The sequence below is a fragment of the Streptomyces sp. NPDC093795 genome (assembly GCF_044764665.1).
In the GTDB taxonomy this organism is placed as follows: Bacteria; Actinomycetota; Actinomycetes; order Streptomycetales; family Streptomycetaceae; genus Streptomyces.
Genome location: NZ_JBIWIO010000011.1, coordinates 180,025 through 294,291, shown reverse-complemented (window position 1 = coordinate 294,291; position 114,267 = coordinate 180,025). Strand labels below are relative to the sequence as shown.

Here is a 114,267-nt window from a genome sequence, read left to right as displayed (position 1 = left end):
TGCCGGGCGGCGCCGGAGCCAACGCGGCCTGCTGGGCGGCCCGTTCCGGCTGCGGGGACGTACGGCTCCTCGGCCGGGTGGGGACGGACGCGGCGGCCTGGCACGACCGGGCGCTGCGGCGCGCGGGCGTGCGCCCCCTGCTCGTGCGCGACCCGGAGGCGGCGACGGCCACCGTGATCGCACTCGTGGACGCCTCGGCGGAGCGCACCTTCCTCACCGACAGCGGCGCCGCCCTGCGCCTCTCCCCCGGCGACTGGTCCGCCACCCTCCTCGACGGAGTGGCCCGGCTCCACCTGTCGGGCTACCTCTTCTTCGCCGCACCGAGCCGCGAGACGGCGATGCGCGCGCTGCGGGACGCACGGGACGCGGGCGTTCCGGTGAGCGTGGACCCTGCCTCGGCGGGGTTCCTCACGGAGCTGGGGGTGGACCGGTTCCTGGCGTCGGTGGCGGGTGCCGAGATCCTGCTGCCCAACGCCGACGAGGCCCGGACGCTCACCGGGTGCGACGAACCGGAGATGGCTGCCGCCGAGTTGAGCCGTCTCTTCCCGTTGGTCGCGGTCACGCTCGGGGCGGCGGGCGCACTGGTCGCGGAGGACGGCGCGGTCACCACGCGGGTGGCGGCGCCCCCGGTGCGGCCGGTGGACTCGACGGGCGCGGGCGACGCGTTCACCGGGGCGTTCCTGGCGGCGCGGCTCGCGGGCGCGGACCCGGCGAAGGCCGCCGAGGCGGGCTGCCGCGCGGGCGCGGAAGCGGTCACGCTGGTGGGCGGTCGCCCACCGCACAGGAGGGAGGCCGTCTGAAGGGGGCGGGAGCGGCTACCGCCCGAGGCCGGTCCAGGCCGGGTGCCGGGGGTCGTCGGCGCGTACGACGGCGTCGGCGGTCGCGCCGGGGTCGACCTCGGACTCGTACCGGGCGAAGGCGGGCAGGGTCCAGGACTCCTCGGTGCGCCGGGCGAGGGCGGCGGCCGAGAGCCGCAGGTGCACGGTGAGGTCGAAGGGGAACCAGTGGCCGAGCAGGAAGGGCCCGTGCACCACGAGGATCCCGCCCGGCGGCAGCGTGGCGTACGGGCTGCGGGTGGCGCGGTCCCGCACCGGGTCCCACAGGTCGGGCAGCACGCGCCCCGTACCGCCGGGCTCCAGCGGGCCGAACACCTCCCGCCACAGGGCCCCGATGTCGGTCCACCCGTCGTAGTACGCGTCGGGGTCCTGCTTCCCGTACTCGAAGCGGAGGGACGCGGGCCGCAGGAAGCCACCGGCCCCCACGACGTGGACGGCCCGCCCGCGCGTGCGCAGCGCCTCGGCGAGCAGCCCCGCGAGCTCGCCACCGGGCGCGGCGGGCGGCCCGTCGATGCCGACCTTGAGCCACTCGCCACCGTCGCGGGGCGTGGACGTGTCGAGGTGCCCGGCGAGCGTCTCCGCCAGTCGTTCCCAGGTGATCGCCTCGTATCGCGTCCCGCTCATCCCCCTCATCCTGCCCGCAGCTCGACCGGCCTGTCGCCGCCGGGTCCGCCCGAGGGCGCCCGTCACGGCTTGACCTTGTCACTGGCGTCACTGTTCGACCATCGGATCCATGGACACCACCACACCCACCAGGGTCGTTGTCGTCACCGGCGCGGGCACCGGCATCGGTCGCGCCACCGCTCGCGCCTTCGCCGGGCAGGGAGCGACGGTCGTCGCGGTCGGCCGCAGGGAGGGGCCGCTGCGGGAGACCGCCGAGGGCCACCCCGGGATCCGCCCGTACGTCGCCGACGTCACCGCGGACGGCGCGGCCGAGGAGATCGTCCGCGCCGCCCTCACCGGCCACGGCCGCCTCGACGTGCTCGTCAACAACGCGGGGATCTCCGCCGGCGGCCCGCTGGGCACCCTCGACCGCGCCGTGATCGCCCCGCTCCTGGAGACCAATCTCGTCGCCCCGGTCCTGCTCACCCAGGCCGCCGTCCCCGCGCTCCGGGAGTCCCGGGGCGTGGTCGTGAACGTGACGACGACGATCGGGCAGCGCGGCTGGCCGGCCAACTCCGTCTATCCGGCGACGAAGAGCGCCCTGGAGACACTGACCCGCTGCTGGGCGGTGGAGCTCGCACCCGACGGAGTCCGGGTGGTGGCGGTCGCCCCCGGCCCGATCGAGACCCCGATCGGGGACCACATGGGCCTCTCCCCCGAAGAGCTGGCGGCGGTACGGGCATGGCAGCTCGCGCACACCCCGCTGGGCCGGATCGGCAGGCCGGAGGAGGTCGCCTGGGCGATCACCGCGCTCGCCGCGCCGGACGCCTCCTTCCTGACCGGGACCGTGCTGCCCGTCGACGGGGGTGCGCTGGTCGCGTGATACCACTGCGTGAGGAGGTGGCGCCCTTGCGCATCGGTGAACTGGCCCGGCGGACAGGGGTGTCGCCCCGCGCGCTGCGCCACTACGAGACGGCGGGACTGATCACGTCGGACCGCGCGGCCAACGGTTACCGGGTGTACGGGGAGAACGCGGTCGCGCGGGTGTCCAACATCCGGTACCTGCTCGACGCGGGGCTCACCCTGGACGACGTGTCCGCGTTCCGTTCCTGTCTCGACGGGGACATGGCGTCGACCCGACCGTCCGCCCGTGGTCTCGAGATCGCGCGCGAGCGCCTCGCCGTGCTCGACGCGCGGATCGCGGCGCAGACCGAGGCCCGGGACCGCCTCGCGCGTTCCCTGTCCGCGGGGTCCGGCGGCCCCTGAATCCGCCCGGAGGGGTCAGCGGACCCCGGCGGCCGACGCGGCCGGTTCGAGGGTGGCGCGGCCCGCTTCGACCGCCTCGGCGAGCGTCAGTTCCCCGCCCGCCAGGGCCCGGCAGGTCGCCGTGTCGGTCCGCAGCCGCGCGTCCGGCACCGCCGCCGTACCGGCCCCGTACACCCCGTCCCCGTACGAGACACTTCCGTCGGCCCCGACCCGTACATGGAACTCGCCCTCGTCCAGGGTCACCTGGACGACGCCCTCACCCAGGCCGGCGAGCACCCCGAGGAGCGGGATCGCGTACCAGTGCGCGCGGACGGCGTCGGTGGGTCGCGGCTCGCCGAGGTCCGGCGCCCCCCAGGCGGCGAGGGCGCGCAGCACGGGCAGCAGCTCGCGTCCGCGCGGGGTGAGCTCGTACACGAACGCCGAGGCGGGCGGGGGCAGTCGGTGGCGGGTGACGAGCTCGGCGCCCTCCATGTCCTTGAGTCGGCCGGCGAGCATGTCCGTGCTGACGCCCGGCAGGTCGGCGTGGAGGTCGGTGTAGCGGCGCGGCCCGGCGAGGAGTTCGCGGACGACGAGCAGGGTCCAGCGGTCGCCGACGAGGTCGAGGGCGCGCGCGGCGGCGCAGTGCTGGTCGTAGCTGCGGCGGCGTGGCTGACGTGGCATGCGACGCAGTCTAGACATGTTGTTGGACTTTCCAAGCTCGAACTTGGTAAAACCAAGTAACACTGATTCCGGGGACTTGGGGAGGTCGGACATGGAGTTCCGGCAGTCGAGCAAGCTGAGCGAGGTCTGTTACGAGATCCGAGGCCCGGTCATCGAGCACGCCAACGCGCTGGAGGAGGCGGGCCACAGCGTCCTGCGCCTCAACACCGGGAACCCCGCGCTGTTCGGCTTCGAGGCGCCCGACGAGATCGTCCAGGACATGATCCGGATGCTCCCGAAGGCCCATGGGTACACCGATTCCCGCGGCATCCTCTCCGCCCGCCGCGCCGTGGCCCAGCGCTACCAGGGCATGGGACTTCCGGAGGTCGACGTCGACGACGTGTTCCTCGGCAACGGCGTCTCGGAACTCGTCTCCATGGCCGTGCAGGCCCTCCTGGAGGACGGAGACGAGGTACTGATCCCCGCCCCGGACTTCCCGCTGTGGACGGCGGTCACCACCCTGGCGGGCGGCAAGGCCGTGCACTACCTGTGCGACGAGTCCGCGGACTGGTACCCGGACCTCGACGACATGGCGTCGAAGATCACCGACCGGACCCGGGCCGTCGTCATCATCAACCCCAACAACCCCACCGGCGCGGTCTACCCGAAGGAGATCGTCGAGGGGATCCTCGATCTCGCCCGCCGCCACGGCCTGATGGTCTTCGCCGACGAGATCTACGACCAGATCGTCTACGACGAGGCCGTCCACTACCCCGCCGCCTCCCTCGCCCCCGACCTCGTCGTCCTCACCTTCGGCGGGCTCTCCAAGACGTACCGGGTGGCCGGCTTCCGCTCCGGCTGGCTGGTCGTCACCGGTCCGAAGCAGCACGCCAGGAGCTATCTGGAGGGCCTCACCATGCTCGCCTCCATGCGGCTCTGCCCCAACGCCCCCGCCCAGTACGCCATCCAGGCCGCGCTCGGCGGCCGCCAGTCGATCCACGAGCTGACCGCCCCGGGCGGCCGGCTGCGCGAACAGCGCGACCGGGCCTGGGAGAAGCTCAACGAGATCCCCGGCGTCTCCTGCGTGAAGCCGAAGGGAGCGCTGTACGCCTTCCCGCGTCTCGACCCGGCCGTGCACAAGATCCACGACGACGAGAAGTTCGTCCTCGACCTGCTCCTGCGGGAGAAGATCCAGGTCGTCCAGGGCACCGGCTTCAACTGGCCGCGCCCGGACCACTTCCGCATCCTGACCCTGCCGTACGCCGACGACCTCGACGCCGCGATCAGCCGTATCGGCCGCTTCCTGAGCGGCTACCGGCAGTGACGCCCCGACCCCTCGGCTGTCATGATCTGAGGGTCTGAAGGATCTTCGGACCCGACGAGGAATGCGGCCGCGGAGACGGCCGGGGAGACGGGGGCGGCCGGTCATGGATGTGGCGCTGATAGCGGTGGCGGGAACCCTGCTGGGTGTCATCGCCACCCACTGGTTCCAGGCGCGGTCAACCGAGCGCATGGCCTCGCTCGCCCGCACCGAGCAGCTCCGCCAGGAGCGGATCGCGACCTACAGCGCCTACGCGGGCGCGGTCGTCGACTACCGGCACAGCCAGAACGACCGCTGGTTCCGGGCCGCCCGGGAGCCCGGTTCGGAGGAGGCGGAGGAGTCCCGCCACGCCTCCTACCGGCAGCGGACCGCCGCTCGACAGGCGCTCTTCCGCGTCCAGTTGGTGTGTGACGACGCGGACATCCGCCGACTGGCCGAGGCCGCCTTCGAGGAGACCCACTGCATGCACGAGGCGGTGGGAGAGGCGGAGCGGGCCCGCCGCTCCGCGCAGGCGAAGAAGTCGCTCGCCCTGTTCGTCTCCGCCGCCGCGCCCGGCGTCCGCTGAGCGGGGCGACGGACATGGACCTCGTCGCGCCCGTCGTCGTCGAACCGCTCAGGCGCCGCCGCTGCTCGGAGTGCCGGCAGGGGCCGCTGGAACGGATGATCGTCGAGTTCAACGCGCCGGTCTGCCTGGACTGCGCCGACCTCGGGCATCTGGTCTTCCTGCGCCGGGGCGACACGGCACTCACCCGCCGCGCCCGGGAGGGCAGTGCGCTGTGGGCGGTGGTGGTACGGCACAACCGGCGCCGTACGCGGTACGAGCGTCAGGGCCTCCTCGTGGAGGAGGCGGCGCTGGCCGAGGCGGAGCTGGCCTGCCTGGCCGACGCGGACGCACGGGCCAGGCGCCGGGCCAGGGACGCGGCGCGGCGCGCGGCACTCGACGCGGAGATCACCGAGGTCCTCCGGACGGAGATCCTGCGGCTCTTCCCCTCCTGCCCGGCGGACCGGGCCACGGAGATCGCCGTCCACGCCTCCGCGAAGGGCAGTGGACGGGTGGGGCGCACGGCCGCGGGCCGCTCGCTCGACCGCGGCGCCGTCACGGCCGCGGTGCGTGCCTCCGTACGGCATGTCGACACGCCGTACGACACGCTGCTGATGCGGGGGGTTCCTCGGCACCAGGCCCGGACGAGTATCGCTCCCGCCATCGAGGCGGTGCTCCGGGCCTGGCGTCGCGGCGGCGAGGGCGCCCCTGGCCGGGGACACGACTGACGGCTCGGGTGTCAGCGCGCCTCGGCCGGACCGCGAGGGCGGGACCGTCAGGCCTGGTCTCCGGCGCGGCGCGCGCGACGGTACAGAAGGGCGCCGCCGAGCAGCAGCGCGGCACTCGCCGAGGCGGCGTAGCCGATGGTGTCGGCGCCCGTCTCGGCCAGCGCGACCGGGCTCTTCTCACCCTGCGGCGCGGGGGCGGGAGCGGGCTTCTCCGTCTCGGTCTCGGTCTCCGTCTCGGTCTGCGGGACCGGCACGTTCCGGACGGGGGTCTGCGGGCGCGGCGTCGGCTTCTCGATCGGCTGCGCGGGCTTCGAGGGTCCGTTGACCGACGTGTTGCCGAAGGCCGGGTTGAGCAGACCGACGACGTTGACCGAGTTCCCGCTGACGTTCACGGGGAGGTCGACCGGCAGCTGGATCCCGTTGCCGGAGAGGATGCCGGGAGAGCCCGCGGTGACGCCCTCGGCCGTGGATCCGCCGCCGTTGGACGTGCCGCCCTGCGAACCGCCGCCGTGGGAGCCGCCGGCCTGCTCGCCGCCGCGCGGGGTGCCGGGCAGGTCCTTGTGGGCCCGGCCGCCGCCCTCGTCCGATCCGTAGCCCTTGGGCTCGGGGGCGGAGGAATGGTTGGCACAGCTGTTGCCGAAGGCCGGGTTGAGCAGGCCGACGACGCTGACCGTGTTCCCGCAGACGTTGACCGGCACGTGCACCGGCAGCTGAACCGTGTTGCCTGAGCCGACGCCCGGCGAACCGACCGCGGCGCCCTGTGCGCCGGAGTCGGCGTGCGCGGCGCCCGCCGAGAGCGCGAGCGCCCCACCCGTGACCAACAGTGTGGCCAGACCACTTCGGCGAATCTGCCTCATGGCTTCCTGCCTTCCGGAGGTGTGCGGGCAAGTGCCCGTACCCGAATCAACGCGACAAACACACGTGCCGGATCCGGCCGTTGACCGGATTCACTCCATCGAGTGGGACTCCGTTCGAGTGTCGGTCAGCGTCCCAGGAGGTCGGTGAGGGCTCCGACCGGGTCCGGATCGGGGGTTCCGCGCGGCCACCAGTCCTCGCGGCCGGCGTCCGACTCGTATCCGTACCAGAGGCCGTCACGGCCGAGACGGAGCTGGAGGGACTCGGTGGAGAGCCGGTTGCGCCAGGGTCTGAAGGCGGGGAAGTCGGCGGCGATCAGCGCGGGCCGGGCGCGGTCGAACGGACCCGCCGGCGGATCCCAGGGCTCTTCGAGTACGGCGAGGCCCGCCGCTCCGCCCTGCCGCCAGGCCGCGACGGCGCGGGCGAGGTCCGTGGGGGTGCGGTCGAGGGCGTACGCAAGGTCGCGGTAGAGGGCGCGGGTCGAGGCGGTGAGCCCGGAACCGGGATGCGCGGCGGCGAGCCGGACGGCGTCCTGCCAGGGGGTGAGGGCGGCGACCGGGTCGTGTCCGGTGCCGAGGAACACGTGGGCGCGGGCGGCGGCTTCGGTGGCGAGGAGGTCGAGGGCGAGCGGATCGGGCGCGTCGGGGTCGGGCGGGAAGACGGCGGGGCGCCCCGGCCGGTCCGGAAGGGGCAGGGGCGGAGGCAGCGGCAGCCCGGGCCTGTCCATCGCGTCGAGCACGGCACGGGCGGGAACGGTGGGCATCGCGGGCGCGGCGGCGATGGTCTCGGCGGCGGACCGGGCCGCGTTGCGCCGGGTGAGTTCGGCGAGGAGCTCCTGCTCCCCGCGGCCGCGCATCAGGAAGAGGACGAACGGGTCCTCGTCGAGGAGCCGCGCCGCCTGGTAGCAGAGGGCGGCCGCGTGCTTGCAGGGGTAACCGTCGTCCGGGCAGGTGCAGTCGGGGACGAGGTCCCCCGGCGCGGGCAGCAGTCCGGTGACCGCTTCCAGGGCGTGCGGCACGTCCTTGTCGAGGAGGGCGGCGATGTGGTCGGGGCGAGCGGTGGCCTCGTCCAGGAAGCGCTCCCAGCCGTCGTCGCCGAGCGTCCGCATCCGGATCTCGGCACGGTACGGGCGGGCGCGGCTGCCGTGGACGTAGGCGACGACCCGGCCGGGGGTGACGGTGATCGCGTCGACATGGCCGCGTCCCGCGTACGCCTTGCCGCGTGCGAGACGGGCCGGGTCGAGGGCGGTGTCCTCAAGGGCCTCGACCCAGGCGTTGCCCCACCAGGTGGCGGCGAACCGGCCGTCGGGGGCCTCGCGGGGCGCGACCTGCGGGAAGCTGCGGCGGCGGTCGTCGTGGCGGGGGGCGGCTCCGCGGCCGCCCCGTGCGATGGTCACGAGGACCTCCTCAGGGACACCAGGTCGGCGAGCTCCCGGTCGGTCAGTTCGGTGAGGGCCGTCTCGCCGGTGCCGAGGACGGCGTCGGCCAGGGCCCGCTTGGCGCGGAGCATCTCGGCGATCCGGTCCTCGACCGTGCCCTCGGCGACGAGCCGGTGGACCTGGACCGGCTGGGTCTGCCCGATGCGGTAGGCCCGGTCGGTGGCCTGCTCCTCGACGGCCGGGTTCCACCAGCGGTCGTAGTGGACGACATGGCCGGCCCGGGTCAGGTTGAGGCCGGTGCCCGCGGCCTTGAGGGAGAGCAGGAAGACCGGGACCTCGCCGGCCTGGAAGCGGTCGACCATCCGCTCCCGCTCGGCCACCGGGGTGCCGCCGTGGAGCAGTTGGGCCTGGATCCCGCGCGCGGCCAGATGGTCGGCGAGGAGCCGCGCCATCGACACGTACTGGGTGAAGACGAGCACCGACCCGTCCTCCGCGAGGATCGTGTCGAGGAGCTCGTCGAGCAGGGCGAGCTTCCCCGAGCGGCCGGCGAGCCGCGCGGTGCCCCTGCCGGACGGCGCCTGTTCCTTCAGGTACTGCGCGGGGTGGTTGCAGATCTGCTTGAGGGAGGTCAGCAGCTTCATGACGAGGCCCCGGCGGGCCATGCCCTGGGCCTCCTCGATCCGCGCCATGGTCTCGCGGACGACCGCCTCGTAGAGCGAGGCCTGTTCCCGGGTGAGGGCGACGGGATGGTCGGACTCCGTCTTGGGCGGCAGCTCGGGGACGATGCCGGGGTCGGACTTGCGGCGGCGCAGCAGGAAGGGCCGCACGAGCCGGGCGAGCCGCTCGACCGCCTCCTCGTGCTCGATCTCCTCGTGGTTCTCCACGGCGCGGGCGTGCCGGGAGCGGAAGGCCTTGAGCGGGCCGAGGAGTCCCGGGGTGGTCCAGTCGAGGAGCGCCCAGAGCTCGGAGAGGTTGTTCTCCACGGGGGTGCCGGTGAGGGCGACCCTGGCGGGTGCGGGGATCTCGCGCAGCGCCCGCGCGGTCGCGGAGAACGGGTTCTTGACGTGCTGGGCCTCGTCGGCGACGACCATCCCCCACTCCCGCTCGGCCAGTTGGGCGGCGCTGGTGCGCAGGGTGCCGTACGTGGTGAGGACGAACCCGCCTTCGGCGCCTTCGAGGTCGCGGTCGGCGCCGTGGAAACGCCGTACGGGCACGTCGGGGGCGAACTTCCCCACCTCCCGCTGCCAGTTGCCGAGCAGGGACGCCGGGCAGACGACGAGGGTCGGGGCGCGGCGGGCACGGCGCAGATGGAGGGCGATGAGGGTCACGGTCTTGCCGAGGCCCATGTCGTCGGCGAGGCAGCCGCCGAGACCGAGCGAGGTCATCAGATCGAGCCAGGCGAGGCCGCGCAACTGGTAGTCGCGGAGGGTGGCGGTGAGGCCGGGCGGTGCCTGCACGTCCTCGGGGCCGGCGAGCAGCCGGTCGCGGAGTGCGGCGAGCGCCCCGACGGGGACGGCCGGCACGGTCTCGCCGTCCACCTCGGCGGTGCCGGTGAGGGCGACGGCGAGGGCGTCGACCGGTTCGAGCAGGCCCAGTTCCCGCTTGCGCGCCTTGCGCACGAGGTCGGGGTCGACGACGACCCACTGGTCACGGAGGCGCACGATGGGCCGGTGCGCCTCGGCGAGCTGGTCCATCTCGCGGTCGGTGAGCGGGTCCCCGTCGAGGGCCAGCTGCCAGTTGAACCGGAGGAGTTCCTCGCTGTCGAAGAAGGCCGTGCCGTCGGTCGCGGAGCCGGGCGCGACCCGGTCGGCCCGGACGACGGCGGAGGCGCTGAGCGAGCGGGCCAGCTCGCGGGGCCAGTGGACGGCGACCCCGGCGTCGGCGAGCCGGGCGGCGGCGGGGCCGAGCAGCTCGTACAGCTCGTCCTCGGTGACGGCGAGGACATCGGGCACGTCCCGCTCCAGGAGCCGGCCGAGCGGGGGCCAGACGCGGGCGGCCCGGCGCAGCGCGAGGACGGCGTCGATCCGGGCGCGGGGCCCGAAGTGCTCGCCCTCCCCCGCCCACAGGTCCGTGGCGTCGATGACGAGGGTCGGGTCGGCGAGGCTGTGGACCTGGAGGAGCGCGCCGGCCGCGTGGCGCTCACCGCGGCGCCGCTCTCCCCCGTCCTCGGCGGGGTCGGCTCCGGCGGCCGAGTCGAAGAGGTCGTACGGCGAGAGGTCCAGGCGGAGCGAGACCCGGACGCCCGCGTCCATCCCCGCGGCCGCCTCGGCGGCCCAGGCACGCGCGCGGGGAAGGTGCTGGGGCGCGCGGGAGGCGAACGGCGCCCCGACCGCGTGGGCGGCGGCCGGGGTGCGGGGCAGCACGTCGGCGATCGCGTCGAGGAAGGCGCGCACGAGGGCCTCGGGATCGGGCAGCCGCAGCGGCCCCGGTCCGGGGACGGGCACGGCGTGCGCCTCGTACGGCAGGGCCGCGGCGACGGCCCGCAGATGGGCGATGTCGTCGGCGTCCAGGGGCCCGGCCCGCCAGGCGTCCAGGTCGTCGGCGGTCAGGCCCGGCAGCATCCGGCCGCGGGCCGCCAGGTGCAGGGCGTGGAGAGCGGCGGCGCCCCAGCCGGCGGTGGCGGGATGGGCGGCCGGGTGGTGGCGGGCCGCGACGAGGTGCGGCAGGGCGGCGTCGACGGAGAGGCTCAGGGCGGGCACGGCCTGGCCCCGGGCGCCGCCGCCGTGCCGCCGGGCGACGGTCAGCTCGACGCGCTCCGCCCCGCTGTCCGCCAGGTCCGGCAGCGCCCCGCCGTCCGGGGTCCAGAAGGCGACCCGGCCCTCCCTGGGCAGGGCGGCCGGCAGGAAGACCGCGGCGCTGGAGATCCAGGTGTGTGTCACGGCTCCGCGCTCCTTCCACCGGGTGACGATGCCGAGCCGACGTCGGGACGATGTCGACTGGTCTCCGACCTTACGGGTGGGGTCTGACAACGGCCGTCGGGCACGCTCCCCCGGGCGGCCCAGCAGCGGATGACACCCGCCTCCGGGGGCGGGAGGGTGGCCTGGAACGCCTCCACCACAGGCTCCACAGACTTCATGACAGAAGAGGATCCGCCATGTCCGTTCGCCGGCGTCTCACGACCGCCACCGGGGCCGTGCTGCTCACTCTCGCCGTCGCCGGTTGCTCGGGCCTGGGCCGCACCGCCGTGGGCACGATCTCGTACGAGACGGAACGAGAGGTGGCGGTCATGGTCACCAGCCCCCTGGTGAAGGGCTGCCACCACCTCGCGCCGGCCGGCGCCACCAAGGTCGAGAACAACACCCTGGTCGACATCGTGCTGTACCCGACGCGCGACTGTAAGGGCAAGGACTCCACGTACCTCCCGAGCAACAGCGGCGACGAGATCGTGCCGGGCACGCTGCCGTGGCGGAGCTACAGCGTCATCCACTAGGCGCGCGTCAGACCGTGCCCGGCGCCCGGACCACGCGTGGTCCGGGCGCCGGTTCCCTTCCCCCGTCCCAGGGTCCATCCTGGAAGTGCCTCCAGAGCCCCGACGGGGAGGGGGTGACCGTCATGCGTACCGGGAACGAGCCGGCGACCGCGCGCAGCGCCCTGCGGTTGCGGTTCTGGCTGAGCGTGTGGGGCCTGCTCTGGGCCGCCTTCGGTACGACCGCGTTCTCGCTGGTGGGCCGCCCCGGCTGGGCCGCGGCCTGCGGTGTGCTGTTCCTCGTCGTCGCGTGCGACCTGGCGATGGTGCTGCGCCACCTCCACCAGGGCCCGCACTGGCAGCCCGGCCGGAACATCCCCCCGTACGAACCCGATCACGGCGGCACCGGACGCTGACCGCCTCGGCCCGCCCTACTTCTCCGTGTCGAACCCCGCCGCCTGGAGGTACTCCGGCTTCGGGTCGAGTGCGGCGGCGAGGCGGAAGTGCCGGGTGGCCTGGGCCGGGTGGCCCGAGCGCTCGAAGGTGCGGGCGAGCGCGAAGTGCGCGAACGCGTTGTCCGGCTCGCGCTCCAGGACCAGCTCGAACTCCAGCTGCGCCGGCCGAAGCTGCGCGGCGGCGAAGAACGCACGGGCACGCAGCAGACGCGCCGCCGTGTTCTCGGGATGCGCGGCGATCACCGAGTCGAGGAGCTTCACGGCACCCTGAGGGTCCCGCGCGGCCAGCAGGTGCTCGGCGGCGCGGAAGTCGATGACGTGCGTTTCCGGGTTTCTGTCGGCCACCATGGCATCCTTCCCCTCGATCCGGTGGTTGAACACCGGACCCGGCAGCCGCATTCCTCCCCGAGACGCAGCGCCCCGGACACGGCGGCCCCCGCCCTGCCGCCCGACGTCACCGTCGGCCGGGCCCTACGCGGCTCCCGCCGCCCTGCGCTCCAGCTCGTCCCAGACCTTCCGCACCTGCGGTTCGAGGGCGTCGAGCGGTCCGTCGTTGTCGATCACGAGATCCGCGACGGCCAGCCGCTGCGCGCGCGTGGCCTGGGCCGCCATCCGGGCCGTCGCCTCGGACTCGGCCATGCCACGGAACCGTACGAGCCGGTCGAGCTGGGTCTCCGGGGACGCGTCCACCACCACGACCAGGTCGTACAGCGGCGCGAGCCCGTTCTCGGTGAGCAGGGGTACGTCGTGGACGACCACGTCTCCCGTCCCGGCGCGGCTCTCCAGCTCCGCCGACCGGGCCCCGACCAGGGGGTGGACGATGGCGTTGAGGGCGGCCAGACGGTCGGCGTCGGCGAAGACGATGGAACCGAGCTTCGGCCGGTCGAGCGTCCCCTCCGCGGTGAGGACGCCGTCCCCGAAGGCCTCGACGACGGCCGCGAGCCCCGGCGTACCGGGCTCGACGACCTCGCGGGCGATCCGGTCCGCGTCGATCAGCACGGCCCCGTAGGAGACGAGCAGCCGTGACACTTCGCTCTTGCCGGCGCCGATCCCGCCGGTCAGGCCCACCTTCAGCATGAGCGGCAGCTTAGGGCCTGGCCCGGCAGGGCTAGGAGTCGCCCTCCCGCTCGGCGAGGAAGCGCTCGAACTCGCGGCCCAGCTCGTCCGCCGACGGCAGGTCGACCGGCTCGGCGACCAGGCTGCCGCGGGTCTCGGCTCCGGCCACCGCGTCGTACTGGTGCTCAAGGCCCTGCACGAGCGCGACCAGTTCCTCGTCGCCCTCGCCGATCTGGCGGTCGATCTCGGTCTGGGTGCGGCGGGCCTCCGTCCGCAGGGAGTGGGCCACGGCGGGGAGGACGAGGCCGGTGGCGGCCGTGATGGCCTCGAGTGCGGTGAGGGCCGCGTCCGGGTACGGGGAGCGGGCGACGTAGTGCGGCACGTGCGCGGCGACGCCGAGGGTGTCGTGCCCGGATTCGGTGAGCCGGTACTCGACGAGCGCCTCGGCGCTGCCGGGTACCTGGGCCTCGTCGAACGGGCTGCGGTGGCCGGGCATGAGGTCGGTGCGGCTGCCGTGCGGGGTGAGGCCGACGGGACGGGTGTGCGGTACGCCCATGGGGATGCCGTGGAAGTTGACGGAGAGGCGCACGCCGAGGCGCTCGATGATCTGCCGGACGGCGGCGGCGAACCGCTCCCACTCCACGTCCGGCTCGGGGCCGGAGAGGACGAGGAAGGGCGCCCCGGTGGCGTCCTGGACGAGGCGGACCTCGATGGACGGCGTCTCGTACGCGGTCCAGCGGTCGCGCCGGAAGGTCAGCAGCGGGCGGCGGGCACGGTAGTCCACGAGCCGGTCGTGGTCGAAGCGGGCCACCAGCTGGTGCGGCAGCGTGTCAAGCAGTCGCTCGATGATCTGCTCACCGGTCTCGCCCGCGTCGATGTAGCCGTCGAAGTGGTAGAGCATGACAAGACCGGCCGACTCCTGCGCCAGGGCCAGGTCGACGACGGCCAGACCCTTCGGGTCCCATTCGTACAAATCCTGGGGATCAAGCACGGTTAACGCTCCTCCTCGTGTTCTCTCTGGGAACGTCCCGTGCGGCACCACCATTCCCGCGCCGCGCGATCACCTCGGTCCGGCTCAGGACGGTCACCTCGGTCCGGCCCAGGGCCCGGAGAACGACCGAGGCCCGCTCCCCCGAAGGGGAGCGGGCCTCGATTCGCTAGCGGCTAGCGCTCAGCGGAGAGCCTGTTCAGCTCTGGCCGCCGGCCAGCTTCTCGCGCAGGGCGGCAAGCGCCTCGTCCGACGCCAGGGCGCCGGAGTTGTCGTCCGACTCCGAGGAGTACGAACCACCCGAGATGCCCGCACCGGCGTTGCCACCGGCGGCCGGGGCGGCAGTGCCCTCGGCAGCGGCGGCCTCGTCGGCCTCGCGGGACTTGATGACCTGGGCCTGGTGCTGCTCGAAGCGGGACTGCGCCTCGGCGTACTGGGTCTCCCAGACCTCGCGCTGGGTCTCGAAGCCCTCGAGCCAGTCGTTGGTCTCGGGGTCGAAGCCCTCGGGGTAGATGTAGTTCCCCTGGTCGTCGTACGACGCGGCCATGCCGTACAGGGTCGGGTCGAACTCGACCGAGGCCGGGTCGGCACCGAAGGACTCGTTGGCCTGCTTCAGCGAGAGGCTGATGCGACGACGCTCGAGGTCGATGTCGATGACCTTGACGAAGATCTCGTCGTTGACCTGGACGACCTGCTCCGGGATCTCCACGTGGCGCTCGGCCAGCTCGGAGATGTGGACCAGACCCTCGATGCCCTCGTCCACGCGGACGAACGCACCGAACGGAACCAGCTTGGTGACCTTACCCGGGACGACCTGGCCGATCTGGTGGGTCCGGGCGAACTGCTGCCACGGGTCCTCCTGCGTCGCCTTCAGCGACAGGGAGACACGCTCGCGGTCCATGTCCACGTCGAGAACCTCGACGGTGACCTCCTGGCCGACCTCGACAACCTCGGACGGGTGGTCGATGTGCTTCCAGGACAGCTCGGAGACGTGCACGAGGCCGTCGACGCCACCCAGGTCCACGAAGGCACCGAAGTTGACGATCGAGGAGACGACGCCGGAGCGGACCTGACCCTTCTGCAGGGTGGTGAGGAACGTCTGGCGAACCTCGGACTGGGTCTGCTCGAGCCAGGCACGGCGGGACAGGACCACGTTGTTGCGGTTCTTGTCCAGCTCGATGATCTTCGCCTCGAGCTCCTTGCCCACGTAGGGCTGGAGGTCGCGGACACGACGCATCTCGACGAGAGAGGCCGGCAGGAAGCCGCGGAGGCCGATGTCGAGGATGAGACCACCCTTGACGACCTCGATGACGGTACCGGTGACGATGCCGTCTTCTTCCTTGATCTTCTCGATGGTGCCCCAGGCGCGCTCGTACTGGGCGCGCTTCTTCGAGAGGATCAGGCGGCCTTCCTTGTCCTCCTTCTGGAGAACCAGGGCCTCGATCTCGTCGCCGACCTTGACGACCTCGTTCGGGTCGACGTCGTGCTTGATCGAGAGCTCACGGCTCGGGATCACGCCTTCGGTCTTGTAACCGATGTCGAGCAGGACCTCGTCCCGGTCGACCTTCACGATGACGCCGTCGACGATGTCGCCGTCGTTGAAGTACTTGATCGTCTCGTCGATCGCGGCGAGGAAGGCTTCCTCGTTACCGATGTCGTTGACCGCAACCTGCGGGGTGGTGCTGGTGGCGGTGGTCTCGGTGCTGCTCGTCATGTGGGAAAGGGCTCCGGTTACGGACAGAAAGTCGTAGGTACTGCTACGCCGTGAGCCCGTATCGCACCAAGAAGCCGGACAGCCAATGAGGCACCTTCCGCGAACGGCAGGAGCCTCGAGAACCGAGGGGACATACAACAGGTACGAGCGCGGCCTGCTCCGTCTGAGGCGCGCAGGCCCGCAGCGCAACCTTTAGCATACGGGGGCGGCCGGACAGGGTCAATGCGCGAAGCGCGCACCCGGGGCAGATCCGCTCAACTCCGGCACCACTCATGTCTTTACGCGTGTTTCCACGCGCCGCACACGGCGGGGTCCGCCGCACGGCGGCACTGAGCGCAAACTACATCGGCGGGCGAGATGAACCAAGAGTACGAACACGAAGTCGGCCAGGACTCGGCCGAGGACGAGGCGGAGGCGACCCGGCGTGACGCGGGGGACGCGGAGAGCAGCCGGGCCAGCCGTGGCTGGTGGGACAGGAACGCCGACGAGTACCAGAGCGAGCACGGCTCCTTCCTCGGCGACGACCGGTTCGTATGGGGGCCCGAGGGGCTCGACGAGGCCGAGGCGGGGCTCCTGGGGCCCGCCTCCTCCCTGAAGGGCCTGGCCGTCCTGGAGATCGGCGCGGGTGCGGCGCAGTGCTCGCGGTGGCTGGCGGCGCAGGGGGCGCGGCCGGTGGCCCTCGACCTCTCGCACCGGCAGCTCCAGCACGCGCTGCGGATCGGCGGGGACGTGCCTCTGGTGGAGGCCGACGCCGGGGCGCTGCCCTTCCGGGACGGCTCCTTCGACCTGGCGTGCTCGGCGTACGGCGCGGTGCCGTTCGTCGCCGACCCCGTGAAGGTGTTCCGGGAGGTGCGGCGGGTGCTGCGGCCCGGCGGCCGGTGGGTCTTCTCGGTGTCACATCCGATCCGCTGGGCGTTCCCCGACGAGCCGGGCCCCGAGGGCCTGTCGATCGCGGCCTCCTATTTCGACCGCACTCCTTATGTGGAGCAGGACGAGCAGGGGCGGGCCGTGTACGTGGAGCATCACCGGACGATCGGGGACCGGGTGCGGGACGTGGTGGCCGGCGGTTTCCGTCTGGTGGACCTCGTCGAGCCGGAGTGGCCGGAGTGGAACAGCCAGGAGTGGGGTGGCTGGTCCCCGCTGCGGGGAAACCTGATCCCGGGGACGGCGATCTTCGTCTGTGAGCGCGCGGAGTAAGCGGAGTAAGTCGGCGGTGCGCTTGTCGTACTTATAGGTGGGCCCTGTGGACAACGGGACCCACCTTCTCGCGAGGCGTACGAGACTGAGTGCGTGATCCGAAACGACGCACTCGACCGTCTTCCCGTCCGCCATGCCGTCCCCGAGCTGCTCGCCGCGCTCGACCGGCGCGGCACGGCCGTGTTGTCCGCGCCCCCCGGCACGGGCAAGACCACGCTGGTGCCGCTCGCGCTCGCGGGGCTCATAGGGGACGGATCGCGGCGGCGGGTCCTGGTGGCCGAGCCGCGGCGGATGGCGGTGCGGGCGGCGGCCCGGCGGATGGCGTGGCTGCTCGGCGAGGAGGTCGGCGGCGCGGTCGGCTTCTCCGTGCGCGGCGAGCGGCGGGCCGGTCCCGCGACCCGGGTCGAGGTGGTGACCACGGGCATCCTGCTCCAGCGGCTGCAGCGCGACCCGGAGCTGGCGGGCGTGGACGTGGTCCTGCTCGACGAGTGCCACGAGCGGCATCTGGACGCCGATACGGCGATGGCCTTCCTCGTGGACGTACGGGCCACCCTGCGCCCGGAGCTGAAGCTGATCGCCGCGTCGGCGACGAGCGACGCGGCGGCATGGGCGGATCTCCTCACGGTTCTGGACGGGGGCGGGCCCGCGCCGGTGGTGTGGAGCAAGGGCGAGGGCCACGGTTGCCGGGTCCACTTCGCGGCGCCGCCTTCGGGCATCCGGCCGGCGCACGGCACCTGGGTGGATCCCGCGCTGCTGCGGCACGTCGCCGCGACGGTCCGGCTGGCGATGGAGCGGCACGAGGGGGACGTCCTCTGCTTCCTGCCGGGTACGGGGGAGATCGCGCGGACGGCCGGGCTGCTGGGCGGCGTCGACGCGGAGGTGCTCCAGCTCCACGGCCGGGCCCCCGCGGCGGTGCAGGACGCCGTGCTGCGCGGTACTGAGCCCGGTGGGCGGCGCAGAGTGGTCCTCGCGACCTCGGTGGCGGAGTCCAGCCTGACGGTGCCGGGGGTGCGGATCGTCGTGGACTCGGGGCTCGCCCGGGAGCCCCGTACGGACCACGCCCGTGGTCTTGGCTCGCTGGCGACGGTGACGGTCTCCGAGGCGACGGCGACCCAGCGCCTCGGCCGGGCCGGCCGCGAGGCCTTCGGGTTCGTGTACCGCTGCTGGGCGGAGGCGAGCGACGGGGGCAGGCCGCGCTTCCCGTCCCCGGAGATCAAGGTGGCCGATCTGGCGGACTTCGCCCTGCGGGTCGCCTGCTGGGGCGACCCGACGGCGGAGGGGCTCGCGCTGCTCGACGCGCCGCCGGCCGGCGCGCTGGCGGCGGCCCGGTCGGTCCTCGCGTCGATCGGAGCCGTGGACGCGGCCGGCCGGGCCACGGAGCGGGGTGTACGGATGTCCCGGCTCGGGCTCCATCCGCGGCTCGGCCGCGCTCTCCTGGACGGCGCGACGGAGGTCGGGGCGCGGCGGGCGGCGGAGGTGGTGGCGCTGCTCAGCGAGGGGCCGCCGCGCGAGTACGGCGACGATCTGGCGGCGGCCTGGCGTGCGGCACGCCGGGGCTCGGACGGGTACGGCGCCCGTTGGAAGGCGGAGGCCCGGCGCTTGGAGAGGTCGGCCGTCGAGGCGGCGGCGAGCGCCGGGGGTGGCCCGGTGGACGGTGAGGACGCCGTGGCCGGGCTCGTGACGGCGCTGGCCTTTCCGGAGCGGGTGGCCAGGGCCCGGGAGCAGGGGGGCTATCTGATGGTGTCGGGCAGCGGGGCCCAGCTCGCCGAGGGCTCCGCGCTGGGCACCACGCCGTGGCTCGCCGTGGCGGTGGCGGACCGTACGGCGCGGGACGCCACGGCCAGGGTGCGGCTGGCGGCCGTGGTGGACGAGGAGATGGCGCGGCGGGCGGCCGGGCATCTGCGGTCCACGGGTGAGGAGGTCCACTGGGAGGACGGGGACGTGGTCGCGCGCTCGGTGGACCGTCTTGGCGCGGTGGAGCTGGCGGTCCGACCGCTGGGGGCGGGGGCAGCGCCCGCGCTGGTGCGGGCGGCGCTGCTCGACGGTCTGCGGCGGGAGGGGCTCGGGCTTCTGCGGTGGAGCCGGGAGGCCGGGGAGCTGCGCGAGCGGCTGGCCTTCCTGCACCGGGAGCTGGGGAGCCCCTGGCCGGACATGGCGGACGAGGCGCTGGTCGACCGGGCCGGGGAGTGGCTGGAGCCGGAGCTGTCCCGGGCCGCGCGGCGCTCGGACCTGGGGCGGATCGACGCCGGTGAGGCCCTGCGGCGGTTGTTGCCGTGGGCGTCGGGCGAGGCGGGCCGGCTGGGAGAGCTGGCTCCCGAGCGGATCGAGGTGCCGAGCGGTTCCCGTATCCGGGTCGAGTACGGGGGTGAGCGGCCGGTCCTCGCGGTGAAGCTCCAGGAGATGTTCGGGCTTGCCGAGACGCCTCGGGTGGCGGGGGTCCCGGTGCTCGTCCATCTCCTCTCCCCCGCCGGGCGGCCGGCGGCCGTGACCGCCGACCTGGCGTCGTTCTGGCGGGACGGTTACCGGGCGGTGCGGGCGGAGCTGAGGGGGCGGTATCCGAAGCACCCGTGGCCGGAGGACCCGTCGGTGGCGGAGGCGACCCGGTACACGACCGCGCGGCTCAGACGGGAGGGGTGACCGGGGCGGTGGCGGGTTCCGCTGCCGGGCGGCGGGAGCGGGCCTCCAGCCAGAGGGCGAGTCCGAGGAGGAGCAGTGCCAGGAGGGTGAGACTCCAGGGGAGGTAGGAGACGAGCATGAGGACCATGAGGCGGTTGGAGGAGACCACCTCGCCGACGCTCTCGATGTAGTCCTCGCGCATCTTCACGTGCCCCTCGAAGACGGTGAGGGTGTCCTGCCCCATCAGCGCCCTGGCGTTGCGGAGCTCCTCCTTGTGGATCTCCTCGCCGTTGACGGGGGCGCCGGTGACCGGCTCGATCCAGAACATCCGCTTGGTCGTGTACCAGCGGGTGAGGCCGGAGTCGGCGAGGAGCTTCGGGGTGATGCCCTCGACCGGCATGGTCTTGGGCATGGGGACCTCGGTCCAGGGGATGGTCTGCTCGAAGTAGTAGACCTCTGTGCCGCGGAAGGTGCGGGTGCCCTTGTAGTGGATGGGGGCCGAGGTGCGGGTCTGGGCGTCGAAGTACTGGTAGTCCCGCTTCTCGGTGAGGAAGGGCCACTTGAACTCGATGCCCTCGCGCCGGACGGGGTCGCCGTCGACCATCTCGCCGGTGGCGTGGACGGGGTCCTGGGTGTGGGCGTCGAAGATGTACCGCTCGGGGACCTTGGAGACCATCTTGCCGTCGGGCCCTGTGATGTAGGCGAGGGCGTCCCAGACGACGACGTCGCGTCCGGCGTCGCGTTCGATGCGCCGCGACTCCTCCACGTTGCCCTTGAGGGTCTGGATGATCGTGATCTTGTCGACCTTCTCGGCCTTGAGGGTGGAGTAGTTGAGGAGGGTCGCGGGCTTCGCCTCCAGGACGGTCTCCTGGTACTGGTTCGGCGGGATCTTCGCCAGCCGGGGGAAGGCGTACCAGCGCAGGGTGGGGGCCATCGCGGCGCAGAAGACGGCGAGGGCGAGGAGGACGAGGCTGGCTCGGCGGCGCACGGTGGCTCCCCTTACCGCTTGGGGCCGGGATCGGCGGTGAGCAGGGGCTTGGGCGAGGTGGGGCCGTCGGGCGGCAGATCGACCACGGAGACGAGGAGGACGAAGAGGAGGACTGGGGCGAGTCCGATGGCGGCGGCGACGAGGGCGCGCATGGTCGGCCTCCCGGGATGCGATCTGATGGGTCGTCAGGGCTGGGGCACCGTAGCAACGCGACCGCGAGATGAGAACACGTCGCACCACACGACGCACCACCGCGCCGTCGTGTCCTGGGAACGCGAAGCGCCGCTCCTCCGTCCGGTGGGACGGAGGAGCGGCGCGGAGGACGCGGCGCGGTGGCGCGGTCGGGGTCAGGCCGAAGGAGAGCCCGAGGGGGAGGTCGACGCGGAGGGGGAGGCCTCGGGCGAGCCGGTGCCGGTGGGCGTCGGGTCCGGCGTCGGGTCCGGCGTCGGGTCCGGGGTGGGGGTCGCGGGCGCGGTGACCGTCAGCTTGACCACCGTGTCGCCGCCGCCGAGCGCGGTGAAGCGGATCGCGTACTCCCCGGCCTTGTCGCCCGCGAAGAGCTGCGGGAGCAGGATCGTCCCGTCCGGCCCGGTCTTGATGAGCAGCGTGCGGACGCCGTCCTTGAAGGACGGGCCGTCGGCGCTCTCCTCGGTGGCCGTCGAGGAGGCGACGATCATGACGGTGACGAGCACACCGGGAGCGAGGGCGCCCTTTTCGGTGGCCTTGACCTGAACCGGCTGGGTGAAGGCGGTGCCGGTGGTGGCCGACAGGGGGGCACCGGCGACACGGGCGAGGGTGTCCGCCTGGCGGGCGGTGACCGTCGCGCCGAACTCGGTCGCGGCCACGGTGCTGTTGCCCACGACGGTGGCCCTGACCTTGAACGACCCGGTCTTCTCGCCCGCCCGCAGCGTGGGGGACTTGGCCATACCGGCGGAACCGACGGTGACGGTGACGGTCGTCGCGCCGCCGGCGAAGTGGGCGTCGGTCGCGCCGGTGATCTCGAAGCGGATGGTCGACCCGATGACCGGCGCGCCCGTGGAGTCGAGCGCCGCGACCGTCGGAGCGTGGGCGAAGGCGCTCTCGGTGGTCGCCGTCAGCTCCCCGGTCGAGACGGGTGCGAGTCGCACGACCTTCACGGCGGGCGGCACGGTGGGCGGCTTCGTCGGCGGGGTGACCGGCGGCTTCGGCGGCGGGGTCGGCTTCGGCGGCGGCGGGGTCACCGGCGGCTTGGACGGATCCGTCGGCGTCGGCGTGATCGGCACGGAGGGCTGCGGAGCGGGCGACGTCGGGACCAGCGGGAGCGGCGGGGTCGGGCGGTTGCCCTGCCCCAGGCCGTCGCTCCGGTCGACCGGCAGCACACCCGTGCCGTCCGGGATCTGGTGGGTGCCGCGCTGGTAGTACTCGAACCAGGAGAGGACCGTGTTCAGGTACTCCCTGGAGCGGTTGTAGCTGAGGACCGCGCGGTCGAGGTCGGCCTTGAGCGCGAGGTTGCGGTCGTCGGCGCAGAGGTAGAGACCGGCGGCCTGCGCGGCGTCGTAGATGTTGTTCGGGTCCTTCTTCCCGTCGCTGTTCGCGTCCTGGCCCCAGGTGGCCCAGGTGGACGGGATGAACTGCATCGGACCGACGGCACGGTCATGGGTCTTGTCGCCGTCGTAGGCGCCTTGGTCGGTGTCGGAGATGTTGGCGAATCCGACGCCGTTGAGGGCGGGGCCGAGGATCGGGGTGAAGGTCGTGCCGTTGGCGTCGACCTGGCCGCCACGCGCCTGACCGGATTCGACCTTGCCGATACCGGCGAGCAGCTGCCACGGCAGGTTGCAGCCGGGGTTGGTCGAACGTATCGACTGCTCGGCACGCTGGTAGGCGGCGAACACGGACGCGGGTATGCCGGCTTCGGCGGGGCCGGTGATCACCGGGAGGTTGGTGGGCGCGCCGGGCTTGTTCGGCGTGTTCAGCGGCGGGAGTGCGGTGTAGTACGGCGAATCGCCCGTGGCGGAGCCGTCGCCGGACGGCGACGCCGTGTCCCCGGCGCCGATGGCGCGGTCACCGCCGGCGTTGTCCGCGGGCGGCGGCGCTATCTCCGGTGCCTGTGAGGCGGCGAGCGCGGCGACCGTCGCCGCCACCACCGCACCGCTGGTGGCTCCCTTGCGCAGCCTGCGGCCCAAGTGCGCTGACATGTCGGTGGTCCCTTCCCCCTCGACTGCGGCCCCACGCTCCCCGCGTCCGACCTCCGGCGACCCTATGTCAACTGCGGCCCGCCCGGCACCGGCGCCTGACCGTGTTTCACGCTTTCGTCACCTCTCGGCCGCCTGGCGTCCCGGCGGGGACGGGAACCGGACGGAGTGCCTGGCCCCTCTTGCACAGCGGCCGCTGTCACACTGCGACCGTCACGACCCGAACCTGGGGGACATCCCGTTGCCGTTCACGCTGAGCCATGCCGCTGCCGTACTGCCCGGACTGCGCCGGAACGGGACCGCGCGCGGCCCGTTGGTCGCGTCGGCTCTCGTCGCGGGCTCCTTCGCGCCCGACATGACCTATTTCGCCGCCACGGCGTTCCCCGGGGCGATGGCCCTCGGGGACGTCACGCACTCCCCCGTCGGGATCGTCACCGCCGACGTCCTGATCACCGCCGCGCTCGTGGCCCTGTGGCTGACCGTGCGTGAGCCGCTCGTGGCGCTGCTGCCCGCCCGGTGGCGCGGACGGGTGTACGGGCTCGTGCGGGGCCGGCCCTGGCACGACCGGCATCCGGTCGTGCTCGCCGGGTGGTTCGGTCTCTCCGCGATCCTCGGCGCGACGACCCATGTGGTGTGGGACTCCTTCACCCATATCGACCGCTGGGGCACCCGGATGATCCCGTTCCTCGGTGACGTCGTGGGCGGGTTCCCCGTCTACGTCTACGCCCAGTACGGGGGTTCGGCGCTGGCGCTGGGGTTCCTCGGCTGGTTCGTCACGCGGGCACTGCGCTCCGCCGGCCCGGGCGTGGAGCTGCCGTCCCGGGTACCGGTCCCGGGACGGCGCGGACGGCTGCTCGCGGCCGGGGTGATCGGCGGCTGTGTCCTCGCCGGGATCGCTCACCGGGTGCTGCGCTGGGCCGCGTACTGGGGCTGGGGGCGGATCGAGACGCCCCTGGACGTCATTCCGACGGCCTGCTTCGGGGCCGGCGCGGGGCTCGCCGTCGGGCTGGTGCTGTACGGGGTGGGGGCGCGGCTGCGGGGGGCGCCGCCGGGTGCGATGTCGGGTGCGGCGTCGGTGGAGGCCCCGGCGGCGCCCGCGCCCGTGGGAGGCGACCAGCCGAGCTCCTCGACTGCCGCCCGCACCCGGGGTGCGGGTCCAAGCCTCGGAGCCTAGGCCCGGCAGGGGCGCCGTCCCGTGTGCCCACCCGTCCCGCCCCGGCGGGACGATTGCCCACACGGGGGTGGGGTGGCGCTGAGGCGGGCCCACGGTCCGCCCCAGCGGGACGTTGCCCCCACGGGGGAGCCGTCAGTGCGCGGCGGAGTCCCAGTCGTGGCCTACGCCTACCGAGACGTCCAACGGGGCGCGGAGGTCGGCGGCGGCGGACATCTGCTCGCGGACGAGGGCCTCGACCTGCTCGCGCTCGCCGGGGGCGAGTTCGAGCACGATTTCGTCGTGGACCTGGAGGAGCATCCGGGAGGCGAGGCCCGCCTCGGTCAGTGCCCTGTCGACGTTGAGCATCGCGACCTTCACGATGTCCGCGGCCGTGCCCTGGATGGGGGCGTTGAGCGCCATCCGCTCGGCGGACTCGCGGCGCTGCCGGTTGTCGCTGTTGAGGTCGGGCAGGTAGCGGCGCCGGCCGAGGATGGTCTCGGTGTAACCGGTGGCGCGGGCCTCGTCCACGACCCGGCGCAGATAGTCGCGCACACCGCCGAAGCGCTCGAAGTAGGTGTCCCGCAGGCCGGCGGCCTCGCCCGGGTCGATGTTCAGCTGCTGCGAGAGGCCGAAGGCGGACAGACCGTAGGCCAGGCCGTACGACATGGCCTTGATCTTGCGGCGCATCTCGGCGTCGACGGCGGCCCGCTCGACGCCGAAGACCTGGGAGGCGACGGTGGTGTGCAGGTCCTCGCCGGAGGTGAAGGCCTCGATGAGGCCCTCGTCCTCGGAGAGGTGGGCCATGACGCGCAGCTCGATCTGGCTGTAGTCGGCGGTCATGAGGGCCTCGAAGCCCTCGCCGACGACGAAGCCGTGCCGGATGGCCCGGCCCTCGTCCGTCCGCACCGGCACGTTCTGCAGGTTCGGGTCGGTGGAGGAGAGGCGCCCGGTGGCGGCGACGGTCTGGCTGAACGTGGTGTGGATCCGGCCGTCGGCGGCGATCGTCTTGATCAGGCCCTCGACCGTGGAGCGCAGGCGCGCCTGCTCACGGTGGCGGAGCATGATCACCGGGAGTTCGTGCTCGGTCTGGGCGGCCAGCCAGGCCAGCGCGTCCGCGTCCGTCGTGTAGCCGGTCTTCGTCTTCTTCGTCTTCGGCAGGTTCAGCTCGCCGAAGAAGACCTCCTGGAGCTGCTTGGGCGAGCCGAGGTTGAACTCATGGCCCACGGAGGCGTGCGCCTCCTTCACCGCCTGCTGCACGGCGCCGGCGAACTGCTGCTCCATGGCCTCCAGATGGTCCCGGTCGGCGGCGATGCCGTGTCGCTCCAGGCGCGCGAGGAGGGCGGAGGTGGGCAGTTCGACCTCGTGGAGGAGCTCGCGGGCGCCGACCTCGCCGAGCCGCTCGTCGAACGCGCCGGCGAGGTCGAGGACGGCCCGCGCCTGGGTCATGAGGGCCTCGGCCTCCGCGGTGTCGTCGGCGCCGAAGGCGAGCTGCCCGTCGGTGGCGGCGGCGGGGGCGAGCTCTCGGTGGAGGTACTCGACGGAGAGTGCGTCGAGGGCGAAGGAGCGCCGGCCGGGCTTGACGAGGTAGGCGGCGAGGGCGGTGTCCATGGTGACGCCCGCGATGCTCCAGCCGTGCTCAGGGAAGACCCGCAGCGCGCCCTTGGCGTTGTGCATGACCTTCGGGCGGGCGGGGTCGGAGATCCACGCGGACCAGGCCCGCTCGTCGGCCTCGTCGAGGGAGCTGGGCTCGAACCAGGCGGCGGCACCTCCGGCGGCGGCGAGGGCGATCTCGCTCACGTTCCCCGTGCCGAGGGCCCAGCTGTCGACGGTGGCGATACCGAGGGGCTCGGTGCCGTGCTCGGCGAGCCAGGGGGCGAGCTCGCCGGAGCCGATGACGGTGCCGTCGAGCTCGACGCCGGCGGCGGGGGCCGGGGCGGCCTCCTCCGAGGCGCCGGGGTCGACGGCGAGGAGCCGCTCGCGCAGCGAGGGGTTGCGGATCTCCAGGGTGTCGAGGACGAGTGCGACGGCCCCGCGGTCGTAGGGCTCGCGGGCGAGGTCCGCGACAGTCCTCGGCAGCTCGACGTCCCGGACCATCTCGGTCAGCCGGCGGTTGAGCCTGACCGACTCCAGGTGGTCGCGGAAGTTCTGCCCGGCCTTGCCCTTGACCTCCTCGGCGCGCTCGACGAGCTCGGCGAAGGAGCCGAACTGGTTGATCCACTTCGCGGCGGTCTTCTCGCCGACGCCGGGGATACCGGGCAGGTTGTCGGACGGGTCGCCGCGCAGGGCGGCGAAGTCGGGGTACTGCGAGGGGCTCAGGCCGTACTTCTCCTGGACCTTCTCCGGGGTGAAGCGGGTCAGCTCGGAGACGCCCTTGGTGGGGTAGAGCACGGTGGTGCGGTCGCTGACCAGCTGGAACGAGTCCCGGTCGCCGGTGACGATCAGTACGTCGAAGCCCTCGGCCTCGGCCTGGGTGACGAGGGTCGCGATGACGTCGTCCGCCTCGAAGCCGTCGATGGCGAACCGCGGCGCGTTCATCGCGTCGAGGAGCTCGCCGATCAGCTCGACCTGGCCCTTGAACTCGTCGGGGGTCTTCGAGCGGTTCGCCTTGTACTCCGGGAACTCCTCGGACCGCCACGTCTTGCGGGACACGTCGAAGGCGACCGCGAAGTGCGTGGGGGCCTCGTCGCGGAGCGTGTTCGCCAGCATCGAGGCGAACCCGTAGATCGCGTTCGTCGGCTGCCCGGTCGCGGTGGTGAAGTTCTCCGCGGGCAGCGCGAAGAACGCCCGGTACGCGAGCGAGTGCCCGTCCATGAGGAGCAGGCGGGGGCGGGTGTCTGCGGGGTTCTTCGATGCTGTCTCGGCCACATGACGATCCTGCCACGGACCACCGACAATCCCGTCCACACGGCGGAGGCGCCCGGCTGTCGGTGCCGCGTGACAGGATCGGAGACGTACGCCACAGGATTACCGCTCAAGGGAGAGCGCGATGGTCAGCAAGCCGCCGGTCGGTGACCCGGTCCAGGACGCACCGCAGGTCACGCCGCCGCAGCACTCCGCCGCGGGCCTGCCCGCCATCGGGCACACGCTGCGGATGGCCCAGGAGCAGATGGGGCCGGTGCGGACCGCGCGGACCCTGCTGAAGGTCAACCAGAAGGACGGCTTCGACTGTCCCGGCTGCGCCTGGCCGGAGGCCGACAAGCGGCACGTGGCGGAGTTCTGCGAGAACGGGGCGAAGGCGGTGGCCGAGGAGGCGACGCTGCGCCGGGTGACCCCGGAGTTCTTCGCCGCGCACCCACTGGCGGACCTGGCGACCCGCAGCGGGTACTGGCTGGGGCAGCAGGGCCGGATCACGCAGCCGATGCTCCTGCCGGCGGGCGGCGAGCGGTACGAGCCGGTGACCTGGGAGCGGGCCTTCGCGATCATCGCCGAGGAGCTCCGGGCGCTCGGCTCCCCCGACGAGGCACTCTTCTACACCTCGGGCCGGACGAGCAACGAGGCGGCGTTCCTGCTCCAGCTCTTCGCCCGCGAGTTCGGCACGAACAACCTGCCGGACTGCTCCAACATGTGTCACGAGTCCTCGGGCTCCGCCCTCAACGAGACCATCGGCATCGGCAAGGGCAGCGTCTCCCTCGAGGACCTGCACCGGGCCGACCTGATCATCGTGGCCGGGCAGAACCCGGGCACGAACCACCCGCGGATGCTCTCGGCCCTGGAGAAGGCGAAGGAGGCGGGCGCCCGGATCATCTCGGTGAACCCGCTGCCGGAGGCGGGCCTCGAGCGGTTCAAGAACCCGCAGACGCCGCAGGGCATGGTCAAGGGCACCGCACTGACCGACCTCTTCCTCCAGATCCGCATCGGCGGCGACCAGGCCCTGTTCCGTCTGCTCAACAAACTGGTCCTGGAGACGGCCGGGGCGGTCGACGAGGAGTTCGTACGGCAGCACACCCATGGGTACGAGGAGTTCGTCGAGGCGGCCAAGGCGGCCGACTGGGACGAGACGCTCGCCGCGACCGGACTCGACCGGGCCGACATCGAGCGGGCCCTGGAGCTGGTGCTCGCCTCGGAGCGGACCGTCGTCTGCTGGGCGATGGGCCTCACCCAGCACAAGCACTCCGTGCCGACCATCCGCGAGGTGGTCAACTTCCTTCTCCTCCGGGGCAACATCGGCCGTCCGGGCGCCGGGGTGTGCCCGGTCCGCGGCCATTCGAACGTGCAGGGCGACCGCACCATGGGGATCTTCGAGCGGCCCGCGCCCGCGTTCCTCGACGCCCTGGACAAGGAGTTCGGCATCGTCTCGCCGCGCCACCACGGCTTCGACGTGGTCCGCTCCATCCAGGCGCTGCGCGACGGCGAGGCGAAGGTGTTCTTCGCGATGGGCGGCAACTTCGTGGCGGCGACCCCCGACACGGAGGTGACGGAGGCGGCGATGCGCAACGCGCGCCTGACCGTCCACGTCTCGACGAAGCTGAACCGCTCGCACGCCGTCACGGGCACGCGCGCGCTGATCCTGCCCACCCTCGGCCGCACCGACAAGGACGTGCAGAAGAGCGGCAAGCAGGTCGTGACCGTCGAGGACTCGATGAGTCTGGTGCACGCCTCGCGCGGCAATCTGCCGCCCGCGAGCCCGCACCTGCTGTCCGAGCCGGCGATCGTGGCGCGCATGGCCCGCGCCGTCCTCGGCGCCGGGTCGGCCACGCCCTGGGAGGAGTTCGAGGCGGACTACGCCACGATCCGGGACCGCATCGCGCGCGTGGTCCCCGGTTTCCACGACTTCAACGCGCGTCTGGCGGCGAACCCCGGCGGCTTCGCGCTGCCGCACGGCCCGCGGGACGAGCGGCGCTTCCCCACGAAGACCGGCAAGGCGAACTTCACGGCGGCGCCCGTCGAGTACCCGAGGGTGCCGGAGGGACGGCTGCTGCTGCAGACGCTGCGCTCGCACGACCAGTACAACACCACGATCTACGGTCTCGACGACCGCTACCGGGGCATCAAGGGCGGCCGCCGGGTCGTCCTGGTCCACCCCGAGGACGCGGCGGGGCTCGGCTTCGCCGACGGGGCGTACACGGATCTGGTGAGCGAGTGGACCGACGGCAGCGAGCGGCGGGCGCCCGGTTTCCGGGTCGTGCACTATCCGACGCCCCGGGGGTGCGCGGCGGCCTATTACCCCGAGACGAACGTCCTCGTACCGCTGGAGTCGACGGCGGACATCAGCAACACCCCCGCGAGCAAGTCCGTGATCGTCCGTCTGGAACAATCGCACTCCGCCTAAGCGTTTGCTCAGGCGGAGTCGGATGATCGTGTGTCGAGTGAGCACGCGATCAGCAGTCGTACGAAGACGAACGGAGCCGGGGCATGGGTGAACAGCAGCACGTGAAGTTCCCGCAGGAGGTCATCGAGGAGTACGCGGCGCTCGGCGTCGACCTCCCGGCGCTGTTCTCGGCCGGACACCTCGGGAACCGGATGGGCGTGCAGATCCTGGAGGCCTCGGCCGAGCGGGTCGTCGGGACGATGCCGGTGGAGGGCAACACGCAGCCGTACGGCCTCCTGCACGGTGGGGCCTCGGCGGTGCTCGCCGAGACGCTGGGCTCCATCGGCTCGATGCTGCACGGCGGCGTCTCGAAGATCGCGGTCGGCGTCGACCTGAACTGCACCCACCACCGCGGGGCGCGCAGCGGCCTGGTCACCGGCGTGGCGACGCCGGTGCACCGCGGCCGGTCCACCGCCACGTACGAGATCGTGATCACCGACGAGCAGGACAAGCGGGTCTGCACGGCGCGGCTGACCTGCATGCTGCGCGAGATCACCGCCAAGGACGCGGGCGACCTGCCGGAGGCGGGCCGGGCCGAGAGCGCCTGAGGCGGAAACGCGGGCCGACCGGCACGAACGGCGCGGCGCGGGACGGGGCGACCCTCCCGCGCCGCGCCGTTCGCGTGCCGGCGCCCGTGCCGGAGCCCGCGCCGCGCCGTTCGCGTGCCGGCGCCCGTGCCGGAGCCCGCGCCGCGCCGTTCGCGTGCCGGCGCCCGTGCCAGCGCCCCGGCCCGCCGCCCCCGCCACTCCCGCACCACAACCCCCGACTCCCAACTCCCTTGTCTCCACTCCCTCTTGCCCCAGGCGGCCTCAGCCGCTTCACTGACGAACCTCCCCCACAGGAGAACATCCACTCACACAGCGAGGGGTTCTTCGTGACCGTCGTCCGCACCACCTACGCGATGACCACCGTCACCGCCGTCACCGCCGCCGCCTGCGCCGCCGTCCTCGCCACCGCGATCCCGGCCTCGGCGATCAACTCGTACCACGCGACCCCCGCCCCCGAGCGCACCGAGGTCGGCGCGCTCGTCGCGACCTGGGACGCCGACGGGAATCCCGCGACTCCCGACCGCGTCGACTGGGTCTGCTCCGGCACCATGATCGACGCGAACACCTTCCTGACGGCCGCCCACTGCACCACGGACTGGCCGGCGAACGTCCGCTTCCACGTCTCGCTCGACCAGGACGTCCAGGCCGGCCTGGACCGGGCGGCCGCCGAGCACCCGGGCGACCCCGCGGCCCAGGCCCGGAGCGTCGCCGTCGAGGGCACCGCCCACAACCACCCCGCCTACCCCGGCCCGGCCTCCGACACCCGTGACATCTCGGTGATCGAGCTGCCCGCCTCCGCCATGAAGGCCCGCTGGTCCTTCACCCCGGCCCGCCTCCCCCGCGCGGGCGCCCTCGACGCGCTCGGCCCGCAGGGCCTGAACGACACCTCCTTCACGGTCGCCGGTTACGGCACCGAGGAGGCGAGGCGCGGCCCCGGCGGGCACACCCACCCGGGCGGCGGGATCCGCATGAAGGCACCGGTCGCCTTCAACGCGCTGAACGACGCCTGGATCCGGCTCGCCATGACCGCGCCCCAGGGAAACGGCGGAGCCTGTTACGGCGATTCGGGCGGCCCCAACTTCGCCACCCTCAACGGCACGTACACCCTCGTGTCCACCACGATCACCGGCGATACGCCGTGCTACGCCACCAATGTGACCTATCGGCTGGACAGTCCCGGTGCGCGTGCGTTCCTGACGCCGTACGTCCAGCTCCCCTGACGTCATCCGTCACCCTGAGTGACGGGCGCACAGAGCGGAACGGATCGGGGCGGAGGAGCTCTTTCGTCCGCTGAGGTTTCTGCCACTGTCCGATATCCGGAGAGTCGGCCGAGCCCTCCGACAGGAGCAAGATTCACTCAAGCCCCTTAGCGGAACTGCACGTTCTCACGATGTGAACACTGCATTACAGACCGCTATGCCCCCATTTGCCCACTCGCCGCGCACACCATTTCCCCGTCGGCATAACAAGACAGTCACATCCTGACCTCGGCGCTCCCCGACCCTCCCCACCTGCGCTTAGAGTCACCGCCAGTTACCGCGCCGCCGGGCGCGTTCTACTGCACGGCCCTGTACCAACCCCAGTACGGCCCGGCGTTCCAAAACGGCACCCCTCGCTTTGCAGCTTCACGGCACCGCCTCGATCCGAGGGGGCCGCGCCAGGGAAAGGACCCTTCGTGCGAAACCGTTCGTTGCTCATACTCACCACCGCGGTCACCGCGGGAGCGCTCACCCTCACCGCGTGTGGTTCGCGCGACGACAAGGGCGGCGCCGCCGAGAACGGCGACGGCGGCAACGTCACCGTGACCATCGGTCTGGACGCCCCCCTCACGGGCGAGCTCTCCGCCCTCGGTCTCGGCATCAAGAACTCGGCCGACCTCGCGGTCAAGACGGCCAACAAGAAGGCCTACGTCAAGGGCGTGACCTTCAAGCTGGAGTCCCTGGACGACCAGGCCCAGCCCTCCGCCGGCCAGCAGAACGCGACCAAGTTCGTCGCCGACAAGACCGTCCTCGGCGTCGTCGGCCCGCTGAACTCCGGCGTCGCCGAGGCCATGCAGAAGGTCTTCGACGACGCGAAGCTGGCGCAGGTCTCCCCGGCCAACACCAACCCGGCTCTGAGCCAGGGCGTCAACTGGGCCTCCGGCGACAAGAAGCGCGGCTACAAGTCGTACTTCCGTACCGCCACCACGGACGCCATCCAGGGCCCGTTCGCCGCCCAGTACGTCTTCAACGAGGCCAAGAAGACCAAGGCCTTCATCATCGACGACAAGAAGACCTACGGCGCCGGCCTCGCGGGCACCTTCAAGGGCGAGTTCGAGAAGCTCGGCGGCAAGGTCCTCGGCACCGAGCACATCAACCCGGACACCAAGGACTTCTCCGCGGTCGCGACCAAGGTGAAGACCTCCGGCGCCGACGTCGTCTACTACGGTGGCGAGTACCCGGCCGCCGGCCCGCTGGCCAAGCAGATCAAGGAAGCCGGCGCGAAGGTCGTCGTCGTCGGCGGCGACGCGCTCTTCAGCCCGGAGTACGTGAAGCTCGCGGGCGCCACGGCGGCCGAGGGTGACTTCGCCACCTCCGTCGGCGCGCCGATCGAGTCCCTCGCCTCGGCCAAGGACTTCCTGGCCGACTACAAGACCGGTGGCTACAAGGAGGCCTACGAGGCCTACGGCGGCTACTCGTACGACTCGACCTGGGCCATCATCGAGGCCGTCAAGAAGGTCGTCGACGGCAACGGCGGCAAGCTCCCGGACGACGCCCGCGCCAAGGTCGTCGAGGCCGTCCAGGGTGTCTCCTTCGAAGGCGTGAGCGGCAAGGTCTCCTTCGACGAGTTCGGTGACACCACCAACAAGCAGCTCACCGTCTACAAGGTCGAGGGCGGCGCCTTCAAGCCGGTCAAGTCCGGCACCTTCGGCGGCTGATCAACCCCACCACTCAGCACCACCTTCACCGCGCGGGGGGCCGCACCTGGCTCCCCGCGCGGTGTCACATCCGTCGAAAGTCTCGGAGGACAATGCGGTGAACGAACTGCCGCAGCAGCTGGTCAACGGCCTGCTACTGGGATCCATGTACGGGCTCGTCGCCGTCGGCTACACGATGGTCTACGGCATCGTCCAGCTCATCAACTTCGCCCATGGCGAGATCTTCATGACCGGCGGCTTCGGGGCCCTCACGGTCTGGCTCATCCTGCCCGGCGGCACCAGCATGTGGGTCGCACTGCCCATCATGATCATCGGTGCCGTGGTCGTCGCGACCACCATAGCCATCGGAGCGGAACGGTTCGCCTACCGTCCGCTCCGCGGAGGCCCCCGCCTCGCCCCGCTCATCACGGCCATCGGTCTCTCGCTCGCCCTGCAGTACGCCGTATGGGTCTGGTACCCGGAGGCCAAGTCCGCCCGGACCTTCCCGCAGATCCCCGGCGGCGCCATCGAGATCGGCCCGGTCACCATCCAGACCGGCGACGTCTTCCTCCTGATCGCCGCCCCGATCTGCATGGCCTTCCTCGCCTTCTTCGTGATGCGCACCCGTGTCGGTCGCGGCATGCAGGCCACGGCGCAGGACCCGGACACCGCGAAACTCATGGGCGTCAACACCGACCGCATCATCGTGATCGCGTTCGCCCTCGGTGCCGCGATGGCCGCCATCGGCGCCGTCGCCTTCGGCCTCAAGTACGGCGTGGTCGACTACAAGATGGGCTTCCTCCTCGGTCTCAAGGCCTTCACGGCCGCGGTCCTCGGCGGAATCGGCAACATCTACGGGGCCATGATCGGCGGAGTCGTCCTCGGTGTCGCCGAGACCATGGCGACGGCGTACATCAGCCACATCCCCGGTATGGAGCAGCTCGGCGGCCAGTCCTGGGCCGACGTCTGGGCCTTCGTACTCCTCATCGTCGTACTCCTCGCCCGGCCACAAGGCCTCCTCGGCGAGCGCGTCGCGGACAGGGCGTGAGCACCATGACCACCATCTCCGAGAACCCCAAGGCGTCCGCGGCCCCCGAGCCCGGCGCCGAGGCGACCGGCCTCATCGGCTTCATCCCGGCCACGGCCGCCCGCGCCCTCACCCTGGGCGGCGGCGTCCTCACCGTCGCCAGCTGCTTCCTCGCCTGGACCTGGACCCCCCGCTTCCCGGGCGACCTCACGTACTACGGCTCCCCGGCCGGCCTCCAGATGCAGGTCCTGGTCACCGGCGTGCTCACCGCCCTCTTCGCCCTCTCCTCGTACGGCGTCAAGGGCACCCGCTGGCTGACCCCGGCCGGCGGCGACGCGGCCGTCAAACTCGCCGCCCTCGCCAACTTCGCCATCGCCTGGTTCACCATCGGCGCCATCAGCATCCAGCTCGGCGGCCCGGTCAACCTGGAGCCCGGCGGCGCGGTCGTCGCACTCGCCAGCCTCCTCGCCCTCATCGGCGCCCTCGCCCTCCCCTACGAGCGGCCGAAGGTGCTGCCCGTGGACCCCGAGGACACCTCATGGGACCAGTTCAAGCACCGTGCCGGCAACGGCTGGACCTCCTTCAAGGCCGCCTTCGCCTCCACCGGCACCGCGCGCAGGCTCCCGACGATGCACTCCTCCGTCGAGATCCTGATCATCGCGGGCGTCCTCGCCATCGCCCTCGGCGTCTTCACCTACGGTGTCGGCACCGAGTACGACGAACTGTTCCTCGGCTTCCTGATCACGGCCGGCATCGGCTTCGCCGCCGTCAGCAAGTCGGGCCTCGTGGCGCAGGCCACGCAGCTCACCGGCAAGCACCAGAACCTGTCCATCGCGGGCGCGTTCACCGCCGCGGCGCTCTTCCCCTTCACCCAGACCGACGACCAGTACGCGACGCTCGGCGTCTACATCCTGATCTTCGCCACGGTCGCCCTGGGCCTGAACATCGTCGTCGGCCTCGCCGGTCTCCTCGACCTCGGCTACGTCGCCTTCCTCGGCGTCGGCGCCTACGCGGCCGCCCTCGTCTCGGGCGCCCCGTCCTCCCCGTTCGGCGTCCACTTCCCGTTCTGGGCCGCCATCCTGGTCGGCGCGGGAGCCTCGCTGGTCTTCGGTGTCCTCATCGGCGCCCCGACCCTGCGACTGCGCGGCGACTACCTCGCCATCGTGACGCTCGGCTTCGGCGAGATCTTCCGTATCTCGGTGATGAACACCGACGGCACCTCCGGACCCGACATCACCAACGGCTCCAACGGCATCTCGTCCATCCCGAACCTCAACATATTCGGGTTCGACTTCGGCGCCGCGCACTCGATCGCCGGCTTCACCATCGGACGCTTCGCCAACTACTTCTTCCTGATGCTGCTGATCATGGCCGTCGTCGTGCTCGTCTTCCGACGCAGCGGCGACTCCCGCATCGGCCGCGCCTGGGTCGCCATCCGCGAGGACGAGACCGCCGCGCTCGCCATGGGCATCAACGGCTTCCGCGTCAAGCTCATCGCCTTCGCCCTCGGCGCCGCGCTCGCCGGCCTCGCCGGCACCGTGCAGGCCCACGTCACCTACACCGTGACCCCCGAGCAGTACCTCTTCGCCGGCCCCATCCCGCCCAACTCCGCCTTCCTGCTCGCGGCCGTCGTCCTCGGCGGCATGGGCACCATGAGCGGTCCCCTGGTCGGCGCGTCCCTCCTCTTCCTCATCCCGAACAAGCTGCAGTTCATGGGCGAGTACCAGCTCTTCGCCTTCGGCGTCGCGCTGATCCTGCTCATGCGCTTCCGCCCGGAGGGCCTGATCGCCAACCGGCGCAACCAGCTGGAGTTCCACGAGAAGGACGAGACGCCCGCCACGCTCGCCAAGGCAGGTGCCTGAACCATGACGACCACCACCAAGACCGCCGACGCGAGCACCGCGCCGGCCGCGGGCGAGACCGTCCTCGACGCACGCGGGGTCACCATGCGCTTCGGCGGCCTCACCGCCGTCCGCGATGTGAACCTCACCGTCAACAGCGGCGAGATCGTCGGTCTCATCGGCCCCAACGGCGCCGGCAAGACCACCTTCTTCAACTGCCTCACCGGCCTCTACGTCCCCACCGAGGGTGAGGTCCGGTACAAGGGCACGGTCCTGCCGCCCACGTCGTACAAGGTCACCGACGCCGGCATCGCCCGCACCTTCCAGAACATCCGCCTCTTCCACAACATGACCGTCCTGGAGAACGTCCTCGTCGGACGCCACACCCGGATGAAGCAGGGCCTCTGGTCCGCACTGCTCCGCCTCCCCGGCTTCAAGAAGGCCGAGGCGGAAGCCACGACGCGGGCGATGGAACTCCTGGAGTTCATCGGCCTCCAGGACAAGGCGCAGCACCTCGCCAAGAACCTCCCGTACGGAGAGCAGCGCAAGCTGGAGATCGCCCGCGCCCTCGCGAGCGACCCCGGCCTGATCCTGCTCGACGAGCCCACCGCCGGCATGAACCCGCAGGAGACGCGGGCGGCGGAGGAACTCATCTTCGCCATCCGGGACATGGGCATCGCCGTGCTCGTCATCGAGCACGACATGCGGTTCATCTTCAACCTCTGCGACCGGGTCGCCGTGCTCGTCCAGGGCCAGAAGCTGATCGAGGGCGACAGCCAGACCGTCCAGAGCGACGAGCGCGTCATCGCCGCGTACCTGGGCGAGCCCGTCGAGGCGGACACGGCCCCGGCCCCCGCCCCGGCTGCCGCTCCGGCTGTCGCTCCGGCCGCGGAGGACACCCCGGCGACCGACGAGACCCCGGACGCCGACGAGGCGGACGAGGCCCCCGAGGCCCCGGCCGATGAGGCCGAAGAGGCTGACGAGGCCCCGGCCGACAAGCCGGCCCCGGCTTCCGACGACGCCTCGGAGGACACCCCGCACGACCCTGCTTCGGGCAAGGAGAACGACGCATGACCGCACTGCTCGAAGTCGAGGACCTGCGCGTCGCCTACGGAAAGATCGAGGCCGTCAAGGGCATCTCCTTCTCCGTCGAAGCCGGTGAGGTCGTCACCCTCATCGGCACCAACGGCGCCGGCAAGACCACCACCCTGCGGACCCTCTCCGGGCTCCTCAAGCCGGTCGGCGGCCAGATCAAGTTCGAGGGCAAGTCCCTCCGCAAGATCCCCGCGCACAAGATCGTCTCGCTGGGTCTGGCCCACTCCCCCGAGGGCCGGCACATCTTCCCCCGGATGACGATCGAGGAGAACCTCCTCCTCGGCGCCTTCCTCCGCAAGGACACCGCGGGCATCGCCAAGGACGTCCAGCGCGCCTACGACCTCTTCCCCATCCTGGGCGAGCGTCGCAGGCAGGCGGCCGGCACGCTCTCCGGTGGTGAGCAGCAGATGCTCGCCATGGGCAGGGCGCTGATGTCCCAGCCGAAGCTGCTCATGCTCGACGAGCCCTCCATGGGCCTCTCGCCGATCATGATGCAGAAGATCATGGCGACGATCGCCGAGCTGAAGGCCCAGGGCACCACCATCCTGCTCGTCGAGCAGAACGCCCAGGCCGCGCTCGCCCTGGCGGACCACGGTCACGTCATGGAGATCGGCAAGGTCGTCCTGTCGGGTACGGGACAGAACTTGCTCCACGACGAGTCCGTCCGCAAGGCGTACCTCGGCGAGGACTGAGCCACCCCAGATCAGAAGGCCCGCCCCACAGCGACGTGGGGCGGGCCTTCTTCGGTACGGGGGCGGGCGGGGCTACTGCCCCTTGGCCGCCTTCTTCTCCTCGGCGTCCTCGATCACGGCCTCCGCGACCTGCTGCATCGACATACGACGGTCCATCGACGTCTTCTGGATCCAGCGGAACGCAGCCGGCTCCGTCAGCCCGTACTGGGTCTGCAGGATCGACTTGGCGCGGTCCACCAGCTTGCGGGTCTCCAGGCGGAGGGAGAGGTCGGCGACCTCCTTCTCCAGGGCGCGCAGCTCCGCGAACCGGGAGACGGCCATCTCGATGGCCGGCACCACGTCGCTCTTGCTGAACGGCTTCACCAGGTACGCCATGGCGCCGGCGTCCCGGGCCCGCTCGACGAGCTCGCGCTGCGAGAAGGCGGTGAGCATGAGGACCGGGGCGATGGACTCGCCGGCGATCTTCTCGGCGGCCGAGATGCCGTCCAGGACGGGCATCTTCACGTCGAGGATGACGAGGTCGGGCCGGTGCTCACGGGCGAGCTCGACGGCCTTGGCACCGTCACCGGCCTCGCCGACGACCGTGTAGCCCTCTTCCTCCAGCATCTCTTTGAGGTCGAGGCGGATGAGAGCCTCGTCCTCGGCGATGACGACACGGGTCGTCAGCGGCGGGACGTGCGACGTGTCGGCGGCGTCGTCGGCGGGCTGGGGCGACTCGGGGGCGGTCACTCGGGCTCCTCGTTGCGGGGCAAGTACTGCTCCCCTGAGCCTACCTAGCTCCTGTAATGTGGTGCCCCGCAGGGGCGCTATCGCCCTCGCTTTCCAAGGCCCCAGTACTCCAACTGGTCAGAGAGGCCGCTCTCAAACAGCGGACAGTGTGGGTTCGAATCCCACCTGGGGCACTTTTCCTTCGATTCGAAGGTCGACGAGCAGTCAGTGATCGTCACCCACACGCGTGAACTCCGCCGAACGGCGCACGGACCTGTCACCACACCCGGCATCGTCGGCCACATGTACGACATCGGAACGCGCCAACGGGCACTCACCCTCCTCCGGAGCGGCGCGAAGAACGCGGCAGTCGCCCGGACCCTGAACATTCCGCCCGGCACGATCGGCTCCTGGAAGTACGAGGACCGCGCGAGGCGCGGCGAGTCCCCCGGAAGGATCTACCGTCCTCTCTGCCCACGGTGTGACGGCCGCGGGCTGGACGAAGCTGCGTACGCGTACCTTCTCGGGCTCTACCTCGGGGACGGGCACATCAGTCACTCCCGCCAGCACCGGGTGCCGAGCCTGCGGATCACCCTCGACGACGCCTGGCCCGGAGTGCAGCAGGAAGCCATGACGGCCCTGCGTACGGTGTTCCCCGACAACACGGCCTCCTGGGCACGGAAGACCGGGTGCCGCGACGTCAAGGTGTACTCCAAGCACCTCGTCTGCCTCTTCCCGCAGCACGGACCCGGTAGGAAGCACGAGCGGGCCATCGCCCTCGAACCGTGGCAGCAGGAGATCGTCGACGCCTACCCGTGGCCATTCATCCGAGGGCTGATCCACTCCGACGGGTCGCGCATCGTCAACTGGACGGAGAAGACCATCGGCGGCCGAAAGAAGCGGTATGAGTATCCCCGCTACTTCTTCACCAACACCTCGGACGACATAGCACGGCTGTACACCGACACGCTGGAACGTGTCGGGGTGTCCTGGCGGAGCAGGCGCCGGGCGTCCGGGGCACAGGATGTCTCCGTGGCACGGCGTGATGACGTCGCCCTCATGGACCGCCACATCGGCCCCAAGCACTGACCCCTACGTCAGCGCCTCTCCGATGTGGTGCACCCTGACCATGTTGGTCGAGCCCGTGACCCCCGGCGGGGAGCCCGCCGTGATCACCACGATGTCGCCCGGCCGGCAGCGGCCGATCCTCAGCAGCTCCTCGTCCACCTGCGCCACCATCGCGTCCGTCGAGTCCACGTGCGGGCCCAGGAAGGTCTCCACGCCCCAGGTGAGGTTGAGCTGGGAGCGGGTGGCCGGGTCCGGGGTGAAGGCCAGGAGGGGGATCGGGGAGCGGTAGCGGGAGAGGCGCTTGACGGTGTCGCCGGACTGGGTGAAGGCGACGAGGAACTTGGCGCCGAGGAAGTCGCCCATCTCGGCGGCGGCTCGGGCCACGGCGCCGCCCTGGGTGCGGGGCTTGTTCCGGTCGGTGAGGGGCGGGAGGCCCTTGGCGAGGACGTCTTCCTCGGCCGCCTCGACGATGCGGCTCATGGTGCGGACCGTCTCGATCGGGTAGCGGCCGACGCTGGTCTCGCCGGAGAGCATGACGGCGTCGGTGCCGTCGATGACGGCGTTGGCGACGTCGCTCGCCTCGGCGCGGGTGGGGCGGGAGTTGTCGATCATCGAGTCGAGCATCTGGGTGGCGACGATGACCGGCTTGGCGTTGCGCTTGGCGAGTTTGACGGCGCGCTTCTGGACGATCGGGACCTGTTCGAGGGGCATCTCGACGCCGAGGTCGCCGCGGGCGACCATGATGCCGTCGAAGGCGGCGACGATCTCGTCGATGTTGTCGACGGCCTGCGGCTTCTCGATCTTGGCGATGACGGGCAGCCGGCGCCCCTCCTCGTCCATGATCCGGTGGACGTCGACGATGTCGCGGGCGCTGCGGACGAAGGAGAGGGCGATGACGTCGGCGCCGATGCGGAGTGCCCAGCGGAGGTCTTCGATGTCCTTCTCGGAGAGGGCGGGGACGGAGACGGCGACGCCGGGGAGGTTGAGGCCCTTGTGGTCGGAGACCATGCCGCCCTCGATGACGAGGGTGTTGACGCGGGGTCCTTCGACGGAGATGACCTCCAGGGTGACGCGGCCGTCGTCGACGAGGATGCGTTCGCCGGCGGTGACGTCGGCGGCGAGGCCGGAGTAGGTCGTGCCGCAGCCGTGGCGGTCGCCTTCCATGGGTTCGACGGTGATGGCGAACTCGTCGCCGCGTTCAAGGAGTACGGGGCCTTCGCGGAAGCGGCCGAGGCGGATCTTCGGGCCTTGAAGGTCGGCGAGGACGCCGATGCTGCGGCCGGTCTCGTCGGAGGCTTTGCGTACGCGCTGGTAGCGCTCCTCGTGCTCGCCGTAGGTGCCGTGGCTGAGGTTGAAGCGGGCCACGTCCATTCCGGCCTCGACCAACGCCTTGATCTGGTCGTATGTGTCGGTGGCGGGCCCAAGGGTGCAAACGATTTTCGCTCGGCGCATGGGTCGAGCCTAGGCCTTACCCACCAGTAGCGAGTTGGCGGGACATGACTACTCAACAACCTTTCCGTGAAAGGCTGTTGACAAGTCTTGAATCTGTGCGCGGGGGTGCTCCGATGAGCGATTTTCGCGCCCCGGCGAGCCCCGTCTCAGAGTGCGGGCGGCCGCATCGTGAAGCGCGCCACGACCTCGGCCGTCACCGTCTGCCGCTGCGGTTCGAGGTCGAGCGGGGGTGTCTCGCCGACGCCTTCGGCCGCGAAGGCGACAGGCGCCCCCGCGAAGTCCCGGGGCATCGGGATTCCGGGTCCCGCGAGCCCCGCGTCCGAGAGTTCGAGGAGTGAGGCGAGCGAGGTGCCGAGGGCTTCGGCGTAGGCGCGCGCCCGCGCGACCGCTTCCGTCACGGCGAGCCGGCGTGCCTCCGCGTACGCCGGGGAGTCGGGGCGCAGTGCCCACCACGGGCCGTCCACGCTGGTGAGTTCCAGGTCGGCGAGTCGGGTCACCAGTTCTCCGAGGACGGTGAAGTCGGTCAGTTCGGCGGTGACCCGCACGCGGCCCCGGTAGGCCTGTACGCGTTCGCCCCGGCCGCGTCGGCCGAGTTCGGGGGCGATCGAGAAGCTGCCGGTCTCCAGTGTGCCGACGGCGTCCCCCTGTGCCTTGAGCAGGTCGAGCACCTGGGCGTTGCGCCGGGTGAGGTCCGCGAGCGCCGCCGTCCGGTCGGTTCCCCGGGCCGTGACGGTCACGCCGATCCGGGCGAGTTCCGGGTCGACCTCCAGGCGCCCTTCGCCACGGACCGTCACCTGGGGCGCCTCGGGGGTGGCGTGGGCGTGTTCCTGTGTCACGGTCCTGTCTCCTCCGCGTTCGACGACTGCGTCTGCGAACACTTTCCCACTCCGTAACCCGAAAGGGCTGTTGCCCACGGGGAGGCCTGGGCCAGAATCTACGCGCGTTGTGCGCCAGTGGGCCGACGCCGAACGAACCAAGGAGAGCACATGCCGTTGAACCGCCGGACGTTCCTGGAGAGCTCCGTCGCCGTCGGGGCCGGAGCCGCCCTCACCGCCGGGGTCGCCGCTCCCGCCGAGGCACACGAGCGACGTCCCAAGCCGGCCAAGCGGCACTCCTTCACCGTAATGGGCACCACTGACCTGCACGGCAACGTCTTCAACTGGGACTACTTCACGGACAAGGAGTTCGACGACAAGGCGCACAACGACGTCGGTCTCGCGAAGATCTCCACCCTGGTCGACCAGGTCCGCGCGGCGAAGGGCCGCCGCAACACCCTCCTCATCGACGCGGGCGACACCATCCAGGGCACCCAGCTGTCCTACTACTACGCCAAGGTCGACCCGATCACGAAGGCCGGCGGCCCGGTCCACCCGATGGCCCAGGCCATGAACGCCATCGGGTACGACGCCGCCGCGCTCGGCAACCACGAGTTCAACTACGGCATCCCGGTGCTGCGGAAGTTCGAGGAGCAGTGCGACTTCCCGCTGCTCGGCGCCAACGCGCTCGACGCGAAGACGCTGCGCCCGGCCTTCCCGCCGTACAGCATGCACCGGATGCGTACCCCGCACGGCAGGGACGTCAAGGTCGCGATACTGGGCCTGACCAACCCGGGCATCGCCATCTGGGACAAGGCGAACGTCAGCGGGAAGATGGTCTTTCCCGGTCTTGAGGAGCAGGCGGCGAAGTGGGTGCCGAAGCTGCGCTCGATGGGCGCGGACGTGGTGGTCGTCTCGGCGCACTCCGGTTCGAGCGGCACGTCCTCGTACGGTGACCAGCTCCCCCACATCGAGAACGCGGCCGGGCTCGTCGCCGAGCAGGTGCCGGGCATCGACGCGATCCTCGTGGGTCACGCGCACACCGAGATCCCGGAGTACCGGGTGAAGAACAAGGAGACGGGCAAGGACGTCGTCCTCTCCGAGCCGCTGAAGTGGGGCCAGCGGCTGACCCTCTTCGACTTCGACCTGGTGTGGGAGAAGGGCCGCTGGGTCGTCGAGAAGGTCGGCGCGCAGGTCCTCAACTCGAACACGGTGGCGGAGGACCCGGAGATCACGGGGCTGCTCGCGGACGAGCACACCAAGGTCGTCGTGTACGTCAACCAGGTCATCGGCACCTCGACCGTCGCGATGACCACGGCCGACGCGCCGTGGAAGGACGAGCCGATCATCGACCTGATCAACGTCGTCCAGGCGGAGACGGTGAAGGCGGCGCTCGCGGGTGGCGCGTACGCGGGCCTGCCGGTGCTCTCGCAGGCCTCCTGCTTCTCCCGGACGGCCCGGATCCCGGCCGGCCGGATCACCATCAAGGACGCGGCGGGGCTCTACCCCTTCGAGAACACCATGGAGGCCCGCCTGATGACGGGCGCCCAGCTGAAGGAGTACCTGGAGTACTCGGCGCGGTACTACGTCCAGACGCCGGCGGGCGCGCCGGTGGACACCGCGAAGCTGACCAACGCGGACGGCATCCCGGACTACAACTACGACGCCGTGTCGGGTCTGACGTACGAGATCGACATCGCGAAGGCGGCCGGGTCGCGGATCGTGAACCTGTCCTTCGAGGGGAAGCCGCTGGACCCGGCGGCGAAGTTCGTCCTCGCGGTGAACAACTACCGGGCGAGCGGTGGCGGGGCGTTCCCGCACATCGCGAACGCCCCGCAGCTGTGGGCGAACTCGGACGAGATCCGCAACACGATCATCCAGTGGGTGACGGCGAAGGGGACGGTGGACCCGGGGCAGTTCGCGTCGGTGGACTGGAAGCTGACCCGGGGCGGTGTGCCGGTGTTCTAGCTTCTACTGCTGCACGAGGGGCGTCAGCTTCCGGTCCTGGGCCGGGATGCTCGGCGCCTCTCGTGTCTCCAGGCCGAAGCTGGTGAAGGCCGTGCGGCGGGGCAGCGGGTACGGCTCCTTGCCGGTGATCGAGTTGAGGATGGTCGCGCTGCGCCAGGCGGCGAGGCCCAGGTCGGGGGCGCCGACGCCGTGGGTGTGCTTCTCGGCGTTCTGGACGTGGACGGCGCCGGTGACGGACGGGGCGAGGACCAGGCGGTACCGCTCGTCGATCCGGGCGCGGCCGGCGGAGTCGTGGCGGAGGTACGGGTCGAGGCCGGCGAGCATCCGGTCGACCGGGCGTTCGCGGTAGCCGGTGGCGAGGACGACGGCGTCGGTGGTGAGCCGGGAGCGGGTGCCCTGCTGGAGGTGTTCCAGGTGCAGTTCGACCTGGGTGGTGGCGACGCGGCCGGCGGTGCGGACGCGGACGCCGGGGGTGAGGACGGCGTCGGGCCAGCCGCCGTGCAGGGTGCGGCGGTAGAGCTCGTCGTGGATGGCGGCGATGGTGTCGGCGTCGATGCCCTTGTGGAGCTGCCACTGGCGGGGGACGAGGTCGCCGCGTACCGGCTCGGGGAGGGCGTGGAAGTAGCGGGTGTAGTCGGGGGTGAAGTGTTCGAGGCCCAGCTTGGAGTACTCCATGGGGGCGAAGGCCTCGGTGCGGGCCAGCCAGTGGATCTTCTCGGCTCCGGCGGGGCGGGCTCTGAGCAGGTCGAGGAAGACCTCGGCGCCGGACTGGCCGGAGCCGATGACGGTGACGTGTCCGGCGGCGAGCAGTGTCTCGCGGTGGGCGAGGTAGTCGGCCGAGTGGAAGACGGGGACGCCGGGGGCGTCGGCGAGCGGCTTGAGCGGCTCGGGGACGTAGGGCTCGGTGCCGACGCCGAGGACGACGTTACGGGTGTACGCGCGGCCCAGGGCCTCGGCCTCGCCGTCCGGGTCGAGCTGGGTGAAGTCGACCTCGAAGAGGCGCCGTTCGGGGTTCCAGCGGACGGAGTCGACCTGGTGGCCGAAGTGCAGTCCGGGGAGCCGCTCGCTGACCCAGCGGCAGTAGGCGTCGTACTCGGCGCGCTGGATGTGGAACTTCTCGGCGAAGTAGAAGGGGAAGAGGCGCTCGCGGCTCTTCAGGTAGTTGAGGAAGGTCCACGGGCTGGCGGGGTCGGCGAGGGTGACCAGGTCGGCGAGGAAGGGGACCTGGAGGGTGGCGCCGTCGAGGAGGAGGCCGGGGTGCCAGTGGAAGGCGGGCCGCTGCTCGTAGAAGGTGGCGGCGATGCCGCCGGGGACGCCCTGGGCGAGGGCGGCGAGGGAGAGGTTGAAGGGGCCGATGCCGACGCCCACCAGGTCGTGGGGCCGGTCGAGGTCGTCCTTGGGAGTGCTGCCGGTCATCGGTGCGTGCTGCCTTCCACGAGGGTGAGGATCTGTGCCAGGTCCGCGGGGGTGGTGTGGGGGTTGAGCAGGGTGGCCTTGAGCCAGAGGCGGCCGTCGGCCCGGGCGCGGCCGAGGACGGCGCGGCCCTCGGTGAGGAGGGTGCGGCGGATGTCGGCGACGGCCCGGTCGTCGGCGCCGCTGGGGCGGAAGAGGACGGTGGTGAGGGTGGGGCGGGCGCGGAGGTCGAGTCCCGGTGTCTTCTCGACCAGGTCGGCGAGGTCCTGGGCGAGGTCCATGCAGGTGTCGACGAGCGCTCCGAGGCCGGTGCGGCCGAGGGCGCGGAGGGTGACGGCCGTCTTGAGGACGTCGGGGCGGCGGGTGGTGCGCAGGGAGCGGCCGAGGAGGTCGGGGAGGCCGGCCTCGGTGTCGTCGTCCGCGTTGAGGTAGTCGGCGGTGTGGCGGAGGGCGGCGAGGTCGGCGGTGTCGCGTACGGCGAGGAGTCCTGCGGCGGCGGGCTGCCAGCCGAGTTTGTGCAGGTCGACGGTGACGGTACGGGCGCGGTCGAGGCCGTCGAGGAGGGGGCGGTGGGTGCGGCTGAGGAGGACGGGGCCGCCGTAGGCGGCGTCGACGTGGAGTTCGGCGGGGCCGTGGGCGGCGCAGGTGTCGGCGAGTGCCGGGAGTGGGTCGATCAGGCCCTCGTCGGTGGTGCCGGCGGTGGCGGCGACGAGGACGGGGCCGTGCGTGTGGGCCAGGGTCTCGGCGAGGGCGGCGGGGTCGATGGTGCCGTTCGGGGTGGGGACGGTGATCGGCTCGGGGAGGCCGAGGAGCCAGGCGGCGCGGTGGAAGGAGTGGTGGGCGTTCGCGCCGACGACGGTACGGAGGGCCTGGCCGTGGCGTTCTCGCGCGAGGAGCAGGGCGAGCTGGTTGGACTCGGTGCCGCCGGTGGTGACGAGGGCGTCGGGGGTCGCCGCGCCGGGGAAGACCTCGGCGGCGAGGGCAACCGTCACCTCCGCTTCGAGGGCGGAGGCGGCGGGTGCCTGGTCCCAGGAGTCCATGGAGGGGTTGAGCGCGGAGGCGGCGAGGTCGGCGGCGGCGGCGAGCGCGAGGGGCGGGGTGTGGAGGTGGGCGGCGCAGAGGGGGTGGGCGGGGTCGGCGGCGCCTTCCGCGAGGACGCGGACCAGGGTGCGGAGGGCCTCGTCGGGACCGGTGCCGCGCTCCGGCAGGACGTCGCCGAGTGCCTCGCGGACGTGGCGCGTCACGGCTTCCGGGCCGCCGGCGGGGAGGGGGCCGCCCCTGGCCCGGGCTCCTTCGCGGAGGGCGTCGAGGGCGGTGCCGAGGTAGCGGCTGAGGGGGGTGGGGTCGGCGGCGAGGGGTGGGGGTGCGGCACGCATGGACGACAGGGTGCCGGGGTTTTTGGCGGTGTGTCCGGGGAGTTGGGGGTTGTGACCCGAACGGGGGACGGGGCGTGGCGGCCGTGCGGGCATTCGTCCCGCGAGCCCACCCACCGCGGTGCGGGCAACCACCCGCACCCCGTGCGGCGACCGCCCGCACCCGCCCCCACGCCGTGCGAGCAACCGCCCGTACCGTCCCCACCCCCGTGCGGGCAACCGCCCGTACCGCCCCCACCCCCCGTGTGGGCAATCGTCCCGCAGGGCGGGACGGGTGGGCACACGGGACGGCGCCCTATGCGGCGCCCCGCCCTCTTGTGCCTGGACCCGCACCAAGCAGTGCGGCGCACACCCGGTGCGGGTACAGGCGCGGAAGCCTAGGCCCGGCAAGGGGCACCGTTCCGTTGTGCCCACCCGTTCCGCCCCAGCGGAACAGTTGCCCACAACGAGGGCGGCGGGGGGGAGCGCGCCGTCCGTTGCGCCCGCGGCGAGGTGCGGGCGGGCGGGCACCGCCCCCAGCGGAACGAATGCCCACAACGGGGTGGAGGGTGGGCGTCGGTCCGGCGGGACGGGTGCCCGCGACGCGGGGGCCGGCGGGGCGGGTGCCCGCGATGTGGGTGGGTGTCGGTTCGGCGGACGGGTCAGGTGTTGCGGGTCTTCAGGACTCGGCGGAGGTCGTCCAGTTGGTCTGCCAGTTTGCGGTGGAGCGCCGGGATCATCGTGTCGTCGTCCAGGTGGGCCTCGCCCCGGGCCAGGGACTCCGGGTCGATCGCGTACGCCGGGAACGCGTAGCGGCCCGCCGCCTCGGCCATCGCGGGGCCCCGGCGGGCGCCAAGGGCGATCGCGTCGGTGTAGAAGCGGGGCACGTACTCCCTTACCAGATCGGCCTGTTCGGGCTGCCAGAACCCCTGCGCGGTGGCGGTGAACAGGTAGTTGGAGAGGTCGTCGGAGTCGAAGAGCGCCGACCACGCCGCCGCCTTCGCCTCCGTCGACGGCAGGGACGCCCGGCAGCGCGCCGCGCCCTCCTGGCCGGTCGCGCTCGGGTCCCGTTCCAGTTCGGCGGCGATCGTGGGCTCGTCGGTGGCGCCGAGGACGGCGAGGCGGGCCAGGATGCGCCAGCGCAGCTCGGGGTCGAGCTCCGGGCCGCCGTAAACGGTGCCCTCGTCGAGCCAGGAGGCGATCTTGGCAGGGGTCGCGGCGCTGTCGACGTACGCGCGGACGGCGGTGAGGCGGAGACCGGGCGCCTCACCGTCCTCGGTGCGGCGCAGCAGCGCGCGGGCGATCTCGCTGATCGTGGCGAGGGCGGCCGGGCGCTCGTCCTCGCTGACGTAACGATCGGCGATCTCGCTGCGGGCGAAGCCGAGGACGCCTTGGACGATGGCGAGTTCGGTCTCCCAGGGGAGGTGTGCGTCGGCGGCCGCCAGGTAGGTCTCCGGTTCCAGCTCCCCGTCGCGGACCATGTCGCGCAGGCTGTTCCAGACGACGGCGCGGGTGACCGGGTCCGGGATGGAGGAGAGCGCCCACAGGACCGTGTACTCGGAGGTCTCGTCGAAGCGCAGCTTGGCGTAGGTGAGGTCACCTTCGTTGAGGACGACCAGGGCGGGCCGCGGTCCGGGCAGGTCGAGCGGTGCTGCCTGCGGGACGTCGATCTGGCGGCGCTCGCGCAGGACCGGGGCGTCGAGGGCGTCCCGGTCGTACACGCCGACCTCGATCCGGTGCGGGCGGCTGCCCTCGTGGTCGACGGTGAGCTGCCAGCGGCTGCCCTCCCCCTCGAGGCGGGGTTTCAGGGTGTCGACGCCCGTCGTCCGCAGCCACTGTTCCGCCCAGCCGTGGACGTCGCGGTCGGTGGCGGCGGCCAGGTTGTCGATGAAGTCGGCGAGGGTGGCGTTGCCGAACCGGTGCCGCTTGAAGTGGATGTTGATGCCGGCGAGGAAGTCCTTCTCGCCGAGCCAGGTGACGAGCTGGCGGAGGGCGGAGGCGCCCTTGGCGTACGAGATGCCGTCGAAGTTGAGGAGTGCGGAGGCGGTGTCGGGGACGGCCTCCGGGTCGGGGGCGACGGGGTGCGTGGAGGGCCGCTGGTCGGCCTCGTACCCCCAGGCCTTCCTGGCGATGCCGAAGTCGACCCAGGTGTCGGGGAAGAGGTCGCCGCAGGCCTCGTTGACGGTCTGGTAGCCCATGTACTCGGCGAAGGACTCGTTCAGCCAGATGTCGTCCCACCAGCGGAGGGTGACGAGGTCGCCGAACCACATGTGGGCCATCTCGTGGGCGATGACCATGGCGCGGGTCTGGCGTTCGGTGACGGTGACGGCGGAGCGGAAGACGAACTCGTCGCGGAAGGTGACGAGGCCCGGGTTCTCCATGGCGCCCGCGTTGAACTCGGGGACGAAGGCCTGGTCGTAGGAGTCGAAGGGGTACGGCTCCTCGAACTTCTCGTGGTACCGGTCGTAGCAGGCCTTGGTGACGGCGAGGATCTCGTCGGCGTCGGCGTCGAGGTGGGGGGCGAGGGAGCGGCGGCAGTGGATGCCGAAGGGCAGCCCGGCGTGCTCGGTGCGGACGGAGTGCCAGGGTCCGGCGGCGACGCAGACGAAGTAGGTGGAGAGCAGCGGGGTGGGGGCGGCCTTCCAGCTGCCGTCGGGCTGCTGCTCGGTGATGCTGTTGGAGAGGACGGTCCAGCCGTCGGGGGCGGTGACGGTCAGCTCGAAGACGGCCTTCAGGTCGGGCTGGTCGAAGGCGGCGAAGACGCGCTGGACGTCCTCCATGAAGAGCTGGGTGTAGACGTACGACTCGCCGTCGGTGGGGTCCGTGAACCGGTGCATGCCCTCACCGGTGCGGGAGTAGCGCATGGTGGTGGTGACGCGCAGCTCGTGCTCGCCCTTGGTGAGGCTCAGCGGAAGCCTGTTGCCGGTGAGGGAGGCCGGGTCGAGGGCCTCTCCGTCGAGGGTGGCGGAGTGCAGGGTGACGGGCTTGAGCTCGACGAAGGTGTCCCCGGTGGCGCGGGCGGTGAACCGGATGGTGCTGGTGGTCTCGAAGGTCTCTGCGCCGGTGGTGAGGTCGATGTCCACCAGGTAGCGGTGGACGTCGAGCAGCTGGGCACGGGTCTGCGCTTCGTCGCGCGTCAGTACGGACATGCGCCCTATGCTGCCCGATGCTCTTCTGCGGCGGTATGGGGGTGCGGAAACCGGCGATCGCCTCTTTCCGCAGCTCGTGGCTATGCCACCCCGGTGCCGTTCAGGTGGGCGAAGGCCGCGGTGATACGGGGGCGGTCGTAGCCGTCGGGTCCCGCGGCGCCGCTGGAGAGCAGGGTGTGGAGCAGGATCCGGGCCTTGGCGGGGTCGAGGGGGCCGGCCGGGATCAGTCCGTGGTGCAGCAGGTCGTACTCGGAGCCGGGGCTGCGGTACGTGTCGGCGAGGGTCGTGCCGCCGCCCGTACGGGAGGCCAGGACGACCGGGATGCGGCGGGCGAGTTCGGCGAGCGGGTCGACGAGCCACGCGGGCGCGTGTCCGGCGCCGAAGGCGGCGACGACGAGGCCCTGGAAGCGGTGGTCGACGGCGTCGAGGAGTTCGCCGCGGTCGCCGAGGGAGAGGGTCACGAGCGCCACCCGGACGTCGGGGTCGAGCTTCAGCGGGCAGAGCCCGGCGGGGACAACGGGGCGGAGCAGGATGCGGGGCTCGCCCTCGACGACGCTGCCGATCGGCCCCGCGCCGGGTGAGGCGAAGGTGGCGACGGAGGTGGTGTGGGTCTTGCGGGCGAGGCGGGCGGTGTGGATCTCGTCGGCGGCGACGACGAGGACGCCGAGGTTCCGGCAGGCCGGGGAGGCGGCGACGGCGAGTGCGGCGGCGAGGTTGGCGGGGCCGTCGGCGCCCGGCAGGTCGGGGCGGCGCATGGCGCCGGTGACGGCGATCGGCTGCTCGGTGGTGCAGAGCAGGTCGAGGAGGAAGGCGGTCTCCTCCAGGGTGTCGGTGCCCTGGACGACGACCACGCCGGAGCCGGCGGCGACGGTGGCGCGGACCTCGGCGGCGAGGGCGGCGAGGTCCGCGTGGGTGAGGGTGGAGCTGGGGATGCGGCGGAAGTCGTTCAGGACGACGTCATGGTCTCCGCCGAGCTCGGCGAGGACCTCCTGGCCGCTCATGCGGGCCGCTTCACCGCCTCGCGCGGAGATGGTCCCGCCGAGGGTGAAGACCGTGACGCGGGCCATCAGCGTGCTCCGTCCGCAATCGTCTCGTGGTGGCGGATGACCTCGGCGATGATGAAGTTCAGGAGTTTCTCCGCGAAGGCCGGGTCCAGTTTCGCGCTCTCGGCGAGTTCCCGCAGCCGGGCGATCTGGCGTGACTCGCGGGCGGGGTCGGCGGGCGGCAGCTGGTGCCGGGCTTTGAGGACGCCGACCTGCTGGGTGCACTTGAAGCGCTCGGCGAGCATGTGCACGACCGCCGCGTCGATGTTGTCGATGCTTTCGCGCAGCCGGGTCAGTTCGGCCCGTACGGACTCGTCGATGGCGTGGGGATCGGTGGGGTCACTCATGATCTGCGAGCTTAGACGGATCTGGGGAGGATCGTGGGCGGGTGTTCGGGATCCGGAACGCGGTCGCTCCAGCCGCCGTGCACGGCCCGCCCCTGCTGCTCGCGGAAGCGGATGGGGGCGGTGCCGACCCTGCGGGTGAAGAGCCGGGAGAAGTAGGCGGGATCGTCGTAGCCGACGCGGCGGGCGACGGCGGCGACCGGCAGTTCGGTGGCGGCGAGGAGTTCCTTGGCGCGGCCGAGGCGGACGGTGAGCAGGTAGTCCTTGGGGCTGCAGCCGGCGGCGCGGCGGACGGCGGTGCGCAGCTCGGCGGCGGTCATGCCGTGCCGGGCGGCGTGGTCGGCGACGGTGAGGGGCTGGAAGGCGTCGCGGGCGAGGGCGGCGAGGACGGGGTCGCCGTCGGCGTTGGTGTCGGCGCGGGCGCGGCGCAGCGCGACGAGGAGTTCGTGGACGGCGGCGCCGGTCTCGACCTCCAGGAGGGGGTTGCCGGGGCGGGCGGCGCGGGCGATCCGGCTGATGGCGGAGCGGGCGGGGGCGGCGTCGGAGAGGGGGACGACGGGCCGGTCGGGTTCGATGTAGCCGAGTTCGGTGTACGTGGTGGTGGCGGGCCCCGCGAAGTCGACGAACGCCTCGTCCCAGCCGGTGCCGGGGTCGGCGCCGTAGTGGTGGGGGACGCCGGGGGTCAGCCAGAGCACGGCGGGGGCGGTGACGGTGCCGCGGCGGCCGTCGGCTGCCCGGTACCAGCCGCTGCCGGCGGAGACGACGACGGCGACGTGGTGGTCGAGGGTGCGGGGGCCGACGGTGGGCAGGGTGCCGTGCTGGAGTCCGACGCCGAGGCAGACGAGGCCGAGGCGGTGGTGGACGGGGCTGGGCGTGAAGTAGCGCATCCAGGTGTGGTACATGCGGTGAGCCCCTCCGTGCTGTGCTGTTGCCGAGCCGTGCTGAGCCCTGTCGTGCTGAGCCGTGCCGTGCCGTCCGGGCCGTAACGTCCAAACTGCGACGATCTTTGTCCATGGACCGCTCCGCCGCCAGGGGGTGAGGGTGAGGCCATGAGCACGTTCGCTGTGGGTGACGAGGACTTTCTGCTCGACGGGCGGCCGGTGCGGCTGTTGTCGGGGGCGCTGCACTACTTCCGGGTGCACGAGGAGCAGTGGGAGCACCGGCTCGGGATGCTGCGGGCGATGGGCCTCGACTCTGTGGAGACGTACGTCCCCTGGAACCTGTACGCGCCGGAGCCGGGCCGGTACGGGGACGTGGAGGCGCTCGGCCGGTTCCTGGACGCGGTGGAGCGGGCCGGGATGTGGGCGATCGTGCGCCCGGGGCCGTACATCTGCGCCGAGTGGGAGAACGGCGGTCTGCCGCACTGGCTGACCGGTCCGCTCGGGCGGCGGGTGCGGACCCTCGACCCGGCGTTCCTGGCGCCGGTGGAGGCCTGGTTCCGGCGGCTGCTGCCGCAGGTGGTGGAGCGGCAGGTCGACCGGGGCGGGCCGGTGATCCTGGTCCAGGTGGAGAACGAGTACGGGAGTTACGGCAGCGACCGGGGCTATCTGGAGTGGCTGGCGGAGCTGTTGCGCGGCTGCGGGGTGAGTGTGCCGCTGTTCACCTCGGACGGTCCTGAGGACCACATGCTGACGGGTGGTTCGGTGCCGGGGGTGCTCGCGACGGCGAACTTCGGCTCGGGGGCGCGGGAGGGGTTCGCGACGCTGCGGCGCCATCAGCCGTCGGGGCCGCTGATGTGCATGGAGTTCTGGTGCGGCTGGTTCGACCACTGGGGCACGGAGCACGCGGTGCGGGGCGCGGGGGACGCGGCGGAGGCGCTGCGGGAGATCCTGGAGTGCGGGGCCTCGGTGAATGTGTACATGGCGCACGGGGGCACGAACTTCGCCGGCTGGGCGGGGGCGAACCGGGCCGGTGAGCTGCACGACGGGCCGTTGCGGGCGACGGTGACCTCGTACGACTACGACGCGCCGGTGGACGAGGCGGGGCGGCCGACGGAGAAGTTCTGGCGTTTCCGCGAGGTGCTCGCGGAGTACGCGGAGGGGCCGTTGCCGGAGCTGCCGGATCCGCCGGCACGCCTTGCGGTGCCGGTGCGGGGCGGGTTCGACGGCTGGGCGGCGCTCGACGTGGTCCTGGAGGTGCTCGGCGACGAGGAGACGGTGGCGCCGGTGCCGCCGACCTTCGAGGAGCTGGGCGTGGACCGGGGCCTTGTCCGCTATCGGGTGGCGGTGCCGGGGCCGCGGCAGCCGTACCCGCTGGGGGTGACGGGGCTGCGGGACCGGGCGGTGGTGTACGTCGGCGGGGCCCTGGCGGGGGTGCTCGACACGGCGGACGGGGAGGACGTGGCGCTGGCGGAGCCGGTGGCGGGTCCCGCGGTCGTGGACCTGTGGGTGGAGTCGCTGGGCCGGGTCAACTACGGGCCGCGGCAGGCGGAGCCGAAGGGGATCACGGGGGGCGTACGGCACGAGCGGCAGTATCTGCACGGGTTCCGGGCGCGGGGGCTGCGGCTGGACGCCTTCGAGGCGGCGGCGGTGGAGAAGGTTCCGTTCGCGTCCTCGGCGGACGGGGCCGAGCCCGGCGGGCCGGGCCTTCACCGGGGGACGCTGGAGGTCGCGGGCGCGGGGGACGCGTGGCTGCGGCTGCCGGGCGGGACCCGGGGCTTCGTGTGGGTGAACGGTTTCTGCCTGGGCCGGTACTGGGCGGCGGCCGGCCCGCAGGACGCCCTGTTCGTACCGGGCCCGGTGCTGCGGGAGGGCGCGAACGAGGTGTGGGTGCTTGAGCTGGAGGGCGGGGCGGGCGTCGGGGTCGAACTCGACGTCCTGTGAGCTCGCACGAAGAACAAGAGCGCGCATGAGGGTGCCCCGGAGCCGAGGCCGCTCCGGGGCACCCGTTCACGTGTCGCCGTTACAGCGTGGCCGCGGCCGACTTGATGGCGGCGGCGAAGGTCGAGACCTCCGTGTAGACGCCGGGGTAGCCGGCCCGCGCGCAGCCCTCGCCCCAGCTGACGATGCCGACCTGGATCCAGGCTCCGGCGTTGTCCTTGCGGAACATCGGGCCGCCGGAGTCACCCTGGCAGGTGTCGACGCCGCCCTGGGTGTAGCCGGCGCAGATCTCCTCGGCGGGGACGAGGTCGTTGCCGTACGAGGCCTGGCAGGAGGCGTCGGAGACGAACGGGACGTTCGCCTTCAGCAGGTAGCGCTGCTGCGACCCGCCCTCACGGGCGGCGCCCCAGCCGGCCACCGTGAAGGTGCCGCTGTTGTACGCGGTGGTCTCGGCGATCTTCAGGTTGGGCAGGGAGGTGATGGGGCTGGCGAGCTTGATCAGCGCCCAGTCCTTGCCCTTGCCGTTGTAGCCCGGGGCCTGGAGGACCTTGGTGGACCTGACCTTGATGGCGCTGCTGCTCTGGAGGTCCACGACACCCGCGGTGGCGGTGATGCTGGTGTTGTTGCCGGAGCCGCTCACGCAGTGGGCCGCGGTGAGCACGATCTGCGGGGTGATCAGCGAGCCGCCGCAGCCCATGGAGAGCCTGACCATCCAGGGGAACTCGCCCTGGGCCGCGCGGACGCCGCCGACGACGGGGGCGGGGGCGGCGGAGGCGGTGCTGGTGGGCTGGAGGCTGACGGCCGCCAGGACGACGGCGCCGGCCGCGGCGAGCTTCTGCAGCGCGCGGACCATTCTCTTCTGCTTCACGTGTCTGCCTTCTTTCATGGGGGGTTGAGCCCGACGGGCGATGACATGCGCCCGTCAAGTCATGTCCGGATTATGGACAGGCTTCAACTGCCGCCACAAGAAAGCCTTTTCGGCCAGATCCAGTGGCGGGACCGTACAGTGGAAGGGAGGGGGGAATCCGGCATGCCGAACCGTCGGGAGGGCGACCGCGTCGCCCACGGCTTTCCGCACCGCGCCACGATCGGGGCCGCGCTCACGGCGCTCTACCGACGCCTCTCGGCGGACGGCGTGCACCGCTATCCGGCGAGCGTGCCCGCCGCCGACGTGGCCCTCGGCAGCGTCGAGGACCTTCATCTCGGCACCCAGCGGGTGGCCCGCGCGCTCGTCCGGCACCTGCGGCTGCCCGAAGCGCGGATGGTGGTGAGTTTCCGGCCGATGGAACACGCGGCCTCCGTCGAACTCGCCGCGGGGCCCGAGTACTTCGTGGAACTCAACGACCGTTTTCGGACCCGTCGCCGGGACATCGGCGCCGCACTCGCCCACGAGATCACCCATGTTCTGTTGCACCGGCTCGGACTCGGCTTCCCCGATACCGAGGAGAACGAGATCCTCACCGACGTCGTCACCGCCTATCTGGGTGCGGGTTGGCTGCTGCTCGACGCCTACCGGCAGGACGGCGTGGAGAGCCAGAAGCTGGGCTATCTGACCCCGGAGGAGTTCGGCTACGTCCTCGCCAAGCGGGCCGGGGTGTTCGGCGAGGACCCGTCACCGTGGTTCACCAGCGACGTGGCGTACGAGGCGTGGGTACGGGGCCGGGCCGAGGCGGACCGGGAGCGGACGCCGCCGCCGCTGGCCGGGGCGGGCTGGGCCGAGCGCCGGCGGTACGGCTGGGAGCGGCGCCGGGGCCGGGCGGCCCCGGGAGCCCCGTACGCCTTCGAGGGCGGAGCGCCGGCGACCGGCGTCTCCTTCCTCTGCCCGGTCTGCCGCCAGCGCCTGAGGGTCCCGGCGGGACGGGCGCTGCGGGCCAGGTGCGGGGTGTGTCGCACGGTCCTGGAGTGCGTGAACTAGGACGAGGTCCCGGCCAGGCTCTTGTGGAAGTGGACGTCCTCGGCACCGCCCGGGATGCCGAGGACCCGGCCCGTCTCCACGTATCCGTGCCGCCGGTAGAAGTCCGGGGCCTGGAAGGTGAAGGACGAGACGGTCGCCCGGTCGCAGCCGCGCCGCCGGGCCTCGTCCTCGGCCGCGCGCAGGAGCCGGCTCCCCCAGCCGTCCTTCCGGCTCTCCTCACGGACCCACAGCAGGTCGATGCCGAAGAGCCCGCTCCAGGTCCAGCCGGTGAGCCCGCCGATGAGATCGCCGTTCTCGTCGACGGCCTTCACCGACAGCTCGCCCTGGTCCTCGGGGGTGGTGCCGGTCGCGGCGAAGTTGAACGCGTCGAGTCCCTGCTCCAGGAGCTTCGCGAGTGCGGGGTCCCCGTGGCCGACACTCAGCGCCGAATCGTCGTGATCATGCGTCATGCGGCCCGATTCTGACACGGGTGCACGAGCGGACGAAGGAAGGGCGCCCGCTCCGGACACGGCGGGGAATCGGATTTGCGCCGGACCCGGACGGCGGGTCAGGGTCGGCGCATGAGCATGCTGTTCGACGCCATCCGGGACGGGGACGAGGACGGGGCCGTACGAGCCCTGCGGGACGGGGCCGGCCCCGAGTCCCGGGAGGACGGGGAGACAGCCCTGTACCGCGCGGCCGTCGGCGACGAGGCCGGAATCGTCAGGGTGCTGCTGGCCGCCGGGGCGGACCCGGGCCGGGGCAGCGGCGAGGACGGCGGCGATCTGCCGCTCTGCGGGGCGGCCGTCGGCGGGCACAGCGAGGTGGCGCGGGCGCTCCTCGCGGCGGGCGCCGCGGCGGACCAGGAGGAGGCGTACGGCTTCACGGCCCTCGCGTGGGCGCTGCGGCTCGGCCACGCCGACACGGCCCGGGTGCTCCTGGAGTACGGGGCCGACCCCGACCGGCGGGGACCCGACGGGATCCTGCCGCTCGTGGCCGCCGCCCGACGCGGCTCCACCGGCTGCGTCCGGGCACTCCTCGACCACGGGGCGGGGGCGCGGGAGGCGGCGCTGCGGGAGGCGCGGCGGTGGATCGGCGTCGACATCGCGGCCGAGCTGCGGCGTGGGCTCGTCGCGGGGAACGAGGGCGGGCAGACGTACGAGGCCGTGGTCCGCCGGGTCCGGGAGGACGGCGGGGTGACGGTCGTCGTGGACCTGCTGCGGGAGGACGGCGCCCCCGGGCGCGGCGACGACCGGCAGACGGGGCACGCGGCCATCGCCACGCTCCTGGAGGCGGCGCTCGGTCTGCGGACCTCGCACGAGGAGCTGGCGGCGCGGGCTCTGCGCTGTGGCGATCCGGAGCTCGACGACTGGACGACGGCGGTGGCCGAACTGGCCGGCCGGGCCGACGAGGAGACCTTCGTGGCGGCGGCCGCGTGGTGCGCCTACCGCGACCCGATGCGGCAGGCCCTGGGCGCGCGGGTGCTCGGTGCGCTGCCCGGTTTCGCGCCGAGCGCGGTCCCGGTGCTGCGGCGGCTCGCGGCGGAGGGGGCGACCCGGGCGCGGGAGCCGGTCCTTTCGGTGGTGTCGGCGCTCGGGGAGTGCGCGGACCCGGCCGCGGTGCCCGAACTCCTCGCGGCGGCCGGGCATCCCGACGCGGCGGTACGGCGAGCGGTGGCCGGCGCTCTCGCCGGGATCGTGCCGGCCGGGCACGTGGAGGCGCTCGGGGTGCTGCTCGCGCTGAGCGGGGACGGGGACGCGCGGGTCCGGGACTGGGCGACGCTCGCGCTCGCGGAGCTGCCCGACGACACCCCGCTCGTACGGGAGGGCCTCGCGGAGCGGCTCGGCGACCCCGATCCGGAGACGGCGGCGGAGGCGGCGCGGGGGCTCGCGATCCGTCAGGACCCGCGCGCCGTGGACGCGCTGGCGTCGGCCCTCGCGGACGGCGACCCGGAGGGCGCGGCGCGGGAGACGGCTCTCGCCGCCCTGGAGTACGTCCACGACCCCCGGGTCAGGACCCGCCTGGAGTGGACGTCCCCGCGCCGCGCCTGACGGGCCGGGGTCGGATCGGCAGCTGTGGTCGATCAGGTCGAACGACGCGTAGTGGTCGGCGGTGTAGAAGTCCTCCGCCGCGTCCCCGGTCACGATCCGGCGGGCGCCACAGGTGGAGACACCCGGGGTCTTGACCGTGTACTCGTGGTAATAGCCGGAGCCCCGCCCGGGACCGGAAGTCCCACCCGCCCCCGGGCGCGCCGCCGGAGCCCTCCCCCGGGCCCCGGCGGTCACGCTTCCCGTACGGGAGCTTCTTCCGTTCCTACGGGTACTACGAGTCGGTCGACCTCGGTCGGGAGCTCCGGGTGCTGCCGGCGCTCCGTGCGCGGCCGGTGCCCGACGCCTGGCGGCCGGCGCGACCCGCGCCGGCACCGGCGGAGGTACCGCGCCCGCCGCCCGCGCCGGAGCCGGAGCCCCGGACCGAGCCGGTGCCGCGCCCCGAACCACCGGTGGAACCCGCGGCGCGGGCCGAGGCCGTGCCCGTGGCTCCGGAACGCCCCGAGCCCGAGCCCGTACCGGTCGCCCCGCCCGCGGGGGCCGGACGGCGGCGCCGACGGTTGCCGCCGCTGCCGCTGCCGGAGGCCGTCGCCTTGCGCGGCGGGGTCGGCTGCGGGGTCTCGATGACGATCGGGACGCCCGAGGGCTCCCGCGCGCCGGTCAGGTCGACCAGCTGCTCGTCGCTGGACTTGATCTGGGCCGTACGGGGGCTGATGCCCGCGTTCGTCATGAGGCGGCCCATGTCGCGCTTCTGCTCCGGCAGGACCAGGGTGAAGACGCTGCCGGACTCACCGGCGCGGGCGGTCCGGCCGCCGCGGTGCAGGTAGTCCTTGTGGTCGATGGGCGGGTCGACGTTGACGACCATGTCGAGGTCGTCGACGTGGATGCCGCGCGCCGCCACGTTGGTCGCGACGAGGGCGGTCACCTGGCCGGTCTTGAACTGGTCCAGGGTCCGGTTCCGCTGCGGCTGCGAACGGCCGCCGTGCAGGCCGGAGGCCCGTACGCCGTTGGCGAGGAGCCGCTTGACCAGCCGGTCCACGGACCGCTTGGTGTCCATGAAGAGGATGGTCCGGCCGTCGCGGGCCGCGATCCGCAGCGTGACGGCCTTCTTGTCGGTCTCGTCGGCCACGTACAGGACGTGGTGTTCCATCGTGGTGACGGCGCCGGCCGAGGGGTCGACCGAGTGCACGACCGGGTCGTCGAGGAACATCTTGACCAGGCGGTCGATGTTCCGGTCGAGGGTCGCCGAGAACAGCAGCCGCTGCCCGCCCGGCTCGACCTGCTTCAGCACCTTCGTGACCTGCGGCAGGAAGCCCATGTCGGCCATCTGGTCGGCCTCGTCGAGGACGGTGACGGCGACCTGGTCGAGCCGGCAGTCGCCCCGCTCGATGAGGTCGTGGAGCCGGCCGGGCGTGGCGATGAGGACCTCGGCGCCGCGCCGCAGCGCGGAGGACTGGCGGCTGATGGACATGCCGCCGACGACCGTGGTGATCCGCAGCCGCAGCGCGGAGGCGTACGGGGTGAGGGCGTCGGTCACCTGCTGGGCGAGCTCGCGCGTGGGCACCAGGACGAGGGCGAGGGGCGCGGTGGGCTCGGCGCGGCGGCCCGCGGTGCGGGCGAGGATCGCGAGTCCGAAGGCGAGGGTCTTGCCGGATCCGGTACGGCCCCGGCCGAGCACGTCACGGCCGGCCAGCGAGTTCGGGAGGGTCGCGGCCTGGATCGGGAACGGCTCCGTGACGCCCTGCTCACCCAGGGTCCGCAGCAGGCCCTCGGGCATGTCGAGGTCGGCGAAGGCGGCCACGGCGGGCAGCGCGGGCGTCACCGTCTCCGGCGGCGTGAACTCGCTCGGCGGCGGGGGCGCGGTGGGGCGGCGCCCGCCGCGGGAGCCCTTCGGCTGTGACGTGGACTTCGCCTGGGCGGTGCGGGGGTTGCGCTTGTTGGGGCGTTCGGAGCGGGTCATGCGTGCCTTTCTGGCCGGTGCTCGCGGCGCAGGCGGGGCCCGCACCTGGCGATGCGGGCCCCGGCTGCTCTACCCGGAACACGCGATACGGGCCCCGGATGTCTCTACCGGAACGCGTGATACGAGCCCCGGATGTCTCTACCGGAACAATAGTGCGCCTCGGGACCTTCCCGCCCCGCCGGATCGATGCCTGGACGGATCAGACCTGACCAGGGCCCTGTGACGTGGGCGACCTCACAGCCGGACCCCCCTCGGGGACGTACGACTCGGGCCCGTACGGCTCAGGTCCGTGCGGCGACTCCGTCCAGGACCATGGACAGGTACTGGCGGGCGATCTCCTCGGCGCTGTGCGGACCGTCCGGCCGGTACCAGGACGCGGCGACCCAGACGGTGTCGCGGAGGAACCGGTAGGTGAGGCGGACGTCGAGGTCGGCGCGGAAGACCCCCGCCTCGACCCCGCGCTTCAGGGTGCCGAGCCAGGCGTTCTCCCACTTCTGCTGCGAGTCGGTGAGGTACTGGAAGCGGGGCTGGTCGGTGAGGTGCCGGGACTCCTTCTGGTAGATGGCGACGGCGGCGCGGTGCCGGTCGATCTCCCGGAAGGACTCGGTGACGAGGGCCTCGATGGTCTCGCGCGGCCCGAGCCCGGCGTGGAGGACGGCGTCGTACCCCTCCCACAGCTCACCGAGGAAGGTGGAGAGGATCTCGTCGAGCATCGACTCCTTGGAGTCGAAGTGGTAGTAGAGGCTGCCTGCGAGCATCCCGGCGGCGTCCGCGATCTTGCGGACGGTGGTGGCGTTGTAGCCCTGGGCCGCGAACACCTCCGCCGCGGTGCCGAGAAGGTCACGGCGCCGCTCGGGTGCGGCGCTCGCCTGGGTCTTCTTCTTGGTCGCTGACACATCTCCCATTCTGGGCCTAGGGGTGCGGCTCCCGGCGCGGCGGGCTGTCGTCGTTGCCGCGCCGGTAGATCCGCGTCGGGCGCCCCCGCGCCCAGCTGTGGAGGACCATCTCGTCGCCGTCCACCCAGGTCCGTACGACCTCGGCCGGTTCCACCCGGAAGAGGTGGAACGGCAGGGGCGCGCCCGCGTCGGCCGCGAACCGGTCGACGGTCCCGGGGTCGGTGACCTCGACCGCCCGGCCCGAGACGCGTACGTCCCCGCCGCCCATGTCCGTGCCGGAGCCCGGGTTGGCGAGCAGCGCGAAGCGGGGGTCGCGGCGCAGGTCGAGGGCCTTGCGGGAGTTCGGCATCATGCCGAGCCAGAGTTCGCCGAAGCGGAAGTTCGCCTCGATGCCGCTGAGCCGGGGCGAACCGTCCTTGCGCACGGTGGCGAGGGCGTGGTGGGTGTACTGCCCGAAGCGCTCGCGCACGGTCGCGGCGAGCTCGGGTTCGGCGGCCTCGAAGGCCGACCAGGTGGTTCCGGTGTCTCCCATGCGTTCCATGCGTTCCATGCGCTCAGGAAACACCGGATACCAGACAGCCACTGTCCGGATTGCTCCGGAGGTTCCGCAGGTGTCAGGAGGTGGCGGCGCGCTCCGCGGCGCTCCGCTCGACGCAGAACTCGTTGCCCTCGGGGTCCGTGAGGGTCGCCCAGCCGGTGCCGTCCGGGTTCCTGCGGTCGTCGAACATCACGGCGCCGAGGCCGAGCAGCCGCTCGACCTCCTCGTCGCGGGTACGGTCCTGCGGCTGGAGGTCGAGGTGGACGCGGTTCTTGCCGGCCTTCGCCTCGGGCACCTGGATGAAGAGGAGTCCCGCACCGGCCGACTCGACGAGCGCCTCCTCGTCACCGGGCTGGTCGTCGTCGGAGACCTTGGCGTCCAGCACCTGCGCCCAGAAGGTGGCCAGGGCATAGGGGTCGGCGCAGTCGATGGTCACGTGTCGTACGAGAGAGGTCATGGCGTCATGCTCTCCTTCGGGCACGACCGTCGGCCAGTGATTTATCCGGGGGCCGGGTACGGCACCTCCCGGCATGTCGCCCCCCCACCGCACGTACCCGCCACCGCACGTACCCGCCTCCCCCGCACGCACCGCGGCGCCCACCCAGTCGTCCGGTCGGGGACATTCGGGGGGCGCCGCGCTCAGTTCCGTACGTCGTTGTACGGGACGTCTTGGGGGTGATCCGGCGGGATCAGACCATCAGGGAACGGTCCGTCGGGCGGATCGGGGCCGGCAGGGAGCTGGCGCCGGTCAGGTAGCGGTCCACGCCGCGGGCCGCGGAGCGGCCTTCGGCGATGGCCCAGACGATCAGCGACTGGCCTCGGCCGGCGTCCCCGGCGACGTAGACGCCATCGACGTTGGTGGCGAAGTCCGCGTCACGGGCGATGTTACCCCGCTCGTCGAGGGCCAGGCCGAACTGGGCGACCAGGCCGTTCTCGACGTCCGTGCCGGTGAAGCCCATGGCGAGCGTGACCAGCTGGGCGGGGATCCTGCGCTCCGTGCCCGGCTTCTGGGTCAGCTTGCCGCCGACGAACTCGACCTCGATGAGGTGGAGGAACTGGACGTTGCCGTCCTCGTCGCCCTCGAAGTGGGTGGTGGAGACGGAGTAGACCCGCTCGCCGCCCTCCTCGTGCGCGGAGGTGACCTTGTACAGCATGGGGAAGGTCGGCCAGGGCTGGCCGGCGTTCCGGTCCTCGCCCGGGCGGGGCATGATCTCCAGCTGCGTGACCGAGGCCGCGCCCTGGCGGTGGGCCGTGCCGACGCAGTCGGCGCCGGTGTCGCCGCCGCCGATGACGACGACGTGCTTGCCCTCGGCGGTGATCGGCGGGGCCACGAAGTCACCCTCGACGACCTTGTTGGCGAGCGGCAGGTACTCCATCGCCTGGTGGATGCCGGCCAGCTCACGGCCCGGGACGGGCAGGTCGCGGGCGGTGGTGGCGCCGGCGGCGATGACGACCGCGTCGTACCGGTTGCGGAGCGCCGTCGCCGGCATGTCGCGGCCGATCTCGACGCCCGTGCGGAACTTGGTGCCCTCCGCGCGCATCTGCTCGATACGGCGGTTGATGTGCCGCTTCTCCATCTTGAACTCGGGGATGCCGTACCGGAGGAGTCCACCGATGCGGTCCGCGCGCTCGTAGACGGCGACGGTGTGGCCGGCCCGGGTCAGCTGCTGGGCAGCGGCGAGACCGGCCGGTCCCGAGCCGATGACGGCGACGGTCTTGCCGGAGAGGCGCTCGGGCGCCTGCGGCTTGACGTCGCCCGTGTCCCAGGCCTTGTCGATGATGGAGACTTCGACGTTCTTGATGGTGACGGCCGGCTGGTTGATGCCGAGCACGCACGCGGACTCGCACGGAGCCGGGCACAGGCGGCCGGTGAACTCCGGGAAGTTGTTGGTGGCGTGCAGGCGCTCCTGCGCCGCCACCCAGTCCTCGCGGTAGGCGTAGTCGTTCCACTCGGGGATCAGGTTCCCGAGGGGGCAGCCGTTGTGACAGAACGGGATGCCGCAGTCCATGCAGCGGCCGGCCTGCTTGCTGATGATCGGCAGCAGGGAGCCGGGGACGTAGACCTCGTTCCAGTCCCGGACGCGCTCGGCCACGGGGCGGGTCTCGGCGACCTCGCGTCCGGTGGTCAGGAAGCCCTTGGGGTCAGCCATGGGTCGCCGCCTCCATCATCTTCTCGGTGGTCTCGGCCTCGGAGAGACCGGCGAGCTCAGCGGCGTCCTTGGCGGCGAGCACTGCCTTGTACGTGGTGGGGATGATCTTGCTGAACCGGTCGGCGTTGGCGTCCCAGTCGGCGAGCAGCTTCTCGGCGACCGTGGAGCCGGTCTCCTCGTGGTGACGGCGCACGACGTCGTGCAGCCACGCCTTGTCGGCGTCCGACGGGGCCTCGATCGCGCCCAGGTTGCCGGAGTTGACGTTGTCGCGGTCGAGGTCGACGACGTAGGCGACACCGCCCGACATGCCGGCCGCGAAGTTGCGCCCGGTCTCGCCGAGGACGACGGCCGTACCGCCGGTCATGTACTCGCAGCCGTGGTCGCCCACGCCCTCCGAGACGACGAGCGCGCCGGAGTTACGGACGCAGAAGCGCTCGCCGGTGCGGCCGCGGAGGAACAGCTCGCCGCCGGTCGCTCCGTACCCGATGGTGTTGCCCGCGATGGTCGAGTACTCGGCGAGGTGGTCGGCGCCCCGGTCGGGGCGGACGATCACGCGGCCGCCGGAGAGGCCCTTGCCGACGTAGTCGTTGGCGTCGCCCTCCAGACGGAGGGTGACACCGCTCGGCAGGAAGGCGCCGAAGGACTGGCCGGCGGAGCCGGTGAAGGTGATGTCGATGGTGTCGGCCGGGAGGCCGGCGCCGCCGAACTTCTTCGTGACCTGGTGGCCGAGCATGGTGCCGACCGTGCGGTTGATGTTGCGGATGGCGACCTGGGCGCGGACCGGCTGGGCCTCCTCGGCGGAGGCGGCGTTCAGGGCCTCGGCGGCGAGCTGGATCAGCTCGTTGTCGAGGGCCTTCTCCAGGCCGTGGTCCTGCTCGACCAGGGCGTGGCGGACCGCGCCCTCGGGCAGCTCCGGCACGTAGAAGAGCGGCTCCAGGTCGAGACCCTGCGCCTTCCAGTGGGTGACGGCGCGGCTGGTGTCGAGCAGCTCGGCGTGGCCGACGGCCTCTTCGAGGGTGCGGAAGCCCAGCTCGGCGAGGATCTCGCGGACTTCCTCGGCGATGAACTCGAAGAAGTTGACGACGAACTCGGCCTTGCCGGAGAAACGGTCCCTCAGGACCGGGTTCTGGGTGGCGATGCCGACGGGGCAGGTGTCCAGGTGGCAGACGCGCATCATGACGCAGCCGGAGACGACGAGCGGCGCGGTCGCGAAACCGAACTCCTCGGCGCCGAGGAGCGCGGCGATGACGACGTCACGGCCGGTCTTGAGCTGGCCGTCGGTCTGGACGACGATCCGGTCGCGCAGGCCGTTGAGCAGCAGCGTCTGCTGGGTCTCGGCGAGGCCGAGCTCCCAGGGACCGCCCGCGTGCTTCAGCGAGGTCAGCGGGGAGGCGCCCGTTCCGCCGTCGTGGCCGGAGATGAGGACGACGTCCGCGTGGGCCTTGGAGACACCGGCGGCGACCGTGCCGACGCCGACCTCGGAGACCAGCTTCACGTGGATGCGGGCGACCGGGTTGGCGTTCTTGAGGTCGTGGATCAGCTGAGCCAGGTCCTCGATGGAGTAGATGTCGTGGTGCGGCGGCGGCGAGATGAGGCCGACGCCGGGCGTCGAGTGACGCGTCTTGGCGACCCACGGGTACACCTTGTGGCCGGGCAGCTGGCCGCCCTCGCCGGGCTTGGCGCCCTGGGCCATCTTGATCTGGATGTCGTCGGCGTTGACCAGGTACTCGCTGGTGACGCCGAAGCGGCCGGAGGCGACCTGCTTGATCGCGGAGCGGCGGGCCGGGTCGTAGAGGCGGTCCGGGTCCTCGCCGCCCTCACCGGTGTTGGACTTGGCGCCCAGCTGGTTCATGGCGACGGCGAGGGTCTCGTGCGCCTCGCGGGAGATGGAGCCGTACGACATGGCGCCGGTGGAGAACCGCTTGACGATCTCGGAGACCGGCTCGACCTCGTCGATCGGGATCGCTTCCCGGCCGGAGGAGAAGCCGAAGAGGCCGCGGAGCGTCATCAGGCGCTCGGACTGCTCGTTCACCCGCTCCGTGTACTGCTTGAAGATGTCGTACCGCTTGTTGCGCGTGGCGTGCTGGAGGCGGAAGACGGTCTCCGGGTCGAACAGGTGCGGCTCGCCCTCGCGGCGCCACTGGTACTCGCCGCCGATGTCCAGGGCGCGGTGCGCCGAGGGGACGCCGGAGACGGGGTACGCCTTGGCGTGGCGGGCGGCGACCTCCTTGGCGACGACGTCGAGACCGGCGCCGCCGATCTTGGTGGCCGTGCCGTTGAAGTACGTGGCGACGAAGGTCTCGTCGAGGCCGACGGCCTCGAAGACCTGCGCGCCGCGGTAGGAGGCGACGGTGGAGATGCCCATCTTGGACATGACCTTGAGGACGCCCTTGCCGAGGGCGTAGATCAGGTTCCGGATGGCCTGCTCGGGCTCCAGGCCCTCGATGAAGGTGCCGGCGCGGACGAGGTCCTCGACGGACTCCATGGCGAGGTACGGGTTGACCGCCGCGGCGCCGTAGCCGATGAGCAGGGCGACGTGGTGGACCTCGCGGACGTCACCGGCCTCGACGAGCAGCCCCACCTTGGTGCGCTGCTTGGTGCGGATGAGGTGGTGGTGGACGGCCGCGGTGAGCAGCAGCGAGGGGATCGGCGCGTGCTCGGCGTCGGAGTGCCGGTCGGAGAGCACGATGAGGCGGGCGCCGCCCTCGATGGCGGTGTCGGCCTCGGCGCAGATCGCCTCGATGCGGGTGGCGAGGGCCTCGCCGCCGCCGGAGACCCGGTAGAGGCCGGAGAGGGTCACGGCCTTCATGCCGGGCATGTCGCCGTCGGCGTTGATGTGGATGAGCTTGGCCAGCTCGTCGTTGTCGATCACCGGGAAGGGCAGGGTGACGCTGCGACACGACACCGGGGTCGGCTCCAGGAGGTTGCCTTGGGGGCCGAGCGAGGAGCGCAGGGAGGTCACGAGCTCTTCGCGGATGGCGTCGAGCGGCGGGTTGGTGACCTGCGCGAAGAGCTGGGTGAAGTAGTCGAAGAGCAGCCGCGGGCGGGCGGAGAGGGCCGCGATCGGCGAGTCCGTGCCCATGGAGCCGAGGGGCTCGCCGGCGGTGCGGGCCATCGGGGCGAGGATGACGCGGAGCTCTTCCTCGGTGTAGCCGAAGGTCTGCTGGCGGCGGGTGACCGAGGCGTGGGTGTGCACGATGTGCTCGCGCTCGGGGAGGTCGGAGAGCTCGATCTCGCCGGTCTCCAGCCACTCCGCGTACGGGTTCTCGGCGGCGAGGCCGGCCTTGATCTCGTCGTCCTCGACGATGCGGTGCTCGGCGGTGTCGACGAGGAACATCTTGCCGGGCTGGAGGCGGCCCTTGCGGACGACCTTGGCGGGGTCGATGTCGAGGACGCCGACCTCGGAGGAGAGGACGACGAGGCCCTCGTCGGTGACCCAGTAGCGGCCGGGGCGCAGACCGTTGCGGTCGAGGACCGCGCCGACCTGGACGCCGTCGGTGAAGGTGACGCAGGCCGGGCCGTCCCAGGGCTCCATCATCGTGGCGTGGTACTGGTAGAAGGCGCGGCGGGCCGGGTCCATGGTCTCGTGGTTCTCCCACGCCTCCGGGACCATCATCAGGACCGCGTGCGGCAGCGAGCGGCCGCCGAGGTGGAGCAGCTCCAGGACCTCGTCGAAGGAGGCCGAGTCGGAGGCGTCCGGGGTGCAGATCGGGAAGATCCGGTCCAGCGAGCCCTCGCCGAAGACGGTGGAGTCGAGCTGGGCCTCGCGGGCCGTCATCCAGTTCCGGTTGCCCTTGACGGTGTTGATCTCACCGTTGTGGGCGACGAAGCGGTACGGGTGGGCCAGCGGCCAGCTCGGGAAGGTGTTGGTGGAGAACCGGGAGTGGACCAGGGCCACCGCGGTGGCGCAGCGGCGGTCCGACAGGTCCGGGAAGAAGGGCTCCAGCTGGCCGGTGGTCAGCATGCCCTTGTAGACGATCGTGCGGGCGGAGAGCGACGGGAAGTACGTCGCGGCCTCGCGCTCGGCGCGCTTGCGCAGGACGAAGGCCTTGCGGTCCAGGGCGATGCCGGTGGCCGCGCCGTCCGTGCCGTCCGTGTCCGCCACGAAGAGCTGGCGGAAGACCGGCATGGTGGAGCGGGCGGAGGCGCCGAGCAGCTCGGGGGCGACCGGGACCTCGCGCCAGCCGAGGACGTTCAGGTTCTCTTCGGCGGCGATCGCCTCGATCCGCTCGACGGCCTGTGCGGGGCCGTCGGCGGGGAGGAAGGCGATGCCGACGGCGTAGGCGCCCGCGGCGGGGAGCTCGAAGTCGGTGACCTCGCGGAGGAAGGCGTCCGGGACCTGGAGCAGGATGCCCGCGCCGTCTCCGGAGTCGGGCTCGGAGCCGGTGGCGCCGCGGTGTTCGAGGTTGCGCAGTACGGTCAGCGCCTGCTCGACCAGTGCGTGACTGGCTACACCGGTGAGGGTGGCCACGAACCCGACACCACAGGCGTCGTGTTCGTTACGGGGGTCGTACATCCCCTGCGGAGCGGGGCGACCGTCCATGGGCGACCAGGCGTCGGAACGCATCGGCTCTCCCGTCGTCGTATTGGCATATGCAGCTGCCGAGGGACGACGTTGGCCCTCCGCGAAATTTCGTGCAGGTTACATGATGGCTGGCTTCTCGCGAAGTGGATAGCTCATTCCAGCATGCGGACACCGCGGACACGCAGCGGTGGTGTGGGTTCACCTGTGGGGTTCACCGGGTTCAGCGGGGTTCAGCTGTGGGGTGCGGCGACAGGAGCTGTCCCGCGGGGACGGATCGGATGACCCGAAGAGCTCTCCGGGTATACGGCGACCCGTCGCAGTGTGGGCCTCATTGCCCAGCGACGCTCATGCCTCATTCCCGTTGGTCACGGGTTCGAAACCGCCGGGTAACCGGCTACATATGTGGCGTCCTGCATAGTGTCTCACCGCAGCGGCGGATCGGACCAGGGATATACGTCACAGCGTTTTCGAGGCCTATGCCCCGAAAACGACGGTGGGCCCCCGGTCCGGGGGCCCACCGTCGGCGCGTACGAGTACGCGTATATAAGGGGTACGTGGCTACAGCGCGGCCCCGAGGAGCATGCCGAGCCCGTACGTGACGGCCGCGGCGGCCCCGCCGAGGACGAGCTGGCGCAGTCCGCTGAAGAGCCAGCCCCGGGCGGTCACCCGAGCCACGAGCGCGCCGCAGGCGAAGAGGCCGAGGAGCGCGAGCAGCACGGCGGGCCAGAGGGCGGTCGCCCCGAGCAGATAGGGCAGGACGGGGAGCAGCGCGCCGAGCGCGAAGGAGCCGAAGGACGACACCGCGGCGACCGTCGGCGACGGAAGGTCGTCCGGGTCGATGCCGAGTTCCTCGCGCGCGTGGATCTCCAGGGCCTGCTCGGGGTCCTTCGACAGCTGCATCGCGACCTCGCGGGCGAGCGCGGGCTCGACCCCACGGGAGACGTAGAGCGCGGCGAGCTCCTCCATCTCGTCGACGGGGTGCTTGCGCAACTGACGGCGCTCGACGTCCAGTTCCGCCTGGACGAGTTCGCGCTGCGAGGCGACGGAGGTGTATTCGCCGGCGGCCATCGAGAAGGCGCCGGCCGCCAGTCCGGCGAGGCCGGTGATGACGACGGTCTGCGGGGAGACCGCGCCACCGGCGACACCGGTCATCAGGGCGAGGTTGGAGACGAGTCCGTCCATCGCGCCGAACACGGCGGGGCGCAGCCAACCGCCGTTCACGTCGCGGTGCGTGTGGTTGTCGCGGTGGGCCTCGTGCAGTGGCGCCTGAGCTTCGATGATGGACATGGCTCTCCCCTCGTTCCGGCGGGCCGGGTTGCTCCCGCCGCCCCCAACTCCTTCGAAAATACGCGCGATGTAAGGGGCGTGCCAGCAAGGCAGGCCGTACTTACTAAGGCGTGCCTTGCTGCGTGAACCGGGTTCTGGCGTGGTGTCAGGCGGGTGACAGAGACGTTTCTTCGGCGAGTTCCCGGCCCGTGGTGGCACAGATCCAGACATAGGGGTGCCATCGATGCGCCCCCACCGAGGAAGGGGCCACGGAGATGGCGACCACCACGGCATGCGACACGCGTGAACGGGCGAGAGGGGCGCTTCTCGGACTCGCCGTCGGCGACGCGCTCGGCGCGCCCGCCGAGAACATGCGGCCCTCCGAGATCCGCCGCCGCTGGGGCCGGATCGAGGGCTTCGTGACGGACAGCCCGGCCGGCACCGACGACACCGAGTACGCCATCTTCTCGGCGCTGCTCCTCGCCCGGCACGGCTCCGCCCTCACCGTCCAGCACGTCGAACGGGCCTGGCACCACTGGATCGCCGACCTCGACGAGGGCCCGTTCCGCGGTGCGGGGTTCTCGGAGCGCGGCACCCTGGAGAACCTCAGGCGGGGCCTCGCCGCCCCCATCTCCGCCCAGCACCGGCATGCCTGGAGCGACGGTCTCGCCATGCGCGCGGCGCCCTTCGGGGTGTTCGCGGCCGGACGTCCGGCGGAGGCGGCCCGTCTCGTCGCGATCGACGGCAGCGTCAGCCACGACGGCGAGGGCATCTACGGCGGGCAGGCGGTCGCGGCGGGCGTCGCGGCGGCGATGACGGGGGCGAGCGTGACCTCGGTGATCGCGGCGGCCCTCTCGGTCGTCCCGATGGACTCGTGGACGGCCCGCTCGCTGCGCCGCGCGGTGGTGGCCGCCCAGCGCGTCCAGCCGGACCCGCTCACCCGTGAACGCCAGGTCCGCTCGGCGGTCGTCATCGGCGGCTACCCCTGGACGGACCTGGCCCCGGAGGCGGTGGGCCTGGCGTTCGGCGCGTTCGCCGCGGCCCGCGGCGACTTCCGTACGGCGGTCCTGACGGCCGTCAACATGGGCCGCGACGCCGACACCACGGCGGCGGTCGCGGGCGCCCTGGCCGGCGCGGCCGGCGGCCTGCGCGCGATCCCCGACACCTGGGCCACGGCCATCACCCCGGTGACGGGCAGCTGCCTCCCGTCGATGCGCGGCTACCACGTCCTGGACGTCGCGGACCTGCTGACCCCGGAGGGAGAATCCTGATGAGCGCGGACCTGACGACGACCACGACGACCACGGCCCCCGCTGACCCGGGTGGCCCGGCTGCCCTCGCGGCCCCCGCTGACCCCGCTGGCCCCGCTGGCCCCGCCGCCCTCGCAGTACCCGCTGGCCCCGCCGCCCTCGCTGACCCCGCTGGCCCCGCCGGCCCCGCCGGCCCCGCTGTGGGCAATCGTTCCGCAGGGCGATGGGGGTCCCCCCTGCTCGAGCGAAGCCGAGAGCTTGGGGGAGGGGGGGCACAGCCCCCGATGCCGGGTTCCGGCCCCCTTCACGGCGCCCACCAGGACCTGACGGCGCCGCCGGTGCGGGGCGCCGATGCCCTGGACCTCGCGCCGCAGGCCCACGCGCCGATGCCGGACGCCGACGCACCGGCCCCCGCCCCACAGGCCGCCACCCCCGTACGCGGCACCGGCTCCTGGGGCGCCGCCGCCCACCCGGCCCCGGAGCCCGAGGCCCCCCGCAGACCCGCCCGCGACGCGGTCGAAGGCCTCCTCATCGGCCTCGCCGCAGGCGACGCCGCCGGATGGCCCGCCGCCCGGCACCGCGCCGCCCGCATGCCCGAGTGGACCCGCCGCCTCACCCGCGAACTCGACACCTTCGCGGAGCAGAACGCCACGACCACCCTCCCCGTCCCCATCGCCCTCAACCAGCCCCCCGAGCCCCTCCGCCTCGGCCCCTCCGACGACGCCGAGTGGGCGGTCTTCACGGCCGAGGCGGTCCTCTCCGCCTCGGGCCCGCTCTTCGCCGGCCTCCCCCCGGAGCGGCGTCTCCGCGCCGCCGTCGACCTCGCCTGGAACGCCCTCGCCGACCAGGTCGCCGCCGCCGCGGCCCGCGCCCCCGAGGTCGAGTCGGCCGTCCTCCCGCTCCGCGCCCGGATCTCCGTCCGCGCGGGCCTCGGCAACCTCGCCACCGGCCTCCGGCCCCCCGCCACCGGCCACGACAACCCGCACTTCTTCGACGACGCCGCCTGTGTACGGGCCGTGGTCCTCGCCCTCGTCCACCCCGGCGACCCGCGCGCCGCCGCCGAACTGGCGGAGTTCGACGCCCGGTACACCCAGGACGGCGACGGCGTCCACGGCGCCCGCGCGATGGCGGCGGCCGTCGCCGCGGCCTTCGGCGGGGCGACGGTCGACGAGAGCGTCGAGGCGGCCCTCGACGAACTCCCGCCCGTCACGGAGATCGGCCGCAACGCCCGGTACGCGGTGAAACTGGCCCAGACCGCCGGCTCGGCCTTCGAACTCGTCCCGCTCCTGGAGCACCAGATCGTGGACCACGTCTACAGCTACGGCATCGCCGCCGCCGAGACCGTCCCGGTGGCGCTCGCGCTCGCCACCGCCGCGCGGGGCGAGATGGCGGCCGCCGTCCCGGCCGCCGTCTGTCTCTCACGGGTTGCCGACTCCGCCCCCGCCCTCGCGGGCGCGCTCACCGGGGCGCTGGGCGGCGGCCGTTCGGTGCCGCCGACCTGGCGCGAGGCGTGCCGAACCCTCGCGGGCTGCGCGCTGCCCCGGCTCGCGGGGACGGATCTGGTCGAACTCGCCGGGCTCCTCGCAGCCACGGAACCGACCGCCCCGGGTGGACAATTCCGACATGACACCCACACTGGATGACCGGATCACCGGCAGTCTCCTCGGAGCCGCCGTCGGCGACGCGCTCGGCGGCCCCGTCGAGGGCTACACCCCCGAGCAGATCCTGGAACGCCACGGCGGCCGCGTCAGCGGGATCGTCGGCCCCTGGAACGGCGGCGAGTGGCGCACCGCCCGCCCCATCGCCCCGTACCACAAGGGCGACGGGCACGTCACCGACGACACCTTGATGACCCACGCCCTGATCCGGGTGTACGAGAAGGTCCGCGGCCACCTGGACGCGTACGCGGTCGCGGACCACCTCGTCCCCGAACTCATGGGCTCCCCCGTCTGGATCCCCGAGCTGGAGGCGGAGGCGCTGCCGCTCCAGCGGATCTTCCTGGCGGAGAAGTGGATCGTGACCCGGCTCCACTACGGCCATGTGGACCCGCGCGAGGCCGGCAGCGGCAACATCGTCAACTGCGGCGCCGCGATGTACATGGCGCCGGTCGGGCTCGTCAACGCCGCCCACCCGGAGGCCGCGTACGCCGAGGCCCTCGACGTCGCGGGCGCGCACCAGTCCTCGTACGGCCGTGAGGCGGCGGGCGTGTTCGCGGCGGCGGTGGCGGCGGCGTGCGTGCCGGGCGCCACGGCGGCCTCGGTGGTCGACGCGGCCCTGGCCCTGGCGAAGGACGGCACGCGGTCGGCGATCGAGGCGGTCGCCGAAGTGGCGGCCCGGCACACGGACTTCGAAGCGGCCCTGACCCCGCTCCGCAAGGCGGTGGCCCCCTTCGACTCGGTCGGACCCGACTACCGCTCCCCCTCCCTCGGCGCCCGCCGCCCCTCCCGCCTGCACGCGATCGAGGAACTCCCGATCGCCCTCGGCATGCTCATCGTCGGCGAGGGCGACTACCGCCGTACGGTCCTGGGCGCGGTCAACTACGGCCGTGACTGCGACTCGATCGCCACGATGGCGGGGGCGATCGTGGGCGCGCTGCACGGCGAGTCCGCGGTGCCCGCCGACTGGGCGAAGCGGGTGGCGGAGGCGAGCCGCCTCGACCTCCACGCCCCGGCGAGGGCGCTGACCGAGGTGACCCGCGAGGTGTTCGCGCGGGACGCGGAGCGCCGCCGGGCCCACGAGTCGGCGTTCACGGCCCTGACGAGCGGCGCCCGGTGAACCTCCGCCTGACGTGGGTCCAGCCGGAGGACCTGGTGGGCCACGAACTCCGCCAGGCGGCGGAGGACGGCCGCGACGCGCGGACGATCGCCACCCGCTGGCAGATGGCGGGCGGCCCCCCGCCCCCACCGACAGCCGGCGCCTCCGAACCTCCCCGCCCGGACCTCCGCCCCCTGGCAGAAGAACTCCTGACCGCACTGGGGTCCCTCCCCACACCTCTGGCAGAGCTGGAACCGACCTCCCTCCCCGAGATCGAGGCCCTGACGCCCGCCCCCGCCTCAACCGCTGTGGGCAATCGTCCCGCAGGGCGATGGGGGTCCCCCCTGCTCGAGCGAAGCCGAGAGCTTGGGGGAGGGTGGGCACAGCACCCGTTGCCGGGCTCCGCCTCACCGCACGGCGCCCCCGGTCCCGTCAGGGTCTCGGGAAGGGGCGGGGTGGGGGGAGACCCCGCACTCCGCGACCGCCTGCACGCCGCCTGGCTCGGCCGCGCCGCCGGCTGTCTGCTCGGCAAGCCCGTCGAGAAGCTCCCCCTCCCGGCCATCCGCGCCCTCGCCCGCGCCGCGGGCAACTGGCCCCTCTCCACCTGGTTCACCGCCCGCGGCGTACCCGACGACCTGCTCGCCGCCCACCCCTGGAACCGTCGCTCCGCCACCACCTCCCTCGCCGAGAACATCGACGGCATGCCCGAGGACGACGACCTCAACTACCCCCTGCTCAATCTGCTGCTCCTCCAGCGGCACGGCCGCGACTTCACCACCACCGACGTCGCCCGCCTCTGGCTCGACGAGCTTCCCGCCGGCCGCACCTTCACGGCCGAGCGCGTCGCCTACCGCAACCTCCTCGACGGCGTGGAACCCCCGCTGACCGCCGTCCACCGCAACCCCTTCCGCGAGTGGATCGGCGCCCAGATCCGGGCCGACGTCCACGGCTGGACGCGTCCGGGCGACCCGGTCGCCGCCGCCGCACAGGCCCATCGGGACGCGGTGCTCACCCACACCGCGAACGGCGTCTACGGCGCCATGTTCGTCGCCGCCACCCTCGCCACCGCGGCGACCGGCACCGCCGACGTCCACCAGTCGCTCACCGCCGGGCTCGGCGTGATCCCGCCGCGCTCCCGCCTCGCCGGGGCCGTCCGTCTCGGCATCGCGTCCGCCCGCGCCACGCCCGACTTCGACGCGGTCGTCGACCGGCTGCACGCCGAACTCCGCGGGTACCACTGGGTGCATGCCGTCCCCAACGCCGCCCTGCTCGCCGCCGCCCTCACCCACGCCGACGGCGACTTCTCCCGCTCGGTCTGCGCGGCCGTCTCCGGCGGCTGGGACACCGATTCCAACGGCGCCACCGCCGGTTCCGTCGCCGGGCTGCTCGCCGGTCACCCCGACCGGCTGCCCGAGCGCTGGACCTCCCCTCTCAAGAACCGTCTCTCGACCTCGGTCCCGTCCTTCGACGGCATCGGCTTCGACACCCTGGCCGAACTGACCCACCTGGAGGCAGTACGCCCATGACCAGCATCGTCGTACTCGGCAGCACGAACATGGACCTCGTCGCCTACGTGCCGAAGGCCCCGGCCCTCGGCGAGACCGTCACCGGCCGCTCGTTCCGTACGATCCCCGGCGGCAAGGGCGCCAACCAGGCCGTCGCCGCCGCCCGCGCGGGCGGCGAGGTGGCGATGATCGGCGCGGTCGGCGCGGACGACTTCGGGGTACGGCTCCGCGCCACCCTGGAGCACTGCGCGGTGGACACCGATCTGCTGCGCACCGCCGAGGGCTCCTCCGGCACCGCCCACATCGTCGTCGACGACGAGGGCGGCAACGCGATCGTCGTCGTCCCCGGCGCCAACGGCGCCGTCACCTCCCTGACCCATGGCGACGAGGCGCTCATCGGTACCGCCGACGCCCTGCTCCTCCAGCTCGAACTCCCCCTCTCCGTCGTCGTGGAGGGCGCCGTGACCGCCCGCCGGCTCGGCGTCCGCACCATCCTCACCCCCGCCCCGGCCCAGCCCCTTCCCCCCGAACTCCTCGCCGCCGTCGACCTGTTGGTGCCCAACGAGCACGAGGCAGCCGCGCTCACCGGCCTGACCGACCCCCGCGAGGCCGCCCAGGCCCTGCTCCGGGACGTCCCCGAGGTGGTCGTCACCCTGGGGGCCGCCGGCAGCCTGTACGCGGCTCGGGGCGCCGATCCGGTCGAGGTGCCCGCCCCCCGTGTCCGGGCCGTGGACACGACCGGGGCCGGCGACACCTTCGTCGGCGCGCTCGCGGTGGCTCTCGGTGAGGGCCGTCCCGCCCCGGAGGCCCTGGCCTGGGCGCAGGCCGCCGCCGCGCTCTCCGTGCGGCGCGAGGGCGCGTCGACCTCGATGCCGTACCGCGTCGAGATCGAGGCGGCCTTCCTCTCCCCCGACACCCTGGAGGCCGACCCCGTATGACCGCCCACGCCCCGTCCACGGCACCATCCACCGCACCGCCCACCGCTCCGGCCGGCTCGTCAGCCGCCACGCCCGCCGCCCCCCTTCCGCCCCTGCACGGGCTGCGCGTCCTGGATCTCGCGACCCTGTTCGCCGGTCCGCTCGCGGCCACGATGCTCGGCGACTTCGGCGCCGACGTCGTCAAGGTCGAGCATCCCCGCAAGCCCGATCCGTCCCGTGGCCACGGCCCCGCCAAGGACGGCATCGGTCTCTGGTGGAAGGTCCTCGGCCGCAACAAGCGGACGATCACCCTCGACCTGTCGGCGCCGGGCGGCCGCGACACCCTCCTGGCGCTCGCCGCCGACGCCGACGTGATCGTGGAGAACTTCCGCCCCGGCACCCTGGAACGCTGGGGTCTGGGCTGGGAGGAGCTCTCCACCGTCAACCCGCGGCTCGTCCTCGCCCGCGTCACCGGCTTCGGCCAGTTCGGCCCGTACGCCCACCGCCCCGGCTTCGGCACCCTCGCCGAGGCGATGAGCGGGTTCGCCGCCATCACCGGCGAGCCCGAGGGCCCGCCCACCCTGCCCCCCTTCGGTCTGGCCGACTCGATCGCCGCCCTGGCCACGGCGTACGCGGTGATGACCGCGCTCACCGCGAGGACGACGACCGGCCGCGGCCAGGTCGTCGACATGGCGATCATCGAACCGATGCTCTCGGTCATCGGACCCCACCCCCTCTGGTACGACCAACTCGGTTACGTCCAGCCCCGCACCGGCAACCGCTCCCGCAACAACGCCCCGCGCAACACCTACCGGACCGCCGACGGCTCCTGGGTCGCCGTCTCCACCTCCGCCCAGTCGATCGCCGAGCGGGTGCTGCGGCTCGTCGGCCGCCCGGAGCTGATCGACGAGCCGTGGTTCGCCGACGGCACGGGCCGGGCCGCACACGCGGACGTCCTGGACGAGGCGGTCGGCTCCTGGATCGCCCGTCGCACCCGGGACGAGGCGATGGCGGCCTTCGAGAAAGCGGAGGCGGCGATCGCCCCCGTCTACGACATCCGGGACGTCGTCGACGACCCCCAGTACCGGGCGCTCGGCACCGTCACCGAGGTTCAGGACCCCGAACTCGGCCCGATCAAGATGCAGAACGTGCTCTTCCGCCTCTCCGAGACGCCCGGAGGCATCCGCTGGCCCGGCCGCCCCCACGGCGCCGACACCACCGCCGTCCTCACCGAACTCGGCCTCACCCCCGCCGAGATCGACGCCCTCCGCGACCAGGGGGCGGTATGAGCGCCATGACGGACGTCGACGGTCTCAGCCGGGTCCGCACCCCCCTCACCTGGCTGTACGCACCGGGCGACCGCCCCGAGATCGTCCGCAAGGCCCTGGCCTCAGGGGCCGACGTCGTGATCGTCGACCTGGAGGACGCGGTCGCCCCGCACCGCAAGGCGTACGCCCTCGACGCCACGGCCGATCTGCTCGCGGACCCCCACCCCGTCCCGGTCCACGTCCGAGTCCACTCCCCGCACGACATCCCCACCCTGGCCCCCCTCCCCGGCCTCTGCGGTCTCCGTGTACCCAAGGTGACACACGCCACTGACATCCACCGGATCGCCGCCCTCGCCCCGGGCCTCCCCCTCTTCCCGCTCCTGGAGAACGCCCTCGCCGTGGAGCACGCGTACGCCATCGCCACCGCTCACCCCGCCGTGCGCGGCATCGCGCTCGGCGAGGCCGACCTCCGCGCAGACCTGGGGGTACGGGAGGACGGCGCCCTCGACTGGCCGCGCGGCCGGGTGGTGGTCGCGGCCCGCGCGGCCGGCCTCCCGCCACCGGCCCAGTCGGTGCACCCCGACATCGGCGACCTGGACGCGCTGGCCGCCGGCTGCGCCCGCGGCCGGGCCATGGGCTTCCTCGGCCGGGCGGCCATCCACCCGCGCCAGCTCCCGGTCATCGAGCGCGCCTACCTCCCCACCCCGGAGGAGATCGACGCGGCACGGGAGGTCGTCGCGGCGGCCGGCACCGAGCGGGGCGCGCTCGCCCTCCCGGACGGCCGCTTCGTCGACGCGGCGGTGGTGGAGGGCGCCCACCGCGTCCTCGCCCTGGCGGCCCGGACGGCCTGACACCCGTACCCCGGCAGACGGAAGGGCCGCCGGGACCTCTCGGTCCCGACGGCCCTTTCGGCCCGCTACGAAGTCCTGCCGCGAAGCACGCAGGCGGTCGGATCAGCTCTTGGCGGCGGACCCGGCGCCGTTGTCGGCCCCGTGCTCCGCGTCCTCGTCGGAGCCGGCCTCAGCCGCGGAGTCCGCCGGAGCCGCGGAGTCCGCCGGAGCCGTGGTGTCCTCCGGCTCGGCGTCCGTGTCGTCCGCCTTCTCGGTCTTCTCGGTCTTCTCGTTCTTCTCGACCTTGTCGGTCGTGGCGCTCTTCTCGGTCTTCTCGGTCCTCAGCTCCACGATCTCCTCGCGACCGGGACTGACCCGGGCCGAGATCACGATGTAGACCACCGCGAGCACGAAGACGACGATCGCCGTCCAGACGTTCAGCCGCAGGCCGAGCACGTGGTGCGCCTCGTCGACGCGCATGTACTCGATCCAGGCCCGGCCGGCGCAGTACGCGGCGACGTAGAGCGCGAAGGCGCGCCCGTGGCCGAGCTTGAAGCGGCGGTCGGCCCAGACGACCAGGAGGGCGACGCCGACGCACCAGAGCGACTCGTACAGGAAGGTCGGGTGGTACGTCCCGGCCTCGCGGTTCGCGCTCTCGGAGATCTCCAGGGCCCAGGGCAGGTTGGTCGGCTTGCCGTAGAGCTCCTGGTTGAACCAGTTGCCCCAGCGGCCGATGGCCTGGGCGAGGGCGATGCCGGGCGCGATGGCGTCGGCGTACGCCGGGAGGGGGATGCCCCGGCGGCGGCAGCCGATCCAGGCACCCACCGCGCCGAGCGCGATGGCGCCCCAGATACCGAGGCCGCCCTCCCAGATCTTGAAGGCGTCGACCCAGTTCTCACCCTCGCTGAAGTACAGCTGGTAGTCGGTGATCACGTGGTAGAGGCGTCCGCCGACGAGGCCGAAGGGCACCGCCCAGACGGCGATGTCGGCCACGGTGCCGGCGGTGCCGCCCCGGGCGATCCACCGCTTGTTGCCGTACCAGACGGCGACGAAGACACCGATGATGATGCAGAAGGCATAGCCGCGCAGCGGGATCGGTCCGAGATTGATCACGCCGGTCGACGGGCTGGGAATATAGGCAAGGTCCATGGCAGGTCCGACGCTACCCTGCCGGGCGGGCGGGACGGCAGCCCACCCGGCAACGTATGGGTAACTAACCCGCCGAAGGGGAGGCCGTTCCGGGCTTCTTGCCCCTGTTGGCCTCGGCGACCCACTTCTTCAGGTTCTCCGGGGAGATCTGCTCGTTCCCCTTCGTCGGGAAGATCGATTCTCCGTTGAGAAGGACGGACGGCGTGCCGCGGAAGCCACCGTTCTGGAAGGCCTCGTTCGACTTCACCACCCAGCTGTCGTGCGTCCCGTCGTTCACACAGCTGCGGAACGCCGGCGTGTCGAGCCCCGGCACCTTGTCCGCCAGCTCGATCAGCTTCGCGTTCTTGCCGAAGGCGTCGTCCGTCTCCTGCGGCTGGTTGATGTACAGCGTGTCGTGGTACGCGGTGAACTTCCCCGCGTCCTGCGCGCACGCGGCCGCGTTCGCCGCGCGCAGCGAGCCGCTGCCGCCCATGTTCCCGTCGATGAGGGTGGCGAGGTGGTACTCGGTCTTGAGGGCGCCGGACGCCTCGAGCTCGTGGATCGCGTCCCGCATGACGTTCTCGAACTGGGCGCACGCCGGGCAGCGGAAGTCCTCCCAGATCGCGAGCGTCGACGGCGCGTCCGCCTTGCCCGTGACGATGGCGGGCTTGTCGTCCTCGTTGATCGCCCCGGTCGGCGCGACGACCGGGCCCGCCTTGTCCGACCCGCCGTCCTTGTCGCCGCCCGCGGCGATCACGCCGACGACCGCGGCCAGGCCGAGGACTCCGACCACCGCCGCCGACACGATCAGGACGCGTCGCTGCTTCTCGCGGCTCTTCTCTCGCTCACGCTGTTCCCTGAGGCGCTCCCGCGCGCTCCCTGTACCGTCACCACGGTTCGTCTCGCTCACGCCTCAGGAACGAACCGGGGAGGCACGTGCGTGCCTCCCCGGTCGCAGATCCACCCATATGGGTTACGAAACGCGGCGGACACCCTCCGCGAGTTCGGCCGCCAGTTCCCTTACCGCGGCGAGTCCCGCGGCCTCGTCGCCGTCGGCGTCGAGGATCCGCTTCACGAACGCGGAGCCGACGATGACGCCGTCGGCGAAGGCGGCGACCTCCTTGGCCTGGGCGGCGTCGGAGACGCCGAGCCCGACGCAGACGGGAAGGTCCGCGGTGGCGCGGGTGCGACGGACGAGGTCGGCGGCCTGTGCGCCGACCGACGCGCGGGTGCCGGTGACGCCCATCAGGGAGGCGGCGTAGACGAAGCCGGAACCGGCCGCCGTGATGGTGGCGAGGCGCTCGTCCTTGCTGCTGGGCGCGACGACGAAGACGGTGGCGAGACCGTGCTTGTCGGCGTGCTCGCGCCAGAGGGCGGACTCCTGGACCGGCAGGTCGGGGAGGATGCAGCCGGCGCCGCCCGCTGCGGCGAGCTCCTCGGTGAAGCGCTCGACGCCGTACCGGTCGATCGGGTTCCAGTACGTCATGACGAGGACCGGCTTGCCGGTGGCCTCGTGGGCCTCGCGGACCGTGCGCATGACGTCGGCGATCTTGACGCCGCCGCGCAGGGCGATGTCGTCGGCGGTCTGGATGACCGGCCCGTCGAGGACCGGGTCACTGTGCGGGAGTCCGACCTCGACCACGTCCGCGCCGCCTGCGAAGACGGCCTTGATGGCGGCGATGCCGCCGTCGACGGTCGGGAAGCCGGCCGGGAGGTACGCGATGAGCGCGGCCCGGTCCTCCGACTTCGCCTTGGCGAGGGTGTCGCTGAGCAGCTGGATGTTCCCGGTCACTTGGAGTCCCCCTCGATCTCGGCGGTGCCGGTGCCGGCGTCCGCGGCGACCTCTGCGTCGGTGTCGTAGAGCCCGAAGTAGCGGGCGGCCGTGTCCATGTCCTTGTCGCCGCGCCCGGAGAGGTTGACGAGCAGCAGGGCATCCTTGCCGAGCTCCTTGCCGACCTCCAGGGCCCCGGCGAGGGCGTGCGCCGACTCGATGGCCGGGATGATGCCCTCGGTACGGGAGAGCAGCCGCAGCGCCTGCATGGCGGCGTCGTCGGTGACGGCGCGGTACTCGCCGCGCCCGCTGTCCTTGAGGTAGGCGTGCTCGGGGCCGATGCCGGGGTAGTCGAGGCCGGCCGAGATCGAGTACGGCTCGGTGATCTGGCCCTCCTCGTCCTGGAGGACGTAACTCCGCGAACCGTGCAGGATGCCGGGCTCGCCTGCGGTGAGGGTGGCGGCGTGCTCGCCGGTCTCGACGCCGTGGCCGGCCGGCTCGCAGCCGATCAGGCGCACGCCGGCGTCCGGGATGAAGGCGTGGAAGAGGCCGATGGCGTTGGAACCGCCGCCGACGCAGGCGATGGCCGCGTCGGGGAGGCGTCCGGCGCGCTCCAGGATCTGACGGCGGGCCTCGACGCCGATGACCCGGTGGAAGTCGCGGACCATGGCGGGGAAGGGGTGCGGGCCGGCCACGGTGCCGAACAGGTAGTGGGTGCGGTCCACGTTGGCGACCCAGTCGCGGAACGCCTCGTTGATGGCGTCCTTGAGGGTGCGGCTGCCGGACTTCACGGCGACGACCTCGGCGCCGAGCATCCGCATCCGGGCCACGTTGAGGGCCTGGCGCTGGGTGTCGATCTCGCCCATGTAGATGGTGCAGTCGAGGCCGAAAAGAGCGCAGGCGGTGGCGGTGGCCACGCCGTGCTGGCCGGCGCCGGTCTCGGCGATGACCCGGGTCTTGCCCATGCGCTTGGTCAGCAGGGCCTGGCCGAGCACGTTGTTGATCTTGTGCGAGCCGGTGTGGTTGAGGTCCTCGCGCTTGAGGAAGATCCGGGCGCCGCCGGCGTGCTCGGCGAACCTGGGGACCTCGGTGAGGGCGCTCGGGCGGCCGGTGTAGTCGACCATCAGCTCGTTGAGTTCGCGGGCGAACTCGGGGTCGGTCTTCGCCTTGTCGTACTCGACGGCGACCTCGTCGACGGCGGCGACGAGGGCCTCCGGGATGAACTTGCCGCCGTAGGCGCCGAAGTAGCCCTCGGGGCTGGGGACCTGACCCTCAGGGTCGGGAAGGAAGAACTCGCTGGACATGCGGCTGCTCCTCGCGGGGCGGGGTGCCCCGGGTGACGTGCGGTCGATGGTCACGTTATTGCGCGCGGACCGCTCACACACCACACAGCGCCGTCGCGGGGCCCGCCCCGTTGTGGGCATGCGTTCCGCCGGGGCGGAACGGGTGGGCACAACGGAACGGCGCCCCTTGCCGGGCCTAGGCTTCCGCGCCTGAACCCGCACCGGGTGCGCGCCGCACAGGTGGTGCGGGCACAGGCACAAGGGGCGGAGGCGCCCGCGAAGGGCGCCGTCCCGTGTGCCCACCCTCCCCCAGACTCCGTCCGGGGGGACCCCCACGCCCTGCGGGACGATTGCCCACACGGGGGTGGGTGGGTGGCGCGGGACGGTGCCCACTGCGGCTCGGTCCGGGCGGCTGCCCGCACCCCGGGGCGGCGGTCCGAAGCGGTTCCCCGCGCTGCGCGGCGGTTGTTCGCATCGGGCGGTGGCCCCGAGGGTGGGGTCAGGCGTTGTGGTCGTGTGTGAGAAGGCGCGCGAGGCGCCGACGCCATCGCATGCCGTTGACCTGGCCCGGCTCCGAGCCGATGACGTACCGGACCCGGCGGCCGTGGACACGGCGGGCGGGCGCGCGGCAGCCACGCGGCCGGCAGCCCCGGGCCAGCGGTGCGTGGGCGGGAGCGGCGGCGGTACGCAGCCGGGTGCGCAGGGCGCGACTGGCGGCGCCGGTCACGGTCGGTGTGACGTGCCCCCGGGGCATACCGACGGCCCCCGGGGCGGTGCCCGGGGAGGTCGGCGTGGCGCGGCGGCGGGTCATGGTGCGGTCAGCTCCGGCCGTGCCGGAGCGCCGGGTGGGCGCCGGCGGCGACCAGGTCGGCGACGGCGCCCTTCGGGTCACCGCCGGTGACGAGGGACTCGCCGACCAGGACCGCGTCGGCGCCCGCGTTGGCGTACGCGATGAGGTCGTGCGGGCCGCGGACGCCGGACTCGGCGATCTTGACGATGCCCTTGGGGATCTCGGGGGCGACGCGCTCGAAGGTGGTGCGGTCGACCTTGAGGGTCTTGAGGTTGCGCGCGTTGACGCCGATGATCCGGGCGCCCGCGTCGACGGCGCGCTCGACCTCCTCCTCGTCGTGCACCTCGACGAGCGGGGTGAGCCCGATGGACTCGGCGCGCTCGATGAGGGAGACCAGGGCCTCCTGCTCCAGGGCGGCGACGATGAGGAGCGCGAGGTCCGCTCCGTACGCGCGTGCTTCCCAGAGCTGGTACGCGGTGACGATGAAGTCCTTGCGCAGGACCGGGATGTCGACCCGGGCCCTGACGGCCTCCAGGTCCGCGAGGGAGCCGCCGAAGCGGCGCTGCTCGGTGAGGACGGAGATGACGGCGGCGCCGCCCGTCTCGTAGTCCGCGGCGAGTCCGGCCGGGTCGGCGATCGCGGCGAGCGCGCCCTTGGACGGGCTGGAGCGCTTGACCTCGCAGATCACCTTGACGCTGTCCCCGCGCAGTGCGGCGACGCCGTCCTTGGCCTGCGGCGCCTTGGCGGCGCGCTCCTTGAGCTCGTCGAGGGTGACCCGCGCCTGCCGCTCTGCGAGGTCGGCGCGTACGCCTTCGATGATCTCGTCGAGCACACTCACGCGAGGGGCCCCCTTCCGGGACGGTGATGGTGATGATGAACCAGGTTCAGCCACTTCGATCCTATCCGCAGGACGGCTCCGGACTCGCATCGGCCGGAGTGGCGTCCCATTTGCTGGGACTCCCGTCGGGGTTGCCGTCGTGCCGCGCGGGGCCCTCAGGGGGCGAGCGCGGAGCCGAAGGGAAGGTTCCGGACCAGGGTGAAGAGGGCGAGGGCGGCCCCGATCCCCCACCCCCAGGCCGGGGTGATCGCGAGGCGCATGGGCACCCCGCGGACGGCTCGAATCAGCCAGAGGGCCATGAGGACGCCGAAGAGTCCGTAGCCGACGACGGCGAGGGCGTTGGCGCCGAGGGCGGCCGGGAGGTCGCCGTGGACGAACGCGTGGGCGCTGCGGAGCCCGCCGCAGCCGGGGCAGTAGACCCCGGTGAAGCGGAGCAGCGGGCAGACGGGGTAGTGCCCGGGTTCGTTGGGGTCGACGGTCCCGACGTACGCGAAGGCGGCGGCGACCCCGGTGAGGGCGGCGAGGGGCGCGGACAGCCGCCACGCGAGCGATCGCGGACGCGGCGGCGGTACGGGAGCGCCGGGAGGACCGGCGGGCCCGATCCACGCGTGCGCGTGCGTGGGCGGGAAGGGGCTGCCGTCGCCTGCCGGGCGGGTCCCCGGCCACGCGTGCGCGTGCGGCGGCGGTACGGGACTCCCGTCGCCCGCCGGGCCCGCGTCCCCGGCCGGGCTCCGCGGCGGTACGGGGCTCCCGTCCCCCGCGCGACCACTCGGCGGCCGTGGTGGCTCGGGAGCGTTCTTCGGGCCACCCGGCGGGGTGGATTCACCCGGTCGGGTGGGGGAAGCGTCGGTCACGGCTCCGGCCGTCGGCTGCGGGTCCACCCGGTGATTCTCGCCCCGGACGCGCGAGAGCGCAGCCCGGCACGGCCGGGCTGCGCTCTCGGGTACGTCGTGACGCGTCAGGAACGGGCCTGCAGGGTCGCGGCCTCGCGGGCCGCGACGACGGCCTCCGACTCCTTCGGCATGCCGAGGCCCGCCGCCTTCATCGCGCCGCCGACGATGCCGCCGAGCACGATGACACCCATGCCGACCCAGAAACCGGGCAGGTTGACGGCCACCATGCAGACTCCGGCGATGCAGAAGCCGATGAAGGAGATGATGACACCGGTCCAGGCGGCCGGGGTGTGTCCGTGGGCGCTGCCCGCCATGAGTTGCTCCTCGTTGCAGTTGCTCGATGGTGAGGTCTCGCGTGCGCGGACACTCGGTGCTCATTGTCCCGCACGCGGGCGCGCGAGGATGAATCGGGGGTACCGGGACGATCACGCGTCGCGCCCGGTGCTCCCGTCACGCTTCGCGGGTGGGGTCCTCGCCGCGGTCCAGGGCCTTCCACAGGTCCTCGGGCCGGTCCGGATCGGTCGTGGGGGCCTTGCTTCCGGCGCGGGGGGCTCCGGAGCGCTCGTAGCGGCCGCCCATCGCGGGCCAGCTCTTGCCGAAGCGCAGCGCGAAGAGACCGGCGAGCAGGATGAGGACGGCGCCCGCGGCGGTCACGTACGGCCAGACGGTGTGGGTGAGGCCGGCCACGGCGGCGGCGGTGTCGCCGCTGATCCGGGCGGCCTCGGCGTTCAGCGCGGCGCTGTCGGACGCGCCGAGGACGGCGGCGAGCGCGGCGCCCGCGCCGCTGAGCGCGAGGAGCGCGGCGACGAGGGTACGGCCGGTGCGGCGGACGGCGAAGACGGCGAAGAGCGCGGCGAGGCCGACGATCGCGAGGGCGGTCGGCACGCCGGTCACGCTGCCGCCGTCGGCCTCGACGGGGACGGTGCCGCCGCCGACGGACGCGGTGCCCTCCGCCCAGATCTGGCCGGCGGAGAGCAGGACGACGGTGGCGCCGAGGGCGCCGAGGAGGAGGGCCGCGGCCAGGCTGCGGCGGCCGCCGGTGGGGACGGCCGCGCGGGCGGCCCGGGGCTGGGGTACGGGTACGGCACTCACGTACCCCACTATCCCCTACGTGCTCAGTTGCCGTTCATCCGGTTGGCGGTGTGGACGGCGCGGAGGACGGCGGCGGCCTTGTTGCGGCACTCGTTGTCCTCGGCGACGGGGTCGGAGTCGGCGACGACACCCGCTCCGGCCTGCACGTACGCGGTTCCGTCGCGGAGCAGGGCGGTACGGATGGCGATGGCGGTGTCCGCGTCGCCGGCGAAATCGAGATAACCGACACATCCGCCGTAGAGGCCGCGCCGGGAGGGTTCGAGCTCCTCGATGATCTGCATGGCGCGGGGCTTGGGCGCGCCGGAGAGCGTGCCGGCCGGGAAACAGGCGGTGAGGACGTCGAAGGCCGTCCTGCCCTCCGCGACCTCGCCGGTCACGGTGGAGACGATGTGCATGACGTGCGAGTAGCGCTCGACGGACATGAAGTCGACGACCTCGACGGAGCCGGGGGCGCAGACCCGGCCGAGGTCGTTGCGGCCGAGGTCGACGAGCATGAGGTGCTCGGCGCGTTCCTTGGGGTCGGCGAGGAGTTCCTCGGCGAGGTCGTGGTCCTCCTGCGGGGTGGCGCCGCGGTGCCGGGTGCCGGCGATGGGGTGGAGCATCGCGTGCCCGTCCTCGACCTTGACGAGGGCCTCGGGGCTGGATCCGACGACGTCGAAGCCGTTCTCGAAGCGGAACAGGTACATGTACGGGGAGGGGTTGGTGGCCCGCAGGACCCGGTAGACGTCGAGCGCGGAGGCGGTGCAGGGGGTCTCGAACCGCTGGGAGGGCACGACCTGGAAGGCCTCGCCGGCCCGGATGCGCTCCTTGATGTCCTCGACGGCGTCCTGGTAGGCCGGGCCGCCCCAGAGCGCGGAGAACTCCGGCAGCTCGGAGGCCGGGAGGGCGGTGGGGGCGGTGGCGACGGGGCGGGCCAGGTCGGCCTCCATCGCGTCGAGGCGGGCGACGGCGTGCGCGTACGCCTCCTCGATGCCGGTGTCCAGGTCGTTGTGGTTGATCGCGTTGGCGATCAGGAGGACCGAGCCGTCCCAGTGGTCGAGGACCGCGAGGTCGCTGGTGAGGAGCATGGTCAGCTCGGGGAGCTTCAGGTCGTCCCGGGTGGAGTCCCCGATCTTCTCCAGGCGGCGGACGATGTCGTAGCCGAGGTAGCCGACCATGCCGCCGGTGAACGGGGGCATGCCGGAGGCCAGGTCGCGCGGGGTGTGGAGGGTCTCGACGGTGGCGCGCAGAGCCTGGAGCGGGTCGCCGGTCGTGGGCACGCCGACGGGCGGGGTGCCCAGCCAGTGGGCCTCGCCGTCCTTCACGGTCAGGGTGGCGTCGCTGCGGACGCCGATGAAGGAGTAGCGGGACCAGCTGCGGCCGTTCTCCGCGGATTCGAGGAGGAAGGTGCCGGGCCGTTCGGCGGCGAGCTTGCGGTAGAGCCCGACCGGGGTGTCGCCGTCCGCGAGCAGCCGGCGGCTGACGGGGATGACGCGGCGGTCGGCCGCCAGCTTGCGGAAGGTGTCGAGATCCATGGCGCCAGACCCTACTCGGATACGGGGTCCGCGTCGGACGCGGATACGGGGAGCACATCGGCGTCGAAGCAGGTCCGGGCGCCGGTGTGGCAGGCGGCCCCGACCTGGTCGACCTTGACGAGGACGGTGTCGGCGTCGCAGTCGAGGGCGACGGACTTGACGTGCTGGAAGTGGCCCGAGGTGTCGCCCTTGACCCAGTACTCCTGACGGCTGCGGGACCAGTAGGTGCAGCGTCCGGTGGTGAGGGTGCGGTGCAGGGCCTCGTCGTCCATCCAGCCGAGCATCAGCACCTCGCCGGTGTCGTACTGCTGGGCGATGGCGGGGACGAGCCCGTCGGGGCCGCGCTTGAGCCGGGCGGAGAGGGCCGGGTCGAGATTGCTGCTCATGGCGCCATTGTGCCGCGCCCTTGGGTGGCGTCCGGCGGAGCGTCCACTGGGCGGACCGGCGGCACCCGCCGTACGCTGGCGGTCATGTCGACCCATGCCAAACGTGAACGGCTTCTGCTCGCCGACCTGTTGGAAGCGGCCGGTCCTGACGCCCCGACGCTCTGCGAGGGCTGGCGGACGCGGGACCTCGCGGCCCATGTGGTGGTGCGGGAGCGCCGCCCGGACGCGGCGGCCGGCTCCCTCGTACCGGCGCTGAAGGACCGGCAGGACAGGGTGCAGGCGGAGTTCGCCGACAAGCCGTACGAGGAGCTGATCCAGCTCATCCGTACGGGCCCCCCGCGGTTCTCCCCGTTCACCATCAAGCAGGTGGACGAGGGGGCGAACGTCGTCGAGTTCTACGTCCACGCCGAGGACGTGCGCCGTGCCCAGCCCGAGTGGTCCTCGCGCGAGCTCGACCCGGTCTTCGCGGACGCCCTCTGGTCCCGTCTGGAGCGCACCGCCCGTCTCCTGGGCCGCAAGGTCCCGGTGGGCCTGGTGCTGCGCCGTCCGAACGGCCAGACGGTGGTGGCCCACCGGGGCACCCCGGTGGTGACGGCCTCCGGGGAGCCGGGCGAGCTGACGATGTACCTGTACGGGCGCCAGGCCACGGCCAAGGTGCAGCTCGACGGGGAGCCGGAGGCGATCGAGCGGCTGAGCGAGACGAAGCAGCTGGGGCTCTGAGGTCGACCCCGCGGCCTGTCTGACCGCGGGCCCGGCCTGATCTGAGCGCGAGCCCGCGGCCTGATCTGACCGCGGGCCCGGCCTGATCGCCTGATGGACCGGACGCCCCCTAGCGGGGCAGTTCGGCCTGCCTGAGGGCCGGGACCGCCAGGGCGTACACGCCGGACAGGGCGCAGACCGCGGCGCTGACGACGAAGACCGGTCCCGCACCCCACAGGCCGATCGCCGCGCCGGTGAGCGGGAAGCTCAGCGGGGCGATGCCGAGGCTGCCGAGGCCCGACACGGCGCTCACCCGGCCCAGGTACGCGGGGTCGCACGCCGTCTGGATGACGGCGCCGCACAGGACCCCGGAGAGTCCGGCGAGCAGGCCGACGGAGAGGGCGAGGGCCACGGCGACCGGCAGCAGCGGGGTGTGGGCGAGCGCGCCGATCGATACGGCTCCGAGGACGATGGTCCAGCCGAGGACGGCGCCTGCCCGGGGTATCCGGCCCTTGACGGTCAGCAGCAGGGAGGCGGCGCCTGCGCCCGTACCGAATCCGGCGAGGATCCAGCCGATGCCGGCGGCGCCCCAGCCGCGCTGGTCGGCGAGGATCGTGAGGCCGACGTTGAGGGGGCCGGCGAAGCCGAGGTCTCCGAGGAGCACGACGATCATCATCGGGCCGAGGACGCGGTGGCGGCGGAGGTAGCGCAGACCGTCGGAGAGGTCCCGCAGGGCCGTGCGGTCGCCGGTCGTCCCGTCCGTGCCGGGCAGGGGGCGGAGCTTGAGCGCGTAGAGCAGGGGCAGCGAGAGCGCGAAGAGTAACCCGGCGATGCCGAAGGCGGTGGCGGAGCCGCCGACGGCGACGGCGAGGCCGCCCAGCGGGGCGCCGAGAACGGGGCCGAGGCGTTGGGCGATGCCGCGCATGCCCTGGACGCGGGCGAGCTGGTCGCGCGCCGTGATCCGGGGCGGCAGGGCGCCGACGGCCGGCATGAAGACGGCGTCGACGACGCCGAACACGAGGGCGACCAGGGCGAGGGCCCACAGGCCGGGCGAGGCGAGGAAGAAGACCGCGGCGAGGCCGAGGGCGACGAGGCAGCGGACGGTGTCGGAGGCGATGACGACCCGGCGCGGACCGAGGCGGTCGGCGATCACTCCGCCGAAGAGCATGAGCAGCACGCGGGGCACGGCGGAGACGGCCATGACGAGCCCGGCCTGGGCGGGGCTGCCGCTGCTGACGGCGGCCCAGGAGAGGGCCAGGTAGTAGACGCTGTCACCGACGGTGGAGGCGGTGTAGGCACCGAGCCAGCGCAGGACCTGGGGGTCACGGTGGGCGGGACGCCCGGCAGCGGGGGCCTCGCCGGCCGGGGCCTGCGCGGCGGGAAGCTCGACGGTCGCGGCCTGCGCGGCGCGGCCCCCCACGGTCGCGCCGTCGCCGGTGGTGGCCGTCATGAGCGGTACGGGAACGCGTTGAGGTGGATGGCGACGTTCTCGCGGCCCTCGGTGTCGCCGGCCGCTTCGGCGGCGCGGGCCTTCCGGTCGTACTTCTCGAAGACGGCCTCCAGCTCCTCGCCGAGGGCGGACAGTTCGGCGGCGGTGAGGCGGGGCAGCCACTCCGAGCTGACGGAGGCGGAGCGCCAGGTGTCGGACCAGGTCAGCCGCTCGTCGAGGAAGCGCTGGTGGAGCTCGACCCGCTGTTCGCTGATGGTGCGGCCGAGGGCGTCGCTCGCGGCGGCCAGCTCCGGGGTCCCCCGGACGTCCTCGTCGCGGATGCTGACGCCGTACGAGCTGGGCTGCCACCAGCGCTCGCGGCCGTCCGTCGACTGGGCCTCGGCCTCCTCGACGAGGCCGTGCTCGGCGAGTTTGCGCAGGTGGTAGCTGACGAGCGAGACGGCCTCTTCGACCTGCTCGGCCAGCTGGGAGGCGGTGGCGGTGCGGGCCACGAAGAGGGCGCGGTAGAGGCGCATCCGCAGCGGGTGCGAGATGGCTTTGAGGGTGCCGAGATCGGTGATCCGGCGGGTCTCCGGCGAGGTCATGACAGTGACTCTAGATACGAAGGAAAACTTGCGCAACAGAAATTGCACAAATAATCCTGCGCATCTGAGCGAAGAAAGAGGGCCCCGAAGGGCCCTCTCCGCCGACGCTCAGCGGACCGGGTGGCCCGCCTCCCGCAGCGCGTCCTTGACCTGCGAGATCCGCAGATCGCCGAAGTGGAAGACGGAGGCCGCGAGCACCGCGTCCGCGCCCGCCGCCACGGCCGGCGGGAAGTCGGAGAGCTTCCCGGCGCCGCCGGAGGCGATCACCGGCACCGTGACGTGCTTGCGGACGGCCGCGATCATCTCGGTGTCGTAGCCGTCCTTCGTCCCGTCCGCGTCCATCGAGTTGAGCAGGATCTCCCCCGCGCCCAGCTCGGCGGCCCGGTGCGCCCACTCGACGGCGTCGATGCCGGTGCCCTTGCGGCCGCCGTGCGTCGTCACCTCGAAGGAGCCGGACGCGGTACGCCGGGCGTCGACCGACAGGACGAGCACCTGGCGGCCGAAGCGCTCCGCGATCTCCTGGATCAGTTCGGGGCGCGCGATGGCGGCGGTGTTGACGCCCACCTTGTCGGCCCCGGCGCGCAGCAGCTTGTCGACGTCCTCGGCCGCGCGGACCCCGCCGCCGACCGTGAGCGGGATGAAGACCTGCTCGGCGGTGCGGCGCACCACGTCGTAGGTGGTCTCCCGGTTGCCGGAGGAGGCGGTGATGTCGAGGAAGGTCAGCTCGTCGGCGCCCTCGGCGTCGTACAGCTTGGCCATCTCGACGGGGTCGCCCGCGTCCCGCAGGTTCTGGAAGTTGACGCCCTTGACGACCCGGCCGTTGTCGACGTCCAGGCAGGGGATCACTCGTACGGCGAGACTCATTCCGCGCTGCCCCTCTCTCCCTCTGGGCGGTACGCCTCGACCTCGACCTCGACGACCAGGCTCGGGTCGACGAAGCCGGAGACGATGATCATGGAGGCGGCGGGGCGGACGGCGTCGAACAGCTCCTTGTGCGCGCGGCCGACCTCGTCCACGTCCCGGGCGTGCGTGAGGTACATCCGGGTCCGTACGACGTGCTCCGGGCCGAGGCCCAGCTGCTTCAGCGCCGCGAAGGCCACGTTGAAGGAGTTGATCGCCTGCTCGTGGGGGCCGCCGCCGGCGATCTGGCCGCCGACCACCGACGTACAGCCGGAGACCAGGACCAGGCCGTTGGGCAGCTCCACCGCGCGGGAGTAGCCGAACTGGTCCTCCCAGGGAGCGCCGGTCACCACCTTGCGGACCTCGGAGGTCACGACTTCACCGCCGCGAGCGCCTCTTCCAGGGTGAACGCCTTGGCGTAGAGCGCCTTGCCGACGATCGCGCCCTCGACGCCGATCGGGACGAGACCGGACAGGGCCCGCAGGTCGTCCAGGGAGGAGACGCCGCCGGAGGCGACGACGGGCTTGTCGGTGGCGGCGCAGACGTTCTTCAGGAGCTCCAGGTTGGGGCCCTGGAGGGTGCCGTCCTTGGCGATGTCGGTGACGACGTACCGGGAGCAGCCCTCGGAGTCGAGGCGGGCCAGCGTCTCGTAGAGGTCGCCGCCGTCGCGGGTCCAGCCCCGGCCGCGCAGGGTCGTGCCGCGTACGTCGAGACCGACGGCGATCTTGTCGCCGTACTCGGCGATGACCTTGGCGACCCAGTCGGGGGTCTCCAGGGCGGCGGTGCCGAGGTTGACGCGGGTGCAGCCGGTGGCGAGGGCGGCGGCGAGCGAGGCGTCGTCGCGGATGCCGCCGGAGAGCTCGACCTTGATGTCCATGGCCTGGGCGACCTCGGCGATCAGCTGCCGGTTGTCACCGGTGCCGAAGGCGGCGTCCAGGTCGACCAGGTGCAGCCACTCGGCGCCGGAGTTCTGCCAGGCGAGGGCCGCCTCGAGGGGGGAGCCGTAGGAGGTCTCGGTGCCGGACTCGCCGTGCACGAGGCGGACGGCCTGGCCGTCGCGGACGTCGACGGCGGGGAGGAGTTCGAGGGTGCTCACAGGGTTCCGATCCAGTTGGTGAGGAGCTGGGCGCCGGCGTCGCCGGACTTCTCGGGGTGGAACTGGGTCGCCCACAGGGCGCCGTTCTCGACGGCCGCGACGAAGGGCTCGCCGTGGGTGGCCCAGGTGACCTTGGGGGCGCGCATGTTCTTGTTGCCGACCTCCAGGCTCCACTCGCGCACGGCGTAGGAGTGCACGAAGTAGAACCGGGCGTCGGCGTCGAGCTCCGCGAACATCTCGCTGCCCTCGGGCGCGTCGACCGTGTTCCAGCCCATGTGGGGAACGACGGGGGCGTTCAACGGCTCGACCGTACCGGGCCACTCGTCGAGGCCCTCGCTCTCCACGCCGTGCTCGATGCCCTGCGCGAAGAGGATCTGCATGCCGACGCAGATGCCCATGACCGGGCGGCCGCCGGAGAGCCTGCGGCCGACGATCCAGTCGCCGCGGGCCTCCTTGAGACCCCGCATGCAGGCGGAGAAGGCGCCCACGCCGGGGACGAGGAGTCCGTCGGCGTTCATGGCCTTGTCGTAGTCGCGGGTGATCTCGACGTCGGCGCCGACGCGGGCGAGCGCGCGCTCGGCGGAGCGGACGTTGCCGAAGCCGTAGTCGAAGACGACGACCTTCTTGGACGTGCTCACGGTGCTCATTCCCAGATTCCCTGGATCCGCAGGACGCCGGCGACCAGGCACATCACGGAGGCGATGGCGAGGAGGGCGATCACGCCCTTGGGCAGCTGCTGCTTGGAGAAGGAGTACACACCGCCGGCGAGGAAGAGCCCGACGACGATGAGGATGGTGGAGAGGCCGGTCATGGGGTTAGAGCGCGCCCTTCGTGGAGGGGAGGATGCCGGCGGCGCGCACGTCGCGCTCGGAGGCGTAGCGGAGGGCGCGGGCGAGGGCCTTGAACTGGCACTCCACGATGTGGTGGGCGTTGCGCCCGTACGGGACGTGGATGTGCAGCGCGATCTGGGCCTGGGCGACGAAGGACTCGAAGATGTGCCGGGTCATCGTCGTGTCGTACGAGCCGATCATCGGCGCCATGTTCTCGGGCTCGGTGTGCACGAGGTACGGGCGGCCGGAGAGGTCGACGGTGACCTGGGCGAGCGACTCGTCGAGCGGGACGGTGCAGTTGCCGAAGCGGTAGATGCCGACCTTGTCGCCGAGGGCCTGCTTGAAGGCGGCGCCGAGGGCGAGGGCCGTGTCCTCGATGGTGTGGTGCGAGTCGATGTGGAGGTCGCCGTCGGTCTTGACGGTCAGGTCGAACAGACCGTGCCGGCCGAGCTGGTCGAGCATGTGGTCGTAGAAGCCGACCCCGGTCGACACGTCGACCTTTCCGGTGCCGTCGAGGTCGATCTCGACGACGACGGAGGTCTCCTTGGTGGTGCGCTCAACGCGGCCTACGCGGCTCATCGCTCCTGCTCCTTCATCAATTCACGAACCGCGTCGAGAAACGCGTCGTTCTCTTCGGGGGTGCCGGCGGTGACCCGCAGCCAGCCCGGTACGCCGTTGTCCCGGACCAGGACGCCCCGGTCGAGGATCCGCTGCCAGGCCCCGTGGGTGTCGGGGAACTTCCCGAACTGCACGAAGTTGGCGTCCGAGTCGGTGACCTCGTAGCCGATGGCGCGCAGCTCGGTGACGAGCCGGTCGCGCTCGGCCTTGAGCTGCTCGACGTACCCGAGGAGGGTGTCGGTGTGCTCGAGGGCGGCGAGCGCGGTCGCCTGGGTGACGGCGGAGAGGTGGTACGGAAGGCGGACCAGCTGCACGGCGTCGACCACGGCGGGGTGGGCGGCGAGGTAGCCGAGGCGCAGTCCGGCGGCGCCGAAGGCCTTGGACATGGTCCGGGAGACCACCAGGTTCGGGCGGCCCTCGATGAGGGGCAGCAGCGAGTCGCGGTGGCTGAACTCCACGTACGCCTCGTCGACGACCACGATCGAGGGCTTGGCCGCCTGGGCCGCCTCGTACAGGGCGAGGACGGTGTCGGCGGCGACGGCGGTGCCGGTGGGGTTGTTGGGGGAGGTGATGAAGACGACGTCGGGCCGGTGCTCGGCGATCGCCTTCTCCGCCGCCGTCACGTCGATGGTGAAGTCCTCGTCGCGCGGGCCGGAGATCCAGCCGGTGCCGGTACCGCGGGCGATGAGGGCGTGCATCGAGTACGAGGGTTCGAAGCCGATCGCGGTACGGCCGGGGCCGCCGAAGGTCTGCAGCAGCTGCTGGAGGACCTCGTTGGAGCCGTTGGCCGCCCACACGTTCTCGACGGCGACCGGGTGCTTGCCGGTACGGGTCAGGTAGCGGGCGAGTTCGGTGCGGAGCTCGACCGCGTCCCGGTCGGGGTAGCGGTTGAGGCCGCGGGCGGCCTCGGCGACCCGCTCCGCGATCCGGGCCACCAGGGGCTCGGGCAGCGGGTAGGGGTTCTCGTTGGTGTTCAGCTGGACGGGGACGTCGAGCTGGGGCGCGCCGTAGGGGGACTTGCCGCGCAGCTCGTCCCGGACGGGCAGGTCGTCCCAGGGGGACCGGTCGGGGTTTCCGAAGCTCACCGGGGCACCTTCCAGCCGAAACGGGCCTTGATCGCCGCGCCGTGCGCGGGCAGGTCCTCGGCCTCGGCGAGGGTCACCACGTGGTGGGCGACCTCGGCGAGCGCGTCGCGGGTGTAGTCCACGATGTGCACCCCGCGCAGGAAGGACTGCACGGAGAGGCCGGAGGAGTGGCAGGCGCAGCCGCCGGTGGGCAGGACGTGGTTGGAGCCGGCGCAGTAGTCGCCGAGGGAGACCGGGGCCCAGGGGCCGACGAAGATCGCGCCCGCGTTGCGGACGCGGTCGGCGACGGCGGCGGCGTCGGCGGTCTGGATCTCCAGGTGCTCGGCGCCGTACGCGTCGACGACCTTGAGGCCGACGGCGAGGTCGCGGACGAGGACGATCGCGGACTGGCGGCCGGCGAGGGCCGGGACGATCCGGTCGTCGATGTGCTTGGAGGCGGCGACCTGCGTCTTCAGCTCGGCCTCGGTGGCGGCGGCGAGCTCGTCCGAGTCGGTGACGAGGACGGACGCGGCCATCGGGTCGTGCTCGGCCTGGCTGATCAGGTCGGCGGCGACGTGCACGGGGTCGGCGGTGGAGTCCGCGAGGATCGCGATCTCGGTGGGGCCGGCCTCGGCGTCGATGCCGATACGGCCCTTGAGGAGGCGCTTGGCGGCGGCCACGTAGATGTTGCCGGGGCCGGTGACCAGGTTGACGGGGGCGCAGCCGGGCTCGTCGGCGGTGCTGGCGGTGCCGTACGCGAACATGGCGATGGCCTGGGCGCCGCCGGCGGCGTACACCTCGTCGACGCCGAGGAGGGCGCAGGCGGCGAGGATCGTGGGGTGCGGGAGTCCGCCGAACTCCTTCTGCGGCGGCGAGGCGAGGGCCACGCCCTCGACCCCGGCCTCCTGGGCCGGGACGACGTTCATCACGACGGAGGACGGGTAGACCGCGCGGCCGCCCGGCACGTACAGGCCGACGCGCTCGACCGGGATCCACTTCTCGGTGACCGTGCCGCCGGGGACGACCTGGGTGGTGTGGGTGGTGCGGCGCTGCTCGCGGTGGACGAGGCGGGTGCGCCGGATGGACTCCTCGAGGGCGGCGCGGACGGCCGGGTCGAGCTCGTCGAGGGCGCGGCTGATCGCCTCTGCGGGGACGCGCAGGCTCGGGACGCGGACGCCGTCGAACTTCTCCCCGTAGTCGATCACCGCGGCCGCGCCATGATGCCTGACGTCCTCGCAGATCGGCCGCACCTTCTCCAGGGCGGCTTCCACGTCGAACTCGGCACGGGGCAGCAGGTCGCGCAGGGCGGAACCCTCGGGGAGGGCCTCGCCGCGCAGATCGATTCGAGAGATCACGGGTCAATTCTCTCAGACGGCCCACAGCGTCGGACGCCCGTATCACTGGCTGATACACGCCACACTGGCGTCTTGTCGCCACTCCTGACCGTTAGCGTTCAGCCCGTCACTCAGCGGGAAGAACGGCTGTACGAATCCACGAATCCCTGGAAACGGAATCGAGGAATCGTGGGAGCGGATTGTGGAAAGCGAGGGGGGCGGCAGTGACCGAGCCGCACGAGGACGGGATGCCGGACGGTCTCACGGGCCCGGAGCGGGCCGTGTGGCGGGCGTTCCGTATCGGCAGGACGTGTGATCTGACGGAGGGGATCGCGGAGCGGGACGACCCGTTCGGGGGATGGGTGTGGGGGCCGGAGCGGAGTGTCCGCGCCGACGTGGTGGCACTGCTGCTGCTCGCGGGGCCCGCGGCCAGATCGGGGCGGGTGGCCGCGCTGAAGCTGCGCGGGGTCCGGATCACGGGCGTGCTCGACCTGGCGGGCGGGACGATAGGGCCGTACGTCGAGCTGCACGGCTGCCGGTTCGACGACGAGGTGGTGCTGCCAGAGGCGCGCTTCGGCACGCTGCGGATGGTCGAGTGCGCGCTGCCGCGCCTGGAGGCGGCCCGGCTGCACACCGAGGGGGACCTGCACCTGCCGCGCTGCCGGGTGAAGTGGGGCATCCGGCTCACCGACGCGCAGATCGGCACGGACCTGCTGGTGAACCAGATCCAGGTGTGGCCGGACCGGCGGGGACGGGCCATCACGGCCGACGGGCTCGTGGTCGCCCAGGACCTCCAGGCCGAGCTGATCGAGACGTACGGGGAGCTGAGCCTGCGCGGGGCGAAGATCGGCGTCTCGCTCAGCCTGCGGGGCAGCGTGCTGCGCGGCGCGCAGGGCCGCCGCGCGCTGAACGCGCCGCAGCTGACGGTGGAGCGCTCGCTCTATCTGAACGCGGCCTGGGTGTACGAGGACGCGGGGATCTCGGGCAGCACCACGACCACCCCGCCGTACGGGGTGTCGCCCGCCCAGGACGCCCACCGCAAGCCGGTGGAGTTCCACGGCGGGGTGCGGCTCGACGACGGCAGGTTCGGTGACGCGGTGGACCTGCACCACGCCCGGTTCCTGCTGGACGGGGCCCGCCGGGAGGAGGTCTCGCTGCGCCGGATAGTCACCCCGGAGCTGAGGTTCAACGGCGAGCGACCCGAGGAGGGCCGGGTCGTGCTCAACGGCGCCAAGGTCGTCACCCTGATCGACCTGTCGACGAGCTGGCCGGGCCCCGGCGGGCTGGCGATGGGCGGCTTCGTCTACGAGAACCTCGTGCCGTACGGGCACTTCCCGCTGTCCCGGCGCCTGGAGTGGGTGGCGGCGGCGACCCCGGAGTACGCCCCCGAGCCGTACGAGCGGCTCGCGGCGGTCCTGCGCGGCAGCGGGGAGGACGCCGACGCCCGCGAGGTGCTGCTCGCCAAACAGCGGCGCAGACGCGAGACCCTGCCGGTGGCCGGCAAGCTCTGGGGGTACCTCCAGGACTGGACCGTGGCGTACGGCTACCGGCCGGGGCGGGCCGCGCTGTGGATGGCGGTCCTGTGGGCGGCGGGCACGGTGGCGTTCTCCCGCTACCGCCCGGTCCCGCTGAAGGCGGAGGAGGCCCCCGAGTGGAACGGCACGCTGTACGCCCTCGACCTGCTGGTCCCGGTGATCAACCTCGGCCAGGACGGCTACTGGCGGCTCGAAGGCATCTGGCAGTGGGTGGCGGCGGTGCTGATCCTGCTCGGCTGGATCCTGGCGACGACGGTGGCGGCGGGCGCGACCCGACTCCTGAGCAGGGGCTGAGGCCGCGAAGGTTTGGTGAGCGGGGCGTGAGGGCTGCTGCGGTGGCGGCGGGCGCCGGGGGACAATACGTCGCACCATGTCCTTGCTCCGTGTCCTGATCAGCGCCGCCCGCTCGGCCCGGTACGCCCCGCGGCTCGCCGCCGGGTTCGTCCCGGACGACGACGTGCTGCTCGACGCCCCGGACGAGCGGCTCGCCCCCGCCCTGGTCGCCGCCGCCCTGGCCGATCCGGAGCCCGCCGCGAAACTGCTCGCCTCCACCCGGGACGCGGGCGAGTGGGAGGACCGCGACCGGTACGTCACCCGGCTCGCCACCTTCGCGTACAGCAGGGGCGACTGGCTGACCCACTGGCTCTCCGTCGCGCCCGGCGACCCCGACGCCCTGCTCGTCACGGCGCAGCTCGCCGTCCGCAGGGCCTGGGCGTCCCCCGCGCGGGCCGAGCGGCTGCGTGAGCTCGGCCCGCTGATCGAGGCGGTCGCCGAGACGGCCCCGCACGACCCGGTTCCGTGGCGGCTCGCCCTGGACCACGCGCGCGGGGCGCACGCCGGGCACTCCGTCTTCGAGTCGCTCTGGGAACAGGCCGTGCGCCGCTCCCCGCACCACTACGGCTGTCATGTCGCGGCGCTCAAGTACCTCTCCGCGCAGTGGTACGGCTCGCACCGCGCCGCCTTCGACTTCGCCGAGCAGGCGGCCGACGACGCCGCCCCGGGCTCGCTCGTGCGGGCCTTGCCGGTCCGCGCGGCCTGCGACCGGCTCCAGGTGCCGTCGCACCGGGACCCGGGCGTGCCGGAACCGCGGATCGACCGGGCGGCGGACCGCGCCCTGGCCCTGTCGGCGTCCTTCCCGGCGGGCGACCCGTGGCCGGCGGAGGTCCGCAACCTGCTCGCGTACGTGCTGGTCGAGCGCGCGCGGTGGGAGGAGGCGCGGGAGGAGTTCGGCCGGATCGGGGTCCACGCGACCTCGTTCCCGTGGGGCGCCGCACGGGCCGCGGGGCGGGGGGCCGTACGGGAGGATCCCCTGCGCCGTTTCCTCGCCGCGCGGGACCGGGTCCGGGGGGAGCTGGCCCGCCGGACGCCACTGTGGGACACCGGACATGGACGGGCCGGACGGGGCGGGCCCCACGGCCATTAGGCTTGGCCGCTGTGACCACCGCTCGCCTGCCTCTCTTCCCGCTCAACGCGGTGCTGTTCCCTGGCCTCGTGCTGCCGCTGAACGTCTTCGAGGAGCGTTATCGCGCCATGATGCGTGAGCTGCTCACGGTCGACGAGTCGGAGCCGCGCCGCTTCGCCGTCGTCGCCATCCGTGACGGCCGTGAGGTCGCGCCGACCGCTCCCGGCATGCCGGACCCGACGGCGCTGCCGGAGAAGGGCCCGGCCGCCGGCTTCGGTTCCGACCCCGTCCAGGCCTTCCACCGGGTCGGCTGTGTCGCCGACGCCGCGTCGATCCGGGAGCGCTCGGACGGCAGCTTCGAGGTGATGGCCACCGGTACGACCCGGGTGAAGTTGCTGTCGGTCGACGCGAGCGGGCCGTTCCTCGTCGCCGAGGTCGAGGAGATCCCCGAGGAGCAGGGCGAGGAGGCCGGCACCCTCTCCGAGGGGGTGCTGCGGGCCTTCCGGAGCTACCAGAAGCGCCTGGCGGGGGCCCGGGAGCGTTCGCTGACGACGAGCGAGCTGCCGGACGACCCCTCGGTGGTGTCGTACCTGGTGGCGGCGGCGGCGATCCTGGACACGCCGTCGAAGCAGCGGCTGCTCCAGGCCCCGGACACCGCGACCCGGCTGCGTGAGGAGCTGACGCTGCTGCGCGCGGAGACGGCGGTGCTGCGGCATCTGCCGTCGCTGCCGGCGGTGGACCTGACGCAGGCACCGACGTACCCGAACTGACCGACCGAGCCCAGCCCAGGGAAGAGCGCGTGGCGAAGAAGCAGAAGAAGAACAACGGGGGCACCCCGGCGACGGTGGCCCTGACGGCGGCCGGCACCTCGTTCACCCTGCACGCGTACGAGCACGACCCGGCCTCCCCCTCGTACGGCGAGGAGGCGGCGGAGGCCCTCGGGGTCTCCCCCGGCCGGGTCTTCAAGACGCTGGTGGCGGACGTCGACGGCGAGCTGACGGTCGCGGTGGTGCCGGTGGCCGGTCAGCTCGACCTGAAGGCGCTGGCGTCGGCGGTCGGCGGGAAGCGGGCGGCGATGGCGGACCCGGCGGCGGCGGAGCGCACCACGGGCTATGTCCGGGGCGGCATCTCCCCGCTGGGCCAGCGCAAGCGGCTCCGTACGGTCCTTGACGCCTCGGCGTCGGACCACGCGTCCATCTGCGTGTCGGCGGGCCGCCGCGGGCTTGAGGTGGAGCTCTCCCCCGCGGACCTGGCCGCCCTCACCTCGGCGGTCGTGGCCCCGATCGGCCGCGCCTGACGGTCGTCCCGGCGCGGCCCGCTCCGGGGCCGCGCGGGGGGTTCAGTACGCCTTCGGCCGGTCCCACGGCTCCGGTTCCGGGTCGCGCGGCCCGAACAGCGCCGTGAGCGCCAGGTGCGTGATCATCGCGGCGAGCGGCCAGGCCAGCATCGCGGCGGCCGCCAGGTTCAGTTCGAGCGGTGCCTCGAAGGCGACGTTCGGGCCGACCGCCTTCGCGTGGGCGACCACGTCCCGCGTCGGCCCGAAGTACGTCCCGAGGCCCCAGGCGAGCAGCGAGCCGAGGACGCCGCCGAGCGCGAGACCGAGCACGAGCGGGACACCGCCCTTGCGGCGCAGCAGGAAGACGACGAGCCCGGCGACCGCCCCGAAGGCCAGCGCGAGGAGCACGAACGTACCGTCCGAGCCGATCGCCGCCTCTCCCTCGGAGTTGCGGAGGAAGACCCCCTTGCCGTCCGAGATGAGCAGGACGCGCGGCGCCAGGTTCAGCCACAGCACTCCGAGCAGCGCCCCCGCGGCCGCCGAGACGAGGGTCACCAGAACGCCCCGCACGACCTCGGCCGCCGTGATCGGGTCCCCGTCCGGGCCGAGCGCCGGCGGGGGCGGCGGCGGCCAGTCGGGGTCGTGCGGCTGCGGCTGGTGAGGCGGAGTCAGAGGTGCGGTCACCCCGCCATCGTGCCAGGTGCTCCTGTGTCCCGCCTCAGCGGACGGCGGCCCGCCGGTACGCCCAGGTGGCGACCACGAGGGAGACCACACCGACCACACCGCACACGGTGAGGTCCAGGGCGACGGCCGCCCAGTCGGGGTCCGGCTCGAAGGTGCGGGCCAGGGCCTCCACGCCGTACGTCGACGGCAGCAGGTCCCGTGCCCAGCCGATGGGCTCCGGGAGCCGCTCCGCCGGGAGGACACCGAGGAGCAGCGCCGCCGACATGCCGAGCTGGCCGAGGAGCGTGGCCAGCTCCTGCCGGGGCGCGAGGAGTCCGAGGGCCGCCCCGAGCCCGGCGAGCGCCGCCCCGGCGAGCGGGACGACGGCGGCGAGGATCCAGAGGTGGCCGAGCGGCAGCCCGAAGAGCACGGAGCCGGCGACGGCGGTGACGGCGGTCCCGGGCACGGTGAAGGAGGCGTACGCGCCGGCGGCGCCGAGCACGACGGCGGCGGGCGGCACGGGCAGGGTGGCGTAGTGGTCGAGGCCGCCGGTGGCCCGCAGCTGCCCGAAGTACTGGGCGAGCAGGTTGAGCGCGACGAAGGCGACGACGAGGACGGTGGAACCGGCCACGACGGCGCGCGCCTCGGAGCCGCCGTCGACGACCCCGCGCATCAGGACCATGATCCCGACGGACTGGAAGGTGGCGACGAAGAGGAGCGGGATCCGGGCGACCCGGGCCCGGGAGAGCTGCGCGCGGTAGACGGCGGCCATCGCCGGCAGCAGCCGGGCGCGCGGGGCGAGGGGCGCGGCGGCCGCGTCCCCGGTGGTGCCGGGGCCCCGGACGGAAGGCGCACCGGTCGGCAGGGCCTCGGCGGGCACGGTGCTCACTGCGTACAGCTCCTGACGGTCACGTACGGAACACGGGGGCCACGGGGGGCGACGTCGACGGCGGGAAGGCCACGGGGGACGTGGGAGACGCAGAGGGGCACGGAGCGCGTCACGCCTTCACCAGCCCCTCCGTCGCGCCGCCCAGCGCCAGGTACACGTCCTCCAGGCTGGGCGTGGCCAGGGTGAAGTCGTCGAGTGCGGCGAAGGCGGCCCCGCCGGTGACGGTGGCGACGGCCGCGCGGGCCGCGTCGGGGGCGAGCCGGAGGGCCCAGCGCCGCCCGGTCTCCTGCGCGAGGGCGCGCAGCGCGGCGACCTCGGGCAGGTGCAGGGGGGCCGACTCGCGCCACACCAGTTCGACGCGGACCTCGCCTGCGACGCGTTCCTTGAGTCCGGTGGGGGTGTCGCAGGCGATGACCCTGCCGCGTTCGAGGACGGCGACCCGGTCGAGCACGGTCTCGGCCTCGATGACGTTGTGGGTGACGAGCAGCACGGTGGTGCCGTGTTCGGCGCGCCGCCGGTCGACGGCCGCCCAGACGGCGCGGCGGGCGACGGGGTCCATGCCGGTGGTGGGCTCGTCGAGGACGAGGACGGGGCGCCGCCCGACGAGCGCGGTGGCGAAGCAGGCGAGCCTCCGCTGTCCGCCGGAGAGCTTTCTGAGGGGCCGGGAGGCCAGCTCGCCGAGGCCGAGCTCCGCCAGGACGGCGTCGCGCTCGGCGCGTGCGTCGTGGGCGGTGAGGCCGCGCAGCCGGCCGGTGGTCTCGGCGGCGAGGGCGACGGTCAGCTCGTCGAGGGCGGTGGACTCCTGGCCGAGGTACGCGAGGAGGCGGGCGGCCCGCTCGGGGTGGCGGACCAGGTCGTGGCCGAGGAGCTCGACGGTGCCGGAGTCGGGGCGCATGAGCCCGGTGAGCTGGCGGACGAGGGTGGACTTGCCGGCTCCGTTGGGGCCGAGCAGGCCGAAGATCTCGCCGCCGCGCACGTCGAGACTGATCCCGTCGGTGGCCCGCACCTCGGGTGTCGCGGGCGCACCGCGCCTGCCGCGCGTGGCGGGGTACGTCTTGACCAGATCCCGCACCACGCACACCGTACTCACGGGGCAAGAGCCTACGGGGTCGCCGGGCCCGCTCCGGGGGCGGGGGCGTGTTCGGTGGCGGCCCGGACGTCGATCTCGCGCCAGAATCCCGCCCGGATCGCGTACCGGTCGTGCTCGTCGATCTGGTCGTCCTTGTGGGCGAGGAGGCCGAATCGGGCGGCGTAGCGGAGGAGTTCGCCGTCGATCCGGTGCGGGATGCGGGGGTAGAGGGTGGACAGCTTCTGGACGTGGCTCTGCTCGGGGAGCCGTTCCATCCACCGGCGGGCGAACACCTGCCCGACCTCGAACGGGTCGCCGCCGACGGTGGTGATGTCCTCCTCGCGGTCCGCCCAGCGCTGCTCGGCGCTGGTGAGGGTGGCGAGGGTCGGCAGGGAGGCGGTCTCGGCCGGTTCGCCGAGCGCGGGGGCGGGGCGCTCGACCCAGCCCCGGTCGGAGGACCAGCGGAGCGCGCTCGCGCCCTGCGACGCGGGGACGCCCGCGCCGGCGGGGGTGGTGCCGGGGGCGCGCAGTGCCGCGAGGTCCTTGGGGGTGGGGACGCCCTTGCCCGCGGCGGGGGCGGGGACGCCCGCTCCCTGGCCGTGCTCGTCGTCCCGGACATGACCGCTGCCGTGACCGCCGGCGCGGTCGCCGCTGTGGTCGCCGCCGTGCTCGTGGCCGTTGCCGTGGTGGACGTGACCGTTGCTGCCGTTGCCGTGGGCGAGGGGAGGCTCCCCGGCCTCCCCGGGAGCCCCGGCGGCGGACGCCGCCGCTTCGGCGGCTCGTCCGGCGGAGGCGGCGAGGGCCGCCTCCGGCAGCGGCGCGGAGAGGATGGCGGCGATCTCGGGGCGCGGGGCCGGCGGGGGTGAGCAGATGCCGGTGAGGTCCTTGGCGCGGACGGCCCGGGTGATCCAGGCCCGGTCCAGGACCCGGCGTTCGTCGGCCTCGGCCACCAGGTCCTCGGACTGGTTGTAGTCGCCGTCGGCGGCCTGCACGGCCCAGAGGTGGACGGCGACGCCGTGCTCCTTGGCGGACATCAGGCCGGGCAGCAGATCGCCGTCGCCGGTGACGAGCACGATGTCGGAGCAGGCCCTGTTCCTGGCGAGCTCGGTCAGCTCGGTGTGCATGGCCGCGTCGACGCCCTTCTGGGCCCAGCGTCCCTCACTGCGGGTCAGCGCGCCGAGCCGGACGGTGACCCGGGGCATCACCCGCAGGCGGCGGTGCTCGGGCTGGGGCACCCGGTCGGGGGCGCCGTCGAACCAGTAGATCCGCAGGAGGGGCAGCGCGGTCTCGGTCTCGGCGCGCTGGCGCAGCTGCTGGATGAGCCCGGCGTGGTCGACGGTGATCCGGGAGCGGGCCGGTTCCCCGGCGAGGAGACTGGCGGCGGCGCCCAGCAGGTAGCCGGCGTCCACCAGGACGACGCAGCGGTCCACGTGTTCCACCCTCTTTCGGGAACCTCGGGATCGGAGTTGCTTCGGATTTCCTTCGAGTCTGCCCGAAGGCCGGGGGCTCGACGGTCGGAACTGGATCATCGGCGTGGCGGAAGTCACGTTCCTCGGGGTCTTACGCTCCGTAATGATCCAACATGCGGCAGTTCACCGGGTATGTGAGTCTGACAGCGGCCCTGGCCCCTAGGACCCTTTGAGGAGGCAATCCCCATGGCCAAGAACCGTAATCAGAGCCGCAGTCAGAAGCAGCCGTCGCAGGCCGAGCGCGGCGCCCAGGACGCGCAGCGCTCGTCGATGGAATCCCAGGCCGAGCAGCGCGGCAGCCAGGTCACCCCGGGTGACATGGCGCGCAAGGGACGTCAGAAGCGCTTCGGCCACAACTGACGGCTTCCGCGTACGGCAAAGGGGCGCGCCCGTGACGACGGGCGCGCCCCTTGCGCATGGGCCGGGAGAGGCTAGCCCGCCAGGCAGGACGGGCCGAGCAGCACCTTCAGGTCGCCGAAGAGCGCCGGGTCGGCCGTCACCCGGTGCCGGTCGAGGCGGAGCACGGTCGTCTTCCGGGGGCCCTGGAGCTTGATCCGTACCTCGGTGTTGCCCTTGTGGTGGCCGAGGATCTCGCCGAGCCGGGTGACCATCGGCGGAGTCACCTTGACGGTGGGGATGGTGAGGATCACCGGCGCGTTGGTCCCGGCGTTCGACAGGTCGGGGACCATCAGCTCCATCGCGACCAGACGGGGCACGTCCTCGCGCTTGTCGAGCCGTCCCTTGACGAAGACGACGGTGTCCTCGACGAGCTGGGTGGAGACCAGCTGGTACGTGGCCGGGAAGAACATGCACTCGATGGAGCCGGCCAGGTCCTCGACGGTGGCGATCGCCCAGGCGTTGCCCTGCTTGGTCATCTTGCGCTGGAGGCCGGAGATGATGCCGCCGATGGTGACGACCGCGCCGTCGGAGTGCTCGCCGCCGGTGAGCTGGGAGATCGCCGCGTCCGTCTTGTCGGACAGGACGTGCTCGATGCCGAAGAGCGGGTGGTCGGAGACGTACAGGCCGAGCATCTCGCGCTCCTGGGCGAGCAGGTAGGACTTCTCCCATTCGATGTCGGAGAACTCGACGTCGAGGCCGAAGCCGGGCTCGTCGGTCGCCTCGTCGCCCATGCCGCCGAAGAGGTCGAACTGTCCCTCGGCCTCCTTGCGCTTGACCGCCACCACGTTGTCGATCATCGGTTCGTGGTGGGCGACCAGGCCCTTGCGGGTGTGACCCATCTCGTCGAAGGCGCCGGCCTTGATCAGCGACTCGATGGTCCGCTTGTTGCAGACGACGGCCTCGACCTTGTCGAGGAAGTCCGGGAAGGAGGAGTACTTCCCCTTCGCCTTGCGCGACTTGATGATCGACTCGACGACGTTGGTGCCGACGTTACGGACGGCGGAGAGGCCGAAGAGGATCACGTCGTCGCCCTGGGCGGCGAAGTTCGACTCGGACTCGTTCACGTTGGGCGGCAGCACCTTGATGCCCATGCGGCGGCACTCGTTGAGGTAGATCGCGGACTTGTCCTTGTCGTCCTTGACCGAGGTGAGCAGTCCGGCCATGTACTCGGCCGGGTAGTTGGCCTTGAGGTAGGCGGTCCAGTAGGAGACCAGGCCGTACGCGGCGGAGTGGGCCTTGTTGAAGGCGTAGCCGGCGAAGGGGACCAGGACGTCCCACAGCGCCTTGATGGCCTCGTCGCTGTAGCCGTTCTTCTTGGCTCCGGCCTGGAAGATGGTGAAGTTCTTCGCCAGCTCGTCGGGCTTCTTCTTGCCCATCACGCGGCGGAGGATGTCGGCCTCGCCGAGGGAGTAGCCGGCGATGATCTGGGCGGCCTTCTGCACCTGCTCCTGGTACACGATCAGGCCGTAGGTGACCGCGAGCACCTCTTCGAGCGGCTTCTCCAGCTCGGGGTGGATCGGGGTGATCTCCTGTTGCGCGTTCTTGCGCAGGGCGTAGTTCGTGTGCGAGTTCATGCCCATCGGGCCCGGCCGGTACAGGGCGGACACGGCGGAGATGTCTTCGAAGTTGTCGGGCTTCATCAGCCGGAGCAGCGAGCGCATGGGCCCGCCGTCGAACTGGAAGACGCCGAGGGTGTCACCGCGCTGGAGCAGTTCGAAGGTCTTCGGGTCGTCGAGCGGCAGGGCGAGCAGGTCGAGGTCGATGCCCTTGTTGGCCTTCACCATCTTGACGGCGTCGTCCATGATGGTGAGGTTCCGCAGGCCGAGGAAGTCCATCTTGAGCAGGCCGAGCGACTCGCACTGGGGGTAGTCCCACTGCGTGATGGTGACGCCGTCGGTGTGCCGCACCCAGATCGGCGCGTGGTCGACGATCGGCTCGCTGGACATGATCACGCCGGCCGCGTGGACGCCCATCTGGCGGACCAGGCCCTCGACGCCCCGGGCGGTGTCGATGACCTTCTTGACGTCCGGCTCGTTCTCGTACATCGCGCGGATCTCGCCGGCCTCGCTGTAGCGCGGGTGCGAGGGGTCGGTGATGCCGTTGAGGTCGATGCCCTTGCCGAGGACGTCGGCGGGCATGGCCTTGGTGAGCCGGTCGCCCATGGCGTAGGGGTAGCCGAGGACGCGCGCGGAGTCCTTGATCGCGTTCTTCGCCTTGATCTTGCCGTACGTGCCGATCATGGCGACCTTGTCGGAGCCGTACTTCTCCGTCACGTACCGGATCACCTCGACGCGCCTGCGCTCGTCGAAGTCGATGTCGACATCGGGCATCGAGATGCGCTCGGGGTTGAGGAAGCGCTCGAAGATCAGACCGTGCGGGATCGGGTCGAGGTCGGTGATGCCCATGGCGTACGCGACGATCGAGCCGGCCGCGGAGCCTCGGCCGGGGCCGACGGCGATGCCCTGCTTCTTCGCCCACATGATGAAGTCGGCGACGACGAGGAAGTAGCCGGGGAAGCCCATCGAGATGATCGTGTCCATCTCGTACTCGACCTGCTTCATGCGGTCCTCGGGGATGCCTCCGGGGAAGCGGCGGGCCATGCCGCGCATGGTCTCCTCGCGGAACCAGGTGACCTCGGTGTACCCCTCGGGGATGTCGAACTTCGGCATCAGGTTCTTCTCGACGAACATGCCGTCGGTGGAGACCTGCTCGGCGACCAGGAGGGTGTTGCGGCAGCCCTCCTGCCAGGCGTCCGAGGAGTCGATGGCGTACATCTCGTCCGTGGACTTGAGGTAGTAGCCGGTGCCGTCGAAGCGGAAGCGGTCCGGGTCGGAGAGGTTCTTGCCGGTCTGGATGCAGAGCAGGGCGTCGTGCGCGGTCGACTCGTGCGCGTACGTGTAGTGCGAGTCGTTGGTGACCAGCGGCGGGATGCCGAGCTTCTTGCCGATCTCCAGGAGCCCGTCGCGGACCCGGCGCTCGATCTCGATGCCGTGGTCCATCAGCTCCAGGAAGTACCGCTCCTTGCCGAAGATGTCCTGGTACTCGGAGGCCGACTTGAGGGCCTCGTCGAACTGGCCGAGGCGGAGCCGGGTCTGGAGCTCGCCGGAGGGGCAGCCGGTGGAGGCGATGAGCCCCTCCGACCACTTCGAGATGGTCTCCTTGTCCATCCGGGGCCACTTCTGCAGCCAGCCCTCGGCGTACGCGTCGGAGGAGAGCTTGAAGAGGTTGTGCAGTCCGGTGGCGTTCGCCGCCCAGATCGTCTTGTGGGTGTAGCCACCGGAGCCGGAGACGTCGTCCCGCTTCTGGTGCGGCTGGCCCCACTGGATCTTCCGCTTGTTGCGCCGGGACTCGGGGGCGACGTACGCCTCGATGCCGATGATCGGCGTCACCCCGGCCTTCTTCGCCGAGTGGAAGAAGTCGTACGCCCCGTGCAGGTTGCCGTGGTCGGACATGGCGATATGGGTCATGCCCATCTCGTTGCACGCTTCGAACATGTCCTTGAGCCGCGCGGCACCGTCCAGCAGCGAGTACTGGGTGTGGACGTGGAGGTGCGTGAAGGGCGGCTTGGTCACGGCGAGAGGTCTCCGTAGCGGTCACAGGGGTGGCTGGGGGGACCGTGGAAGTCTACGTCGCACGTGTGACAGCCGAGGGGCACTCACGGCTAGGGTCGCGCGTTGAGAGGCAGGGAACGCCTGTCCCATTTGTCATGAACGGCCTGTCAGCACGTCCGGTACCAGGAGGCACCTCGAATGTCGGTCCCCCAGCCCACCGCCGCCGAGCGCGGTGAGCACATCCTCGCCGTCTTCGACACCGCCTTCGGCGAGCTCCTCGCCGCCGACCCGGCGGCCTTCCGCGTCAAGTTCCGGAAGATGGCCGGATCCGCCTTCGCCTTCTACCGGGGCACGGCCTGCCTCTTCTACTCGGACCTGGAGCGGGAGGCACACGGTGGCCCCTACCTGGACGAGCGCACCGGCCGGGTCTGGATCCACGGCGATCTGCACGCCGAGAACTTCGGCACCTACATGGACGCCACCGGCCGGCTGATCTTCAACGTCAACGACTTCGACGAGGCGTACGTCGGCCCCTTCACCTGGGACCTCAAGCGGCTCGCGGCCTCCCTCGCGCTCATCGGGTACGGGAAGGCGCTCAGCGACGAGCAGATCACCCACCTGGTCCGGATCTACGCGGCCTCGTACCGGGAGCGGATCCACGCCCTCGCGACCGGCGCGAAGAACGACGAGCTGCCGCCGTTCACGCTCGACACGGCCGAGGGCGCGCTGCTCGGCGCGCTGCGCGCCGCCCGCGCCAAGACCCGGTTCGGGCTGCTCGACTCGATGACGGAGATCCGGGACTTCGAGCGCCGCTTCTCCGGCGGCGGAGGCGCGATCGAGCTGGACGCGGCCAGCCGGTACAAGGTCCTGGCGGCCTTCGACGGCTACCTGGAGACCCTGCCGGAGTCCAGCCTGGCCCGCCCCGACTCCTACCGGGTCAAGGACGTGGTCGGGCGGCGCGGGATCGGCATCGGCTCGGCCGGCCTCCCCTCGTACAACATCCTGCTCGAAGGCAACAGCGACGCCCTGGAGAACGACGTCGTGATCTACCTCAAGCAGGCGCAGACCCCGGCGGTCTCCCGCCATGTGACGGACGCGGCGGTACGGGAGTACTTCCAGCACGAGGGGCATCGCACCGTGATCTCGCAGCGGGCGCTCCAGGCGCACGCCGACCCGTGGCTGGGCTGGACGGAGCTCGACGGCTCCGGGCAGCTGGTCGCGGAGGTCTCGCCGTACGCGGTGGACCTGGACTGGTCGGACATCGACGACCTGGACGAGATCGCCGCGACCGTCGCGGACCTGGGCCGGGCGACGGCGACCATGCACGCGGCGGCGGACGTCTCCAGCGGCCACTCGCTCGTGCCGTTCTCGACGGAGCGGGCCATCGACGCGGCGATCGCCGCCGACGAGGAGGGGTTCGCGGACCTCCTGGTGGACTTCGCGCACGACTACGGGGCGCGGGCGCGGACCGACCACCAGATCTTCGTGGACCTCTTCCGCAACGGCCGGATCCCGGGGCTGTAGGGACCGCTGGGACCGTCCACAGACTGCCTTTAGGGACGTCTTACGGCCCGGCATGGGACACTCCACGACGATGGACATGGTGGCAGGGCCGCAGCTGAGGGCGCTGCGGGCGGCGTTCTTCACGGCACTGGTCGTGACGCTGTCCGTGGCGTCCCACGTGCTGCTCTCCCGCGTGCCGCTGCCGCTCGGCACGGTCGTCCCGGTCGCGGTCGCCGTCTTCGCCGTGGCGTACGCGCTGGCCGGCCGCGAGCGCGGGTTTGGCCCGATCGCCGGGCTCCTGGTGCCGCTGGAGCTGGCGGCCGACACGCTCTTCACCAGCGGCCAGGTGATCTGTTACGGCGCCGCCGGCGGCCCGGTCGCCGGTTCGCTGCGCGCGGTGGGCGTGGAGGTGTTCTGCGGCGGCGCCGTCGGCACCCCGCTGCCGGGGGTGGCGGTCCCCGAGAGCGGGACGGCGGCCGCCCTGCTCGACTCCCCCGACCCGGCGCTGCCGTGGCTGCTGCTCCTCGCGCACGTGGGCGTGGGCCTCGCGGCCGCGCTCTGGCTGCGCGGCGGCGAGCGGGCGCTCGCCCGGCTGCTCGGCGCGGTGGCGGCTCTCGCGTTCCGGCCGCTGCTGCTCGTGGCGGCCTTCTTCCGTACCGGTGGTCCGGCGCCGCGGCGCGCCGGACGGCCCGTGGGGCGGCCCCGGCCGTCCCGTACCCGGCTCCTCACGCACTCCGTGGGGCGGCGGGGACCGCCGTGCCCGGCCTTCGCCCTCGTCTGAGCGGCACAGGCTCCCAGGCACGCAGTCCCCCTCTTCCTTCTCCCGGCCCCGCCGGATGTCACCTCACGGAGATCACGATCATGAGTTCACGCAACTCCCAGGCCAACAAGGCAGCCGCCCGCGAGCGGCTGCGCGTCGAGCGCGAGCGTCAGGCGAAGAAGGACCGGGCTCGCCGGCAGCTCGTCGTCGGTGTCTCGGCGGTGGCCGTGCTCGCCGCGGCCGGCGGCATCGGCTACGCCGTGGTGCAGTCGAACAAGCCCTCCCAGTGGGAGACGGCGGCGAAGGTCTCGACCGTGACGGCCCCGAAGAACACCTCGGGCACGAACGGCACGACCGTCGTCGTCGGCAAGGAGTCCGCGAAGAAGACCCTTGAGCTGTACGAGGACTCCCGCTGCCCGGTCTGCGCGACCTTCGAGCAGTCCGTGGGCGCCACGGTCGAGAAGGACGTGGAGGCCGGCAAGTACAAGGTCAAGTACGTCGGTGCCACCTTCATCGACGACGTCGCCACGGGCGAGGGCTCGAAGAACGCCCTCTCGGCGCTCGGCGCGGCCCTGGACGTGAGCCCCGAGGCCTTCCTGACGTACAAGGCGGCCCTGTACTCGGCGAAGTTCCACCCGGAGGAGAACGACGACAAGTTCGCCAAGGACTCCTACCTCCTGGAGGTGGCGGACTCCGTACCGGCCCTCAAGGGCAACGCGGCGTTCAAGAAGAACGTCGAGGACGGCACCTTCGACGCCTGGGCGATGAAGATGTCGAAGGCCTTCGACGACAGCGGGGTGACGGGCACCCCGACCCTGAAGATGGACGGCAAGGTGGTGACGGTGGCGGGCAGCGACAATCCGCCGATGACGGCGCCCGAGTTCACCACGGCGATCGACGCGGCCCTCAAGGGCTGAGGCGCCCGAGGCGCTTCCCCTTCACCGGCCCCTGACCCGTTCCCCTGAACCCGCCCCCTGACCTGCCGCGTGCCGGCGGGTCAGGGTGGGTCAGGGTGGGGGTCCGGAGCGGCCGGTGGGCGACGAGTGGGCGAACTTCCGGGAATCGCCTGCCACTCGGGCATACCCGTCAGTAACCTGACTGCCCGTGACCAGTCGTTTCATCACCCCTGCCCCCAGTCGCCGCACGGTCGTCAAGGCCGCCGCCGTCACCGCCGCCGCCGCGCCCGCCCTCCTCGGCGCGGCCTCCCAGGCCCAGGCGGCCTCCGGGACCACCGCGTTCCTCCATGGCGTCGCCTCCGGCGACCCGCTGCCCGACGGCGTCCTGCTCTGGACGCGCGTCACCCCCACCCCGGAAGCCATACCCGGCTCAGGCCTCGGCGCCGACGTCCAGGTCCGTTGGGAGCTCGCCGAGGACCGCGCCTTCGCCCGGCTCGTCGCGTCCGGTACGACCACGGCGACCGCCGCCTCCGACCACACGGTGAAGGCGGACGTCCGCGGCCTGCGCCCGGCCACCTCCTACTGGTTCCGCTTCACCGCGGACTCCGCCGTCTCCCCCGCCGCCCGCACCCGTACCGCGCCGGCCGTCGACGCCGCCGTGCCCGGGGTCCGCTTCGGCGTGGCCTCCTGCGCGAACTGGGAGGCCGGCCACTTCTCCGCGTACCGCCATCTCGCCGGCCGCGCCGACCTGGACGCGGTCCTCCATCTCGGCGACTACCTCTACGAGTACGGCAGCGGCACCTACCCCGCGGCGAAGTACACCGTGCGGCCGCACGAGCCGCGCCACGAGATCGTCTCCCTCGCCGACTACCGCGCCCGGCACGGCCACTACAAGACGGACCCGGACCTCCAGGCGTTGCACGCGGCCCACCCGGTGATCGCCATCTGGGACGACCACGAGTTCGCCAACGACGCCTGGACGGGCGGGGCCGAGAACCACACCCCCGGCGCCGAGGGCGACTGGGCGGCCCGGGTGGCCGCCGCCAAGCAGGCGTACTTCGAGTGGATGCCGGTCCGCGCCTCCACGGAGGGCACGGTCTTCCGCCGCCTCCGCTTCGGCAGGCTGGCCGATCTGCACCTGCTCGACCTGCGCTCCTTCCGTTCCGCCCCGGCGAAGGCGGGCAGCGGCTCGGTCGACGACCCGGCGCGGAGCATCACGGGCCGTGCCCAGCTGGACTGGCTCAAGTCGGGGCTCGCCGGCTCGGACGCGACCTGGCAGCTGGTCGGCACCTCGGTGATGATCTCGCCGGTCGCCTTCGGCGCCGTGCCGGCCCACCTCCTGGAGCCGCTGGCCGAATTGATGGGCCTGCCGAAGGAGGGGCTCGCGGTCAACGTCGACCAGTGGGACGGCTACACGGACGACCGCAGGGAGCTGCTCGCGCACCTGACCTCGCGGGCCATCCGCAACACGGTGTTCCTGACCGGGGACATCCATATGGCCTGGGCCAACGACGTGCCGGTGAAGGCGGCGACGTATCCGTTCTCGGCGTCGGCGGCGACCGAGTTCGTGGTCACCTCGGTGACCTCGGACAACCTCGACGACCTGCTGCACGTGGCCCCGGGGACGCTCTCGGCGGTGGCCGCGGGCGCCGTGAAGGCCGCCAACCGGCATGTGAAGTGGGTGGACATGGACCACCACGGCTACGGCGTGCTCGATGTGACGGCCGAGCGCTCGCAGATGGACTACTACACGGTCTCCGACAAGACGGATCCGGCCGCGACGACGGCCTGGGAGCGCTCCTACCGGACCCTCAGCGGCACGCAGCGCGTCGAGCGGGTCCATCAGCCCGTCCGCTGACGTTCTCCTGTTGTTCCCCTGGCGGACCATCAGGGTCGATTTTCAGCCATGATCGCTTCTGTTAACAGGAGCTCACATCGCTACGGCGGGTGGCCAGTTTTCGAGATCGAATCCGGACACACCACCCGCCTCCGCCACCTCGACTGTTACGTCGACGTCTCAAACCCCGGAACCTGCCCAAGACTTTCTTCCCGATGCCCCGAATTGCTCCATGAATGATTGGGCCTGATCACTTCTCAACGACCCCTGACATGGACGCGTAATCTCCCCGCAGTGGCGAGGAAGTTCCTCCCCACCACCCCCCGCGAGGAGTCACCGTGCGTGCTCTTGTCCGTATATCGCCGCGTATGTCACGTCGTATGCTCGGCACTGCCGTGATGGCCGGAACCCTGGCCCTGGCGCCCCTGTCCGCCCCGGTGGCCACCGGCGCCGCCGCCACCACCCTGGCCGGCGCCTCGGCCGAGGAATGCGTCGACGGCCACGACGACCACGAGGCCCTCTCCGGCGCCCGCAAGGCGCGCGGTGCCGAGAACCACGCCCACGAGCCCAACGAGGTCACGGCCACCCAGGCCAAGGCCATGGACGAGGACTTCAAGAAGAAGCTGTCCGCGGCCCGCGCCGAGGGCCACCTCAGCGCCTCCGCCGCGACCGGCGCCGCCGCCGTGGTGAACATCCCGGTCTACTTCCACGTCGTCCACTCCGGTACGACGGGCAAGCTGTCCGCCACCCAGATCAACAACCAGATGGCGGTCCTCAACGCGGCCTACGCGGGCCAGGGCACCGGCAACGTGAACAGCAACTTCCAGTTCACCCTGGCCGCGACCGACTACACGGACAACGCCTCCTGGTACAACCTGGCCTCCGGCTCCACCGCCGAGAAGCAGATGAAGCAGACCCTCCGCAAGGGCGGCGCCGGCGCGCTGAACTTCTACACCGCGAACCTGAGCGGCGGCCTCCTCGGCTGGGCGACCTTCCCGTCCTCGTACGCCTCGAACCCGTCCATGGACGGTGTCGTCGTCCTCGACTCCTCCCTCCCGGGCGGCTCGGCGGCCAACTACAACGAGGGCGACACCGCCACCCACGAGGTCGGCCACTGGATGGGCCTCTACCACACCTTCCAGGGCGGCTGCAACGGCGCCGGTGACTCCGTCGCCGACACCCCGGCCGAGAAGAGCCCGGCGTACGAGTGCCCGACCGGCCGTGACTCCTGCGCCTCCAAGGCCGGCGTGGACCCGATCCACAACTTCATGGACTACACGTACGACGCCTGCATGTACCAGTTCACCCAGGGCCAGGTGACCCGGATGAACGACTACTGGACCGCGTACCGCGCCTGATCAGGCCGGACAGCGGCGTGGGGGGGGGGGGGGGGGGGGCGCCGGGCCCCGCGCCCCCCCGCCCCCCCCCCCCCCCCACCCCCCCACGCCCCCCCCCCCCCCCCCCCCCCCCCCCCCCCCCCCCCCCCCCCCCACCCCGC

99 protein-coding genes, 1 tRNA gene and 1 pseudogene (1 of these 101 only partly in view) are annotated in these 114,267 nt (G+C 72.4%); 43 read left to right on the top strand and 58 right to left on the bottom strand.

Features of this window, described 5'->3' with window-relative positions; all coding sequences use genetic code 11:
• A protein-coding gene (locus ACIRB7_RS28000) for a carbohydrate kinase family protein (RefSeq protein ID WP_403603743.1) crosses the window boundary here: on the top strand, positions 1-800 show its 3' portion. The gene continues 115 nt to the left of window position 1, outside the view; the window shows 800 of its 915 coding nt (coding positions 116-915); the start codon falls outside the window, past its left edge; its stop codon occupies positions 798-800.
• Positions 801-815: 15 nt separating this feature from the next.
• Here the strand turns inward: ACIRB7_RS28000 and ACIRB7_RS27995 are convergent, their stop codons facing one another.
• A complete protein-coding gene (locus ACIRB7_RS27995; protein WP_403603741.1) occupies positions 816-1,460 on the bottom strand; it encodes a uridine kinase in 645 nt (214 codons plus the stop codon).
• Between the two features lie 109 nt (positions 1,461-1,569).
• Between ACIRB7_RS27995 and ACIRB7_RS27990 the strand changes: the two genes are divergently transcribed.
• Positions 1,570-2,322, top strand: coding sequence for an SDR family NAD(P)-dependent oxidoreductase (locus ACIRB7_RS27990; RefSeq protein WP_403603739.1), 753 nt, complete (start codon positions 1,570-1,572; stop codon positions 2,320-2,322).
• Positions 2,323-2,348: 26 nt separating this feature from the next.
• Positions 2,349-2,705, top strand: a complete 357-nt coding sequence (locus ACIRB7_RS27985) for a MerR family transcriptional regulator (RefSeq protein ID WP_403603737.1) — start codon at positions 2,349-2,351, stop codon at positions 2,703-2,705.
• Positions 2,706-2,720: 15 nt separating this feature from the next.
• Here the strand turns inward: ACIRB7_RS27985 and ACIRB7_RS27980 are convergent, their stop codons facing one another.
• The gene (locus tag ACIRB7_RS27980; protein ID WP_403603735.1) at positions 2,721-3,365 is read right to left on the bottom strand and encodes a winged helix-turn-helix transcriptional regulator; all 645 of its coding nucleotides are present in this window, start codon (positions 3,363-3,365) and stop codon (positions 2,721-2,723) included.
• A gap of 91 nt (positions 3,366-3,456) precedes the next feature.
• On the opposite strand from ACIRB7_RS27980, the gene ACIRB7_RS27975 reads away from it, so the two are divergent.
• The 3 genes from ACIRB7_RS27975 (at position 3,457) to ACIRB7_RS27965 (ending at position 5,934) form a co-directional block, all read left to right on the top strand.
• Positions 3,457-4,668, top strand: a complete 1,212-nt coding sequence (locus tag ACIRB7_RS27975; protein ID WP_403603733.1) for a pyridoxal phosphate-dependent aminotransferase — start codon at positions 3,457-3,459, stop codon at positions 4,666-4,668.
• Between the two features lie 103 nt (positions 4,669-4,771).
• Positions 4,772-5,230: a hypothetical protein gene (locus ACIRB7_RS27970; RefSeq protein WP_403603731.1), complete on the top strand. Its 459-nt coding sequence runs from the start codon at positions 4,772-4,774 to the stop codon at positions 5,228-5,230.
• Positions 5,231-5,244: 14 nt separating this feature from the next.
• On the top strand, positions 5,245-5,934 hold the full coding sequence (locus ACIRB7_RS27965; RefSeq protein ID WP_403603729.1) for a DUF2293 domain-containing protein: 690 nt from the start codon (positions 5,245-5,247) through the stop codon (positions 5,932-5,934).
• Between the two features lie 47 nt (positions 5,935-5,981).
• Here ACIRB7_RS27965 and ACIRB7_RS27960 read toward each other — a convergent pair whose 3' ends face one another.
• The 3 genes from ACIRB7_RS27960 to ACIRB7_RS27950 form a co-directional block, all read right to left on the bottom strand.
• Positions 5,982-6,791, bottom strand: a complete 810-nt coding sequence (locus ACIRB7_RS27960) for a chaplin (protein WP_403603727.1) — start codon at positions 6,789-6,791, stop codon at positions 5,982-5,984.
• A gap of 125 nt (positions 6,792-6,916) precedes the next feature.
• Positions 6,917-8,185, bottom strand: a complete 1,269-nt coding sequence (locus ACIRB7_RS27955; protein ID WP_403603725.1) for an SWIM zinc finger family protein — start codon at positions 8,183-8,185, stop codon at positions 6,917-6,919.
• Entirely contained in the window at positions 8,182-11,046 is a 2,865-nt protein-coding gene (locus ACIRB7_RS27950) for a DEAD/DEAH box helicase (protein WP_403603723.1), read from the bottom strand. Before ACIRB7_RS27950 ends, ACIRB7_RS27955 begins: the two co-directional genes overlap by 4 nt.
• Positions 11,047-11,261: 215 nt before the next feature.
• Between ACIRB7_RS27950 and ACIRB7_RS27945 the strand changes: the two genes are divergently transcribed.
• Positions 11,262-11,597 (top strand): hypothetical protein, encoded by a 336-nt coding sequence (locus tag ACIRB7_RS27945; RefSeq protein WP_403603721.1) that lies wholly within the window; start codon positions 11,262-11,264, stop codon positions 11,595-11,597.
• A 122-nt stretch (positions 11,598-11,719) separates the two neighbouring features.
• Positions 11,720-11,989 (top strand): DUF6343 family protein, encoded by a 270-nt coding sequence (locus ACIRB7_RS27940; protein WP_403603719.1) that lies wholly within the window; start codon positions 11,720-11,722, stop codon positions 11,987-11,989.
• A gap of 15 nt (positions 11,990-12,004) precedes the next feature.
• Here the strand turns inward: ACIRB7_RS27940 and ACIRB7_RS27935 are convergent, their stop codons facing one another.
• The 4 genes from ACIRB7_RS27935 to rpsA form a co-directional block, all read right to left on the bottom strand.
• Positions 12,005-12,373 carry a tetratricopeptide repeat protein gene (locus ACIRB7_RS27935; RefSeq protein ID WP_403603761.1) on the bottom strand — a complete coding sequence of 123 codons (369 nt, stop codon included), beginning with the start codon at positions 12,371-12,373 and terminating at the stop codon, positions 12,005-12,007.
• Between the two features lie 126 nt (positions 12,374-12,499).
• The gene (gene coaE / locus ACIRB7_RS27930; protein ID WP_403603717.1) at positions 12,500-13,105 is read right to left on the bottom strand and encodes a dephospho-CoA kinase; all 606 of its coding nucleotides are present in this window, start codon (positions 13,103-13,105) and stop codon (positions 12,500-12,502) included.
• 31 nt (positions 13,106-13,136) lie between these two features.
• The gene (locus tag ACIRB7_RS27925) at positions 13,137-14,075 is read right to left on the bottom strand and encodes a PAC2 family protein (protein ID WP_403603715.1); all 939 of its coding nucleotides are present in this window, start codon (positions 14,073-14,075) and stop codon (positions 13,137-13,139) included.
• A 196-nt stretch (positions 14,076-14,271) separates the two neighbouring features.
• Positions 14,272-15,786 carry a 30S ribosomal protein S1 gene (gene rpsA / locus ACIRB7_RS27920; protein ID WP_403603713.1) on the bottom strand — a complete coding sequence of 505 codons (1,515 nt, stop codon included), beginning with the start codon at positions 15,784-15,786 and terminating at the stop codon, positions 14,272-14,274.
• 357 nt (positions 15,787-16,143) lie between these two features.
• Here rpsA and ACIRB7_RS27915 point away from each other — a divergent pair, with 357 nt between their 5' ends.
• Together ACIRB7_RS27915 and hrpB are read left to right on the top strand one after the other, a co-directional pair.
• Positions 16,144-16,983 carry a class I SAM-dependent methyltransferase gene (locus ACIRB7_RS27915; protein WP_403603711.1) on the top strand — a complete coding sequence of 280 codons (840 nt, stop codon included), beginning with the start codon at positions 16,144-16,146 and terminating at the stop codon, positions 16,981-16,983.
• Between the two features lie 93 nt (positions 16,984-17,076).
• Positions 17,077-19,620, top strand: a complete 2,544-nt coding sequence (gene hrpB, locus ACIRB7_RS27910; protein WP_403603709.1) for an ATP-dependent helicase HrpB — start codon at positions 17,077-17,079, stop codon at positions 19,618-19,620.
• Here hrpB and ACIRB7_RS27905 read toward each other — a convergent pair.
• The 3 genes from ACIRB7_RS27905 to ACIRB7_RS27895 form a co-directional block, all read right to left on the bottom strand.
• Entirely contained in the window at positions 19,604-20,587 is a 984-nt protein-coding gene (locus ACIRB7_RS27905) for a DUF3068 domain-containing protein (protein WP_403603707.1), read from the bottom strand. The genes hrpB and ACIRB7_RS27905 overlap by 17 nt on opposite strands.
• 11 nt (positions 20,588-20,598) lie before the next feature.
• Positions 20,599-20,739: an SPW_0924 family protein gene (locus ACIRB7_RS27900; RefSeq protein ID WP_351213024.1), complete on the bottom strand. Its 141-nt coding sequence runs from the start codon at positions 20,737-20,739 to the stop codon at positions 20,599-20,601.
• A gap of 195 nt (positions 20,740-20,934) precedes the next feature.
• Complete coding sequence (locus tag ACIRB7_RS27895) at positions 20,935-22,761, bottom strand: lytic transglycosylase domain-containing protein (RefSeq protein WP_403603705.1); 1,827 nt, start codon at positions 22,759-22,761, stop codon at positions 20,935-20,937.
• A 238-nt stretch (positions 22,762-22,999) separates the two neighbouring features.
• Between ACIRB7_RS27895 and ACIRB7_RS27890 the strand changes: the two genes are divergently transcribed.
• Entirely contained in the window at positions 23,000-23,932 is a 933-nt protein-coding gene (locus ACIRB7_RS27890; RefSeq protein WP_403603703.1) for a DUF4184 family protein, read from the top strand.
• A gap of 132 nt (positions 23,933-24,064) precedes the next feature.
• Here the strand turns inward: ACIRB7_RS27890 and polA are convergent, their stop codons facing one another.
• On the bottom strand, positions 24,065-26,776 hold the full coding sequence (polA, locus tag ACIRB7_RS27885) for a DNA polymerase I (RefSeq protein ID WP_403603701.1): 2,712 nt from the start codon (positions 26,774-26,776) through the stop codon (positions 24,065-24,067).
• A 121-nt stretch (positions 26,777-26,897) separates the two neighbouring features.
• Between polA and ACIRB7_RS27880 the strand changes: the two genes are divergently transcribed.
• The 8 genes from ACIRB7_RS27880 to ACIRB7_RS27845 all read left to right on the top strand — a co-directional run bounded on the left by ACIRB7_RS27880 (position 26,898) and on the right by ACIRB7_RS27845 (position 37,318).
• Positions 26,898-29,180: an FdhF/YdeP family oxidoreductase gene (locus tag ACIRB7_RS27880; protein ID WP_403603699.1), complete on the top strand. Its 2,283-nt coding sequence runs from the start codon at positions 26,898-26,900 to the stop codon at positions 29,178-29,180.
• 83 nt (positions 29,181-29,263) lie between these two features.
• Positions 29,264-29,767 (top strand): PaaI family thioesterase, encoded by a 504-nt coding sequence (locus tag ACIRB7_RS27875; RefSeq protein ID WP_403603697.1) that lies wholly within the window; start codon positions 29,264-29,266, stop codon positions 29,765-29,767.
• A 326-nt stretch (positions 29,768-30,093) separates the two neighbouring features.
• Positions 30,094-30,987, top strand: a complete 894-nt coding sequence (locus ACIRB7_RS27870) for a trypsin-like serine protease (protein ID WP_403603695.1) — start codon at positions 30,094-30,096, stop codon at positions 30,985-30,987.
• 455 nt (positions 30,988-31,442) lie between these two features.
• Positions 31,443-32,684, top strand: coding sequence for a branched-chain amino acid ABC transporter substrate-binding protein (locus tag ACIRB7_RS27865; RefSeq protein WP_403603693.1), 1,242 nt, complete (start codon positions 31,443-31,445; stop codon positions 32,682-32,684).
• 97 nt (positions 32,685-32,781) lie between these two features.
• The gene (locus tag ACIRB7_RS27860) at positions 32,782-33,711 is read left to right on the top strand and encodes a branched-chain amino acid ABC transporter permease (protein ID WP_351213041.1); all 930 of its coding nucleotides are present in this window, start codon (positions 32,782-32,784) and stop codon (positions 33,709-33,711) included.
• Positions 33,708-35,552: a branched-chain amino acid ABC transporter permease gene (locus ACIRB7_RS27855; protein ID WP_403603691.1), complete on the top strand. Its 1,845-nt coding sequence runs from the start codon at positions 33,708-33,710 to the stop codon at positions 35,550-35,552. The genes ACIRB7_RS27860 and ACIRB7_RS27855 overlap by 4 nt, the downstream gene beginning before the upstream one ends.
• Positions 35,553-35,555: 3 nt before the next feature.
• Positions 35,556-36,605, top strand: coding sequence for an ABC transporter ATP-binding protein (locus tag ACIRB7_RS27850; protein WP_403603689.1), 1,050 nt, complete (start codon positions 35,556-35,558; stop codon positions 36,603-36,605).
• A complete protein-coding gene (locus tag ACIRB7_RS27845) occupies positions 36,602-37,318 on the top strand; it encodes an ABC transporter ATP-binding protein (protein ID WP_403603687.1) in 717 nt (238 codons plus the stop codon). The genes ACIRB7_RS27850 and ACIRB7_RS27845 overlap by 4 nt, the downstream gene beginning before the upstream one ends.
• A gap of 72 nt (positions 37,319-37,390) precedes the next feature.
• Here the strand turns inward: ACIRB7_RS27845 and ACIRB7_RS27840 are convergent, their stop codons facing one another.
• A complete protein-coding gene (locus ACIRB7_RS27840; protein ID WP_403603685.1) occupies positions 37,391-38,047 on the bottom strand; it encodes an ANTAR domain-containing response regulator in 657 nt (218 codons plus the stop codon).
• A gap of 98 nt (positions 38,048-38,145) precedes the next feature.
• Here ACIRB7_RS27840 and ACIRB7_RS27835 point away from each other — a divergent pair.
• Positions 38,146-38,220 (top strand) — tRNA-Leu (locus tag ACIRB7_RS27835).
• 109 nt (positions 38,221-38,329) lie between these two features.
• Positions 38,330-39,115 (top strand): helix-turn-helix domain-containing protein, encoded by a 786-nt coding sequence (locus ACIRB7_RS27830; protein ID WP_403603683.1) that lies wholly within the window; start codon positions 38,330-38,332, stop codon positions 39,113-39,115.
• Positions 39,116-39,118: 3 nt separating this feature from the next.
• Here ACIRB7_RS27830 and pyk read toward each other — a convergent pair whose 3' ends face one another.
• Both pyk and ACIRB7_RS27820 read right to left on the bottom strand, forming a co-directional pair.
• Positions 39,119-40,546, bottom strand: a complete 1,428-nt coding sequence (gene pyk, locus ACIRB7_RS27825; RefSeq protein ID WP_403603681.1) for a pyruvate kinase — start codon at positions 40,544-40,546, stop codon at positions 39,119-39,121.
• Between the two features lie 146 nt (positions 40,547-40,692).
• On the bottom strand, positions 40,693-41,382 hold the full coding sequence (locus tag ACIRB7_RS27820; protein WP_403603679.1) for an SIMPL domain-containing protein: 690 nt from the start codon (positions 41,380-41,382) through the stop codon (positions 40,693-40,695).
• A gap of 150 nt (positions 41,383-41,532) precedes the next feature.
• Here ACIRB7_RS27820 and ACIRB7_RS27815 point away from each other — a divergent pair, with 150 nt between their 5' ends.
• Positions 41,533-43,329, top strand: a complete 1,797-nt coding sequence (locus ACIRB7_RS27815; RefSeq protein ID WP_403603677.1) for a 5'-nucleotidase C-terminal domain-containing protein — start codon at positions 41,533-41,535, stop codon at positions 43,327-43,329.
• Positions 43,330-43,332: 3 nt separating this feature from the next.
• Here the strand turns inward: ACIRB7_RS27815 and ACIRB7_RS27810 are convergent, their stop codons facing one another.
• From ACIRB7_RS27810 to ACIRB7_RS27785, 6 genes are all read right to left on the bottom strand, one after another.
• Positions 43,333-44,745, bottom strand: coding sequence for a lysine N(6)-hydroxylase/L-ornithine N(5)-oxygenase family protein (locus tag ACIRB7_RS27810; protein WP_403603675.1), 1,413 nt, complete (start codon positions 44,743-44,745; stop codon positions 43,333-43,335).
• Positions 44,742-46,118, bottom strand: a complete 1,377-nt coding sequence (locus ACIRB7_RS27805; protein ID WP_403603673.1) for a pyridoxal phosphate-dependent decarboxylase family protein — start codon at positions 46,116-46,118, stop codon at positions 44,742-44,744. The genes ACIRB7_RS27810 and ACIRB7_RS27805 overlap by 4 nt, the downstream gene beginning before the upstream one ends.
• A gap of 638 nt (positions 46,119-46,756) precedes the next feature.
• Positions 46,757-49,243 (bottom strand): aminopeptidase N, encoded by a 2,487-nt coding sequence (gene pepN, locus ACIRB7_RS27800; protein WP_403603671.1) that lies wholly within the window; start codon positions 49,241-49,243, stop codon positions 46,757-46,759.
• Positions 49,244-49,323: 80 nt separating this feature from the next.
• Positions 49,324-50,310, bottom strand: coding sequence for an asparaginase (locus ACIRB7_RS27795; RefSeq protein WP_403603669.1), 987 nt, complete (start codon positions 50,308-50,310; stop codon positions 49,324-49,326).
• On the bottom strand, positions 50,310-50,633 hold the full coding sequence (locus tag ACIRB7_RS27790; RefSeq protein ID WP_351213062.1) for a chorismate mutase: 324 nt from the start codon (positions 50,631-50,633) through the stop codon (positions 50,310-50,312). Before ACIRB7_RS27790 ends, ACIRB7_RS27795 begins: the two co-directional genes overlap by 1 nt.
• An 11-nt stretch (positions 50,634-50,644) precedes the next feature.
• Positions 50,645-51,532, bottom strand: a complete 888-nt coding sequence (locus ACIRB7_RS27785) for an AraC family transcriptional regulator (protein ID WP_403603667.1) — start codon at positions 51,530-51,532, stop codon at positions 50,645-50,647.
• A gap of 147 nt (positions 51,533-51,679) precedes the next feature.
• On the opposite strand from ACIRB7_RS27785, the gene ACIRB7_RS27780 reads away from it, so the two are divergent.
• Positions 51,680-53,452, top strand: coding sequence for a beta-galactosidase family protein (locus ACIRB7_RS27780; RefSeq protein WP_403603665.1), 1,773 nt, complete (start codon positions 51,680-51,682; stop codon positions 53,450-53,452).
• A 79-nt stretch (positions 53,453-53,531) separates the two neighbouring features.
• On the opposite strand, the gene ACIRB7_RS27775 is transcribed toward ACIRB7_RS27780, so the two are convergent.
• Positions 53,532-54,302 carry a S1 family peptidase gene (locus ACIRB7_RS27775; RefSeq protein ID WP_403603759.1) on the bottom strand — a complete coding sequence of 257 codons (771 nt, stop codon included), beginning with the start codon at positions 54,300-54,302 and terminating at the stop codon, positions 53,532-53,534.
• A 177-nt stretch (positions 54,303-54,479) separates the two neighbouring features.
• Between ACIRB7_RS27775 and ACIRB7_RS27770 the strand changes: the two genes are divergently transcribed.
• On the top strand, positions 54,480-55,364 hold the full coding sequence (locus ACIRB7_RS27770) for a hypothetical protein (RefSeq protein WP_403603663.1): 885 nt from the start codon (positions 54,480-54,482) through the stop codon (positions 55,362-55,364).
• Here ACIRB7_RS27770 and ACIRB7_RS27765 read toward each other — a convergent pair.
• Positions 55,361-55,813, bottom strand: coding sequence for a GNAT family N-acetyltransferase (locus ACIRB7_RS27765; protein WP_403603757.1), 453 nt, complete (start codon positions 55,811-55,813; stop codon positions 55,361-55,363). The two genes, ACIRB7_RS27770 and ACIRB7_RS27765, sit on opposite strands and share 4 nt — an antisense overlap.
• Before the next feature lie 111 nt (positions 55,814-55,924).
• Here ACIRB7_RS27765 and ACIRB7_RS27760 point away from each other — a divergent pair, with 111 nt between their 5' ends.
• Positions 55,925-57,394, top strand: a complete 1,470-nt coding sequence (locus ACIRB7_RS27760) for an ankyrin repeat domain-containing protein (protein ID WP_403603661.1) — start codon at positions 55,925-55,927, stop codon at positions 57,392-57,394.
• Positions 57,395-57,412: 18 nt separating this feature from the next.
• Here ACIRB7_RS27760 and ACIRB7_RS27755 read toward each other — a convergent pair.
• The 8 genes and pseudogenes from ACIRB7_RS27755 to ACIRB7_RS27720 form a co-directional block, all read right to left on the bottom strand.
• Positions 57,413-57,565, bottom strand: a pseudogene (locus ACIRB7_RS27755) (ribonuclease domain-containing protein); the annotation flags it as partial.
• 100 nt (positions 57,566-57,665) lie between these two features.
• Positions 57,666-59,351: a DEAD/DEAH box helicase gene (locus ACIRB7_RS27750; RefSeq protein WP_403603659.1), complete on the bottom strand. Its 1,686-nt coding sequence runs from the start codon at positions 59,349-59,351 to the stop codon at positions 57,666-57,668.
• A 281-nt stretch (positions 59,352-59,632) separates the two neighbouring features.
• On the bottom strand, positions 59,633-60,256 hold the full coding sequence (locus tag ACIRB7_RS27745) for a TetR/AcrR family transcriptional regulator (protein WP_403603657.1): 624 nt from the start codon (positions 60,254-60,256) through the stop codon (positions 59,633-59,635).
• A gap of 7 nt (positions 60,257-60,263) precedes the next feature.
• Positions 60,264-60,797 (bottom strand): pyridoxamine 5'-phosphate oxidase family protein, encoded by a 534-nt coding sequence (locus ACIRB7_RS27740; protein ID WP_403603655.1) that lies wholly within the window; start codon positions 60,795-60,797, stop codon positions 60,264-60,266.
• A 64-nt stretch (positions 60,798-60,861) separates the two neighbouring features.
• Positions 60,862-61,242 carry a VOC family protein gene (locus tag ACIRB7_RS27735; protein WP_403603653.1) on the bottom strand — a complete coding sequence of 127 codons (381 nt, stop codon included), beginning with the start codon at positions 61,240-61,242 and terminating at the stop codon, positions 60,862-60,864.
• 232 nt (positions 61,243-61,474) lie between these two features.
• The gene (locus ACIRB7_RS27730) at positions 61,475-62,935 is read right to left on the bottom strand and encodes a glutamate synthase subunit beta (RefSeq protein ID WP_403603651.1); all 1,461 of its coding nucleotides are present in this window, start codon (positions 62,933-62,935) and stop codon (positions 61,475-61,477) included.
• Positions 62,928-67,502 carry a glutamate synthase large subunit gene (gene gltB / locus ACIRB7_RS27725; protein ID WP_403603649.1) on the bottom strand — a complete coding sequence of 1,525 codons (4,575 nt, stop codon included), beginning with the start codon at positions 67,500-67,502 and terminating at the stop codon, positions 62,928-62,930. The genes ACIRB7_RS27730 and gltB overlap by 8 nt, the downstream gene beginning before the upstream one ends.
• A 516-nt stretch (positions 67,503-68,018) precedes the next feature.
• On the bottom strand, positions 68,019-68,747 hold the full coding sequence (locus ACIRB7_RS27720; RefSeq protein ID WP_403603647.1) for a VIT1/CCC1 transporter family protein: 729 nt from the start codon (positions 68,745-68,747) through the stop codon (positions 68,019-68,021).
• 254 nt (positions 68,748-69,001) lie between these two features.
• Between ACIRB7_RS27720 and ACIRB7_RS27715 the strand changes: the two genes are divergently transcribed.
• The 7 genes from ACIRB7_RS27715 (at position 69,002) to ACIRB7_RS27685 (ending at position 77,271) form a co-directional block, all read left to right on the top strand.
• Entirely contained in the window at positions 69,002-69,997 is a 996-nt protein-coding gene (locus ACIRB7_RS27715; protein ID WP_403603645.1) for an ADP-ribosylglycohydrolase family protein, read from the top strand.
• 365 nt (positions 69,998-70,362) lie between these two features.
• On the top strand, positions 70,363-71,619 hold the full coding sequence (locus tag ACIRB7_RS27710; RefSeq protein WP_403603755.1) for an ADP-ribosylglycohydrolase family protein: 1,257 nt from the start codon (positions 70,363-70,365) through the stop codon (positions 71,617-71,619).
• Positions 71,600-72,751 carry an ADP-ribosylglycohydrolase family protein gene (locus ACIRB7_RS27705; RefSeq protein ID WP_403603643.1) on the top strand — a complete coding sequence of 384 codons (1,152 nt, stop codon included), beginning with the start codon at positions 71,600-71,602 and terminating at the stop codon, positions 72,749-72,751. Before ACIRB7_RS27710 ends, ACIRB7_RS27705 begins: the two co-directional genes overlap by 20 nt.
• On the top strand, positions 72,748-74,256 hold the full coding sequence (locus ACIRB7_RS27700) for an ADP-ribosylglycohydrolase family protein (protein WP_403603641.1): 1,509 nt from the start codon (positions 72,748-72,750) through the stop codon (positions 74,254-74,256). The genes ACIRB7_RS27705 and ACIRB7_RS27700 overlap by 4 nt, the downstream gene beginning before the upstream one ends.
• Entirely contained in the window at positions 74,253-75,173 is a 921-nt protein-coding gene (gene rbsK, locus ACIRB7_RS27695; protein ID WP_403603639.1) for a ribokinase, read from the top strand. The genes ACIRB7_RS27700 and rbsK overlap by 4 nt, the downstream gene beginning before the upstream one ends.
• Positions 75,170-76,441, top strand: a complete 1,272-nt coding sequence (locus tag ACIRB7_RS27690) for a CaiB/BaiF CoA transferase family protein (protein ID WP_403603637.1) — start codon at positions 75,170-75,172, stop codon at positions 76,439-76,441. The genes rbsK and ACIRB7_RS27690 overlap by 4 nt, the downstream gene beginning before the upstream one ends.
• On the top strand, positions 76,438-77,271 hold the full coding sequence (locus ACIRB7_RS27685) for an HpcH/HpaI aldolase/citrate lyase family protein (RefSeq protein WP_403603635.1): 834 nt from the start codon (positions 76,438-76,440) through the stop codon (positions 77,269-77,271). Before ACIRB7_RS27690 ends, ACIRB7_RS27685 begins: the two co-directional genes overlap by 4 nt.
• A 102-nt stretch (positions 77,272-77,373) precedes the next feature.
• Here the strand turns inward: ACIRB7_RS27685 and lgt are convergent, their stop codons facing one another.
• The 11 genes from lgt to hisI all read right to left on the bottom strand — a co-directional run bounded on the left by lgt (position 77,374) and on the right by hisI (position 86,945).
• Complete coding sequence (gene lgt / locus ACIRB7_RS27680) at positions 77,374-78,399, bottom strand: prolipoprotein diacylglyceryl transferase (RefSeq protein WP_403603633.1); 1,026 nt, start codon at positions 78,397-78,399, stop codon at positions 77,374-77,376.
• A gap of 64 nt (positions 78,400-78,463) precedes the next feature.
• Positions 78,464-79,288: a DsbA family protein gene (locus tag ACIRB7_RS27675; RefSeq protein WP_403603631.1), complete on the bottom strand. Its 825-nt coding sequence runs from the start codon at positions 79,286-79,288 to the stop codon at positions 78,464-78,466.
• A gap of 63 nt (positions 79,289-79,351) precedes the next feature.
• Entirely contained in the window at positions 79,352-80,170 is an 819-nt protein-coding gene (gene trpA / locus ACIRB7_RS27670) for a tryptophan synthase subunit alpha (protein ID WP_351213108.1), read from the bottom strand.
• Positions 80,167-81,453 (bottom strand): tryptophan synthase subunit beta, encoded by a 1,287-nt coding sequence (trpB, locus tag ACIRB7_RS27665; protein ID WP_403603628.1) that lies wholly within the window; start codon positions 81,451-81,453, stop codon positions 80,167-80,169. The genes trpA and trpB overlap by 4 nt, the downstream gene beginning before the upstream one ends.
• A gap of 478 nt (positions 81,454-81,931) precedes the next feature.
• Positions 81,932-82,186, bottom strand: coding sequence for a tryptophan biosynthesis modulator TrpM (gene trpM, locus ACIRB7_RS27660; protein WP_403603753.1), 255 nt, complete (start codon positions 82,184-82,186; stop codon positions 81,932-81,934).
• Positions 82,187-82,250: 64 nt separating this feature from the next.
• Positions 82,251-83,060 carry an indole-3-glycerol phosphate synthase TrpC gene (gene trpC, locus ACIRB7_RS27655; RefSeq protein WP_403603626.1) on the bottom strand — a complete coding sequence of 270 codons (810 nt, stop codon included), beginning with the start codon at positions 83,058-83,060 and terminating at the stop codon, positions 82,251-82,253.
• Between the two features lie 155 nt (positions 83,061-83,215).
• Positions 83,216-83,941 (bottom strand): DUF2752 domain-containing protein, encoded by a 726-nt coding sequence (locus ACIRB7_RS27650; RefSeq protein ID WP_403603624.1) that lies wholly within the window; start codon positions 83,939-83,941, stop codon positions 83,216-83,218.
• A gap of 77 nt (positions 83,942-84,018) precedes the next feature.
• Complete coding sequence (locus ACIRB7_RS27645) at positions 84,019-84,267, bottom strand: HGxxPAAW family protein (RefSeq protein WP_403603622.1); 249 nt, start codon at positions 84,265-84,267, stop codon at positions 84,019-84,021.
• 136 nt (positions 84,268-84,403) lie between these two features.
• On the bottom strand, positions 84,404-85,054 hold the full coding sequence (locus ACIRB7_RS27640; RefSeq protein WP_403603620.1) for a TIGR02234 family membrane protein: 651 nt from the start codon (positions 85,052-85,054) through the stop codon (positions 84,404-84,406).
• Between the two features lie 14 nt (positions 85,055-85,068).
• Positions 85,069-86,559, bottom strand: a complete 1,491-nt coding sequence (locus ACIRB7_RS27635) for an anthranilate synthase component I (protein WP_403603618.1) — start codon at positions 86,557-86,559, stop codon at positions 85,069-85,071.
• Between the two features lie 11 nt (positions 86,560-86,570).
• Positions 86,571-86,945 (bottom strand): phosphoribosyl-AMP cyclohydrolase, encoded by a 375-nt coding sequence (gene hisI, locus ACIRB7_RS27630; protein WP_403603616.1) that lies wholly within the window; start codon positions 86,943-86,945, stop codon positions 86,571-86,573.
• Positions 86,946-87,029: 84 nt separating this feature from the next.
• Between hisI and ACIRB7_RS27625 the strand changes: the two genes are divergently transcribed.
• Positions 87,030-87,665, top strand: a complete 636-nt coding sequence (locus tag ACIRB7_RS27625; protein ID WP_403603614.1) for a TIGR03085 family metal-binding protein — start codon at positions 87,030-87,032, stop codon at positions 87,663-87,665.
• A 109-nt stretch (positions 87,666-87,774) separates the two neighbouring features.
• Here the strand turns inward: ACIRB7_RS27625 and ACIRB7_RS27620 are convergent, their stop codons facing one another.
• From ACIRB7_RS27620 to hisD, 10 genes are all read right to left on the bottom strand, one after another.
• Positions 87,775-89,094: an MFS transporter gene (locus ACIRB7_RS27620; RefSeq protein WP_403603612.1), complete on the bottom strand. Its 1,320-nt coding sequence runs from the start codon at positions 89,092-89,094 to the stop codon at positions 87,775-87,777.
• Entirely contained in the window at positions 89,091-89,678 is a 588-nt protein-coding gene (locus ACIRB7_RS27615; RefSeq protein WP_403603610.1) for a helix-turn-helix domain-containing protein, read from the bottom strand. Before ACIRB7_RS27615 ends, ACIRB7_RS27620 begins: the two co-directional genes overlap by 4 nt.
• A 108-nt stretch (positions 89,679-89,786) precedes the next feature.
• Positions 89,787-90,542, bottom strand: coding sequence for an imidazole glycerol phosphate synthase subunit HisF (gene hisF / locus ACIRB7_RS27610; protein ID WP_403603608.1), 756 nt, complete (start codon positions 90,540-90,542; stop codon positions 89,787-89,789).
• The gene (locus ACIRB7_RS27605; RefSeq protein WP_351213128.1) at positions 90,539-90,952 is read right to left on the bottom strand and encodes a RidA family protein; all 414 of its coding nucleotides are present in this window, start codon (positions 90,950-90,952) and stop codon (positions 90,539-90,541) included. Before ACIRB7_RS27605 ends, hisF begins: the two co-directional genes overlap by 4 nt.
• Positions 90,949-91,674 (bottom strand): bifunctional 1-(5-phosphoribosyl)-5-((5-phosphoribosylamino)methylideneamino)imidazole-4-carboxamide isomerase/phosphoribosylanthranilate isomerase PriA, encoded by a 726-nt coding sequence (gene priA / locus ACIRB7_RS27600; protein WP_351213130.1) that lies wholly within the window; start codon positions 91,672-91,674, stop codon positions 90,949-90,951. The genes ACIRB7_RS27605 and priA overlap by 4 nt, the downstream gene beginning before the upstream one ends.
• Positions 91,671-92,321, bottom strand: a complete 651-nt coding sequence (gene hisH / locus ACIRB7_RS27595; RefSeq protein ID WP_403603606.1) for an imidazole glycerol phosphate synthase subunit HisH — start codon at positions 92,319-92,321, stop codon at positions 91,671-91,673. Before hisH ends, priA begins: the two co-directional genes overlap by 4 nt.
• Complete coding sequence (locus ACIRB7_RS27590) at positions 92,318-92,485, bottom strand: hypothetical protein (protein WP_351213134.1); 168 nt, start codon at positions 92,483-92,485, stop codon at positions 92,318-92,320. Before ACIRB7_RS27590 ends, hisH begins: the two co-directional genes overlap by 4 nt.
• Positions 92,486-92,489: 4 nt before the next feature.
• Positions 92,490-93,083 carry an imidazoleglycerol-phosphate dehydratase HisB gene (hisB, locus tag ACIRB7_RS27585; RefSeq protein WP_351213136.1) on the bottom strand — a complete coding sequence of 198 codons (594 nt, stop codon included), beginning with the start codon at positions 93,081-93,083 and terminating at the stop codon, positions 92,490-92,492.
• Entirely contained in the window at positions 93,080-94,207 is a 1,128-nt protein-coding gene (locus ACIRB7_RS27580) for a histidinol-phosphate transaminase (protein ID WP_403603603.1), read from the bottom strand. Before ACIRB7_RS27580 ends, hisB begins: the two co-directional genes overlap by 4 nt.
• Entirely contained in the window at positions 94,204-95,541 is a 1,338-nt protein-coding gene (gene hisD / locus ACIRB7_RS27575) for a histidinol dehydrogenase (protein ID WP_403603601.1), read from the bottom strand. The genes ACIRB7_RS27580 and hisD overlap by 4 nt, the downstream gene beginning before the upstream one ends.
• A gap of 203 nt (positions 95,542-95,744) precedes the next feature.
• Between hisD and ACIRB7_RS27570 the strand changes: the two genes are divergently transcribed.
• From ACIRB7_RS27570 to ybaK, 4 genes are all read left to right on the top strand, one after another.
• Positions 95,745-97,349 (top strand): oxidoreductase, encoded by a 1,605-nt coding sequence (locus ACIRB7_RS27570; RefSeq protein WP_403603599.1) that lies wholly within the window; start codon positions 95,745-95,747, stop codon positions 97,347-97,349.
• 76 nt (positions 97,350-97,425) lie between these two features.
• On the top strand, positions 97,426-98,478 hold the full coding sequence (locus ACIRB7_RS27565; protein WP_403603597.1) for a hypothetical protein: 1,053 nt from the start codon (positions 97,426-97,428) through the stop codon (positions 98,476-98,478).
• A gap of 11 nt (positions 98,479-98,489) precedes the next feature.
• Entirely contained in the window at positions 98,490-99,227 is a 738-nt protein-coding gene (locus ACIRB7_RS27560; protein ID WP_403603595.1) for an LON peptidase substrate-binding domain-containing protein, read from the top strand.
• Between the two features lie 29 nt (positions 99,228-99,256).
• Positions 99,257-99,754, top strand: a complete 498-nt coding sequence (ybaK, locus tag ACIRB7_RS27555; RefSeq protein ID WP_403603593.1) for a Cys-tRNA(Pro) deacylase — start codon at positions 99,257-99,259, stop codon at positions 99,752-99,754.
• A gap of 42 nt (positions 99,755-99,796) precedes the next feature.
• On the opposite strand, the gene ACIRB7_RS27550 is transcribed toward ybaK, so the two are convergent.
• From ACIRB7_RS27550 to ACIRB7_RS27535, 4 genes are all read right to left on the bottom strand, one after another.
• On the bottom strand, positions 99,797-100,417 hold the full coding sequence (locus tag ACIRB7_RS27550; RefSeq protein WP_403603591.1) for a DUF2567 domain-containing protein: 621 nt from the start codon (positions 100,415-100,417) through the stop codon (positions 99,797-99,799).
• 34 nt (positions 100,418-100,451) lie between these two features.
• The gene (locus tag ACIRB7_RS27545) at positions 100,452-101,285 is read right to left on the bottom strand and encodes an ABC transporter permease (protein ID WP_403603589.1); all 834 of its coding nucleotides are present in this window, start codon (positions 101,283-101,285) and stop codon (positions 100,452-100,454) included.
• 109 nt (positions 101,286-101,394) lie between these two features.
• On the bottom strand, positions 101,395-102,375 hold the full coding sequence (locus ACIRB7_RS27540) for an ABC transporter ATP-binding protein (RefSeq protein ID WP_403603587.1): 981 nt from the start codon (positions 102,373-102,375) through the stop codon (positions 101,395-101,397).
• An 11-nt stretch (positions 102,376-102,386) separates the two neighbouring features.
• Positions 102,387-103,793, bottom strand: a complete 1,407-nt coding sequence (locus ACIRB7_RS27535) for an NYN domain-containing protein (RefSeq protein WP_403603585.1) — start codon at positions 103,791-103,793, stop codon at positions 102,387-102,389.
• A 216-nt stretch (positions 103,794-104,009) separates the two neighbouring features.
• Here ACIRB7_RS27535 and ACIRB7_RS27530 point away from each other — a divergent pair, with 216 nt between their 5' ends.
• Positions 104,010-104,183: a hypothetical protein gene (locus ACIRB7_RS27530; protein ID WP_403603583.1), complete on the top strand. Its 174-nt coding sequence runs from the start codon at positions 104,010-104,012 to the stop codon at positions 104,181-104,183.
• A 71-nt stretch (positions 104,184-104,254) separates the two neighbouring features.
• Here ACIRB7_RS27530 and dnaE read toward each other — a convergent pair whose 3' ends face one another.
• Positions 104,255-107,794: a DNA polymerase III subunit alpha gene (dnaE, locus tag ACIRB7_RS27525; protein WP_403603581.1), complete on the bottom strand. Its 3,540-nt coding sequence runs from the start codon at positions 107,792-107,794 to the stop codon at positions 104,255-104,257.
• Positions 107,795-107,971: 177 nt separating this feature from the next.
• On the opposite strand from dnaE, the gene ACIRB7_RS27520 reads away from it, so the two are divergent.
• The 5 genes from ACIRB7_RS27520 to ACIRB7_RS27500 all read left to right on the top strand — a co-directional run bounded on the left by ACIRB7_RS27520 (position 107,972) and on the right by ACIRB7_RS27500 (position 114,127).
• The gene (locus ACIRB7_RS27520; RefSeq protein ID WP_403603579.1) at positions 107,972-109,297 is read left to right on the top strand and encodes a DUF2252 domain-containing protein; all 1,326 of its coding nucleotides are present in this window, start codon (positions 107,972-107,974) and stop codon (positions 109,295-109,297) included.
• Positions 109,298-109,373: 76 nt separating this feature from the next.
• Positions 109,374-110,057, top strand: a complete 684-nt coding sequence (locus ACIRB7_RS27515) for a hypothetical protein (protein ID WP_403603751.1) — start codon at positions 109,374-109,376, stop codon at positions 110,055-110,057.
• A gap of 80 nt (positions 110,058-110,137) precedes the next feature.
• On the top strand, positions 110,138-110,953 hold the full coding sequence (locus tag ACIRB7_RS27510) for a DsbA family protein (protein WP_403603577.1): 816 nt from the start codon (positions 110,138-110,140) through the stop codon (positions 110,951-110,953).
• Between the two features lie 187 nt (positions 110,954-111,140).
• Positions 111,141-112,790, top strand: a complete 1,650-nt coding sequence (locus tag ACIRB7_RS27505) for an alkaline phosphatase D family protein (RefSeq protein ID WP_403603575.1) — start codon at positions 111,141-111,143, stop codon at positions 112,788-112,790.
• A gap of 347 nt (positions 112,791-113,137) precedes the next feature.
• On the top strand, positions 113,138-114,127 hold the full coding sequence (locus tag ACIRB7_RS27500; RefSeq protein ID WP_403603573.1) for a zinc metalloprotease: 990 nt from the start codon (positions 113,138-113,140) through the stop codon (positions 114,125-114,127).
• The last annotated feature ends 140 nt before the right edge of the window (positions 114,128-114,267 follow it).

Excerpts from the sequence above, each read along its gene's own strand:
- ACIRB7_RS27830 (WP_403603683.1), top strand. The coding sequence starts at position 38,330 with ATGTACGACATCGGAACGCGCCAACGGGCACTCACCCTCCTCCGGAGC.
- trpM (WP_403603753.1), bottom strand. The coding sequence starts at position 82,186 with ATGCCCCGGGGGCACGTCACACCGACCGTGACCGGCGCCGCCAGTCGC.
- ACIRB7_RS27980 (WP_403603735.1), bottom strand. The coding sequence starts at position 3,365 with ATGCCACGTCAGCCACGCCGCCGCAGCTACGACCAGCACTGCGCCGCC.
- ACIRB7_RS27810 (WP_403603675.1), bottom strand. The coding sequence starts at position 44,745 with ATGACCGGCAGCACTCCCAAGGACGACCTCGACCGGCCCCACGACCTG.
- rbsK (WP_403603639.1), top strand. The coding sequence starts at position 74,253 with ATGACCAGCATCGTCGTACTCGGCAGCACGAACATGGACCTCGTCGCC.
- ACIRB7_RS27965 (WP_403603729.1), top strand. The coding sequence starts at position 5,245 with ATGGACCTCGTCGCGCCCGTCGTCGTCGAACCGCTCAGGCGCCGCCGC.
- ACIRB7_RS27530 (WP_403603583.1), top strand. The coding sequence starts at position 104,010 with ATGGCCAAGAACCGTAATCAGAGCCGCAGTCAGAAGCAGCCGTCGCAG.
- ACIRB7_RS27875 (WP_403603697.1), top strand. The coding sequence starts at position 29,264 with ATGGGTGAACAGCAGCACGTGAAGTTCCCGCAGGAGGTCATCGAGGAG.
- ACIRB7_RS27520 (WP_403603579.1), top strand. The coding sequence starts at position 107,972 with ATGTCGGTCCCCCAGCCCACCGCCGCCGAGCGCGGTGAGCACATCCTC.
- pepN (WP_403603671.1), bottom strand. The coding sequence starts at position 49,243 with ATGTCCGTACTGACGCGCGACGAAGCGCAGACCCGTGCCCAGCTGCTC.
- pyk (WP_403603681.1), bottom strand. The coding sequence starts at position 40,546 with ATGCGCCGAGCGAAAATCGTTTGCACCCTTGGGCCCGCCACCGACACA.
- coaE (WP_403603717.1), bottom strand. The coding sequence starts at position 13,105 with ATGCTGAAGGTGGGCCTGACCGGCGGGATCGGCGCCGGCAAGAGCGAA.
- ACIRB7_RS27510 (WP_403603577.1), top strand. The coding sequence starts at position 110,138 with ATGAGTTCACGCAACTCCCAGGCCAACAAGGCAGCCGCCCGCGAGCGG.
- ACIRB7_RS27945 (WP_403603721.1), top strand. The coding sequence starts at position 11,262 with ATGTCCGTTCGCCGGCGTCTCACGACCGCCACCGGGGCCGTGCTGCTC.
- ACIRB7_RS27770 (WP_403603663.1), top strand. The coding sequence starts at position 54,480 with ATGCCGAACCGTCGGGAGGGCGACCGCGTCGCCCACGGCTTTCCGCAC.
- ACIRB7_RS27715 (WP_403603645.1), top strand. The coding sequence starts at position 69,002 with ATGGCGACCACCACGGCATGCGACACGCGTGAACGGGCGAGAGGGGCG.
- ACIRB7_RS27500 (WP_403603573.1), top strand. The coding sequence starts at position 113,138 with ATGTCACGTCGTATGCTCGGCACTGCCGTGATGGCCGGAACCCTGGCC.
- ACIRB7_RS27590 (WP_351213134.1), bottom strand. The coding sequence starts at position 92,485 with ATGACCGGCCTCTCCACCATCCTCATCGTCGTCGGGCTCTTCCTCGCC.
- ACIRB7_RS27710 (WP_403603755.1), top strand. The coding sequence starts at position 70,363 with ATGCCGGACGCCGACGCACCGGCCCCCGCCCCACAGGCCGCCACCCCC.
- ACIRB7_RS27635 (WP_403603618.1), bottom strand. The coding sequence starts at position 86,559 with ATGGATCTCGACACCTTCCGCAAGCTGGCGGCCGACCGCCGCGTCATC.
- hisB (WP_351213136.1), bottom strand. The coding sequence starts at position 93,083 with ATGAGCCGCGTAGGCCGCGTTGAGCGCACCACCAAGGAGACCTCCGTC.
- ACIRB7_RS27780 (WP_403603665.1), top strand. The coding sequence starts at position 51,680 with ATGAGCACGTTCGCTGTGGGTGACGAGGACTTTCTGCTCGACGGGCGG.
- ACIRB7_RS27975 (WP_403603733.1), top strand. The coding sequence starts at position 3,457 with ATGGAGTTCCGGCAGTCGAGCAAGCTGAGCGAGGTCTGTTACGAGATC.
- ACIRB7_RS27970 (WP_403603731.1), top strand. The coding sequence starts at position 4,772 with ATGGATGTGGCGCTGATAGCGGTGGCGGGAACCCTGCTGGGTGTCATC.
- ACIRB7_RS27645 (WP_403603622.1), bottom strand. The coding sequence starts at position 84,267 with ATGGCGGGCAGCGCCCACGGACACACCCCGGCCGCCTGGACCGGTGTC.
- ACIRB7_RS27790 (WP_351213062.1), bottom strand. The coding sequence starts at position 50,633 with ATGAGTGACCCCACCGATCCCCACGCCATCGACGAGTCCGTACGGGCC.
- ACIRB7_RS27565 (WP_403603597.1), top strand. The coding sequence starts at position 97,426 with ATGTCCTTGCTCCGTGTCCTGATCAGCGCCGCCCGCTCGGCCCGGTAC.
- ACIRB7_RS27775 (WP_403603759.1), bottom strand. The coding sequence starts at position 54,302 with ATGGTCCGCGCGCTGCAGAAGCTCGCCGCGGCCGGCGCCGTCGTCCTG.
- ACIRB7_RS27940 (WP_403603719.1), top strand. The coding sequence starts at position 11,720 with ATGCGTACCGGGAACGAGCCGGCGACCGCGCGCAGCGCCCTGCGGTTG.
- ACIRB7_RS27735 (WP_403603653.1), bottom strand. The coding sequence starts at position 61,242 with ATGACCTCTCTCGTACGACACGTGACCATCGACTGCGCCGACCCCTAT.
- ACIRB7_RS27750 (WP_403603659.1), bottom strand. The coding sequence starts at position 59,351 with ATGACCCGCTCCGAACGCCCCAACAAGCGCAACCCCCGCACCGCCCAG.
- ACIRB7_RS27760 (WP_403603661.1), top strand. The coding sequence starts at position 55,925 with ATGAGCATGCTGTTCGACGCCATCCGGGACGGGGACGAGGACGGGGCC.
- ACIRB7_RS27705 (WP_403603643.1), top strand. The coding sequence starts at position 71,600 with ATGACACCCACACTGGATGACCGGATCACCGGCAGTCTCCTCGGAGCC.
- ACIRB7_RS27850 (WP_403603689.1), top strand. The coding sequence starts at position 35,556 with ATGACGACCACCACCAAGACCGCCGACGCGAGCACCGCGCCGGCCGCG.
- ACIRB7_RS27815 (WP_403603677.1), top strand. The coding sequence starts at position 41,533 with ATGCCGTTGAACCGCCGGACGTTCCTGGAGAGCTCCGTCGCCGTCGGG.
- trpB (WP_403603628.1), bottom strand. The coding sequence starts at position 81,453 with ATGTCCAGCGAGTTCTTCCTTCCCGACCCTGAGGGTCAGGTCCCCAGC.
- hisI (WP_403603616.1), bottom strand. The coding sequence starts at position 86,945 with ATGAGCAGCAATCTCGACCCGGCCCTCTCCGCCCGGCTCAAGCGCGGC.
- ACIRB7_RS27615 (WP_403603610.1), bottom strand. The coding sequence starts at position 89,678 with ATGACCTCGCCGGAGACCCGCCGGATCACCGATCTCGGCACCCTCAAA.
- hisF (WP_403603608.1), bottom strand. The coding sequence starts at position 90,542 with ATGAGTCTCGCCGTACGAGTGATCCCCTGCCTGGACGTCGACAACGGC.
- ACIRB7_RS27740 (WP_403603655.1), bottom strand. The coding sequence starts at position 60,797 with ATGGAACGCATGGAACGCATGGGAGACACCGGAACCACCTGGTCGGCC.
- ACIRB7_RS27730 (WP_403603651.1), bottom strand. The coding sequence starts at position 62,935 with ATGGCTGACCCCAAGGGCTTCCTGACCACCGGACGCGAGGTCGCCGAG.
- ACIRB7_RS27720 (WP_403603647.1), bottom strand. The coding sequence starts at position 68,747 with ATGTCCATCATCGAAGCTCAGGCGCCACTGCACGAGGCCCACCGCGAC.
- ACIRB7_RS27690 (WP_403603637.1), top strand. The coding sequence starts at position 75,170 with ATGACCGCCCACGCCCCGTCCACGGCACCATCCACCGCACCGCCCACC.
- ACIRB7_RS27845 (WP_403603687.1), top strand. The coding sequence starts at position 36,602 with ATGACCGCACTGCTCGAAGTCGAGGACCTGCGCGTCGCCTACGGAAAG.
- ACIRB7_RS27685 (WP_403603635.1), top strand. The coding sequence starts at position 76,438 with ATGAGCGCCATGACGGACGTCGACGGTCTCAGCCGGGTCCGCACCCCC.
- ACIRB7_RS27995 (WP_403603741.1), bottom strand. The coding sequence starts at position 1,460 with ATGAGCGGGACGCGATACGAGGCGATCACCTGGGAACGACTGGCGGAG.
- ACIRB7_RS27900 (WP_351213024.1), bottom strand. The coding sequence starts at position 20,739 with ATGCGCGCCCTCGTCGCCGCCGCCATCGGACTCGCCCCAGTCCTCCTC.
- ACIRB7_RS27880 (WP_403603699.1), top strand. The coding sequence starts at position 26,898 with ATGGTCAGCAAGCCGCCGGTCGGTGACCCGGTCCAGGACGCACCGCAG.
- lgt (WP_403603633.1), bottom strand. The coding sequence starts at position 78,399 with ATGGACCTTGCCTATATTCCCAGCCCGTCGACCGGCGTGATCAATCTC.
- ACIRB7_RS27960 (WP_403603727.1), bottom strand. The coding sequence starts at position 6,791 with ATGAGGCAGATTCGCCGAAGTGGTCTGGCCACACTGTTGGTCACGGGT.
- ACIRB7_RS27745 (WP_403603657.1), bottom strand. The coding sequence starts at position 60,256 with ATGGGAGATGTGTCAGCGACCAAGAAGAAGACCCAGGCGAGCGCCGCA.
- ACIRB7_RS27990 (WP_403603739.1), top strand. The coding sequence starts at position 1,570 with ATGGACACCACCACACCCACCAGGGTCGTTGTCGTCACCGGCGCGGGC.
- ACIRB7_RS27915 (WP_403603711.1), top strand. The coding sequence starts at position 16,144 with ATGAACCAAGAGTACGAACACGAAGTCGGCCAGGACTCGGCCGAGGAC.
- ACIRB7_RS27765 (WP_403603757.1), bottom strand. The coding sequence starts at position 55,813 with ATGACGCATGATCACGACGATTCGGCGCTGAGTGTCGGCCACGGGGAC.
- ACIRB7_RS27805 (WP_403603673.1), bottom strand. The coding sequence starts at position 46,118 with ATGCGTGCCGCACCCCCACCCCTCGCCGCCGACCCCACCCCCCTCAGC.
- ACIRB7_RS27515 (WP_403603751.1), top strand. The coding sequence starts at position 109,374 with ATGGTGGCAGGGCCGCAGCTGAGGGCGCTGCGGGCGGCGTTCTTCACG.
- ACIRB7_RS27785 (WP_403603667.1), bottom strand. The coding sequence starts at position 51,532 with ATGTACCACACCTGGATGCGCTACTTCACGCCCAGCCCCGTCCACCAC.
- ACIRB7_RS27625 (WP_403603614.1), top strand. The coding sequence starts at position 87,030 with ATGTCGACCCATGCCAAACGTGAACGGCTTCTGCTCGCCGACCTGTTG.
- gltB (WP_403603649.1), bottom strand. The coding sequence starts at position 67,502 with ATGCGTTCCGACGCCTGGTCGCCCATGGACGGTCGCCCCGCTCCGCAG.
- hisH (WP_403603606.1), bottom strand. The coding sequence starts at position 92,321 with ATGAGCACCGTGAGCACGTCCAAGAAGGTCGTCGTCTTCGACTACGGC.
- ACIRB7_RS27620 (WP_403603612.1), bottom strand. The coding sequence starts at position 89,094 with ATGACGGCCACCACCGGCGACGGCGCGACCGTGGGGGGCCGCGCCGCG.
- ACIRB7_RS27895 (WP_403603705.1), bottom strand. The coding sequence starts at position 22,761 with ATGTCAGCGCACTTGGGCCGCAGGCTGCGCAAGGGAGCCACCAGCGGT.
- ACIRB7_RS27795 (WP_403603669.1), bottom strand. The coding sequence starts at position 50,310 with ATGGCCCGCGTCACGGTCTTCACCCTCGGCGGGACCATCTCCGCGCGA.
- rpsA (WP_403603713.1), bottom strand. The coding sequence starts at position 15,786 with ATGACGAGCAGCACCGAGACCACCGCCACCAGCACCACCCCGCAGGTT.